A 115,343-nucleotide genomic window follows, 5' to 3' on the forward strand; every position below is an offset into this window, starting at 1 on the left:
CCGAAGGTGTCAACCTGCACCAGCAGTGCCACCATCTGATCCACTACGACATCCCGTGGAGCCTGATCCGGATCGAGCAGCGCAATGGCCGCATCGACCGCTACGGGCAGAAGCACCAACCGCAGTTCCGTGCGCTGATCCTCACCTCCGACCGCGAGGACGCCAAGGACGACCGCACGGTCGCCGAGAAGCTGCTCAGCCGGGAGGAGACCGCTCACCGCAGCCTCGGCAGCGTCGAGGCCGTGACGGGCCAGTACGACGCCAAGGCCGAGGAGGACCGGCTGGTCCGGGACCTGCTCGCCGGCAAGTCGGTGGACGAGTCCTACGAGGCTGCCCACGCCGAGGTCGACGTGATGGCTGACCTCTTCGGGGAGGTCGGTACCGCGCCAGTAGCGGAGGACGTGCCCCAGGCGAAGGTGCCGAAGCTCTTCGACTCCACGCAGGACTTCGTCGACGCCGCCCTGTACGAGATCTACGAGGACCGGCCCGAGGATCACATCGACCTGCGCCGCGAGGACGAACTGATGACCTTCCTCGCCCCTGACGACCTGGTGCACCGGCTCACCGACCTGCCCCGCACCTACCTGCGGGCACATCGGGAGGGTGAGGACCTGCGACTCAAGGTCACCTTCGACCGTGCGCTCGCCCAGCGCAAGCTCGATCAGGCCCGGCAGAGCAAGACCCCGATGTGGCCGGACATCGCCTTCCTCAGCGACGTGCACCCGATGGTGGACTGGCTGGTCGACAAGGTCCTGATCCGGCTCGGTCGCCAGCAGGCCCCGGTGCTCACCGCCGACGTGGCCGCGCCGACGTTCCTGATCCAGGGCGTCTACGCCAACCGCCTCGGCCAGCCCACGGTCGTCCAGTGGATGGCCGTCTCCGGCCTGCCCGCGTCGCCGACCATCCGACCGATGGACGACGTGCTGCGCGAGGCCAACGTCGGCCCCACGATGGTCAACCGCGCCGAGGCCATCGCGATCGACCCGCTGAAGGATCTGTTGCCGGAGGCGGTCCAGGTCGCCCGGCAGTATCTGGAAGGCAAGCGCGCCGAGTGGGCCGAGGCCAACGCCGAGCCGTTGCGGCGGCACCGTGAGCAGCTGAGGACCTTCCAGCAGGCCAGCATCCTCGATGAGCTGCCCGGCGCGCATCGGGAGAAGCGACGCCAACGCGTCGACACCACCGTCCAGGAGCAGCACGACCTGCTCGACCGCCTGGAAACCGCCGGCGACCCGCTGCTACGGGTGCTCGCCGTCCTCGTACCGTCGCAGGAGAGTGCCGCATGAGCTTCGAGTCGCTGACCAACCGCGGCGAGTACCTCTCCGCGCACTACCTCGCCGAGATCCTGCCCACCACCCTCAAGGGCGGTCTGCTCAAGCAGTGGGCTGAGCAGGAGAAGGCTGGCGAGCCGACGCCGCGCACCGGCCTGCGCGGCATGCGCCGGCAGTACTTCGACGCGAAGACCGAGCTGACCGACGTCGAGTTCTTCGACCCGGAGCGGCTGCGCAAGCAGCACCAGGACGTGCTGCGGGCGCTCGGGTTTGATCCGCAGCCGCAGACCATCACCGTCGAACGCAACGGCCAGGAGTACGAGGTCGACGTCGCCCACGCCGAGCTGACCACCGCACACGGCATCGTCGCGCTGGACTGCGGTTGGGCGGTCGACACCGAGGCGGCACAGGACCCGGACGACGCCGGCCGCCTGCTCGACCCGCTCACCCTGTCGAGCACCGAGACCATCGAGACGGGCGCCAAGCTCACCTCCCTGCTCTTCGCCGCCGACAGCCCGAAGCCCCGCTATGTGCTGATCCTCAGCGGCGGCGTGATCACGCTCGCCGACCGCACCGTCTGGGGTGAGGGCCGTTACCTGGCTGTCAGCCTCGACACCGCGTACGCCCGCAACGACGACAAGGAACTCGACGTCGTCGCGGCGCTCTTCGGTGCCGACTCGCTGCGCCCACCCGCCGAGGGCGGCACCGAACCCCTCGCCGACCTGGTCGCCGGCTCCCGCCAGCACGCCGTCGGTGTGTCCAGCGAACTCCGCGAGGGCCTGAAGGTCTCCGTCGAACTCATCGCCAACGAGGTCCTGGACCAGATCCGGCGGGCCGGCTACCAGCCGCAGCAGGTGATGGACCTCGACGAACTGGCCAAGGAGTTGGGCCGGGAGTCGCTGCGCTACCTGTACCGAATCCTGTTCCTGCTCTACGCCGAGGCCCGCCCCGAACTGGGCGTGCTGCCGGTCAACGACCCCCAGTACGTCGAGGGCTACAGCCTTGCCCGCCTCGGTGACCTCGTCTCCCGCCGCCTCGCCCCCTCCGGCGAGGACGGCACCCACCTGTACGAGTCGCTCGACCTGCTGTTCCGCATGGTCAACGAGGGGCACCGGCCGCGCGGCGGCGCGGACGTCGACGACAAGGCCAGCGAGGGGGAGGGGCTGCGCTTCGAGCCGATGCGCTCTGACCTGTTCCTGCCCGAGAAGACCAAGCTCATTGGTCGGTTGATCGCCGAGCCGGGCAGCGACCCCGACGATTACGAAGCCCCGAAGATCGATACGCGGCTGCGCAACAAGGTCCTCTACGAGGTGCTGCGCCGGCTGATGCTCACCAAGGGCGGCAAGAAGCGCCGCGGCGGCTTCATCTCGTACGCCCAGCTCGGCATCAACCAGCTCGGCGCGGTCTACGAGGGCCTGATGTCGTACACCGGGTTCGTCGCCACCGAGCAGCTCTACGAGGTCGCCAAGAACGGCGACCCGAAGGACGGCTCGTGGATGATCCCGGCCTCCAAGACCGACGAGTACGACGACAACGTCTTCGTCTACAAGGAGAACGCGTACACCGGCGTCCGTAGCCGGGTCTGCTACGAGCCGGGACAGTTCGTCTACCGGCTCGCCGGCCGGGACCGGCAGACCAGCGCCTCCTACTACACCCCGCAGTCGCTCACCGAGGTCACCGTCCAGCTCGCCCTCAAGTACCGGCTCGACCAGGACGACACGATCACCCCGGCCCGCGAACTGTTGGACTGGACGATCTGCGAGCCGGCACTCGGCTCCGGCGCGTTCCTCAATGAGGCGATCAACCAGGTCGCCGCCGAATACCTGCGCCGCCGCCAGAAGGAACTGGAGGTAACCCTCGACCCGGAGGACTACCACCTCGAACTCCAACGGGTGAAGGCGTACATCGCCCTGCACAACAGCTACGGCGTCGACCTCAACCGCACCGCCGTCGAGCTGGCCGAGGTGTCGCTCTGGCTCAACGTCATGCACGCCGGCCTCCAGGCCCCCTGGTTCGGCCTGCACCTGCAACGCGGCAATTCCCTCATCGGTGCCGGCCGCAAGACCTACGGCCCGAAACAGCTCGCCGACAAGTCGTGGCTCACCACCGCGCCGAAGGAACAGCCGTTCCGGGACGGGCCGATCGACGAGGGCACCATCCACCATTTCCTGCTCCCCGCCGACGGCTGGGGCGCGGTAGCGGGGGAGAAGGAGGCGCGCGAGTTGGCGCCGGCCGAGACCGCCCGTTTGAAGGCTTGGCGTACGGCGATGAAGCGCACGCCGTCCGTCAAGGGGAAGAACTCGCAGGTGCAGCGGTTGCAGGCCCTCGCTCGGCGGGTTGAGTTCCTGTGGGGGCTGGTGCAGCAGCGGCTCGACATCTCCGAGCGGGAGATCCGCCGCGACATCGCAGTCTGGGGCGCTGAGGACCTGCCGCAGGTCACGGAAGCGGTGCCCCGGGAGGACATCCTCGCCGACCTGACCGCGCCGGGCACGCCGTACTGGCGGCTCAAGACGCTGATGGACGTCTGGTGCGCGCTGTGGTTCTGGCCGCTGGAGAAGGTCCGGCTACTCGACGGCTCCGACCCGGTGTACCCGGCTGCGCCCGTCCAGGTGTCACACATCAAGGACGAGCCGGCGTACGAGGAACCGGCCGTCTACGAGACCGCGGACATCTTCGGCAACGTGCAGCCGCAGCAGATGAAGCTGCCGGCCAAGCCGGCTGGGGGCACCCGGCGGATGACCGTGGCGGAGCAGCTTCGTCAGCAGGTGCCACTGTCCGACTTGGACGACTGGCTGACCTTCGCCGAAGCACTCATTGGGCGTCGCGACGTGGACGAGAACACTGAGCGGTTCTACGGGCGGACGCTCACGAGCCTGAGCGAGATGAGCGAGTTCGAGCAGAGGCTCGACGGCGTCATCGGCGTCGACTCGCCCTGGACCCTTTCCGACCGCTTCCCTTGGCTTCTTACCGCTGACCAGGTAGCGGAACAGCAGGGCTTCTTCCACTGGGAACTCACCTTCGCCCAGGCGTTCGGTAAGGGCGGCTTCGACCTCCAAGTCGGCAACCCGCCCTGGGTACGTCCAGACTGGCGCGAAGAAATTGTGTTGGCCGAGTGCGATCCGTGGTTCGTAATGACTGGAGATGCGGCCGCAGAGGCGTGGCGAGAACGGAAGAGAGTAACCGCAACCGCGGACAGGCTCTACCTTCGTGAGCTGATTACGAACTCTAGTAATGTTGCATTCTATACCTCTGTCACAACCTACCCTTTGCTCTCGGGAACGCGCCCGGACTTGTATCGGGCGTTCATGTGTCGGGTTTGGTCGCATCTCGCGCCCTACGGGACTATTGGCCTCATCCACCCAGACAGCCACCTCAGCGGGGTCCACGAGGGGCGACTTCGAGCAAGGACATACCGCCACCTCCGTCTGCACGGGCACTTCCAGAACCGGCGCCTTCTGTTTCCGGAAATCGGCTGGACGCGGCAGTATTCAGTGAATGTTTATGGAGCGGAACGCGAAGCTTCTTTCGCTCACTTGAGTTGGCTATTCGACCCCTTGGTTGCAGTCCGTTCTCTAGAGCATGACGGATTCGGAGAGCCGCCGTCCATTAAGTATCAGGGTGCCTGGGATTTGCGTCCACATGCATCGCGTGTGGTTCTCGTTAATTTAGAGAGGCTGGCAATTTGGCGCCGCTTGTGGCCGGATGCCGAGGAGCCCGTGGAGCACACTCCCCTACTCTACCCGGTTACCACTCAAGAGGGGAGAGCGATTGAGGCTCTCACAGCATTCCCCGTTCGCTTGGGCTCGCTAAGTCCTTGGATAAGTCGCGGCTACAACGAGTCCAATGCCGTTCAGGACGGTTTGATCCGCCGTTCGTTTGACCGTCCGAAGGAGTGGGATGGAGTTATCCTTCGGGGTCCTCAATTTTCTATCGCGACGCCGTTCGCCAAGCAGCCTCCAAAAACCGGAACTTACGACTCGCTAACTGACCTGGTGGCCCTGCCCCCCAGCGCAGTACCCACGACCGATTACGTGCGTGCCTGTGATCCGACGCGGTATACGTCGGCGCAGGACGTCTGGAATGGCCGTCGGTACACGGAGTACTACCGTCTGGTCTGGCGACGTAGAATCCCCTACGATACTGAACGGTCGCTCTTTGCTGCAATAATTCCACCGGGAACCTCGCACATTCATGCCGTTCATTCTCTGGCGACGCCAGAAGAGGTTGATACCGTGCTTGCGGCTGCTTTTTGGTCAGCACTTCCGGTGGACTACTTCTTGCGTATCACGGCGCGTGCCGATCTTCAGCAGGGCGAGGCCCGCGTGATGCCCGCTGGGTCGGCCGGACATCCCCTGGCAAGCGCAGCATTGTTGCGTACGCTGAGGCTTAACTCCCTAACCAGTGCCTATTCTGACCTATGGTCCAGTCTGTTTGATCCAGCGTGGGCATACGAATCATGGGCTAATGAATGGCCTGGGCTTGACCCGCTTGGGCGGACCAATGGAGGCCCAATATCCACCGACTGGAGGGTGGATACTCCACTGCGAAGTGACCGGGCACGTCGCGCAGCTTTGGTAGAGCTGGATGCGCTGGTGTCCGTATGGCTAGGCATCGGGGCTGACGAGCTCGTCGCGATCTACCTGAGCCGCTTTCCGCAGCTAGCCAGGTATGAGGCAAACATTTGGTTCGATGCGCAGGGGCGGAAGATCGCCGACCATCGCAGCGCTTTTGGTGTGGGCCAAGAGAAGGAACACTACGACCAGTTGATGGCATACCGCGAGGATCCCATGCGGAGTCCGTTGCCAGACGGGTACGCAGCACCCTTCTATAAGGCGGATCGGGAGAACGAGTATCGGCAGGCGCATGCCGTGTTCAGTAAGCGGCTTCAGGATGCGATCAATGCGGGCTGGCAGCCGTCGTAGCTTGCTACTCCTCCTCCACCCCGAAAAGACGACTAGATGGCTCCGAGTAACCGGCAGAAGCATCAGGCTGGGCGGCACCTCGCGGTGGCTGAGGCACTATTGCGCGGCCTTTCGGCGAGCCTGCACGGTTCGCAGACCTTCGTGACGATCAACGGAAGGACGGCAGGTGTTCAAGTCGCCGCGCAGGGCGGCTGGATGATCGCGGGCATCGACAGGATGACGGCGATGTCGGTCGACCCCTCCGTCCTCTTGGACGTGACCGACGGACGCCGGGACTTCTATGTCGTGCCCGGAGACGCCTGCCGGGGTGCGCGAGCGGCACGACGAGCTCACGGCGAGCGTCGGCGGCGTTCGCCTGCCCAACCCGAACAGCCTGCATGCGGCGATCTACCCGGCGAACGTGAAGGCGTGGCGGAACCGGGGGTTGTTGTTCGAGGACGTGGCCCAGCCCGCACTCTGGGACGCGGCCTCTTGACCAATTGCACGACGGGAGCGCGTCCGGCGCGTCTGTCGGCTGCGCTCCCATCTGAGGTACGACTCAGTGCCCAGACTTGGTGAGCCGGACGAAGGTGGTCCAGGCGGTGGGGGGAAAGGTAAGGGCAGGCCCCGCCGGGTCCTTGCTGTCGCGTACGGCGACGAGGCCGGGCAGGTTGTCGGCGACCTCCACGCAGTTGCCGTTGTTATCGCCGCTACGGGTGCTCTTCCGCCACTGGGCACCGAGCAGGTCGTCAGCCATGGTGGACCTCTTCCTTGATCTTGCCGATCATCCTTCTTGATTGTTCCTCATCAAGTGCGAGGTCGAGGAGGCTCGCCCAGACCTTCTCGTAGACCGCGAACTCCTCCGCCCTGTCGAGGTATAGGGCGCCGGTCACCGACTCGCTGTAGACAACGGACTGATCAGGGACGACTCGGTTGACCAGGGGAAAATCGAGCATGACGAAAGCTCCTGCCAGTGCGCCGTAGTGGGCACCCGCCGACAGTGGCAGGACGCGGATCGACACGTTGGGTAGCCTGGTTCGTTCAAGAAGGCGGTCCAGTTGCTCGCCCATGACCGACGGGCCGCCGACGCATCGCAGCAAGACGGCCTCTGACAGGACCCATTCCAGCCTTGGTGCCTTCGGGAGCCGGCGGATAAGGATCTCCTGTCGTCGACGGCGGACGTCCAGAACCTCTTCCAACTCGTCAGCCGGCATGTTGGGACGGTTCTGGTAGACACCGCGCGTGTATCCCGGAGTTTGAAGCAGCCCAGGGATCAGGGTGTCGTCATGCTCCCGGAGACGGGAGGCCGCGGATTCCAGGCCGACGTACAGCTCGAACCAGTCGGGGACGGCGTCGCCGTACGAGTGCCACCAGCCCTTGGCCTTGGTCTCGGCGGCCAGGGCGGTGAGGGCGCCGGTCAGGTCGGGCGTTGCCCCGTACAGCTCGCACATGGCTTTGGCGTCGAGGGTGCGGACCGGGCCGAGGCCGGTCTCGATGCGCCACATCTTCTGTCGGCTCCACTGCATCGCCTCGGCGGCGCCGTCCAGCGTCATCCGCGCCTCGGTGCGTAGGTCGCGCAGCGCCCGCCCGAGCTGCCGTCGCGGCACTGTCGATCCCATGTCGTCGGCCATCGGCTCCCGCCCTCTCCCTGTTGCATTTTGTTACATTCGGACGCCATCGGTGAAACGCGCAGTCGTTGCGCCCGGGAATCAATTCCATTGGGTGCCGCCACGCCAAGCAACTACGCCTCTGACCATACAAGACACCCCCGACAGCAGCCATCAACGCGCAATTCCCACGCGCGCCTATTCGACGTACTGTCGGGGATGGAATGGGGCTGGGGTGAGGTTCAGAGCTCGTAGCGAATCCGGGCCAGTCCGCAGGCGACCAGCATGCCGAGAATGACCAGCCCGGCCCTCGTCCAGGGCACGTCCCTGCTCGGTCGGACGCCGATGGAGACCGCCACCGCCAGTTGAGCGGTGAGGACGAGGCAGATGGCGACGCTCAGCGCCCGGTAGCCGACCCCGTAGAGCGACCACCAGGTTACGGTGCCGAACACCGCCGGGACGGTCATCAGCAGGCTGAGCCCGATCAACGGCGTGGCGAGCTTCCACCGCAGCAGAGGGCTTGTAGCCCAGGGTGATGCTTGTCGGATCATCTGTCGATCACTGTCGGAAGGCCAGCATGCCGGGGAGGCCGCAGGCATCAACCATCGGAGCGTTCATCCGTCGGATTCTGCCAAGCACGACCGGTTCGGTGGTGCCGGGAAGTAGCGGCGAGGTGAGCGTAGGGGCGTCTCACCCGCCGTCGTTGAGGACCCGGACGACCAGGACGGTCCCATCCTGGCCGAACGAGTACAGGCTGCCGTCGGCCGGCGACGCGGCCCGCCTGCCGAAGAAGATCGGCGCATCTCTCAAGTAGGCGCTGACCTGGCCTTCGGCCAACTCGCGGTAGAGGCGGCTCTCCACGCCTCGGAAGACCTCCAGGACCCTTCCCTGGCCCAGGGGTGCGCGATGCCGGGTGCCCTCCGCGGAGAGCCCGTCGGGTAGCGCGAATGTCGCTGCGCTGCTCGTCGCCCACGCGGGATCCAGGTTGAACAGCCCTGGCTGAAATGCCGGATCCTCCGTCCCTCGCTGGCGGGGAGTGGCATAGCCGCTGGCGGCGGCGCTGTTCCCGGCGAAGAGCAGGGCGGTGGCCGCCACGGCGCGGGTCAAGATCTGAGTGAACCACCCACGCTGCTGCTCGGGGATGTCGAAGACCTGGGGTGCACCAGACGGCAACTCCTCGGCCAGATCCGGATCGGTGATGATCTCGTCGGCGGGCGACGGTACCTCGTCGGGTGCTTGTCTCGCTTCGGGCTCCGGAGGTGAAACCGTGCGCGGTCGCCAGTACTGGTCCTCGGGGGCGGTGCTCAACAGACCGTCAAGCTCTTCGTCGTCGCCGGACCACAACTCGTCATCGCCAGGCGGGTCGAGCACGTAGGCGGTGATCCCGGCCTGGGTGAGGTGCGAGGCGACCATCAGCGACGGCGGGTGGCTCCCGCCCACCGACAACGCCTCCACCTGTACGGCGGCTCGGGCGAGCTGCCCGTGGATGAAGCTCGGCGGACCGTGAGTGCCCTTGCACTCCAGAATCACAATCTTCATCCGCCTGTGTCTCCTCGTGGCGTGATGGCCGAGCAGGATGTAGTCCGGCCGCATCTTGGTCCGTGAGACCGACTGCACTGCACCGCCGCCATCCACGAAGCCCGCCTTCAACGCCACCTCTGCGTCAACCGCGTGGAACGTCCACCCTCGATACTGTTCGCGTAACAGACGCTTGGCGACCACGAGGGCCAGGCCGATGCCCAACTGCTCGGACTGGGTCACCTTGTGGTGATAGACGACCTCGTTGGCATCCGGCGTCAGAGCGAGACGCGCACCGTTCTTGGTGAGCGTGGCGCAGTAGCGGACAGCGGCCCAGTGCCGAGCGACCTGTGACAGTGGGGACGCGGTCAACAGTGTGGTGGCGACCCCCAGCTCATGCAGCACTTGCGCGGGAGTGGTCCGTATCCCGCCACTGCCGACGTCCACCGGGGTCAACGTCTTGTGGTGCCAGTACGCCTCGCGCGTCTTGGCGTGTGTCGTGGCGTACCGGAGCACGTCGTCGACGAGCTCGGGGGAGGAACTGAGCGCCAGCAGCGACGGGTAGCTCAGGGACTTTACGAGCGAATCAATCTCCACGCCCACCCCCGGTGCTGACGCACTGCACGAGACAGGCACCCAGAGTGATCGAAAAATTTCAGAGTGTCAATGTCACGCGAGTGCGCCAGCTCGCTACGCGGGCAACCCGAAATGCGGAGAGAAGTCGGCGTGCACGATGAATTGCTCGGCTCGGCGGCGGGTCACAACGAGACGATGACCGGCTGGACCTGGATGTTCTTGGTCAGCTGCTGCGGCGAGGGGACGGGTGTGCTGATGCTGACAGACGTGTTGTAGCCGTAGATGACGACCCTGTCGAGGTGGTTCGCGACCGGCCAGTTCGACTCCAGGCGGACCGCCATCTGAGTGGGGAAGTTGGTCACCTCTTCGGCGCACGACCGGATCAGGACGACGCTCGGTTTGGCGGTCAGGTGGGTGGCCAGCATCCGGGCCAGCTTCTTGTAGGTCCAACCCCAGTCCTTCGCGCCGGCCTCGGCGTCGCCGATCTCCTCGTCGTTGCCGTGCGCGCGGATGCACAGCGGCTCGCCCGCCTGCACCCCGGCCAGGTAGGTGGCCAACTGCCGATCCGCCTGGGCCTGTGTGAGGCCCGCGTCGATGGGCAGGAGGGCACCCCACGCCTCCGCGCCCGAATCGGGTCCTTCAGAATTGCCGCGTGTTCTTGGATCCTGCGTCGCCACGATGAACATAGACATTCTCCTTCGCGCTAACCGCCTTGTGTGGACCGATGAAAGCAGATTAGTTGGTGGTCGAAGAACCAACCTGTCGTCTATCTGGCTTGGCGGCTTTAAGCTGAGCGAAATCCCAATAGTGCAAGTTGCGTACCGTCGCATTGAACTTTTGTCAGTTAGCGGCTAAATGCCGCAGGGGATGCCTCCCTCTGGCCTGCCAACACGACACATCCTCCGAAGTGGACGTAAGGCTGAGGTGACCTACGAGCCGGGTCGATAGGTTGGTCGGTATGGCGTACCGGAACTACACGGCCGATGGCAGCTACTGGACGGTTCGCAAGCAGGGATCCATCTACTGGGTCGCCCGCATGCGGCGCGTCAACGGCTCCTACGAGTGGTTGGACACCTGGGGTGGCTACGAGCGCGCCGGCGCCGCCGCTGGTGCGGCGGCACAGCTCGCATACAACCAGGCCCGGGAAGACGTGCTCAAGGAACTAGTCGGAACGCTGCACACCGCCTTGGACGGGGCCGGTCTGGGTGCGTTGCCCACTCCCGCTCCGGTGCGGCCCCCCGACCGGTCGCAGCTTCCGGCCGCCGTCGAACTGGACGAGCCTGAGGACTGACCGCGGGTAGGCGAGGCGAATGCTGTTGGTGGAGGCGGGACATGCGGTCGAAGTGAGCCCGGATCTGCTGCCCGCCACCCTCGCTCGCGACGGCGTCGTCCTGATTCAAGGGGCGTCAGTTGCCGAAGTCAGGGCGCTCCTCGACCGCTGGACGGTCCCGGTAGAGCATCCTCACCAGGTCGCGGAAGGACTGACCGTCATCGCGCCTCGATACCGCACCGGCGACGGTGACAACGAAGCCGGCTTCACCGAGCTGCCGCTGTTGCCGCACACCGATCGCAGTCTGCACGCACAGCCACCGAGTGTGCTCGCCACGCTGATGCTCGCTCCGGCGAAGGCAGGGGGCAGCGCCACCCTGGTGGACGGCAGCCGGGTGCTGACGCTCGTCCGCCATCGGGCCGAGGACGCCACGATCGCCGAACTGCGGCTGAGGGCGGCGGCCGGTCGAGCAGGCCCACCTCTCGTCGAGTTCACCCCGGGCCACGCCCGAATCCGCTACCGCGATGACCGGGTTGCCGGTCCGTACAGCGCGGACGGACGTACGGATCTTGTGGCCGAGGTCCGTCGTCTGATCGTCGCTACGACACGATCCCTGCATCTAGGCTCGGGTGACGGCTACCTCGTTCACAATCATCGCTTCATGCACGGGCGAACAGCCTTCACCGGGGACAGGAGCATCGTGCGGTTCCTGGCGCGCGTCAACAGCGACCATCCGTACGCGTGGCTGAACCGGGGGTTTCCTTTTGCGAGTTCCTAAACCGCGCCCGACAGAGTCGTCATCGCAGAGCCGAGCCCACCTCGTCGCCGCGCTGTCGCGGGTGCCGCCACCGTCCGACGCCGCCTTCCCGCAGGCGATCCGAGCTGTCATCGAGACGTACCGAGATCCCGAGCCACTGCTGCAAGCCGTTCTCGACGATCGAACAATCCGCTCCCGGATCCGGTTCGTGGCGCTCTACGCGCTCCTGCTGCGATTGCGACGCGAGGAACGCCACGCCGAGTACGGCTCGGTCGTCCGAGATCACGAGGACGAGTTTGGAGCTGAGCCCTACTTCCATACGTTTCGGGCGATCGTGGCCCGAGCCAAGGGTGACCTCGCCTCGCTTCGCAGCTCGGTTGAATACTCCCGTCAGGCGGTCGCCTCTATGCCCGACGTGGCGGCGGTGGTGCACCAGCTGGCCGCGTTCTGGGTCGAATACCTCGAACGTCTGGAGGATCCCGGCCCAGCGCGTGACCTCGACGAGGTGGAGCGGCACGTCGACCGGGCGATCACCTTGACCCAGGGCCGTATCGCCCACTACTACGAGACAAAAGGGCGGGTGCTGGCACTGCGGGGAGAGTTCGAGGCGGCGAGGACTGCCGTCGCGCAGGCCATCGAGCTCGAGCCGCGCGCCTCCCGGGACCACCTGCGCCGGCTCACCCAGTACCAGTCGAGTCGTATTCGGATCGATCTGATGCAGGAGCGCGCGCGATGGGCCCAGGCCCACGCCCGCTTCCGCACCGAGTTGACCGAGTTCAAGGGGCAGCAACTGCAACTCCTGGGTCTGCTGGCCGCCGTGGTGGCGTTCATTGCCACCGCCAGCAACATCGCCAGCCAGAGCAGCGGCGTCGAGGGCCTTCGCCTCATGCTCGTGGCGTCCGGTGCGATCAGCGTCGTTTTCGGTACGTTTTCCCTCGTCAACAACAGCCGCGTTCGCCGGGTGATCGCAGCAGTCGTCATCGGGTGCGCGATGATCGGGGCGGGAATGTTCGTGCCGGCCTCGTGGATGTCGTGAGAGTTGGACCAGCCATGAAGGTAGGAGAAGCGATTACCTCCGCCGGTGGTGCACGGGCGAACGAGGACCGGGTCGGCCACCGCGGCACACTCGCCTGGGTTATCGACGGCGCCACCGACCTGTACGACGACAGCGTGCTGCCGGCTGACAGTGACGTGCAGTGGCTGGTCGACCGCATCGGTGAACGGTTGACCGAAGCCGGCCTCGAAGAGTACCGAGGTCCGGCTGCCGCACTGCTGACATCGATCGCCGATGACGTGGCCCGTGATCAGGCGGCCCTGTCGTTTCCCGCGAGCAGGGTTCCACCCGCCTGCTCGATCGCGGTCTGCGTCGACCAGGGCGACGGCTACGACCTCGCTCGTATCGGAGACGCCACCGCCGTTGTCGAGGGCTCTCTGCCGGTGGTCCTGTCGACCAGCTACTTCGACCGTCGTGAAGCTGCGGCGGTGGCGACGAACGAACGCGAGGCGGCCCAGGTCATCGCGGCGATGCACAAGCGTCGGCTACACACCATGACCTCCGGTGATGCCGAATCGGTCTTCTCCGGGCATCCGTATCGCCAACTCCGCCCACATACGGTCCGTGGTGAGTGGACGACCACCGACTGCATCTTGCTCTGCACCGACGGCTTCGCCCGGTTGGTCACTGACTATGGGCTCTATCGTTCGTGGGACCAGGTGATCAATGACGCAAGGGATCGAGGGCTGCACTACCTGGAGAAGCTGATCCGGGACGCCGAAAGTAAGCCCGTCAATGGCGGCGGCCGGTTCAAGCTGGCTGATGACATCGCCGCTCTCCTGCTGACCTCGAACTGACGCCCGCCCATGGAAGGACCGCCCGCATGACCGAGCGACCGCCGTACCTGGTCGAGAGAAACCCGGGCTACGTCGAATACCAGCTGCCGATCTCGGTCAAGCTCGTCATCGATCACCACGGCAAAGTGCCGCTGTTGCGCAACGAGCGCGACGAATGGGAGCTACCCGGCGGGAAGCTCGAAGTGGGCGAGACGCCCGAGGACGGCGTCTGCCGGGAAGTCGCCGAAGAGCTCGGGCTGACCATCACGGAGGTCGACATCATCGACTCCTGGGTCTACGTGATCACGCCGATCCGGCACGTGTTCATCGTGAGCTTCGGCGCCACCTACGTCGGCGACGAGGCCCTCGTCTACTCCGCTGAGCACAAGGAACTTGGCGTGTTCACGTACGACGAGGTGCCTCATCTGCACATGCCCGAGCCCTACAAGCGGACCATCCAGCGCTGGCGTAAGCGGCGGCCTTCAGCCTGAGGCCAGGGGAAGGGCCGGTCTGCCCTGGCCGGTGGCCGCTAATAAGCACGAGGGGCAGCAGCGGTCGAGTCGTCACCGACGAGGACGCCGCTGCCGAGAGTGCCTTGCGAGTCGTGCACGTCCTCGAATCGGGCAGCGGAGGACGGCCGCTCGCCGCCGTTCCGTCACCGGACTGGGTCGGGTCTCCGACTGGTGACTGGCTACGTGGGCTCGACGCATCGACACTACGGCCGCTAGTTTGCTGATCTGTCAAACCGGCGGAAGGTGCGGACACCTTGTTCGATCGGCTGACATCGTTTGCCGCGCGCCGGTAGCAATGTGGACCCTGCCTCCGCGCTCGCGGGGTGGAGCCTCGCCGTGCCGTCCCTGGGGAGAACATTTGAAGGCGAATGAAACGACCGTCCGTAACCTGCTACAGGGCGAGAAGCAGTACGTCGTTCCGCTCTATCAACGCCGCTACAGCTGGAAGCGTCGGGACCTCGCGCAGGTGTGGGCCGATGTGATGCGGGTGACGGAGGTGGGCGACAACACCACGCACTTCCTTGGCTCAGTGGTCTTGGCGCCCAGCCCGGCCAATACGCCAACCGGTGTCCAAAGTTGGCTGGTCGTGGATGGTCAACAGCGGCTGACGACGCTCAGCATCCTTTTGTGTGCCATCCGTGACCATGTTCGAAAGTCCGATGAGCAGCTTGCCGCCAAGATCGACGACATGTACTTGTTCAACAAGTACGCGTCGGGGATGGAGCGGTACACACTTCTACCCACCAAGGCCGACCGAGCGGCATGGCTGGCGCTGGTGGAGCAGGACCCCGGTGCTGGCGGTGAAGATCGCATCGGAGAGGCGTACCGCTTCTTCCGAGCCGCGCTCGTTCAAGCCGATGATCCTGATGACGACCACGACCTGGTCCGGATCGAGCAGGCGGTGGCGGCACGGCTGAGCCTGGTTGAGATCGCCGCGCATCCGGACGACAACGTCCACCGGATCTTTGAGTCGCTCAACTACACCGGCCAGCCGCTCACACAGGCGGACCTGCTGCGCAACTACCTATTCATGCGACTGCCCGCTCGCGGCGATCACGTTTACGAACGGCACTGGTTACCGCTTCAGGAGCTGCTCACAGACAAGCAGCTTGAGGACCTGGTCTGGTTGGATCTGGTGCTCCGTGGTGACGATCGGGCTACCCAGGAGGCGATTTACCAAGCCCAGCAGCAGCGACTCAGTCAATTGTCCGACGAGGCTGCTATCGAAGACTGGATCATCAACCTCCATCACAAGGCCCGGCTGTTCCGAAAGATCCTAGCGCCGGAAGAGGTGGCCGATCCGATCCTGCGGCGGGCCTTGGACCGACTTGACCGCTGGGGTGCCGCAGTAGTCCACCCCATCGCGCTCCACGTCCTTCTGGCGTATGAGGCCGGCCGCCTCAGCTCCGTCGAAACGGCCGAAGCATTGCGAGTGGTTGAAAGCTACCTCGTGCGTCGCATGATTACCGGTATCGCCAGTGCGAACACGAACCGGATCCTGATGTCGCTTATCAAAGATCTGGGCGAGCAAGTTCCCTCGGCCAGGGCTATCACCCGAGCGCTATCTGGGGTGAGGAAGAAATTCCCCACAAACCAATACATCCGGGATGCTGTGCTGGTTAACAGCTTCTACTGGCTGGGCCGTGGCCCACAGCGCAGCTACGTGCTGCGCTGCATTGAGGAGGACTACGAGCACAAGGAACCCATCAACTTTGATACGGCTAAAGTCACCATCGAACACGTACTGCCCCAGTCGCTGACGGACGACTGGCGGGAGATGCTGCACCCCGACCTGGAGAATGACGAGACGGTTGAGGAGCTGCACAGCTCCCTGGTGCACACCCTCGGGAATCTCAGTCTGACCGCCTACAACCCGAAGCTGGCCAACGACAACTTCGAGGCGAAGAAGAAGATCCTCCGTGACAGTGGGCTGGCGATGAACCGTGAGATAGCCGACGCGCCGCGCTGGGGTCGCACAGAAATCCTCGCTCGCGGCCGGGCCCTCGCCGACCGGATCCTTGCCATTTGGCCGGGGCCTGACGAATCAGCAGCAGTCGCCCCACCCAGCCCACGCTGGTCGTTGATGAACCAGGCGCTCGCCAGCATTCCAGCCGGCCGGTGGACCAGCTACTCAGACATCGCCGAGGTCGTGGGCGTGTTTCACCGTGCCGTCGCCGGTCGACTAGCCAGCGTTCAGGTGCCGAACGCTCACCGTGTGCTGAAGATTGACGGCGCCATCTCGGCTGACTTCCGCTGGCCTGACCCGCAACGCCGCGACGACCCACGAATCGTGTTGGAGGCCGAAGGGGTCCGCTTCGACCATACGGGGCGTGCTGCAGCCGACCAACGCATGACGGCGAGCGAACTGGCGCGAGAGGTAGGCCTAGATACTGCCGATGATAAGGATGAGGAGCGTCAAACCTGAGCTCCCGCCGGTGCCGTGCCGCTGCCGAGATCGTCTGACAATCGGACGTCCTCGGCAGCGGGCTGGTATGTCCTCTTCTCCGCTGCCGCACAGGCAGAGTGGTTGTCGCGAATCCGACTCTGCCTCGCAGGAGGCTCTTGGGCAGGTCAACCGCGGTAAGGGGTGAAGTAGCATGCGGCGGTGATCCGCTCATGAGGCCGACCATCGCCGCCGACACCCTGCGTCGGACCCTCACCCAGTACCTGACCACGACCTTCGGCTTGACCGAGGACGGCGTACGCCAGGGTCTGGAAGGTTTTCTCTCCCACCCGGAGCAGGGCATCTTCCGCGGCCCCTACCTGCGGATTCGCACCCCCTTCCGCCCGGCGGAGGGGGACTGGCGGGCGCACCTCGACTGGGCGCCGGCCGGCTTCACCCCTTACCTGCACCAGGCGAACGCCTTCGCCCGTTTGTCGACGAAGGGCAGAGCGGCCGAGCCGACCCTGATCACCACCGGCACCGGCTCGGGTAAGACGGAGTCGTTCCTGATCCCGGTTCTCGACCACTGCCGGCGACAGAAGCAGCAGGGGAAGGCCGGCGTCAAGGCGATCCTGCTCTACCCGATGAACGCCCTCGCGACGGACCAGACGCAACGCATCAACGAGCTGCTCACCGACCCGGCGCTCAGCCAGGTCACCGCCGGTCTCTACATCGGCGATGTCGCGGCCATCGAGTACCCGCACGTGTTCACCAAACGGTCGGAGATGCGCCGCACGCCGCCGGACATCCTGATCACCAACTACAAGATGTTGGACCTGTTGCTCCAGCGCGCCGACGACCTGCCGCTCTGGGAGGGCGCTGAGCCGGCGTACGTGGTGCTGGACGAGTTCCACACCTACGACGGCGCGCAGGGCACCGACGTGGCGATGCTGCTGCGCCGGCTCGCCGCCGCGCTCGACCTCGACGAGCCGGAGCGGCCGCTCGGGCCGATCTGTCCCGTGGCCACCTCCGCCACGCTGGGTGAGGGCGGCGGGCGGGACGGTCGTACCGCGATCCGCGAGGTCGCCGAGCAGGTCTTCGGCGTCGCCTTCGACGCCGGGTCGCTGGTGGGGGAGGACCGATACGAGGCCGGCGAGTTCATCGCCAGCCAGGACTTCAGCCTGCCACTGCCCACCCCGGAGCAGCTCGCGGCCGTCGACGACCGCGACCCCGAGGAGATGATGGCCAAGCTCGCCGAGCTGGTCCTCGGCGAGCGCTGCCTCAATGACCCGGCACGCCTCGGTGGCCTGCTCCGTCAGCATCCCTTGACGAAGGCGGTGCTCGACTCGCTCCAGACACGGCCTTGCACCCTCGACGAGATCATCGACGTGCTGCCTCGCAAGAACGCCACCGGCTGGGGCAGCGTGATGAAGACCCCGCCCGAGATCACGGCGAAGGCTCTCGCCCGGTTCGTCGGCCTGCTCTCCGTGGCGCAGAACCCGGAGGCTCCCGGCCGCCCGCTGCTCAACATCGAAACCCACCTGTGGGTACGCGCCGTCTCCCGACTGCTGCGCGGCACCTCCCGCGAGGCCGCCTTCGGCTGGTACGGCGAAGCGCCGCGCGAGCTGGACCCGTACGCCACCGACGCCGACGTGGTCGTCGCCGACAACCGCTACCCACGGTTACCGGCTATCTACTGCCGGCACTGCGGCCGCTCCGGCTGGATGGCATTGTCGCCGGAGAAGGACCCGCAGGAGTTGGAGACCGACCCGGACAAGATCTACCGCGCCAGCGTCGGTCGGGACAAGCGCCGGGTCCGCGCACTGATCGCCGCGACCGACGACGAGGTACGCCAGCGCTCCCGTGGCCTGCTGGTCCTGGAGTACGGCCGTCGGGTACGCCCCTTCGACGAGCAGCGCGATCGCAAGCCCGCCGACGACGCGATCGTCGTGCTCGGCGACGTGCTCGACATCGACGGCGCCGAGAAGGACCGGTGCCCGTCCTGCGAACTGGACCACGGCATCCGCTTCCTCGGCGCCGGCCTGGCCACCCTCGCCTCGGTGGCGATCACGCAACTCTTCACCGGTGGGGAGCTCGACGAGGCCGAGAAGAAGACGCTTCTCTTCAACGACTCGGTGCAGGACGCCGCCCACCGCGCCGGCTTCGTCGCCAACCGGTCCTACTCGTTCTCGCTGCGCTCGCTCCTCGCCGGCCGTCTGAAAGCCGGGGAGTCGATCGGGCTCGACGACCTCTTCGTCAGGATGATCGAGGAGGCGGCGCAGCCGGAGATCCTCTCCACCGTCGTGCCGCCGGACCTGCACGATCAGCCCGGAGTCGACAGCCTGCTCGCCGGTGAGCACAGCGGTAGCCGGGAAACCTGGGAGCTGATCAGCGAGCGGCTCGTCTTCGCCACCGTGATGGAGACCGGGCTGCGTTCCCGGCAGGGCCGCACCCTGGAGTTGACCCGCAGTGTCTCCGTCGAGGTGGCCCTCGACGATCCGGCGCGAGCCGCCGCGATCTGCCGGGACGTCCACCTCACCGGCCCAGGTCACCTGGCCGGAATGGCGCCGGACGACACCCGCTACCTCGCCTTCCTCCGCGGTCTGCTGGAACGGCTACGGACCCGGGGTGCGGTGTTCCACGAGTGGCTGGTGCCGTACCTGAAGCGCGGCGGCACCCGGTGGCAGATCTGGGGCGGCCGGCCGGCAGGGATGCCCGCGTTCCCGAAGGGCCTGTCCGCGCCCGCGTTCCTGCTCGCGACGCCGAAGTCCCGCTCGGAGTTCGACGTGATCACCGCGCGCGGCAACTGGTATCAGGACTGGACGTCGCGCTGCCTTGGCCTCGACTCCGGTGACGCTGCCGGCTTCCTCAGCCAGCTGCTGCCGGCCCTCGCCGCAGAAGGCGTGGTCGCCGTTGGCGACACCGAGGACGGCAACACTGTGTACGGGCTGATGCCCGGCCACCTGCGGGTGACCCGACTCGACGACGCTTCCGCAGTGTCTGCCGGGGTCGGCTGCGACACCTGCCACTGGCAGCAGACCGAGCACCCCGACCGGGTGGCCGACTGGATCGGCCAGCCGTGCCGGCAGTACCGCTGCCGCGGCCAACTCCAGGCCGCCCACGACGACACCGCAGCCGACGACTACTACCGGCGGCTCTACCTGGACAGCCCGGTGTTCCGGGTGGTCACCGGCGAACACACCGGCATGCTCACCCGTGCACAGCGGGAGACGGTGGAGAAGCAGTTCCGCGAAGGCGAGCGCTACACCGACCCGAACGTGCTGTCCTGCACGCCGACACTGGAGATGGGCATCGACATCGGCGCCCTCTCCGCCGTGGTGCTGGCGTCGCTCCCGCACGGTCCGGCCAACTACGTCCAGCGGGCGGGCCGCGCCGGCCGCAAGAGCGGCAACGCGCTCGTGCTGACCCTGGTTGGGCGATCCGAGCGGGATCGCTACTACCTCACCGATCCTCGTGACATGATCGCCGGTCAGATCGTCCCGCCCGGCTGCTTTCTCTCCGCCGTGGAGATCCTGCGCCGCCAGTACCTCGCCCACCTGATCGACCTGGCCGCCCGCGGCCGTCTGGCCGGAGTGCTGCCGATGCCACGGCGGGCGCACGTGCTGTTCGGCCCGACGGGTTGGCTGACGGGCCTCGCCGAGGCTGGTCGTCGAGACGGTAGCCGGCTGGTGGAGGACTTCCTGGCCCTCTTCGGGGACAAGGTCCTGCGGGCCGCCGCCGACCAGCTGCGCGAGTTCGCGGTGGACGGCATCGTCCACCGGGTCAAGGAGGCCGACGAGGTCTGGGAATTCCGGTTGGCCGACCTGCGTCGACGGATGCAGGAGCTTGCCACCGCCCGGGGAACGCTGGTGCCCAGTGACCCGGACCACGCCCGCGAGATCAAGATGCTGAAGGCCGAGGAGGGTGCGGTCCGCCGCCGCCTGCGAGAGGTCAGCGCGGCTGCCGCCCACGGCACCCTGGTCGAGTTCGGTCTGCTGCCCAACTATGCGCTCATCGACAGCCGGACCGACCTGGAAGCCACCCTGACCTGGGAGGACAAGACCGACGGCGACCGTCGGTTCCACAGCGAACTCCGGGAGTACGCGCGCCCCGCCCGGCAGGCGTTGGTCGAGATCGCACCCGGCAACAGCTACTACGTGCGGGGCTACAAACACGAGATCTCCGGGCTGGACGTCGGTCCGGCGGACCGGCCGGCGTACGAGCAGTGGCGGATCTGCGCGCAGTGTGGGTACGTCCGCACACACCTTGCCAAGGAGGACACCAGCGCCTGCCCGCGATGCGCCGACCCGGGCATCGCCGATCACGGGCGACTGTTCCAGGTGCTCCAACCGACCCGGGTGCTCAGCCGCGACAAGCGCGACGACGCCCGCATCCGTGACGACAGCGACGACCGGGACCGGCGGTTCTACGCCACCACCGTCGCCGTCGACGTGGACCCGGCCAAGGTCGATTCGTCCTGGCGGCACGCTCATGACACGTTCGGTGTCGACTACAGCCGGCACGCGATGATCCGGCACTTCAACCTTGGAGCGCAGCGCTACGACCGGGCAGCTGAACTCTTCGCGGGTGAAGAGGTGCGGATCAACCGTTTCCACACGTGCACCTCCTGCGGCGGTACGACCGTCGACGGTATCCCCGCGGTGAGCCAACAACTCGCTGCGGAGACCTCCGGGTCCACCGTTGCGAAGGGTTCCGAGCACCACCGGCCCTGGTGCCCCTACCGCCGTTCGCCGGCTGCACCGGACACTCATGTCGACCTGATCCTCGCCCACGAGCTGGAGACCGAGGCGCTGCGCATCCTGATCCCCGCCGCTACCGCCGTGGTCCAGGAGCGCATCGCCTCGTTCGCCGCCGCGATCCGCCTCGGCATCGCCGCGCAGTACGGTGGCGACCCTGCGCACCTGCAAGCCGTATCGGCCACCATGCCGGATGGGCAGAGCGACGGGACGCGCAACTTCGTGGTCGTCTTCGACACGCAGCCGCAAGGCACCGGCTATCTGCACCGCCTTGCCAAGCCGGAGGAGTTCCGCGCGATCCTGGAGCTGGCGCGGCAGCGGATCGCCGACTGCGTCTGCCGGCACGAAGGCAAAGCGGTGTGTCACCGCTGCCTCCTGCGCCACGCGCGCAACGAGCACTTCGCCCTGATGAGCCGCGACGAGGCGTTGGGGATGCTGGACAAGCTCCTCGACACCTGGGACGTCGAGGAGGGCACCCGGACGGATGAGATCTCGCTGATCCACCAGGTGGAGAGCGAGCTGGAAATGCGCTTCCTCACCAAACTGCTGGCGCTTGGTGAGACACCCAACTCGGGCCTGCGAATCGATCGGCGGACCGACCACGACGGTGCCCGCATCGCCGACCTTCGGTTCGTCCGCGACAACGGCCAGAGCGTCACCCACTGGCAGATGAAGCTGCAGAACACCGTTCGAGGCACCCGCCCTGACGTCCACTTCAAGCGCCTCGACGCCCCCTCACCGGAGGTGGCGGTCTATCTGGACGGGTTCAAGTACCACGCCTCATCTCAGTACAACCGGCTCGCGGACGACGCCGAGAAGCGGGCCCGACTGCGCGCCCACGGCTACCTGGTCTTCGCGGCCACCTGGGACGACGTCAAGACCTGGGGGAGCGCGGAGGGGCAGGGGCGGTGGATGCCGTACGGCGGACTGAGCAAGCAGACCGCCAGGGACAAGTTCCGCGGCATGGTTCCCGGCGCGGATCCCATAGAGCTTGAGGAGACGATCTGGGTCAACCCGATCGACCAGCTCATGCGCTTCCTTGCCGATCCTGACCTCACCGGTTGGCAGCGGCGGGCGGAAGCCGCCCTGTGGGGCATGCTCAAACAGGCCCGAGACAAGAGCGCCACCGACTCCGCTGGCGTCGCGGAAAGGTTGACCGCCGCTCTGCGTGGAGGATCCCTGCCCGCCTCCACCGCAGGGCACATCATGGTCGCCCTATCTCAGGACAACGCAGGCTGCCCGGTGACGGTCGTTCTCGACGCGCGCAGCAGGCCGTTGCCGACGATGTCGGCTCTCGCGGTCGTCGACGACCTGCCGGCCGCTGTTGCGGGCGAGGGGCACAAGGAACGCTGGGCCGCCTGGCTGGCGTGGGGCAATGTCATCCAGTTCCTTGGCAATGGTGGCGGCGATGCGGGTCAGCTCGCCGTGTCCACACTTGATGCGTTCGAGCCGGCCTCGATGGCGGTCACCGAGGGCACCGGGCTCGTGCTCGCTCAACGAGCGTTGCCGCTTGACGAGGAGACGGCAACGTGGCTTGGCGTCTCGGCGCAGCCGGCCGCCGCCGAGCCCGAGACACTCGACACGGAGTCGCCGTGGCGGGACGTCCTGCGCTACCTCGACCCGGCCGAGAACACCCTGGATCAGCTGGTCCAGCAGCTCGCGCGGCAGGATCTGCCCGCGCCGGTCGTCGGCTACGAGCTGGGCGACCAGGGCTGGCAGGCTGAGTTGGCCTGGCCCGACCGGCGGATCGCCATCGTGCTCACCGGTCCGTCCGACGACCCGGAGACGGAAGATCGCGACCGGGCGTACGCGGAAGCCGGCTGGCATGCCCGCACCGCTCGGGAGTGGTCGGTTGACGAGTTGGCCGCAGAGATCAAGGCGACGAGCGGGGGAGAACGTCGATGAGCACCGGAGCAACGACACTGCGGATGCTGGACCGCGCTGACAAGGAGGTCATGAAGCTCACCCGCGCCGACATCGGAGCGGTCTACGAGTTCATGCACAAGTTCCGGCACAACCCGGAAAACCCGGGGCTCAACCTGAAGGCGCTCAACAGCGACTCCCGGCTGATGTCCGCCCGGGTCAACAAGGACTATCGCGCGCTGCTGCTGCACATCTCCGAGCGCGACTACCTGCTCGTCGCGGTCAAGCACCGCGGTGAGGTGTACGACGACCTCTCCCGGTACGCGTACCGCATCAACCGGATCACCGGCGGCATCGAGGTCATCGACATGGCGCCCGTTGGTGACAGCATCATCGGTCGGGTGGTGCCGCCGGATGTGGAACCGGAGCCCGCGCAGAAACCGCTCTTCGACACCTACACGGACGCCCAGCTGTTGGAGCTCGGCGTATCCGAGCCGCTGCTCCCACAGATCCGGGAACTGACAGCCGAGGCCGAGCTGCTGGAACTGCTGGACAGGGCGCCGCAGCTCACCACCGACGTGCTCTTCGCGCTCTTCGACGGCACCCCTTACGACGATGTGCTGCAACAGGTCACGGACCCGGTCCGCGCCGACGAGCCGGTCGACCCCGAGGACTTCGAGGCGGCAGTGGAACGGCCCGCCACGCAGGTGACCTCCGACGACGAGGCGTTGCAGGCGATGCTCGGTGAAGCCTTCGAGCGGTGGCAGATCTTCCTGCACCCCACTCAGCGCAAGCTGGTCGAGCGCCGCTACAACGGCCCGGCACGGGTCGGTGGTGGCCCAGGCACCGGCAAGACGATCGTCGCCCTGCACCGCGTGGCGCACCTCGCCCGGCAGTTGCCAGACGGAGCGGACAAGCCGATCCTGCTCACCACCTTCAACCGGAATCTGGCGGCCGACCTGCGGACCCGGCTCATGGCGTTGGGCGGGCAGGAGCTGGTGTCGCGCGTCGACATTGTCAACATCGACCGGTTGGCCAGCAGGGTGGTGGCCGAAGCCAAGGCAGGTGGCAGCCGCCGCGTGGTGGACGACAATCGAGTCCTTGAGCTGTGGGACGAGTTCCTCATCGAGACCGGCGAGACCGCCTGGGAGGCGGAGTTCCTCGCCGCTGAGTGGACCCAGGTGATCCTCGGTCAGGTGCTCAACTCGCGGACGGACTACTTCAAGGCCCGCCGTCCCAATCGCGGCCGCAGCCTCTCGCGGATCGAGCGGGACCAGATCTGGCAACTGACCGAGCGCTTCACCACCTGGCTGGAGAACCGCGGCGTCTGGACCTGGCGCCAGGTGGCACAACGGGCTGCCCGCATCGAGATGGACCGCACGGCCCAGAACACCGGCGTCGCCGGCGAGTCGTCCGGCGGGTTCTACCGGCCGCGCTACCGCCACGTGGTGGTCGACGAGGCGCAGGACCTCAGCGCCGCGCACTGGAAGATGCTGCGCGCCATGGTCGCGCCAGGCCCGGACGACATGTTCCTCACCGGCGACACCCACCAGCGCATCTACGACAACCACGTCACATTGGGCAGCCTCGGCGTCAACATTCGCGGTCGGTCGTCCCGGCTCACGCTGAGCTACCGCACGACCCGGCAGATCCTCGCCGACGCTCTGCAGATCATGACCGGGGAGGTGTACGACGACCTCGACGGTGGTGAGGAGGACCTGGCCGGCTACCGGTCGTTGCTGCGCGGCGGCCGCCCGGTCTTTCGCGGTGCCGGGACATGGGCGCAGGAGCGGGATCTGATCGTCGAGCAGCTGCGCAGTTGGGGCAGTCCGACGGACGGTTCGGTTGCCATCTGCGTACCGACCAAGGACCTGGCCGCTGAGGTCATCAGCCGACTGGAGGCTGACGGCGTGGAAGTGGTGGAGATCGGCCCGGACGGCCCGAAGCGCCCTGACGGCGTGCACATCGGCACGATGCACCGGTTCAAGGGCCTCGAGTACCAGCGCATGATCATCGCTGGGGTCACTGACGGTCTGGTGCCTCGGCAGATGATCAGCAGATACCGGGACAGTGACCCCAAGCGTTACCAGCGTGAACGCCAGCGCGACCGGTCGCTGCTGTTCGTCGCCGCCACCCGTGCGCGTGACGAGCTCGCGGTGTTCTGGCACGGCACGCCCAGCCCGTTCCTGACCGGGCGGCTCGTACAGCGACAGCTAGCCTGATTGCCGCTCCTGCTCAGGCGGGGTCGGCGCGCGATGCGGGGGAGGTTGTAGGTGCAAGCGGGGGATCGTGTCGGTGACCGGTACGAGTTGACGTATCCGGTCGGTCGCGGAGGAATGGGCCAGGTCTGGGCCGGCTTCGACGAGCGACTCGACCGGCCGGTGGCGATCAAATTTCTCCGGCAGTTGGAGGTGCCGGAGGACGAGCGTGAGACGGCGGGCAAGCGCTTCCGGCGGGAGGCGAGAGCGACAGCCAGGCTCGACCACCCCGGTGTGCCGGCTGTGCACGACCTGGGCATACACGGTGAAGATCTCTTCCTCGTCATGCAGCTCGTGCCGGGAATCGTCCTCGCCGACCACATCGCCGAGCAGGAACGACTGCCTGTCAGCGAGGCGGCGGCCATTGCCGCCCAGGTCTGTTCGGTGCTCGTGGCCGCCCACGCCGCCTCCCTCGTACACCGTGACCTGAAGCCCCAGAACCTCATGATCACCCCGGCGGGGGTGGTCAAGGTGCTCGATTTCGGTGTGGCGGCACTGCTCGGCCCGGCCGAAGCATCCCGACTCACCGTAACCGGGCGGACGCTAGGGACTCCCGCCTACATCGCACCCGAGCAGGCCCAGGGTGGCCCTGTCGGGCCTGCTGCCGATCTGTACGCCTTGGGCTGCATCCTTTTCGAGATGCTTGGCGGGAACCCTCCGTATGAGGCGGCAAACGCCCCGGACATGATGCGCCGTCATATCGATGCACCCATTCCCATCATCACTGAGTACCGATCGGACGTTCCCGATGACCTGGCGCACCTCATCTACTGCCTGCTGGCCAAGGACCCAGCGGAAAGGCCAGCATCGGCTGGCGAGGTTCGTCAGCTACTGATGCCTTTCCTCGACGACGGCGACTCTCCGGGGCTATTGGCCGCCCGAACGGACAACACGCTCTCCAGCACTGCACCGCACACCGCCCCCGTACCGGTTCCGCCGCAAAGATCCCCGCAGAACCTGCTGGAGTTGCGGGCGCAGGCGAGGGAACTCGCCGAGAACGAGCGTTTCGTGCAGGCAGCCGAGATGTTGGAGCGGGCCCTCCGCAAGGTGCCGCAAGGTGGCGAGTGGATCACCAGCGAGATCGTGGCGCTACGAGTGGATCTCGCGAACCTCTTGATGCTCGCAGGTGACTTCCGGCAGGCCCATCACGCGTTCGCGGCGCTGGCCCGGGACCTCGATCAGTCGGACGAGGAGCAGGATCTTGTCGAGGAGTGCCGACACCAGGTGATGGCCTGCCAGCTTGAGATGGGCGAATCCGCCGACGCCACCGGTCCGCTCTCAATCCGCTAACTCACCCGGAGCAGTCTCCGCCCCGTCCTGGCAGCCCTCCGCCAACCGCTACAGCTCACGATTGGTCCAAGCCTTCGGGTATCCGCGCGCTCCCTTGTTCCACCCCGCAACACGGCATCAGCCGCTCCTGCAACTCACCTGGATTGCAGTAAAGAAAGTCAATGCACGCTGGCGAAATCGCTGCCCGAAACATTGCGTCTCCCTCCCGCCCATCGCAGGCTGATCCCAGCACGGCGGCCGGCCGGTCCCCCGAACCGCCGCCGTGCTTCCCCGAACAACCCTCGCTGAGCAGCGGTGATGCCGTACCGCTGTGTGAAGCTGCGGCGTCAAGGCGGGGTGTGTCTGCCGCACCGGATGAGCGAGCGGACCCCCACTGTCCACGATCAGAAAGGTGGATGAACATGAACGCTCGCAACCAGCGACCAACCCCAGTCGGCGATGGTGCGACCTACCGGTCTGCCGTGTACACCAGTTTGTTGCCATGGCAGGTGCGTGAGCGCTGCTTCCCACCGACCGGGCTCGGGCGTCGCGGTCTGAACCCCGACGACGTGTACGCCTTCCTCGACCGGGTTGCCGGCGACATGGCCGCCGTCTACGCCGCTCTCGCCGAGAGCCGCCGCGAGACCGCCCGGATCAAGGCCGGGCTGCGCCGCTGGCAGACCGATCAGGCCCGCGCCCGCAATGAGCGCGGCGATGCCCGATGAGCCAGCGATACGTCATCCACCTGCCCGTCGTCGCCAACGACCTGGCTGCCGCGCAACGTCTGGCCCGGGTCATCGGCCGGTGGATGCTGGTGTTGCCGATGACCGACCCGGGGGAGAGCACCGTCTCCGAGGAGGACCGGCAGTGCCTCCGGCACCGGGTCTTCTGCGACCTGCGGCTGCCTGGCGGCCGGCGCTGCCTCCTGCACGACGGCCATGACGGCAACTGCACTCGCCGGCTGCGCCGCTGACACAACCAGACGATCCGGCATCTCAACTGCCCGTTGTGCCGAGTGCAGTGATGATCATCAGGCCGCTAACGTGCGCAGCACGGGAGGTGGCGGGGATGGTCGTTCGGCGTTGGGACGCCAGGTTCGAGGAGGAGCACCTTGTCCTCCGGCGTTGGCGGTTGCTGCCGTGGCCGAAGGCCTACGTCAGGCGGATACCGCTGGCCGCGATCCTCCATATCGGGTCATTCACGCCGACCGAACAGGCGAAGCGACACGCCCAACTCTCCGTTCAGAACACGTCGGCACCAGACCTGACCGAGGCCATCCCGGTCAGTTTCACGCGGGAGCAGTGGACGTTCGCCGGCTGGTTCATGGAGGAACGGCGAGCGGCGGAACGGCGAGCCGCACCGACCAGGCCGCCGCAACTCCGTCCGAAGGCATCGTCGGGTCAGGTGGCCCTGTCTCGCTCGGCGGCCGACGGTGCGGCCCTGTCGCGGCAGCAGGCGCAGCTGGCGGCTGCCCTACGAGTCCACCTTGCGGCCAGGCAGGCGTCCACCACGCGGCGGCAGGCGCAGCTGGCGACTGCCCTACGAGCCCACCTCGCAGCCAGGCAGACATCCACCACGCTGAGCATCCCGTCGACGACCCCAGTGATGCGGGCTGGCGACGGCAAGCTGCCGGTGTGGCTGTGGCTTGAGGATGGTGAAATTCACGGATCCCTCATCTCAGCCGGCAACGCCTCACCGCGGCATTTGACCCCAGCCGATGTCGCCCATCTCCTGCTCGCTGACCCGTCCCGGGCGATGCCGGCGATTCGTGCGCTCACCGGCATCGTCGACAGACAGCTTGCCCTGGCGCACCTGCGGAGCTGGCAGCGGCCGGACCGGGTCGTCGTCAACCTGGGCGCCTCCGACCTCGCCGGTCGGCGAGTGACAGAGGCCCAACAGAAGCCAGGCCGGAGTAACCCGGACGGCACTGTGCGGACTGTGTCAGGTGGCCTTCCAAGTCTGAACAAGCGCCGACGATGAGGACCAGCCACGGAGACCCCGGCCCGCGTCGGACCGACCAGCGTCAACCCTCGCAGGCGATGCAGGGGTCTTCGCCACGCCTCACGCGGTGAGCGAGCCCAGGTTGAAGCCGTCGAGCAGGTTGATGAGCTCGTCGTCGCGGGTCACCTCGTAGCCGCGTCCGCGCAGCTCCGCCACCAGCTCGGCCTCGGAGTCGGTTGGAACATCGAGGTACTCGCCGTTGTGAACCGTGAGTACGACTTTGGCGTACCGGTCCCGCAGGTCCTGTGGCAGGACGTCGAGCGCGCGCGTCGTGACCATCGGGGGCCAATACCCCTCCACGACCGCGCCCACCTCTTTGATGTCGAAGGGCTTGTCGTCGGCGTACCCGTCCTCCGGCTCGTAGCAGTCGGGTCCGGCGGGGTGCGACAGGTGGGCCATTCGGACCTGCCGGGCCTCGCCCCGCGTGCGCGCGGCGGCGAGCGCCCGGATCTCCGCGGCCTCCTCGGTCGCGGTGCCGGCGTCGGCGAAGGCGAGGCAGTCGTGCGCCGTGGCGTGGCCGTAGACCAGGTGCTGGTGTTGCGTCGTCATGGCGCACATCCTGCCCCAGACGTACGACTTTCAAGATCGTCGTACGGCCGGGGCCCTCTCCACCGGTTGGTTGACCGCTACGCTGGCCCTCCCTGGTCTCCCACCTGGAGAAACGCCCATGTCCGACAGCGTCTTCGCGCAGTTCACCGCCGACGACGACCAGCTCGAAGTTGGGCTGATCGTGCAGCCGGCGATCAACGCCGCCCTGGTGCACAACCGGGTGCCGTTGGTCCGCCACCTCACGCTCGTCAACCGGGGTGCGGTGCCGCTGACCGATGTTACGTTGACGCTGGAACTGCGAGGCCCGGACGGCGCGCTGACCGAGCCGTGGACGCGTACCCTCGCTGCGCCGTTGCGGCCCGGGGCCAGCACGAGCTGGGACGACTTCCGCGACATCACGCCTGACCGCGTGCTGCTGTACCGCACCGACGAGGCGTTCCCGGTCGACTACACCCTCCGGGTGCAGGCGCAGGAGCAGACACTGCGGCTGGTCGCGCCGTCACGGGTGTTGGCGCACAACGAGTGGTTCAACAGCCCTGCCCTGTACGACAGCCTTGCGGCCTTCGTGCAGCCGAACACCCGAGCGGTGGAGGCGGTTCTGCGGGCTGCCGCCCAGATCCTCCTGGCGCGGACCGGCTCCGGCTCGTTGCAGGGCTACCAGGAGGGTTCGGAGCGGGCGGCGCTGATCGCCGGCGCGGTGTACGAGGCGCTGCGTCAACTCGAGATCACCTACCAGACCCTGCCGGCGTCCTTCGAGAACACCGGCCAGAAGGTGCGCACGACAGCGGCGGTTCTCGACGGGCGGCTCGGCAACTGCCTCGACCTGTCCGTCACGTACGCAGCCTGTCTGGAGGCGGCGGGGCTGCACCCGCTCATCTTCATCAGGGCGGGGCATGCCTTCGGTGGCTTCCTGCTGGAGGAGGAACGGCTGGGCTCGGCCGCGGTGACCGAGACCAACCTGCTGATCTCGATGGTCGACTCCGGCCGGGCCGTGCCGGTCGAGCTGACCCGCATCGGGCCGGGCGAGCAGTCGGCGACCTTCACTGAGGCGGTACGCGTCGGGCTCGGCCACTTCCGCGGCGACGGCGAACGCATGCAGGGCGTCGTCGACGTCCACCTGGCCCATCGCTCGGGGATCCGCCCGCTGCCGTCAGCCGACGAACTGATCGCGCCCGCCGCGGTCCACGCCGAGGCAACGGCGAAGATGACAGCCTCCCTCGACCTTCCACCCGGCGTTGCCGCCGCGAAGCTGCGCCAGTTCGCCGACGAGGGCGAGGAGGTGCCGCAGCAGTCCGACGGGTCACCGGCGCGGGTCCAGCAGTGGAAGAAGTCCCTGCTCGACCTGAGCCTGCGCAACCCGCTGCTCAACTTGCCCAAGCGTGGCCGCGGCCTGGACCTGCACGTGCCGGTGGGTGCGCTGGCCCTGCTCGACGACCTCATCCACGACGGCCGTCAGGTGCAGGTCATCCCGCAGGACGACATCAGTCACGTCCACGAGTTGGCCGGGGCACGTCGGGCGCAGGACCTCGACGCCGAGATCCTGACCCGGGAGCTGCGTACCGACCGCCGGGTCTACGGCGCGGTCACCGACACCCGCTACAAGACCGCGATGCGCGCGCTGCAGCGCGAGGCACGCACGATGGAGCAGGAGACCGGCAGCAACTACCTCTACCTGACCATCGGCACCCTGGTCCACACCAAGACGACCGGGGGAGAGGCGTACGCGCCGCTGTTCCTCCTCCCGGTGCGTATCGAGGGCGGCAGCGGCCGTCGCCCGTACGCGGTGGTCATCGACGGCACCGAGGTCGCCAGCCCGAACTACTGCCTGATCGAGTGGTTGCGGGTCAAGCACAGCGTGCGGATCCCGGAGCTGGAGCGACCGGTCCTCGACGAGCATGGCATCGACATCGCCAAGACCCTGGCCGCGATCAACACCGGGCTGCTCGACAACCGGCTCAACTACCGCATCGACGAGACCGCCAGCCTTCGACTGTTGCAGTTCTCCACCTTCCAGATGTGGCGGGACCTCACCGACCACTGGCCCCGGTTCATGGAGAACCCGGTCGTCCGGCACCTGGTCGAGTCCTCCGGCGCCACGTTCGACGACCCCGCCCGCCCGGAGTACGACGTCGAGATCGCCGTCGACGAGGCCGACCTGCACCTGCCGATTCCGGCCGACGGGTCGCAGATGCAGGCCATCGTGCGCGCCGAGCGGGGCCACTCCTTTGTCCTGGAGGGCCCGCCGGGCACCGGCAAGTCCCAGACCATCACCAACATGATCGCCCGTGCGGTCAGTGCGGGGCGGTCGGTGCTGTTCGTAGCCGAGAAGCAGGCCGCCCTGGAGGTGGTGAAGCGCCGCCTCAAGCAGATCGGCCTCGGGCCGTTCGCGCTCGACCTGCACGGGCGCAAGCAGTCCCTCAACGCGATCCGTCAGCAGCTGCGTGACGCGCTCGACCAGTACGACCAGGGCGGCGACGGCACCTGGACGGCCGTCGAGACGGCCTACCGGACGCGGCTCGCCCCACTGGCCGAGTACCCGGCCCAGGTGCACAGCACCAACCCCGTCGGGATGTCGCTCTGGTCGGCCTACGAGCAGACCCTGGCGTACGGGGACGGCCCGGTCGCCCCGATCCCGGTGGCCTATCTGCACGCAACCGCCCCGGCGCGCGCGCAGGTCGAGACGACGCTGCGGGAGTTCCCGGCGGCCGCACGATCGGCCCGACTCCGGGCCGCGCATCCGTGGGCGATCAGCGGCTGCCGCACCCTCGACGGGCTGCACGGCGCCGCAGTCACCGAGATCGCCGGTGAGCTCGAACGCCTCCGTGCCGACCTCGCCGCCCACCCGAACCTGGTCGAGTTGCTGCGGACGCTGCCCGCCCCGGAGACCGTGAGCGAGCTGCAGGCGGGCGCCTGGCTCGCCGTACGCGGACTGCTGCCAGACCGGCAGACCACAGTGCGCGCCAGCGACCGACGGTGGGACGAGGCGGTGGCCCGGCTCCAGGCGGACCTGGCGGCCTTCCGGCAGGGCTTCGCCGGTGAGCTGGCCACTTTCCGGCCGGACGTGTTCGCTCGACCTGAGCTGACCGCCTGGCACGGTGAGGCCCAGGAGGCGGCGAAGAAGCTGATCGGTAAGCGCAAGCGTCGGCAGGCCATCGTGGATCGGCTGGCGGTGCACCTGGTTGCCGGTGCGACGCTCGACGTCGAGCGGGTGGAGGTTGCCACCGGTCGGCTGGTCGCCGCCCAGGCGCAGGCGGCGGCCCTCTACCAGCATGTCGCCGCTGTGGGCGGGCTGCGGCTGTCGCAGTGGCAGCCGACGGACCCCAACGCGCAGCAGCGGCTGACCGAGGCGATCGAGGCGACCCGGGTCGGCCGGACGCTCCTGGCCCGGCACCCGCAGGCCTGGGAGCTGTTTCACGGCGGGTTCACCGATGTGGGCGCGGTGCTCCTCGACCGGTTCGCCTCGCGGTGGCGGGCCTGGCGCGGGGTGTTGCGCTCCGGTGAGGCCGAGCTGCCCCGGTGGGCCGGCGGTTCGCACTGGACCGATGCCTGGCAGCGCGATGGCGCGGCCTGGCTGCACGAGTTGCAGGCCGAGGAGTTGTTCCCGCTGCGCCGATGGGCGACCGTCCTGGCCCACGCCGACGTGCTCGCCTCGGCCGGCCTCGCCGACTATCGGGACCAGCTGCTGTGCGCCGAGGTGCCCGCGCATCTCGCCGAGGAGGTCTACCGGCGGGGAGTCGCGACGGCGTCCCTGGCCGAGCGGGTACGGGCCGGCGGCCTGCAGTACTTCGACCCGGAACTGCACGACGACGAGATCAGCCAGTTCGAGACGGCGGCCGGTGAGCTGCGCTCCGCGCTGCCGACGCAATTGCCGTCGGTGCTGGTCCGGCGCCGCCCCTTCAGCCCGGCCGACCGGCGGGGCCGCTTCGCCGACTTTGCGGCGGAGCTGCGCCGTAAGCGGGGCGGGCGGTCCTTCCGGGAGCTGTTCGAGCAGTACCCAGACGCGGTGCTTGCACTGACCCCGTGCGTGCTGGTCAGCCCCGCGTCCGCAGCGAACTTCCTGGCGCCGGGGAGCCAACGTTTCGATCTGGTTATCTTCGACGAGGCCTCGCAGATTCGCGTGGCGGAGGCGATCGGCGCGATGGGTCGGGGTAGTGCCGTGGTGGTGGTCGGCGACTCCCGGCAGATGCCGCCGAGCAGCATCATGCAGGCCAGCCACAGCGTGGACGAGGTCGACGAGGGCAACGGCCCGGTGCCGGAGGACCTGGAGAGCATCCTCAGCGAGGCCGTCGAGTCGGGACTACCGCAACGGTGGCTGTCCTGGCACTACCGCAGCCACGACGAGTCACTCATCGCCTTCTCCAACCGCTACTACTACGACAACAAGCTCTCCAGCCTCCCGTCGCCCGGTGCCGCCAGCTCGGCGGGCGTCAGCTGGCGGCGCGTCGAGGGTCAGTACGACCGGGGCGGATCCCGCACCAACGAGGTCGAGGCACGGGCGATCCTCGCGGACATCACCCGGCGGTTGCACGACCCGGCGACCGTCACCCAGTCCGTCGGCGTGGTCACCTTCAACATCCAGCAGCGGGACCTCATCCTCAACCTGCTGGAGGAGAGCACCGATCCGGTCATCCGCGAGCACCTCTCCGGCGCGGTCGCGGAGCCGATCTTCGTAAAGAACCTGGAGAACGTGCAGGGCGACGAGCGGGACGTCGTCCTGTTCTCCCTGGCCTTCTCCACCAACCTGGAGACCGGTCAGCTCCCGCTGAACTTCGGTCCACTGAGCCAGGCCGGCGGCGAGCGGCGGCTCAACGTGGCCATCACCCGCGCCCGCCGTCAGATCGTCCTCTATTCGTCGTTCGACCCGTCCGACATCGACCTGTCCCGTACGTCCGCGCTGGGCACCCAGCACCTGCGGGCCTACTGCGAGATGGCCGCCGCCGGCGCGGAGCGCCTGGGCGACCTCGCCACCGACCGCACCGAGCGGCGCAGCCGGATCCGCGAGGAGGTGGCCGCGGCGCTGCGCGCCCGCGGCCACGAGGTCCGTACCTCGCACGGCCTCTCCGACTTCACAGTGGACATCGCCGTACGCAGACCAGGCTCACCGCTGTGGCAGGTGGCCGTCATGCTCGACGGCCCGGACTGGAGCGCACGCCCGACGGTCGCCGACCGGGACTCGGCGCCCGCGCTCCTCCGCTCGATCATGGGTTGGTCGGAGGTCGTGCGGTTCTGGCTGCCGGCGTGGATCCACGACCGGGCGGCGCTGCTCGACCGGGTCGACGAAGCGGTCACCGGAGCCGACGCCCCCACGACCGCCGGACCCGAATCCGAGTCGTCGGCGGTTCCGGAGAGCATCGAGCTGCCGCAGCCGCGCCCCGCAGCGGACGTGGAGCAGCCACGCTCGGCGCCGGCCGCCGAGTTGCCGCAGCCGCGTCTCGCGGTGGACGAAGAGCCCCTCCGGGGCGCGTCGGCGCCACCCCTCACGGCACTCGCCGCGGCGACCAACGCCGTACCGGTCATGGCGGCGTCGGCCGCCGACGCCATCACGGCAAGCCCATTCGTTCCGTACGTCCCAACCTCGCTCGGAGATCAGGCCGACCTGGACCTCCTGGCCACCGACCGGCGGATACGCGATCTGATGCGGCACGCGCTCCGCGAGATCATCGAGGCGGAGGGGCCCATCGAGCAGCACCGACTGGCACGCCTCGCTCTTGCCCGGTTCGGTTTCCTCCGGACGCGGGAGGACCGGCGCACCGCCGTACTTTCCCTCGTCGACTCCCGTCGCCTGTATACGCACCCGACCGTGAGCCGGTACGCCTGGCCCGATGACGCCGACCCGCAAACCTACCGCGGGTACCGGGTCACGCAGGCGAGCAACGACCGGGCGTTCGAGGAGGTGCCACCCGAGGAGGTGGCCAACGCACTCGTGCACGCGCTGCACGGCATACCGAGCATGGACGAGGAGCGGCTGCTGCGCGCCGGCCTGGAGAGGCTCGGCTACCGCCGCCGCACCGAGAAGATCGACAAGCTACTCCGGTACGGGTTGCACGTCGCTCTGACCAGCGGCCGTCTCCGCTTCGACGAGGAAGGTCGCCTTACCAGCGGCTGACGACAGCCAACACCTTGAACCGGCACCAGGACCGAGGTGAATATCAGCCGGTCACGGAGGATGACGTCGATCTACTGCTCGATCTGCGGCAGGCATCGGCGCCCTCAGTCAGCTTCGGTTGGGAATCGCCGCGGGCCCTGCCCGCAATCCGTCGTCATGTCGCAAGACGGTAGTTAGGAACGCGAGGTTTGCGTTCCTCAGGCGGCGCGTCCATCGGTCGGACGGTGACTCCGTCTGGAATAGGTGCCCGACACACGACGATCCCTTCCAGGCAGGTGTCGCACCAGAATGAAACGTACCCGGCATTGGCTGCGGGCAGTGCTGTAAAGACGATCCGTAGGGTCCGCTGCCGGCAGTTCGGGCAGGCGAGATCTGACGCCGCCGGCAGCGCACAGTAGACGACGTCGTACGCCGTCTGCCACTCGTCAAAGGTGGCCATCGCGCTGCACTACCTGGTCGGCCCGGAGCGTGACCATGGCGACGGTGCGGCCATCGGTGTCGGCAAACTCGACGTCGTACATGGGCGGGGCGCCGCCGAAGACGTGAACGACCGTTCCTACCGCACCCGCAGACAGTTGTCCACTTGGCCGGGCCGCATGGTCTCGTTGGCTACTCAGAGTCTTGCCCCTCTGGAAACCCTGCGGAATAGGTCGCATCTACCAGCTCCTGGAGATGGCGAATGACGTCGACCTTGTGTTCGGTCTCCGGCAGCTGTCGCTCGCCAGCCGTCACCAGCCCGTTGCGCCAGTGGCTGACGATCTCCTGCTGTGCTGCGGCGGGGAGGTCGTCGATCCACAACGACCCAAGGTTGTTGTCGACGATCTCCTGCAGGTGGTTGGCAGTCTGCCCGTCCGAGAGGCGGGAGATCAAGAACTCCAGCGTCCAGTCGAAGAGCCCTCCGGTTGCGGTCCAGTCGACGCCGGGTTTCAGCACGATGAGGCTAGCCATTATTTCCCCACGATGAATACTCGCGGACCGAGGCCCCGGTCCGTTATGAACTGCTCGATTCGTGCCACCTGTTGCGGGGTGAACTTCGTGACGTCCACCGGCACCAGGTCTGCCTTGTCTAAGTGTCGCTCAATCTGATACTGCAGTTGAGGCCACTGCCGGTCAAAGAACTGGGCCGGAAAGTTGCCAACCGCATCGTAGGTCCGTCCGGCCTCGTCGACCCAGTCGGCAGAGGAGTCTGCCTGTGCGCGCTGCAGCCTCACGCCCAATTCTTGCTCCAAACGGACCGCCGTCTCCGCCTCGCCCGGACGAAACCCTCCGGTGGCTGGATCCATGCCGAGATCGTGGACTCGTTGCTGCTCCGTCACCGCATGGCCGGGGGTTTCGCGAGGCGGCTCAGGCTCTGGTGTGTTCCGGCTCGGTGGCGACTCACCTTTCAGGAGTCGGCTGAGGGCTTGCTTGAGCTTCTCGATCAGGTCAGCGAGCCGGCGCATCTCCGGAATCAGCCGTCGCAGGCTGGCCAGCAACCCCCGCAGCAGTCGCGCGATCCGCGCCCCCCACGACGCCACCAAGGTCGTCACCTGCTCCACGACCAGCGGCGCGGCCAGCCCACCGGTGATGAGGAGTTCGCCCGCGTACACGATGATGCGGGACACGCAGGTGGCGATGGCGTCGCGGACCAGGAGTCGGACGGCGGCCACCAGGCCGGCGGCGCCTTCGGTGATCGCGGCCATGGTGTCGGCGCCCTGGGCGAGGCCGGTGATGGCCTGTTGCTGTTCGGCGGTCCAGGCCCGGTAGGCAGGGCCGGCGCTGCCGCCCCAACCGGCGACGTCGGTGCGCACCGCGCGAGCCAGTTCGGCGGCGTCGTCGCGGAGCGACCCGGCGACGTTGCGCCAGGTCTGGGCGTGTGCGGTGATCTGCGCCGGGTCGCCAGCGAGCCAGTCCAACGCCTCGCTGAGCGGCTTGACGTGTTCGATGAGCCAGGCGATCCCGTACTGGAGCAGGGCGCCGACCGGGTCGGAGACGAAGGCGAGAGCGTCCAGGCCGGCGCTCACGACGCCGAGGCTGCCGTCGATCCAACTGCCGTTGCGGACGCCCTGCGCGATGAGTTCGATGTCCTCGCAGATCCACACGCCCGCCCAGGCGCTGGGCGGGGTGCCCGGAGCGGCGGCGACGAGCGGGTTCGACGTCACCAGCGCTGCCGCGCCTCACCGAGCTGGTGCCGCCGCACCCCGTCGAGTAGCTGTTTGGCGTGGGCGTCGGAGCTTCGGTAGCGGTCCGCTCCGACCCGCAGCTTGCCGGCCGTGTCCCGTACCGATGCGGCGGCGGCGCCGATGCTGTCGACCAGGGTGCGCTGGAGGCCGTCGAGCAGCACCGGCATCATCGCGCAGAGCTGCCCGTAGGCGTCGGCGCCCAACCGGACGTGCTGCCCTGCCTGCTGGGCGGTGTCGAGGCTGCTGGCACAGCGATCGAGGCGTGCGGCGTGGGCGGTCAGGTCGTCCGGGTCGACCTGGATGCCGTCACCGGGGGACATCGTTTGAATCCGGGTCGGGGAGAAGCCGGCTGCGGTACGAGTCGATGATGGCCTGGGCGCTCGCGTCGTCGCCCATCGACTCCGTGGCTGCGTCGCTCACCTTTCGAAGCAGGTCGGCGCGCGCGGCAGTGGTGGTCTCCAGGATCTGCCGAGCGGTGTGCGCGGCGGGTTGTTGCCGAATGCGCTCGTCGAGCCGCAGGTCGATCAGCAGGCCGGCCGAGTCGACTGTGACGTCGACAGTTCGGTCGGCGTTGTGGGCGGTGCCGGTCAGTTCCCGCATCGTCGCCGACAGAGTCTTCGCTCGTGCCGCCCGCTCGGCGAGCGACGTCTCCCACTCGTCGAGCCGGCGCTCCGCCGCGTCGAGCGCAGCGTCGTCCGCCCACACGTCGACCCTCCCCAGGGGACTGCCGGCGGCAACCGGCGACATCACCGGCACGCTATCAACCGGTGGCGCTGCGTGCATGCCCCAGTGTGAATGCCAAGAGCGTTGCGCTAGGCAGAGCGGGCCTTTCGTCAACCCGCGCCACCTCGCCGATCATGGAGTTGTGGTGGGCAACAAAGCCCCCATCATCACGCCAAAGCGGGCACCACAACTCCATGATCAACCGGGTCACGCCGCGATCTTGCACTTTCTGTCGCGACTAATGACGCAGAGCCCCGCAAATCGACGACCGAAACTGCAAGATCGGCGCAGTGGGGCGGGGCGTCCGTATCATCTCGGCATGGTGCGGTTCAGTCGGCGGGCGGTGTTGCTGGCTGGCAGTGGGCTGCTTGTCGGTTGTTCACCGCAGCCTGCGGCGGATGAGGTCCACCTGCGACTGGCTACCGGGCCGGCGGGGGCGGTCTACCGGCGGATCGGTGGGGCGCTGGCCGAGCACATCTCCGAGCAGGTGCCGGGTGTCACTGTGACCACAGTGCCGAGCGGGGCGTCCACCGACAACATCCGGATGCTGCGGGCCGGGGAGGTGCACCTGGGGCTGACCAGCCTGGACGCGCTGATCACCAGCGACGGCAGCGCGCCCGGAGGGCTGTCGGCGATCTGCCGGCTCTACGACAGCCATCTGCATCTCGTGGTCATGGCCGGTTCGGCGATCGGCGAGTTCCGGGACCTTGAGGGCAAGCGGGTGTCCCTCGGTGCGCACGATTCGGGCACCGAGTTCACGTCGCGGCGGGTCCTGGAGCTTGGCCCGCTCAAAGCCGACCGCTGGAACCTCAGCCAGGCCGGGTCGGCGGGGGCGCTGCGCGACGGCACTATCGACGCGATGTTCTCGCTGACCGGCGTCCCGACGCCCGCCATCACCGAGTTGGCGCAGCGGCACCCGATCCGGCTGATTCCGTTGGACGCGCAGGCGGACGGGCTGTTCACGGCATACCCGGGTCCGTACGCCCCGGCCATGATCCACGCGGCCGCCTATGCCGGAGTTCCGGCGACCCGCACCGTCGCCGTGCCGAACGTGCTGCTAGCGCGCGACGACCTGCCTGATGACCTGGTCTACTCCATCACCGACACGGTCTTCCGGCACACCGGGGCGATCACCTCCGCTGGTCGGGACGGCGCCGAGGCCCTTCCGGAGGCGTGGCAGATCAACGTGCGTACCGGAATCTCCACCGCGTCGGTCCCACTGCATCCGGGCGCGGCGGCCTGGTTCCGCGACCGCAAACGCTGAGGCCACGACCGCAACGCTGACCCCGCGACCGCAACGCTGACCCCGCGACCGCAACGCTGACCCCGCGACCGCAACGCTGACCCCGCGACCGCAACGCTGACCCCGCGACCGCAAACGCTGACCCGGTCACCGGGAACGGGGGTTGTCAGGCCGGCGTCGACGCGGGTGCGACTGGCAACACCACCACCGCGGCCAGCCCGTGCCCGGACCCGTCCGGGCGCGGCAGGCCCTCCTCCAGCCGCAGCTCACCGCCGGCCGACCCGATGAGGTCGGCGCAGATCGCCAGGCCCAGGCCGGTCCCGGACACGTTCTGGTGCCGAGGGGAGCGCCAGAACCGTTGCAACGCCTGCGCCCGCTCGGACACGTCGATGCCCTGGCCGTCGTCGCTGACGGCGACCGTGACGGCGCCCGGGCCAGCGGAGACGACCTGCGCGGTCACCTCCACGGCCTGCGCGTCGGACAGCCGCAACGCGTTGCTGATCAGCTCGTCCAGGATGCTGCCCAGGCCGCCCGGTGGCTCCAGCAACCACAACCCCGGGGGTACGTCGACAGTCAGCGTCTGCCCGGCCGTGGCGGTCAGGGCCCGCCACCGGTCCACCCGGGTCGCCAGCACCTCGTCGAGGTCCACCGGTGACGCCGTCCGGAGGCTCTCCATCCGCGCGCTGGCCTGCAGCGAGTTCAGCATCCGCTGCATCGCCTTGAGTTCGTCGACGGCGACGTCGTACACCTGCTGTCCGTCGCCGTCGGACCGCAGGTGTGGCGCGAGGCTCTCCACGGCGAGCCGGAGGCTGGTCAACGGGTTGCGTAACTGGTGTGACGCGTCGGAGACGAAGGCGCGCTGTCGCTGGGCGGCGTTCTCGACGGCGTCCATCATGGTGTTGAACGACCGCGCCAGCCGCCGCAGCTCGATGGGGCCGGCCTCGGCGTCGGCGCGGATGGTCAGGTCGCCCTCGGAGATCCGTGAGGTCGCCGCGTCGAGTTTGCGCACCGGCCGCAGCACCCACGCCGACACCGGCCACGCGACGGCCGTCAACGCGAGCAACGGCAGCAGCCCGAGCCCGGCCAGCCGGGCCCAGCGTACGAGGATGAGCTCGCGCGTCCGGGACAGGTCGGAGATCGTCACGACGGCGCCGACGACCTCACTGTCCCGGCCGACCGGCTCCGCCACGACGAGTGCGGAGTCGTCCCACGGCGCCCACTCCCAGGACGGTTCGGAGCGCGCGCCGGCAAGCGCTGCGGTCACAATCCGGGGCAAGCCCGCCTCGGCGCGCGCCGCCTTCTGGTACGCGTCGGTCGGTCCGAGCAGCACCGCGCCCGACGTGTCGATCAGCGCGACCGGGATGCCGTAGAGCTCGTGGTACCGCGTCAGCTCCTGCTGTAACGCCTCGGTGCGGCCTGTCGACAGCGCGGTCTCGGCCAGCGAGGCGAACCGGCCGACGTCGTTGAGACGGTTGACGTACGTCTCCTGCATCTCGCGTTCGGCCACTGTGATGCTGAGCGGCACCCCGAGCGCCGCGACGAGCAGCACCGCGAGGGGAACCAGGACGACGAGCAGCCGGCGGTGCACGCGGTCAGCCGATCAGCTCCGGCTGGTCGGCCAGCAGCCGATAGCCGACGCCGTGGACGGTCCGGATGACCACGCCCGGCCCGAGCTTGTGTCGCAGCGCCGCGATGTGGGTGTCCAGGGTGCGGCTCGACGACTCCCAGGACGCGCCCCAGATCTGGTCGAGGATGACGTCGCGGCTGACCACGTTGGGCGCCCGCCGGGCCAGGAGCAGGAGCAGTTCGAACTCCTTGCGGGTCAATGGCACGAGTGCGCCGTCGACGGTGACCTCGCGGGTACCGACGCCGATCCGCATCGGGCCGAGGACGAGTGGCTCGTCGGTCTGGCCGGTGGCGCGAGCGGCCCGGGTTCGCCGCAGGACGGCGTCGATCCGGGCGAGCAACTCGGGGACGCCGAACGGTTTGACGATGTAGTCGTCGGCGCCGGCGCGCAGGCCACGAACCCGCTCGTGCTCCTCGGATCGCGCGGTCACCGCGATCACTGCGGTCTGCGGGTGGTCGCGCAACTTGCGGATCACGTCGAGCCCGTCGCCGTCGGGCAGACCCAGGTCGACGAGGACCACGTCGGACGGCGCGGCGCGCTCGGCTTCCGCGGCGGTGGCGACGCGGTGAACCTCGAAGCCCGCCTGGGTCAGGACGGTCACCAGACCCCGCGCCACGCGGTCGTCATCCTCGATGACGGTTATCCGCATACCGGCGAAGTGTACGGCCGGATCGGTACTCGTGTCGGCCCGGGTTCTTGGGATTTTTCTGACACCATCCGGGCCTCGACCAGCCGAGACTAGGGGCCACTGACGCGCCGAGGGATGTCCATGCGTTGATGGGGAGGTCGCCGTATGCGAACGACCAGCAGGTACCGGGCCACCGCGCGGGTGATCGCCGCGATCAGTGTCGTCTCGCTCGCCGCCGCCTGTTCGGGTAACGGGGGTGCCGCCGGCGGAGGGGACGCCGCGAACTATCCGGACGAGAACATCACGATCGTCGTGCCGTTCAGCGCGGGTGGCCCGACCGACACCGTCACCCGGATGATCGCCGGGCCGATGGCCGCGAAGCTCGGCGGCAAGATCGTCGTCCAGAACGTCGAGGGTGCCGGCGGCACCGTCGGCGCCGGCGATGTCGCGCGGGCCAAGCCGGACGGCTACACGGTGCTCATGCACCACATCGGCATGTCGACGGCGCCCGCCCTCTACAAGAGCCTGGGCTACAAGCCCCTGGAGGACTTCGAGACGGTCGGGCTCGTCACCGAGGTGCCGATGACGATCGTCGCGCGTAAGGACTTCGCGCCCGCGACACTCCAGGACCTGGTGACCCACGTGAAGGCGAACGCCAACAAGGTCACGCTGGCCAACGCCGGCATCGGCGCCGCGTCGCACCTGTGCGGTCTGCTGTTCCAGAGCACCACCGGTGTGAAGCTCCAGGAGGTCCCGTACCAGGGCACCGGTCCCGCGCTGACCGACCTCGTCGGCGGCCAGGTCGACTTCATGTGCGACCAGACGACAAACACCAGCGGCCAGATCGCCGCGGGAAAGGTGAAGGCGTACGCGGTCACCACACCCGAGCGCGTGAAGAGCCTTCCCGACCTGCCGACCACCACCGAGGCCGGGCTGCCGCAGCTGACGGTCAGCGTGTGGCACGGTCTCTACGTTCCGGCCGACACGCCGCCGGAGATCGTGCAGAAGCTGTCCGAGGCGTTGAAGGTGGCACTGGCCGACCAGGGGGTCATCGACCAGATGGCCAAGCTGGGCACCGCGCCGGTCCCGGCACAGGACGCGACCCCGGACGCGCACCGGGCGAAGCTCGACGAGCAGCTCGGCACCTGGGCGAAGATCATTGCCGACTCCGGGGTGAAGGTCTCCTGAGGTGGAGCGCCGTCGGTCGTTCCCGGACGTCCTCGCCGGGGGGATCTTCGTCCTGATCGGTGGCGCATTCGTGGTGGGGGCGCTCGGCTACGAGCTGGGCACCCCCACACGGATGGGCCCGGGCGCCTTCCCGCTGCTGGTAGGCGCGGCAGTGGTCGCCCTGGGCCTGGCGATCGCCGGCAAGGGGCTCATCGCCGGTGAGGTGATCGCGTTCGGGCCGGTCCCGTGGCGGGCGGTCGCCGTCATCGTGCTCGCGGTCCTGTTCTTCGGGTTCACCATCCGGCGACTCGGGTTCGTACCGACGACGGCGGTGACCGCACTGCTCACCACCCTGGCCAGCGCACGCGTACGGCTGCTCACCGCGGTGGCCGTGGCCGCCGGGCTGACAGTGGCCAGCACGCTCATCTTCGTCGTCGGACTTCAGCTGCGGATCCCGCTGTGGGGCCCCTGGCTGGGCTTCTGACGCGACAACCGGATTGAGGCATGGAACTCCTCGACAACCTCGCGCTGGGCTTCTCGACGGCCCTGCTGGTCCAGAACGTCCTCTACTGTTTCGTGGGAGTGCTGCTCGGGACCGCAGTCGGCGTGCTGCCCGGCATCGGGCCCACTGCCACCGTGGCGATGCTGCTACCGATCACGTTCAGCTTCGAGCCGGTCACCGCGCTGATCATGCTGGCCGGCATCTACTACGGGGCACAGTACGGCGGCTCGACGACAGCCATTTTGATCAACCTGCCCGGTGAGTCGTCAGCGGCGGTCACCGCGCTGGACGGGCACGAGATGGCCCGCCAGGGCCGGGCCGGCCCCGCCCTGGCGGCCGCGGCGATCGGGTCCTTCGTCGCGGGTACTGTCGCCACCGTCGCGCTGGCCGCCGCGGCCCCGCCCCTGGCCAGTGTCGCGTTGAAGTTCGGCCCGGCCGACTACTTCTCACTCGTGCTGTTCGGCCTGATCGTGTCGATCGCGCTGGCGCGGGGCACCGCGCTCAAGGCGCTGGCGATGATCGCGCTCGGCGTGCTGCTCGGCACTGTCGGCCAGGACATCTACACCGGAACGCCCCGCTTCGTGTTCGAGCAGCGCGAGCTGTACGGCGGCATCGACTTCGTGTCGGTCGCCGTGGGCCTGTTCGGGGTGGCCGAGATCCTGCGCAACCTGGAGAACGAGCAGACCCGCACGGCGATCGTCAGCAAGGTGACCAACCTCTGGCCGACCCGCGAGGACCGGCGTCGGATCGTCGCCCCGATCCTGCGGGGCACCGGTCTCGGCGCCGCGCTCGGTGTCCTGCCCGGCGGCGGCCACGTGCTGGCCTCGTTCACCTCGTACGCGGTCGAGAAGCGCATCTCGAAGCGGCCGCAGGAGTTCGGGCGGGGCGCGATCGAGGGCGTCGCGGGCCCCGAGTCGGCGAACAACGCCGCCGCGCAGACGTCGTTCATTCCGCTGCTCACCCTGGGCCTGCCCGCCCACCCGGTGATGGCACTGATGATCGGCGCGTTCATCGTCCACGGCATCACCCCGGGCCCGAACGTCATCAACGACGAGCCGGCGCTGTTCTGGGGCCTGATCGCGTCGATGTGGATCGGCAACGTGCTCCTGCTGCTGCTGAACCTGCCGCTGATCGGCCTCTGGGTGCGCATGCTGCGCATCCCGTACCAGGTGCTCTTCCCGATGATCATCCTGTTCGCCGCGATCGGCACCTACTCACTGAACTCCAACGCGTACGACGTCTACGCGATCGCGTTCTTCGGGATCCTGGGCTATGTCCTGATCAAGTGCGGGTGCGAGCCGGCGCCTCTGCTGCTCGGCTTCGTCCTCGGCCCGCTGCTGGAGGAGAACCTGCGCCGCGCGCTGATCATCTCCCGTGGCGACCCGTCGGTCTTCGTGACCCGACCGATCTCCGCGGCGCTGCTGGCCCTGGCGCTCGTCGCGCTCGTCGTCGCCGTCCTGCCGACGATCCGACGGCGCCGCGCCGTCGTCTTCGCTGAGGAGGAGTAGCAATCCGGACCACGTGACGGTCAGGTCGACGAAGATTGTTCCCGTGACGAGCGACAACGCGCCCCGGGGCTGGACCAGCCGGACCGTCTGGGACAGGCGGTTCAACGCCCCGTTGCGCTCGTTCCTGCGGACCGAGACCGGCGGCGCGCGGGTGGTACTGATCGCCGCGGTGGCGGCTCTGGTCTGGGCGAACCTCAGCGCATCGTCGTACGAGTCGGTCTGGGAGACCTCCTTATCGGTCCGGCTCGGCGACTGGCAGGTCGCGCACGACGTGCGTACCTGGATCAACAGCGGCCTGATGACCTTCTTCTTCCTGGTCGCCGGGCTGGAGTTGCGCCGCGAGTTCGACATCGGCGAGTTGCGGGAGCGGCGTCGCCTGGCGTTGCCGATGCTGGCCGGGGTCGGCGGCATGCTCGTGCCGATCGCCATCTACCTCGCCATCAACGCCGGGCACACCACAGCGGCGGGCTGGGGCGCGGTGATGGCCACCGACACGGCGCTCGCGCTCGGCGCGCTGGCCGTCTTCGGGCCACGCTTCTCGGAACGGCTGAGGGGTTTCCTGTTGACCGTCTCCGTCGTCGACGATGTGGTGGCGATCGCGGTGCTGGCCATCGCGTACCCGCACCACCCCTCGCTGACGGCGCTGATCGTCGCGGCGGCGATCTTCGGCGTCGTGCTGCTCGTCCGGGGCTGCGGGGTGCGGTTCGGCCCGGTCTACGCGTTGCTCGGGGTGGCGGCCTGGCTCGCCGTCTCGATGTCCGGTGTCGACCCGGTCGCGGTGGGTCTGGTGATGGGGTTGCTGACCTACGCCTACGCACCCGGCCGAGGCGACCTGCAACGGGCCAGCGACCAGTTCCGCCTATTCCGGGAACAGCCCACCCCGCAACTGGCCCGGATGGCCCGGGCCGGGCTCACCTCGGCGCTGTCGCCGAACGAGCGGTTGCAGACGCTCTACCACCCGTTGGCGAGCTACGTGGTGGTGCCACTGTTCGCGCTGGCCAACGTCGGCATCGTGATCGACGGGGACCTGCTGGCCCGGGCCGTGACCTCTCCGGTCACGGTCGGCGTCGTGGTTGCGTACGTCGTCGGCAAGCCGGCCGGGATCGTGGCCACCGCGTGGTTGGTGACCCGGCTCAGCGGTAACCGGTTCCGGCCGCCCGTCGGGTGGGTCGCCGTCGCGGGGGTCGGCACGATCTCCGGCATCGGGTTCACAGTCGCGCTCCTGATCGCCACCCATGCCCTGGACGGCCCGGCCCTGGACGAGGCGAAGTTCGGCATCCTCGTGGCGACGCTCGGCGCGTCAATGGTCACCTGGCTGGTGTTCCGCTCCGTCGGACGGCTCTCGCCGGCGCGGCGGACCCGTGCGTTGCTGGGCGTCACCGAGGGGATAGTCGACCTGATGCTGCCTGTCGACGCGGATCGCGACCACGTGCGCGGGTCGCTCGATGCGCCGGTGACTGTGGTGGAGTACGGCGACTTCGAGTGCCCCTACTGCGGGCAGGCCGAGCCGGTGGTCCGGGAGCTGCTGGCGGACTTCGCCAACGTCCGGTACGTCTGGCGGCACCTGCCGCTCACCGACGTCCACCCGCGCGCCCAACTCGCGGCCGAGGCCGCCGAGGCGGCGGGGGAGCAGGGCGCGTTCTGGGAGATGCACGACCTGCTGCTCGCCCACCAGGACGCTCTCAACCCCGCTGACGTGCTGGGTTACGCCGAACAACTCGGCTTGGACCTGGACGGGTTCCGGGAGCACATGGTGAAGCGGATGGGCGTGGACCGGATCGCCGAGGATGTCGACTCCGCCGACCTCAGCGGTGTCACCGGCACCCCGACCTTCTTCATCAACGGCCGACGGCACCACGGCGCGTACGACATCGTCGCGCTCTCGGCGGCGGTGAAGGCGGCGTTCGCGAGCGCGAAGCTCCGCCCCGAGTACCACCCTCGGGACCCCGGCCGGCACGAGGCCGGTCCGGCGAGCTGACCGCGCGGCCGTCACCGGGCCAGGCGGTCGACGAGCGCAGCGGTCACCTCCCGCGCCCTCCGGCAGTGGCGGCGTCGCCGGATCAACGGGGTCCGCCGCCGTGACTTCCGATCCCGCCTCTGCGTTGCGGGGTGCGGAGGTGTTGGCCGGCTCCTTTGGAGCTGAATCGTTTGCGGCATCAGCTCCAAAGGCAGCACGCCAACCCATACAGCCCCGCAGCCCGCCGGCCCGCACAGCCCCTCGGGGCCCGCACGCTTAAGCCCTCCAGGCCTCAGCGCCGCCCGCCCCAGCGCCGCCCGCCCCAGCCCCGCCCGCCGGGGGCCCTGCAGCGCGCGCGGCCCCGGGCGCCCCCGGGGCGTTCAGGTGACCGGGAGGGCGGCCAGCCGGTTGGCGCGGCGGCCCGCGACGGCCACTACGACGGCCAGGGACAGGGCGATCAGGAAGAAGACGTCCGCGCCGGTGAAGGCCGCGTGGAAGCCTGCCGTCGGGTCGGTGGCGGAGCTGGCACGGGTGTACGCGATGGTGAGGATCGCGATGCCGAGTGAGCCGCCGAGTTGGTGGGCGACGTTGACGAGACCGGACGCGGCACCGGCGTCCTGCGGTTCGACTCCGGCGACGCCGCCCTGGGTCATCAGGATGATGGCGATGCCCTGGCCGATTCCGATCACCAGCAGGGGCAGCAGCACGTCCGGGAAGTAGCTGGAGCCGGTCGAGATGCGTGACAGCCACGCCATGCCGGCGAGCGCGAGCGCGAGGGCCGCCACCAGCAGGATGGGGCGGCCGAGCCGGTTCTGCAGGGGCCGGATGGCGTACACCATGGCGAAGAACATGCCGGTGATGGGCACGTACGCGAAGCCGGTCTGCAGGGCGCTGAGGTGCAGCACCTCCTGGAGGTACTGGCTGAGGAAGTAGAAGGTGGAGAAGGTCGCGCCGACGATGAGGATCCGCCCGGCGTACGCCCCGGAGCGCTCCAGGCTGCGGAAGAGTCGCAGTGGGGTGATGGGCTGTGGTGCTCGGTGTTCGATCAGCACGAAGGCGGTCAGCAGGACGGCGCCGAGACCCAATGAGACAACGGTGCCCGGTGCGCTCCAGCCGGCTGCTGCGGCCTGGATGAAGCCGTACACCAGGGCGGTCATGCCACCGGTGGAGGTCAACGCCCCGCCAATGTCGAACGCACCGGCGCGGCGTTCGGTCTCGACCAGGAACCGTGGTGCGAGCAACGCGATGGCGATGCCGATCGGGACGTTGACGAGCATTCCCCAGCGCCAGGAGAGCAGGTCGGTGAAGACGCCGCCGACGACGATGCCAACGCTGCCGCCGGCGCCGATGACCGCGCTGTAGAGGGCGATCACCCTGGCTCGGGCCCCCGGTTGGGGGTGGTCGGCGACCAGCAGCGCGAGCGTGGAGGGCACCGCGAGCGCGGCGGCGAGACCCTGCACGACGCGGGCGGTGATCAGCCAGCTGCCGCTCGGGGCGAGGCCGGCGGCGAGGGACGCTGCGGTGAACAGGGCGATCCCGGCGAGGAAGACGCGGCGGCGGCCGAGCAGGTCACCGGCTCGGGCGCCGAGCAGGAGCAGTCCGCCGAACGCCAGGACGTAGGCGTTCTGCACCCAGGAGAGCCCGGACTGGGAGAAGCCGAACTGCCGCTGCACGTGCGGCAACGCGGTCGTGATGATCGAGGTGTCCAGCGTCATCATCAGCTGTGAGCCGAGGATGAGCGCCAGGGCGGTCCCGCGACGGGTAGCGGGAGTCGGGGACATGGTCCGCCTTCTTTCGGGCTAGACTGATAGGAGACCTCCGAATAAGTGGAGGCGCACTATCACTCTAGTGATAGCTGACCTCCGGTTGCTAGCGCTGGGAGACATCGGCATCGTGACGGCCCTCACCCACCTGCGCGTGGCCCGCCCGCACCGGGCCGACGCCGCCCGCAACTACGACGCGATCCTGGCGGCGGCCCGGGTCGCCTTCGCCGAGCAGGGCGCGGATGCTCCGCTGGAGGAGATCGCCCGCCGCGCCGAGGTGGGCATCGCGACGCTCTATCGCAACTTCCCGACGCGGGAGGTGCTGATCGAGAACGTCTACGTCACCGAGGTCGAGGCGGTGTGCGCGACTGCCGGGGAGGCCGAGAGCCTCGCCCCCCGCGACGGGCTGTACGCCTGGCTGCGGCGCTTCGTGAAATACATCGGGGCGAAGCAGCCGCTGGCCGCCGGCCTGAACCGAAAGTCCACTGCCTACCTGGAGTGCCGGCGGGCGCTCTACGCCGCCGGTGGACCACTGCTCGAGCGGGCCCAGCGGGCGCGTGAGGTGCGCGCCGATGTGACCATCGACGACGTCATGCGCCTGACCAGCGCCATTGCCTCCGGGCACTTTCCCCGTGCTGACCAGCGCGATCACGTGCTCACTGTCGCCCTCGACGGGTTGAGCGCGCAGCCGGAGTGACCTCTGTCGTCCCCCCGAGCGGCGATGTCCGAAGTGGAACAGCTGCGGAACGTGTTCGGGGAATCACGATGGACTCGGACCCTTGACTCTCGGGAAACATCGGGCCACCATCTGACAACGTTGTCACAGACCCCCGCCATCTGACAACGTTGTCATGTCTGGAGGCAAGATGTCCGAGCCATCGCCGATTTCCCGGCGTACCTTCCTCTCCGCCGGCGCGACGCTGCTGGCGTCGGTCGGGGTGACCGCGGCCCTCCCGGACGCCCACGCGTCCGCCGCCGGGCCGACGCCGACCGCCAACCCGACCGCCACCGACCTGGCCCGGTACCGCCCGGTGACGGTCTCCTCGACCGACTACGCGCCGACGCCGGCCACCTTCGCCGTGGACGGTCTGCCGCAGGTCGGCGTCCGGGGGAGTGGATGGCGCGCCGCCAAGGGTGATCCACAGTGGATCTCGGTGGACCTCCAGGCGCCGTGCCGGATCGAGGCCGTCTCCCTGGTCTTCGAGGCCACGCTCACCGACGGGCCGTTCGACGGCAACTACACCGACACCGACGGTGACGAGATCCTCTCCAGCGCCGCGACGGCGTACCGGATCGAGGTCTCCACCGACGGCCGTGCCTGGCGGTCGGTGTACGAGACCGGCGAGGGCCAGGGCGGCGCACAGACCATCAAGCTGCCCGAGCCGGTCACCGCCCGGTGGATCCGGATGACCGCCACGAAGCGCTCGAACAGCAACCCGGTGGGCCTCAACGGCTTCCAGGTCTACGGCGTACCGCTAGCCGGCCGGCCGAAGGCCGAGGGCTGGACCAGTTGGGAGGGCGGCAACACCGGCCCGGCCCCCGAGCTGCGGGTCGCCGCCGACGGCACGGTGCCGCTGGAGTCGGGCTGGTCGCTGACGATGGACGACTTCGCTGGCACCACCGACGGCGCCGAACTCTCCCGTGCCGGCGTCGACGTCCGGTCCTGGCTGCCGGCGACGGTACCCGGCACCGTGCTGGGCACTCTGGTGGAGCAGGGACACCTGCCCGACCCGGTGGCCGGCTTCAACAACATGCGCATCCCGGAGGCGCTGTCCCGGCACACCTGGTGGTACCGGCGCGCGCTGCGGCTGCCGCGCGACCTGGACACCTCGGCCGGCCGACGGATCTGGCTGGAGTTCGACGGGATCAACCACGAGGCGACCGCCTGGGTCAACGGGGTGCAGGTCGGCAGCGTCAATCACCCGTTCGCACGGGCTGCCTTCGACATCACCGACGCGTTGGCCGGTCACCGTGGCGAGCACGTCCTCGCCGTCCGGGTCACCCCGATGCCGCACCCGGGCACCCCCGGCGACAAGGGCCCCGACGGCCGTACCTTCCTCCAGTCGGCCCACCACTACCTTGACGCGCCGACCTACCTGGCGGTGTCCGGGTGGGACTGGATGCCGGCCGTCCGCGACCGGGTCACCGGCCTCTGGGACCACGTCCGCCTGCGCAGCACCGGCGCCGTGGTCATCGGCGACCCGCACGTGCAGACCACCCTGCCCGACCTGCCCGGCACCGACACCGCCGAGGTCACCATCCGGGTGCCGGTCCGCAACGCGGCGACCAGCGCGACCACCGTCACCGTCCGCGCGGAGTTCGACAAGGTACGCGTCGAGTCGACAGTGACCGTCCCCGCCGGCGGGAGCACCACAGTCACCTTCGCGCCGGAGCGTTTCCGCGCGCTGCGGCTGCGCAACCCCCGGCTCTGGTGGCCCAACGGCTACGGCGACCCCCACCTGTACGACCTCACGCTCACCGCCACCGTCAAGCGCGCGGTCAGCGACCGGCGTGCGCTCCGCTTCGGTGTCCGCGAGTTCGCCTACGACTGGCACCAGCCGGTCGTCATCTCGCCGCCCGGCAAGCCCGCGCTGGAGTTCGTGGACGGCGCGGCGACCCAGACGGTCACGTTCGACAGGCAGCACGCCCGGCACGTGCGTATCCAGGCCGGCCAGCGTGCCACCGGTTGGGGCATCTCGATGTTCTCGTTGTCGGTGGCCGACGGCACCGGCCCGGATCTCGCCCTGCGCCGCGACGCCAGCGCGTCGTCCTCGGAGAACGACGGCAACGGGCCCGGCAAGGCCGTCGACGGCGACGCGGCGACCCGCTGGGCCTCGCAGGCCGAGGACAACCAGTGGATCCAGGTCGACCTCGGCGCGGCTGTGGACTTCGACCGGGTCACCATCGTGTGGGAGCAGGCGTACGCGCTGGACTACCGCGTGCAGGTCTCCGCCGACGGGGACGCCTGGAACGACGTGACGTCGGTCAGTAACGACACCCCGCTGGGCAGCCGCGCCACCCAGGTCGAGACGTTCGCGAGCCAGACCGCGCAGCACCTGCGCATCCAGACCGGCGCGCGGGTGACCTCGTGGGGCGTGTCCATGTGGGCGCTCTCGGTGCAGCGGCAGGCCGAGCCGGACGTCGACCTGGCCCTGCGTCGGACCGCCACCGCGTCGTCGTCCGACGGCGACTCGAACGGCCCCGACCGGGCCGTCGACGGCAACCCCCGCACCCGGTGGTCGTCGACCTTCGAGGACAACCAGTGGATCCAGGTGGACCTCGGCGCTCCGGTCAGCTTCGACCAGGTGACAATCGTCTGGGAGCAGGCGTACGCCCGCGACTTCGTCATTCAGGTCTCCGACGACGGGCAGCGCTGGACCGACGTCAAGGCGGTCAGCAACAAGATCACCGAGCTGAAGATCACTGTGAACGGTGTGCCGGTGTTCGCCCGGGGCGGCAACTGGGGCTGGGACGAACTGCTGCGTCGGGTGCTGCCCGACCGGCTGGCCGACACGGTCGAGATGCACCGCGACATGAACTTCACGATGATCCGCAACTGGCTCGGCAGTAGCAACCGGGAGGAGCTCTACCAGGCCTGCGACGAGCAGGGCATCCTGGTGTGGAACGACTTCTGGCAGGCCGGGGCGTTCCTGCCCAACCCGCCCGGCTACGTCGACATCGCCGCCGACACCATCCGGCGGTTCCGCCACCACCCGAGCATCGTCGTCTGGTGCGGCGCGAACGAGGGGGACCCGCCGCCGATCGTCGACGCCGGGCTCAATCAGGCCGTCGCCACCGAGCACCCGGAGATCCTCTACATCCCCAACTCCGCCAGCGGCATCGTGAGCGGGCGTGGGCCGTACGGCTGGGTCGACCCGACGACCTACACCGACAAGACGATCTACGAGGCGGACTCGTTCGGCTTCCACACCGAGATCGGCATGCCGGTGGTGTCGGTGACCGAAAGCATGCGCAACCTCGTCGGGGACGCGCCGGAGTGGCCGATCGGTGAGGTGTGGAACTACCACGACTGGTCGACAATCGGTAACCAGCGCGTCGGCACGTACCAGGCGGCGATCGACGCGCGGCTCGGGGAGTCCGACTCGCTCGACGAGTTCGCCACCCGGGCACAGTTCGTCAACTACGAGAGCCACCGCGCCATGTTCGAGGCGTGGAACGCCAACCTGTGGCAGGACGCCACCGGTCTGCTGCTGTGGATGTCGCACCCGGCGTGGCACAGCACGGTCTGGCAGACCTACGACTACGACCTCGACGTGAACGGCGCCTACTACGGCGCCCGAAAGGGGTGCGAGCCGGTGCACGTCCAGGCCGACCCGGGCACCTGGCAGGTCCGGGTGGTCAACCACACCGCCGCGCCGTTGAGCGGGGTCACCGTGAGCGCCCGACGGTACGACCTGAACGGCCGGTCGCTGGGCTCGGCCCAGCGTCAGCGGGTGGACGTGGCCCGCTCGGCCACCACGGCGGCCTTTCCACTCGCCGCGCCGGACGGCGGCGGGCTGCACCTGGTACGACTGGAGCTTCGGGACAGCCGCGACCGGCTGCTCACGGAGAACACCTACTGGCGCTACGACAAGGCCGAGCAGTTGCGGGCGCTCAACGACGTGCCGAGCACCCGACTGTCGACGTCGTCGAGCACCGTACGCGTCGTGGACGGACGCAACACCGTTACCACGACGGTCCGCAACCAGGGCCGTACTGTCGCCGCGTTGGTGCGGCTCGCCGTGCGCGACCAGCGCGGTAAGCGGGTCCTGCCGGCCCGCTACGACGACAACTACTTCTGGCTCCTGCCGGGGGAGAGTCGCGAGGTGCGGGTCTCCTGGCCGGCCCGGTCGGGCCTCGCCCGCCAGGTGACGGTGACCGCGCAGGCGTACAACTCCTAGGAGTACGCGGTGGGAGGCGGCGGCGTGCTGCTTCGCCTCCCACCGTGGACCCGTGCGCTGCCACCTGATGCGGGCGTTTAGATCCGTTACCGCACCTCGGCGTGGGACCGAGATTCATGCTGTACGTGTGACACGGTCCGGTTCCACGTCCGGCGCGGTACGGGTCGCGTTCGCGTTCTGGATCACGCTCGTGGGCACCACCGTGCCGACGCCGCTCTACCCGCTCTACGAGCTGGAGTTCGGCTTCTCGTCGTTGACAGTGACGGTGGTCTACGCGCTGTATGCGCTGGGAGTCGTCGTCGGGTTGCTGGTCTTCGGTCGGCTCTCCGACCAGATCGGCCGACGCCCGGTCATCCTCATCGCGCTGCTGCTCTCGGTCGCCGCCGACGCCGTGTTCCTGGCCGCTGTGGACCTGGCGATGATCATCGTGGGTCGGATCCTCGCCGGGCTGTCCGCCGCGCTGATCATCGGTGCCGCGACTGCGGCGTTGGCGGAGCTGATCGACCCTCGGCACCCGAAGCGGGCCGCCACCGTGTCGATCTTCGCGAACCTGGGCGGCCTGGCCGCCGGCACCCTGTTGTCCGGGATCGTGTCGGACGTGGCACCTGATCCGCTCCGGCTGCCCTGGGTGATCGTGCTGATCCTGGCGGTGATCGCGATCATCGCGCTGCGCGGGGTGCCGGAGACGGTCCGGGAACGGTCGCCGGTGACCCTGCGGGTGCAGCGGTTGCACGTGCCGGCGACCATCCGCGGGGCCTTCGTCCGCTCGGCGCTCACCGCCGGCGCGGGCTTCGCCGCCCTCGGAGTGCTCACGTCGGTGAGTGGGCTGTTCCTCGGCATGGTCCTGCACGAGACCTCGCACACCCTTGCCGCGCTGGTGGTCTTCGTGGCGTTCACCGGCGCGGCGTTCGGTCAGCTGCTGACCCGCGTGCTGTCCTCGCGTGCCGCGCTGGCCAGCGCCTGCGCCGGCCTGGTCGTGGGGGCGGGCCTGCTCGCGTTCAGCATGTGGATGGCGTTGCTGGCGACGCTCATCGTCAGCGCGGCGATCATCGGTGTCGCGTCGGGTGTGGCGGTCGGCGACGGCATCGCGACGATCACGATGAAGACCGAACCGCAGCACCGGGCCGAGGCGGTGTCGACCTTCTTCGCCATCCTGTTCGCCATGCTCGGTGTGCCAGCGGTCGGGGTCGGTCTGCTGATCCAGACGGTCGGTCTGCGCCCGGCCGGTGAGGTCTTCAGCGCGGTGGTGGCGGTGCTCGCTCTGGTCGTCCTGCTCAGCCTGGTTCGGGGCGGCCGGACACGGCCCGCTAGCTGATCACCGGCGGGGCCTTTTCAGGGGCACCCGGGGTGCCTGGCGGGCCATTCACTGAGGTCTTGCGGCAGTCATCGTATACAACATACGCTCCCCGAATCGCCCACTTGAGGAGCTCTCCATGACGAACCTCTCCGTCCGCGACACGAACCTGCCCCGCAGCCGGGTGCTCCGGGCCGCCGTGGCGGCGGCCGTCGTCGTCTGTACCGTCGTCGCCTGCTCACCGGTGTCGAACGACGAAGGCGGCGACCCGTCCGGCGGCGACCAGTCGGCAGGCCAGGATTCCTTCGGTACGCCAGCCGACCCCGCCGCCGTGAAGCAGGGCGGCAAGCTGGTCATCGCCCTCTCCGCCGAGCCCGACGCGCTGGACCCGACGCTGTCGAGAAGTCTCTACTCCCGCTACGTCTTCCAGGCCATGTGCCAGAAGCTCTATGACGTCAACGAGCAGGCGCAGGTCGTACCGCAGCTCGCCACGGCCCTGCCCACCACGAGCGGCGACGGCCGGACGGTGACCATTCCGCTGCGGCCCGGCGTGCGCTTCGCGGACGGCACGGCGTTCGACTCGGCCGCGGTGAAGGCCACCCTGCAACGCCACCTCACCAACGCACGATCGGCGCGCAAGAGCGAACTCGGACCCATCGACGGCGTCGACACCCCGGATGCGCAGACAGTGGTCCTGCGGCTGAAGCAGCCGTTCGCACCGCTGCTCGGGGCCCTCGCCGACCGGGCCGGCATGATCATGAGTGCGCAGGCGCTGCGCACCAAGGGCGACGACTTCGCCTCGGCGCCGGTCTGCGTCGGCCCCTTCAAGTTCGCGAAGCGGGTGCCGCAGAACTCCATCGAGGTGGTGCGGGACCCCAACTACTACGACGCGAGCAAGGTGCACCTGGACGGCATCTCGTGGCGGATCCTCACCGATGCCAGCATCCGCGCCGCCAACCTGCGCTCCGGCGACGCGCAGGTCGCCGACTCGGTCTCCACCCAGGACGTCGCCTCCCTCCGGCAGGACGCGGCGGTCTCCGTCCTCCAGTCGCAGTCACTCGGCTACCAGGGCCTGACCATCAACGTCGGCAACGTCGACGGCGTCGGCACCACAGCCAAGCCCATCAACCGCCCCCTCGCCCAGAACGCCAAGGTGCGGCAGGCCTTCGAACACGCCATCGACCGCAAGGCCCTTGTCGACGCGGTCTTCAACGGTCTGCACGCCGCCGCCTGCTCGCCGATCTCGCCGGCGAGCACGTTCTCGTCCCCGGAGGCGCAGACCTGCCCGGCGCACGACCCCGCGAAGGCCAAGCAGTTGCTGGCCGAGGCCGGCGTGCAGACGCCGTACACGGTGACGATGCTCGCCTCGAACACCCCCGACACGCTGCGCCTCGCGCAGGCGTTGCAGTCCATGGTCAAGGACGGCGGATTCGACCTGAAGATCAACCCGGTGGAGTACTCGTCGCTCCTCGACGAGCAGGACCGCGGCAACTTCGAGCTGCTGCAACTGGGGTGGAGCGGCCGGATCGACCCGGACGCCAACATCACGAACTTCGTCGGCACCGGCGCGAGCCAGAACGTCGCCGGCTACAGCAACCCGCAGCTCGACACAGTGCTGACCCAGGCCCGCCAGGCCGGTGACGTCGAGGAGCGCAGAAAGCTGTACGGGCAGGCGGTCACGCTCCTCCAGCAGGACGACGCCCTGATCTACCTCTACCGGCAGCGCAACCTGACCGCCGTCAGCAAGCAGATCCAGGGCCTCCAGGTCTACCCGGACGGCGTGATCCGGGCGGCCTTCGCCGGCTTCGGCAAGTAGGCAGTCGTGGCCCGATATCTGCTCACCCGTGCCTGGCAGTCGGCGCTGACCCTGCTGTTGTCGACGATCGTGGTCTTCGTCGGCGTACGGGCGCTGCCCGGCGACCCGGCCCTCGCCCTGGCCGGGGAGGACCGGTCGCCGGAGGCGCTGGAGGCCATCCGGCGGCACTACGGGCTGGACCAGCCGCTGCCGGTGCAGTTCGCCCAGTACGTGGAGCGCATGGCGCAGGGCGACTTCGGGGTGTCCATCCGCACCGGCACACCGGTCTCGTCGATGCTCACGACCGCCCTGCCGGTGACCGTCGAGTTGTCCGTCCTGGCGATCCTCATCGCGGCGGCGCTCGGCGTCGGCGCCGGGGTGCTGGCGGCGGTCCGTCGTGGACGTCCGGCGGAGTGGCTCGCCAACGGCCTGGCCCTGATCGGGCTGTCGGTGCCGCACTTCTGGCTGGGGCTGCTGGCGATCCTCTACCTGTCCGTGGCGACCGGGCTCTTCCCCGCCTCCGGCTTCGTGCCGATCCTGGAGGACCCGGTGGACAACCTGCACCACATCGTCCTGCCGGCCGTGATCCTCGGCACCGGCCTGGCCGCCATCATCATGCGGCAGACCCGGTCGGCGATGCTGGACTCGCTCTCCTCCGACTACGTACGCACGGCGAAGGCGAAGGGCCTGCGACCGCGCGCCGTCATCACCCGGCACGCCCTGCGGAACAGCCTCATCGTGGTGGTGACCGTAGTGGGTCTCCAACTCGGCGGGCTGATCTCGGGCGCTGTCGTCACCGAACAGATCTTCGGGCTGCCGGGCTTCGGGAAGATGACCATCGACGCGGTGTTCCAACGGGACTACCCGGTCATCCAGGCCGTCGTCCTGCTCACCGCGGCGGCCTACATCGTGATCAACTTCTTCGTGGACCTGCTCTACTCGGTCATCGATCCACGCATCCGGGTGACGGGAGATCCGGTATGACCGTCCTCACCGTACCGATGGCGGATACCGGCACCGCCGATATCACCCGGCGTACCCGGGTGTTGCGGCGGCTGCGGCGCAACCCGCTCGCCGTGGTGAGCTTCGTCGTCCTCGCGCTGGCGGGTGTCATAGCGCTGCTGTCGCCCTGGCTCGCGCCCTATTCGGTCGACCAGACCGACTTCGCCCGTACGTTCGCACCTCCCGGCACCGCCGGGCACCTGCTGGGCACCGACGACCTCGGCCGGGACGTCCTCTCCCGCATCATGCTCGGCGCTCGGGCGTCGTTGCAGGTCGGACTCCTGGCGGTGGCCACGTCGCTGGTGATCGGGGTGCCGCTCGGGCTGGCGGCCGGCTACTTCCGGGCCTGGGACGCGGTGATCTCGCGCTTCACCGACCTGCTGCTGGCGTTTCCGTTTCTGATCATGGCGGTGGGGTTGGCCGCCATCCGGGGCGCGAGTCTCGGCAACGCCGCGGTGGCCATCGGCATCGCCCAGATCCCCGGGGTGATCAGGGTCGTCCGCTCGGACACGCTGCGCCTCAAGTCGCTGGACTTCGTCGCGGCGGCGGTCGTGGACGGCGCGAGTGACCTGTGGGTGCTTGCCCGGCACATCCTGCCGAACGCGACCTCGGTGATCCTGGTGCAGGCCACTGTCGCCATCCCGGCCGCGATCCTCGGCGAGGCGGTGCTGTCCTTCCTCGGTCTCGGCATCCAGCCCCCGGCGCCCAGCCTCGGCACCATGCTGGCGACCGCCCAGCAGTTCGCCGCCCGCGCACCGTGGGCCGCCGTCTTCCCCGGCGTGGTGATCATGGGTCTGGCGCTGGCGTTCAACGTCTTCGGTGACGCCCTGCGCGACGCCCTCGACCCGAAGGGAGACCGGCGATGACCACCGCCTCCGCGCCCGTGCTGGAGATCCGCGACCTGTCGGTGTCGTTTCCGACCGAGACCGGCACCGTCTCGGCGGTCGACGGAGTCAGCCTGGACCTCGCAGCCGGAGAGATCGTCGGGATGGTGGGCGAGTCGGGGTGCGGAAAGAGCGTCACCGCGATGAGTCTCGCCGGGCTGCTCCCGGGCAGCGCCCGGGTCACCGGATCGGTGCGCCTGGACGGCACCCAGTTGGTCGGGGCCCGTGAGTCGGCCCTGCGGCGGGTCCGGGGCCGGGAGATCGCCTACATCTTCCAGGAACCGATGACGTCGTTGAACCCGGTCCTCACCGTCGGACGGCAGATCGGCGAGGTGCTCCAGGTCCACGAACGGATGTCCCGGCGGGCGGCGCGGGCCCGCGCCGTCGAGCTGTTGACGCTCGTCGGGATCCCGTCCGCCGCCCAGCGGGTCGACAACTATCCGCACCAACTCTCCGGCGGCATGCGGCAGCGCGTGATGATCGCGATGGCGGTGGCCTGCGGTCCGAAGGTGCTCGTGGCCGACGAGCCGACCACCGCGCTGGACGTCACCGTCCAGGCCGGCATCCTCCAGGTGCTGCGGGACCTGCGCGACCGGCTCGGCACGAGCGTCCTCATCATCACCCACGACCTCGGCGTGATCGCCGACATCGCGGACCGCGTCGTCGTCATGTACGCGGGCCGGGTGGTGGAACGGGCGCCGGTGGACGACCTGTTCGCCCACCCACGGCACCGGTACACGGCCGGGCTCCTGTCGGCGTCACCGCAGCCGGGCAGGCACGCCGGCACCGACCGGTTGACCGAGATCCCCGGGCTGGTGCCCGTCCTGGCCAGCCAACCCGACGCCTGCACCTTCGCGGACCGGTGCCCGGCCGCCGACGAGCAGTGCCGGGCGGCAGCCCCGCCGTTGGAGGATGTCGGTGGCACCGACCACGTCGCTGCCTGTTGGCACCCCTGCAGCACAGCACCGACGGCAGCTCAGGAGGCGAACCGATGACGCCGCAGCCGAACGCCCTGGAGATCGCGGACCTGGTGATGCACTTCGGCCCGGTGCGTGCCGTGGACGGGGTGTCCCTGACCATCCCGCGGGGCCGGGTCACGGCCCTGGTGGGGGAGAGCGGTTCCGGGAAGTCCACAGTGGGCCGATGCGTGGTGCGGCTCGTCGAACCGACAGCGGGAACTGTCCGGATCGCTGGCACCGACGTCACCCACCTCTCCCGACGGCGACTGCGTCCCCATCGCGGCGCGGTGTCGATCGTCTTCCAGGACCCGGCCGCGTCACTGGACCCGCGCATGCTGGTGGGCGAGATCGTGGCCGAACCGCTGCGGCTGGCCGGCAAGCGGATCTCCCGGCGCGAGCGGGACGCCCGCGTCGCCCCCCAACTCGAACGGGTGGGCCTGCGCGCCGAGGTGGCCCGTCGCTACCCCCACGAGTTGTCCGGCGGGCAACGCCAACGGGTCAGCATCGCGCGGGCCCTGATCTCCGAGCCCATGCTGCTCATCGCTGACGAACCCACCAGCGCACTCGACGTGTCAGTGCAGGCGTCGGTGCTCAATCTCCTCGCCGACCTGCAACGCGACATCGGGTTCGCCTGTCTCTTCATCACCCACGACCTCTCCGCCGTCGAGTACCTGGCCGACGACATCGCTGTCATGTACCTGGGTCAACTCGTCGAGACCGGCAGCCGCGAGCGGATCTTCGCCCGGCCCGCCCACCCGTACACGCAGGCACTGCTCTCCGCCGCGCCGGTGGCCGACCCGGTGCGTCAGCGCCTCCGTCAGCCGGTGCTGCTCGGCGACGACCTGCCGTCCGCGCTCGACCCGCCGTCCGGCTGCCGGTTCCGGACCCGGTGCCCGCTCGCCTTCGACAGGTGCGCGACGGAGGTGCCGGCGCAGACCGCCATCGCCGACGGGATGGCCGCGTGCCACCTGGTCCGGTCGGACGGCACCGGTCCCGACGTTCGTACCGCAGATCCCAGTGAGGTGTTGTCATGACGTTCACCACCCGACCCACGTTGCAGGGCACCTTCGGCATGGTGTCCTCCACCCACTGGCTCGCCAGCCAGTCGGCGATGGGCATCCTGGAGCGCGGGGGCAACGCCTTCGACGCCGCTGTCACCGCCGGTTTCGTCCTGCACGTCGTCGAGCCGCACCTGAACGGGCCGGGCGGCGAGGTGCCGGCCATCGTGGCCACCGCACGGGATCCCCGACCGAAGGTGCTGTGCGGGCAGGGACCGGCACCGGCCGGCGCCACCATCGCGCACTTCCGGTCCCTCGGGATGGACCTCATCCCGGGCGCCGGGCCGCTCGCGGCGGCCGTACCCGGCGCGGTGGACGCCTGGCTCCTGCTGCTGCGCGAGCACGGCACGCTCACCCTCGCTGAGGTGTTGGAGCCGGCGATCGGCTACGCCGGCGCCGGGCACCCGTTGGTGGGCCGGGTCGGTGACACGGTGGCGGCCGTCCGGTCGTTGTTCGAGGAACACTGGCCCACCTCGGCAGCGCTCTGGCTGCGCGGCGGCCGGCCACCGGCCGCGGGGGAGTTGGTCACCAACCCGGCGTACGCGGACACCCTGCGCCGACTCGTCGAGGCGGGACGGGCGGCCGGCGTCGATCGGGAGGCCCAGATCGAAGCCGCACGTCGGGCCTGGAGCACGGGTTTCGTCGCCGAGGCGATCGACGCGTTCAGCCGGCTACCGTTCCAGGACTCCAGCGGCCGCCCGCACGCCGGGCTGGTGACCGGCGACGACCTGGCCGCGTACTCGGCGAGCTGGGAGCCGCCAGCCACCCTTGACTGGCACGGCTACTCGGTGGCGAAGACCGGTTTCTGGGGCCAGGGCCCGGTGCTGCTGGAGTCACTGGCCACCCTGGATGCCCTCGACGACCCGGGCGCGTACGACCCGACGACCGCGGCGGGCATCCACGCCCAGGTCGAGGCGCTCAAGCTCGCCTTCGCCGACCGGGAGGCCTGGTACGGCGACGGGGCCGACGTGCCCGCCAAGGCGCTGCTCTCGCCGCAGTACGCGCGGGAGCGGGCCGCCCTGATCGGCGAACGCGCGTCGGCGGAGTTGCGGCCGGGGCGTCCGGATGGGGCGCAGCCGCGCCTGCCGGCGCACGTCCGACAGGGTGCCGGGCGGCGTACCGGGCCGACGGATGCCACAACGGGAGAGCCGACGGTGCAGTCGGACGGGGTGACCCGGGGCGACACGTGTCACGTGGACGTGGTCGACCGCTGGGGCAACATGATCTCCGCGACGCCCAGCGGTGGCTGGTTGCAGAGTTCTCCGACGATTCCGGAGCTGGGCTTTCCGCTGGGCAGCAGGTTGCAGATGTTCTGGCTGGAGGAGGGGCTCGCCTCGTCGCTGGCACCGGGCCGCCGCCCGCGTACGACGTTGAGCCCGACGATGGTGCACCGCGACGGCGAGCCGGTGCTGGCCTGCGGCACCCCCGGTGGCGACCAGCAGGACCAGTGGCAGTTGCCGTTCCTGCTGCGGCACCTCGTCGGTGGGCAGAGCCTTCAGGAGGCCATCGACGCGCCGGCGTGGCACACGGTCAGCCTGCCGGGGTCGTTCTATCCCCGCGACATGGAGCCCGGTGTCCTGGTGGTGGAGGAACGGCTCGACGAGGGCGTGCTGGCGGCCCTGCGGGCGTACGGGCACGAGGTGCGGGTCACCGACGGGTGGAGCCTCGGTCGGCTCTGCGCGGTGACCCGTGACCCGGCGACGGGAGTGCTGGCGGCCGGTGCGAACCCCCGGGGGATGCAGGGCTACGCGTGCGGCCGGTAGTGGGTGCCGCAGCCGCACGCCCGTCAGCGGGTGCCGTAGCCGCCTTCGGCGTTCTCGTACGCCGCGGCGGAAGCCGCGCCGAGGTGGTCGAGCGCGGCCCGCTCGGCGCGGTCACCGTCGCCCGACTCGATGGCGTCGACGAGTTGGATGTGCTCGGCCCAGGAGTGTGGCGCGCGTTCGGCCGCCCCGAGCCGGAAGACCCACTGGACATGGAGGTAGAGCGACTTGGCGATCGACGACAGCCAGGGGTTTCCGCTGATCTGGAGGATGCGCAGGTGCAGCGTGCTGTTCAGTTCGGCGACCCGGGCCAGGTCGTGGCGCTGTGTCGCCTCGCGGCCCTGGTCGAGCAGGGCACGCAGGGACGCCACGTCGGCAGCAGTGGCCCGCTCGGCGGCCAGCCGGGCGGCCAGCGTCTCCAGGCGCTCGCGCACGGCGAACATGTCGGTGATGGTCCCGCTGCTCGGTGAGGCGACCACCGCTCCCCGACGGGGGAGGATCACGACGAACCCCTCCGCCTCGGCGACGCGCAGCGCCTCCCGGACGGGGTTGCGGGAGACGCCGAAGTCCTCGGCGAGCCGGTCCTCGGTCAGCCGTTCCCCGGGCAGGTAGTCGCCGTCGATGATGGCGGTCCGCAGCGCGCCGAGGACCTGATCGCGCAGCGGCAGGTGTTGCGCGCCGAGCTTGTCCCGTAGGTCTTCAGCCACCTGGTCGCCTCTCCGTGAACGTGTCCGGACAAAGTGTATACGAAGAACAATTACTGGAAGGTGGCCGACAGTGTCGAGCACAGCGCCCCGCGTCACCCGCCCCCGCGCCGTCCCGCGCCGAAACGAGCGCCTGCTGCGGCGACGGCAGGCGCTCGTCGTCGTCCTCACCTTCCTCACCGGGAGCGCCGACGCTCTCGGGTTCCTCGCCCTCGGCGGCGCCTTCGCCAGCGTGATGACCGGCAACATGGTCCTGCTCGGGCTCTCGGCCGGCCGGGGCGAGGCCGACCTGGCGCTGACGTCGGGCTGCGCCATCGTCAGCTTCATCGTCGGTGTCCTCGCCGGCGCCCGCGTCGTCGGCTCGGCACAGCCCGACGATCCGGTCTGGCCCCGGCGGGTCACCTGGGCGCTGGTCCTGGAGCTGTCGGTGTTCGTCGTGTTCGCCGTCGTCTGGGAGATCACGCTGCACACGCCCGACGCGGGTGTCCACCTGGCGCTGCTGATGCTGTCAGCTGTCGCGCTGGGCGTGCAGAGCAGTGCCATCCAACGCTTCGGCGTGTCCGGCCTGTCCTCCACGTACCTGACCGGCACGCTCACCAGCCTGATCGCCGGGGTCGCCGCGCGCAGCCCGTGGGCCAGCCTGCGCCCCAAGGCCCAGGTGCTGTTGGCCCTCATGGTCGGCGCGGCGGTCGGCGCCCTTGTCGCCCTGCACCTGCCTGTCGTCGCCCCGGCCCTGCTGATCGTGCCGCTGGTGCTCGTCATCGCCGTGTCCGCCCGGATGCGGGCCTGAGCGTCAGACGCCGCGAGCGAACAGGGCCAGGCGTACCCGGTTGGGGCTGTCGGTCTTGGCCATCAGGCTGGTGATGTGGGTCTTGACGGTGGTGACACCGATGTGGAGCTGGTCGGCGATCTCGGTGTTGGACAGGCCCTCGGCGACCAGGTCGAGCACGTCGCGTTCCCGGGCGGTCAGGCCCGGCAGCGTCGGTGGTGACCCGGGGCGGGCGTGCACCGCGCGCTGCACGAGGCGGCGCAGCACCTCCGGGCTGAACGGGCTGTCACCGACGGCGGCCCTGCGGATGCCGTCCAGCAGCTCGGTCGGCGGCGCGTCCTTGAGCAGGAACCCGCACGCTCCGGCGGTCAGCGCGGGGTAGAGGTGGTCGTCATCGCCGAACGTGGTCAGCACAAGGACGCGCGTGGCGGGGCGGTCGGCGAGGATCCGGCTGGTCGCGGTGATCCCGTCGACACCGGGCATCCGCAGGTCCATGACGACGACGTCGGGAAGGAGCCGCCCGGCCAGCGGGATCGCCTCACGACCGTTGTCGGCCTCCCCGACGACCTCGATGTCGGGTTGGGCGTCGCAGAGCATGCGCAGCCCGGCACGGATGAGGTGCTGGTCGTCGACCAGCAGCACCCGGATCACGCCGGCTCCGGCGCGGGCGACCCGGCCGGGGCCTCCCGCTCGCGGGGCACCGATCCGACCGGCGCGTCGGCGGGCGCGGCGGCCACTGCCGGAAGGACGGTACGCACCCGCCACCCGGTGCCGGTCGGGCCCGCCTCCAACCGGCCGCCGAGGACCTCGACACGTTCGCGCATCCCGGTGATGCCGTGCCCGCCACCGGCCGGCACGCCCGCCGGCACCCCGCCGCGCCCGTTGTCGGTGACCTCCCAGTACACGCAGCCGTCCCGGACGGCCACCACGAGGTGCGCGAGCGCGGACGTCCCCGCGTGTTTGGCCACGTTGGTCAGCGCCTCCTGGGTCAGTCGCAGCACCGCCATGCCGCGCACCGCGTCGAGTGAACCGATCGCCGGGTCGAGGTCGGCCTCCACAGTGACACCCGCCTGCCGGGCCCGGTCGATGGACGCGCCGATCGCCGCCGGCAGCGCGGACGGTTCGATAGCGGTCAGCGCCGCGTCGCCGCGTACCCCGTCGGGGTTGCGCAGCACCGCGACCAGCCGGCGCAGCTCCGCGAGGGCCGAGGTGCCGGTGCCGTGCACGTCGTCGAAGACCTCGCCCACCCGGGGGTCCAGGTCGGTGAGCACGTGCCGGGCGACGCCGACCCGCAGGACCATCGACGCCACGTGGTGCGCGACGACGTCGTGCAGCTCGCGGGCGATGGCGCCGCGTTCGTCGGCGCGGGCCGCACGACTCTCCGACTCGTGCTGGCGTTGCTCGGCCACCGCCCGCTCCACGGCCTGCCGACTCAGCTCCCGGTTGGTGCGGATCACGAGGCCGAGCAGCACCGGCACACCGACCTCCAGGGCCAACCCGACGAGGCCCGAGGCGACCTGGCCGACCGGGTCGCCAACCGAGTCGGTCAGGTCGACCACTACCAGTAGCGCGGCGGACAGCCAGATGGTCCGGGGGCGGCGCGCCCGCATGGTGATCTCGAGCAGGGCCCAACTCGCGCCCACCTGGTTGATGGTGAAGTCGTCGACCAGGCGGATCGCGACCGTCAACAGGGCGGCCTGCGCCAGCAGGTTGACCACGGGCCAGCGGTGCACCGCCAGCCCGACTGTGAACGCGAGGATCGCGAGGATCCACTGTGTCGTCGTGGGCGTGCTGGCGGAGTGCGGGACGACGAGCAGGTAGCCCAGCCCGGCGAGGTCGAGCAGCACCATCCGCACGAGCGTTTCCCGCATGTCGAACAGTCGCCCCGGCCAGCTCACGGTGGTCAGCCTAGGTGCTGCGGGCCGGTGGCGACGGCTGCCGGCCGCCGCCACCGGGTCCGGACCGCGAGGTACGCGGCCAAACCGAGCGGTCCGAGCAGGATGGTCAGCAGCAGCACCGGAGCCATCACCAGCGCCGGCACCCCCCGATCGCGGCTGTCCAACCACGCCCACCGCCCGACGAACAGATCGAACGCGATCATGTGCGCCCAACCCGCCGCGGCCCCGGCGGAGGTGCCGAGCAGGTCGCGCACCCCGGCCAGGGTCGGCGACGCCACTGCCGGCAGCACGTCGCCGAACGCCGGGAGCACCAGCAGCGCGTAGATCACCACGACCGGCAGCACGATCAGCGGCGAGGCGATGATCCGGGCGGTCCACGACCAGCGCGGCAGCAGGATCATCAGCGCCCAGAACGGCGCGGCCACGGCGAACGTCAGGGAGAACAGCGTCGCTGTCACGCGGCCAGCGCCAGTTCCGGGCGACGTCGGCGGGCCAGCACCAGGCCGGTCGCGGTCGCCGTCGCGACCACCAGGGCCGCGACCGCGGCGAGCGTGACCGCGTCGGGCCGCAGCAGCGGCTGCTCGCGCAGGGCCTGCCAGGTCAACAACACGGTGAGTACGCCGTACGCGCCGCCCGCGACGACCAGCAGCCGGGCGCGGGTGCGCTCGTCCCACCGCGTCGCGAACCGGCTCAGCAGGATCGCCAGGATCGGCAACGCCTGGAGGGCGTGCAGCCCCACGAAGTGCCCGATCCGCAGGTCACCGCCGGTGGTGCTCCAGCCGACGATCGGCAACCCCGGCCCACCGTCGGGCACGCCGACGCTGTGCGCCCCACCGATCCCCTCGATCCCCGGGTCCTGCATCGGCAGCGCCATCGGCACCGCCGCGAGCATGCCCAGCAGGGACAGGCCGAGCCCCCACCCGACGGCGGTCGCGGCGACCCGATCGGGGATCCGCTGGATCAGGACCACGATCCCGATGACGAGGTGCGCGAAGAACAGCACCATGATGGCCGCGCCCATCGCCGCGAACAGCGCGGTGTTCAGCGGGGTGCTGTCGTTGAAGTGGCTGGCCTGCCCGCGTATCACCTGACCAACGATCCACGCGTTCTCGACGACCGCCACCGCGACGATGACGACGACAGCCCTCTCGACGGCCCGGCTGCGTCGCGGCAGCAGGGAGAGCATCCAGGCGAGCGTCGCGCCGTACAGCACGAACGACACAGCGAACTTGAACGGCTTGAGCCAGATCGGCGCCCCGATGAGGACGCGCGGGTCGGCGAGGATGCCGACGACGGCGACGACGCCGAGCACCGCCATCACGGATACCAGGACCATCAGTGGGCGGTTCCAGCGCGTCGCCCGGCGCACAACGGTAGTCATGTCTGTAGATGTTCGTGGCCGCGCCCGCCGATCGCGTCCGACCGCGAGCCCCGGTTGCGGCCGGTGGTCGGAGTGCGCCTCCTCCCTGGGTAGGAGACAAAAGTGGTCGAGGCCGCTCGGTGGTGCTGGCACAATGGCCGGCCTGCCGACCGGACCGGGAGTGACGATGACGACCAACGAGGACCGTGTCCGACCGAACGAGACCACGGTGCCGCTGTTGCACTGCGCGGCCCCGGAGGAGACCCTGGCGTTCTGGCGAGCCCTCGGGTTCGAGGTGGCTTATGAACAACTCAGGCCATATGTGTACCTGGCCCTCACTTGGAGTGGGTTCCAGCTGCACTACGGCCCGGCGCCCAAAGACCTGGACCCGGCGAAGGAGCACTCCGGCGGCTGCCTGGTGATGGTGGACGCGGTGGCGCCGTACCACGCGGCGTTCGCCCAGGCGATGCGCCGCAGCTACGGCAAGGTGCTGGTCAAGGGTCTACCCCGGATGACCCGCTACCGCGCCGGGTCGTCGCGGTTCAGCATCGTCGACCCGTCGGGCAACTCCATCGTCTTCATCCAGCGGGACGAGCCGGAGGACGTGGAGTACGGCGGGTCGAAGGAGCTTGACGGGCTGGCCCGGGTGCTCGACAACGCGCGGATCCTGCGCGAGTTCAAGATGGACGACAGGGCGGCCTACCGGGCGCTCGACTCGGGGATGCGCCGCCGCGCCGAGGACGCCCCGGTGGTCGAGCAGGCGATGGCGCTGGCCGGCCTGATCGAGCTGGCCACCGCGTTGGACAAGGCCGACCGGGTGCCCGAGTGGGGCGCCCGACTCCAGGCGCTGTCCCTGACCCCTGAGCAGCGGACGCAGGTGGCGCAGTACGTCGCCGACCCCACCCTCCTCGAACCGTGGTGGCCCGACCCACGCTGACCCCGGACCTCCCCGCGCCTCATCGGGCTTGCGGCGCTGCGCTGCGGCGGAACAGCGCCGCCACGCCGGCGAGCATGACCAGTAGCAACCCGGTGAACCAGTTCATCGCCGTGCCGGCGGTGACGGCCTGGGTGGCGACGCCGATGCCGACGGACGGCAGGATCATCCCCAGGTAGCCGATGAGGAAGAGCCCGGCCAGGGCTTCGCCGCGCTGGGCGGGTGCGGCCATCGCCGCGACGGCGCCGACGGCAGCCTTGAAGAGCACGCCGGCGCCGATGCCGGCGAGCATCCCGCCGACCAGGAACACCGAGAGGCTGGCGGTGTGCATCCCCACCAGCAGGACGGGCACGCCGACGGCCTGGGCGAGCAGCCCCAGGCGCACCTTCGCCGGGGCGGCCAGCCTGCTGGTGAGGGTCTGCGCCACTGCCGCACCGCCGAACACGGCGAACACGATCGCGCCGGCCAGGGCCCGCGACGGAAGGTGCAGGGCACCCGCGACGAACCCCGGGGCGACCGAGGTGAACAGACCGAACACGGCGAAGGAGGCGAACCCGGCGGCTGCCGCGGCCAGGTAGCCGGCCCGGTCCCCGTGGTCGGCGCTGATCCGCTGCGGCCGGTAGGTGGGCTTGACCAGCCGCTCCTCGACGGTCTCCGGGGTCAGGGCGACCGCCACGATGCTCACCGCCAGCAGGACGGCGAACACCAGGTACGGCGTACGCAGCGGCGCGTCGACGTACTGGGCGAGGACGCCGGCGACCAACGCGCCCACGCCCAGCCCGCCGATGTTGGCGGCGGTGGAGACCATCTCGAAGCGCTGGCGGGACGAGCCGGGCCGGTGTGCGGCGTGCAGCTCCTGGAGGTATGCGGTGGCGGTCGCGGTGATCAGGCCGATGCCCAGCCCGCTCACCAGCCGGGCGACCAGCAGCACCGGCAGGGACGGGTCACCCAGGAACAGGGCGGCGGCCACCAGCTCCAACGCCAACGCGGGAATGAGGATCTTCTTGCGGCCGACCCAGTCCGAGACGTGACCGGCGAGCAGCAGGCTGATCACCACGCCCACCGCGTAGACCGCGAAGACGATGGTGCCCATGAACGTGGAGAAACCGTCCCGCGCCATGTAGAGCGGGTAGAGCGGGGCAGGCACTGTGCAGAACGCCATAGCGGTCAGGAACGCCAGGGCGATCGCCCAGAAGCCACGGCCGTGCCGGCGGGACGAGCCGTCGCGGTGGTCGGACGTGGTGGGGCGGGGTGTCAGTGTCGACAAGGACATGAGCCCACTCTTGCCTCGCCCAAGCATCAGGTCCAACGAAAGTTGATGTTCGCGACGATCGCGATCGGTGATACTTGGTGGTGTGGAGCTCCGCCAACTTGAGTACTTCGTCGCCGTGGCCGAGGAACAGAACTTCACCCGCGCCGCCGCCCGCCTGCACGTCGTCCAGTCCGCCGTCTCCGCCGCGGTCAAGACCCTCGAACGCGAACTGGGCGCGTCACTGCTGGACCGCAACTCCAAGCGCGTACGCCTCACCGACGCCGGTGCCGCTCTCCTGCCGCGCGCCCGGATCGCCCTCGACGCGGCCCGCGATGCCCGCGACGCGGTCGCCGAGGTGCACGGCGGCCTGCGCGGCACCCTGCGCATCGGCACGATGACCTCGATCAGACTCCTTCACCTGCCGGCCCTGCTCGGCGAGTTCCACCGCCGGCACCCCGGAGTGCTGCTGCACACCAGCGTCGCCCCGCACGGCTCCCAGGGGCTCATCGACGCCCTCGCGGAACGCCGCCTCGACCTCGCGTTCGTCTCGCTGCCCGGCACACCTCCTGCGGAGATCCACCTCACCGAGCTGGCCAGCTCGGTCCTCGATCTCGTCGTCCCGGACGACCACCCGCTGGCGACCCGCGAGGCGGTCACCCTCGCCGACATCGCCGGGTTGGACTTCATCGACTCCCCGGTCGGCTACGGCAACCGGGCCGTTACCGACAGGGCGTTCGCGGCCGCCGGTCTGTCCCGGCGCGTCACGATCGAGATCCCCGACATCGCCACCGGCGCCGACCATGTGCGGCACGGGCTCGGCATCGCGCTGCTGCCCCGCTTCGCCGTCGCCGACGACCACGGGGTGCGCCTACTGAGCGTCACCGGCGCCGACCTGAACTGGACAGCCTCGCTTGCCACCCCGGTGGACCGCCCGGTCGGGGCCGCCGCCCGTGCGCTGATCAGCCTGACCGCCGAGTTCCTGCCCTGACGACCTGCTCGGCTGGCCTGGCTGGTCGATGTCCGGGTCCTCGGCAACGAGCAACCGAACCAACTCCGGAGTCCGGTAGCGCACCGCCTGGGACGTCGGTTCGGACATCGTCACGAGGTGTGCGTCGGCGAGCTGTTCGAGCACCAGCTCCACACCGGTTTCGGCCAGCCGCAGCGGTCGGGCGAGCGGTCCGGCCGGGATCCCCGCCGCGCCGGCCGCGCTGACCAGGTGCAGGGCTCGTCGTTGCAGCGCACCCACCGCGCGGTAGGACACCGCGACGCGCGCACGGACCGACAGGTCGTCAAGCACCAGTTCGTCGAGGTGCCGGCGCTCGTCGCGCAGCGCGAGCGCGAGTCTGCGGATCATGGCCGGTGGGCGTCCGGCCAGGCGGCCGGCGGTGATCAGCAGCGCCAGCGGCAGACCCGCGCAGGACGCGACAACCGAACGGGTCGACTCGTCAGCGCTGACCAGACCGGTCCTGGTGCGGAACATCAGCTCGGCTGCGACCGGATCAAGCGGGCCGAGGTCGACGCGGTGCACGTCCGTGAGCCCGGCCAGCCGATGCCTGCTGGTCACGATGACAGTGCACGCCGCGTCGCCCGGCAGCAACGCCCGGATCTGCGCCAGGTCGGTCGCGTCGTCCAGGATGAGCAGCGCGCGACTCTCGGCGAGACAGCCGCGCAGCAACGCGTGCCGGTCGGCGGGCAGTACGGGGAGCCGCTCCCCGGTCACCCCGAAGGCGTGCAGCAGACGGATCACCACCGGGTCCAGCGCATCGGCGACGGTGTCCTGCGGTGGCCGAGACGATGCCGGCACCGGTCCACCAAGGTCGACGAAGAGGTGGGCACCGTGCCCGGCCGGGCGTAGCAGGTGGGCGAGGTGGATCGCGAGGGCGGTCTTGCCGACACCGGCCGGTCCCACGACGACCGCGACCCGACAGCGGCCGGGGACCACCGGCGAATGGCTCAGCGCGTCGAGCAGCCCGCGTACCGTCGTTTCCCGACCGAACAGCACGGGCAGGTCGGCCGGTAGTTGCCGCAGCGGGCCGGCCGGTCCGACGACCGACACCCGTTCACGCCTCGCTGTGGACTCGTGCGGCGGGGTCATCTCCGGCTCGCGCCGCAGCACCGCCCGGTACAGGGCGGTCAGGTCGGCGCCCGGCTCCATGCCGAACCCCTCCACCAACGCCGTCCGGGCCGCGCGGTAGGTCGCGACCGCGCCGGTGGTGTCCCCGCCGCGAGCACAGGCGGCCATCAGCTGGCCCCAGGCCCGCTCCCGTCCCGGATGCTGCCCGACGAAACCCTGGAGTAGCTCCCGGACCGCGCCGAACCGCTCGGTTCGCAGCAGGACCTCGGCGTACCCCTCGGTCGCCTCCACCCACCGGTTGTGCAGGAGCACCGCCCAGCCGGACAGCACCGGCCCCTGCGGCACGTTCAGCAGAGGAACGCCCCGGTAGGCCTGCGTCGCGTGGTGCAGATGCCATGTCGCCGACGCCAGATCGGCGTCGGTCAGTGCCCGAAGGCCAGCCGCCACGTCCCGTTCGAAGGTCACCACGTCGAGTGCCAGCGGTGTGTCGTCCACCAGCCGCAGCGCCCACCCGGCCCCGTTGCGGACCAGCTGACCGCCCGCGCCGGTGACCCGGGCCAGCCAGCTCCGCAACCCCCACGCGTAGGTTCGCAGGTTCACCGCGGCGGACTGGGGTGGGGCGCTCGGCCACAACTCCGCCATCACCCGGTCCCGGCTGACCATCCGCTTCCCGTCCATCAGCAGCAGGGCCAGCAGGGAGCGTTGCCGCCCGGACGGCAGCACCACCGCCTCGCCATCGACAACCACCCGCATCGTGCCGAGCAACTCGACCGACAGACCCATTACCCCACCCGCCCCCGTGCCTCCCCGGCCGCGAGGCGACGGACTGCCGCCTCACACCCACGCCGGAGATCGTTGGGCCCAGTCTCAGTGCGAGGAGCTCGACGGTCACCGCACCGGGCAGTGCGGAACAGACCCGAACGCCGCGGACGCGCGACTCCCGGCGCATGGGCGGGGCGGCGCGGCCCGGCGCACGGGCACCACGAGTACGGCGACGTGTACGGCCCGTCGTACGGCGGTCAGCGAGCGTTCCAGCGAGCCGACCGTCGGCCAACTCGTCACTTTGGAGTCTTCGTGACCGATCGATCGAGACCCGGACGTCTACGTCGCGGGGTCCTGCTGCTGCTAGCGGTGGTGGTGGCCGTGCCCGGGAGCGCGGTGGCGCCGCTGTCGCCACCGAAACCGGCCTCAGCGGCCCCGTTCCGCCCGGCCGGGGACGCGGTACCGACCAGCGCGGTGCCGACCCGACCCCGCCCCGCCGACCGTACTCCGCTGGTCACCAAGGCGCCCAGCACTACCTGGCCGAAGGCCGAGGTGGCTGTGGTGAACCCGCCCTCTCCGGAGGATCGCGCCGCGGCCAGGGCCGATCGCGCGCTGACCGCGCCGAGCCTGCGTCGGGCCGGCAAGACTCCGGTCTCGGTGGCCGCGGACAGCCCGGTACGGGTGGAGGTGCTGGACCGTTCCGCCGCCGCCCGGCGAGGCCCGGCGGGTCTGCTGCTGCGCCTCAGCCACACGGATCAGAAGACGCGTGACCTCGGCGTCAGTGTGGACTACTCCGGGTTCCGCAGTGCCTTCGGCGGTGACTACGGCGCACGACTGCGCCTGGTCCGGGTGCCGGAGTGCGCCGCCACCGAGGGCGTCGGGTGCGGCCGGGCGCAATCGGTGGCGACCCGGAACAACGCCCGGGCGGGCACCGTCAGCGCCCAGGTCACCGACGGCCTCTACGCGCTGACTGCCGGAGCGGCGGGCTCGACCGGCAGCTACGGGCCCACCTCGCTGGCGCCGTCGGCGACCTGGCAGGTGGGCCTGCAGTCCGGCGACTTCACCTGGTCGTACCCGATGCAGGTGCCGTCGGTGCCGGGCATCGAGCCGGACCTCGGCCTGAGCTACTCGTCGGGAGCGGTGGACGGGAAGACCGCCTCCACCAACAACCAGCCCTCCTGGATCGGCGAGGGCTTCGACCTGCAACCCGGCTTTATCGAGCGGTCCTACAAGGCGTGCGCCGAGGACGGTCAGACCGGGGTCAACGACCAGTGCTGGGAGACGGAGAACGCGGTGGTGTCACTGCCGGGTGTCTCCGGCGAGCTGGTCCGCGACCAGACCACCGGCGTCTGGCGTGCCGAGGAGGACGACGGCTGGCGGATCGAGCGGCTGACCGGCGCCGTCAACGGCGACGAGGGCTCGGCCACCCCGAACGACCGAGGTGAGCACTGGAAGCTGACCGCCCAGGACGGCACGCAGTACTTCTTCGGCCTGAACCGGCTGCCCGGCTGGTCCTCGGGTCGCGGCGAGACCAACTCCACCTACACGATGCCGGTCTTCGGCAACGAGGCGAACGAGCCCTGCCACGGCGCGACGTTCGCCGAGTCGTGGTGCCAGCAGGCGTACCGGTGGAACCTCGACTACGTGGTCGACCCGCACGGCGACGCGATGGCGTACTACTACGACCGGGAGATCAACCAGTACGGGCGGAACAAGACCCCGACCGCGCCGACGCCGTACGTCCGCGCCGGCTACCTCAACCGCATCGAGTACGGGCTGCGCGCGTCGAGCGTCTACACAGTGCCGGCGAGCGCCCGGGTGCTCTTCACCACCGCGCCCCGCTGCCTGCCCGGTTCGGCGTGCCAGACCGGTCAGCCGGCGGACTTCCCGGACGTACCCCTCGACCAGTCCTGCTCCGGTGGGACCTGTGCGCTGGCAGCCCCGACGTTCTGGAGCACCAAGCGCTTGGCGAAGGTGACCACACAGGTCAACCACGGCGGCTTCCAGGACGTCGAGTCGTGGAGCCTGAACCACACCTTCCCCGACCCGCAGGACGGCTCCACCGCCTCCCTCTGGCTGGAGTCGATCGCCCAGAGCGGGCACGTCGGCGGCAGCGCCACCCTGCCGTTGATCGACTTCGACCCGGCGACCACCGCCGAGGGCGAGGGCACGCCCAACCGGGTCGACGGCCTGGACACCCAGCCGGCGATGAACAAGTTCCGGGTCGGCACAGTCAACAACGAGACCGGCGGGCAGATCCTGGTCAAGTACGCGCCCACCGGCTGCGTACGGACGGCCCTGCCGACGGCGCAGTCGAACACGTCGCGCTGCTTCCCCGGCTACTACGCCCAGGAGTTCGAGACCCCGACGATCGACTGGTTCCAGAAGTACGTGGTCACCGAGGTGCTCGAGAACGACCTGGTCGGTGGCGGCGTACCGGAGGTGTCCCGCTACGAGTACGGCACCGACGGCGCCTGGCACTTCGATGACGCCGAGCTGACCCCGGAACGGTTCAAGACCTGGGGGCAGTGGCGGGGCTTCCAGAAGGTCCGCGAGATCAGCGGCAACGGCACGGACGCGCCGCACACGGTGACCGAGCACGTGTTCCTGCGCGGCATGGACGGCGACCGGGCGTCACCCACCGGCGGCACGAAACTGGTCAAGGTGGACGGGCTCGACGACCTGAACATCAGGCGCGGCTTCGCCCGGGAGACCTCGGTCTACAACGGCGTCGGAGGCGCCCTGGTCTCCCGCACTGTCAGTGAACCCCTGGAGATCAGGAACACCGCCACCCGACCCCGGTCGACCGGCACGAATCTGGCCGCCTGGGTGACCGCTGAGCGTTCCGAGCGCAGCACCGAGACCCTGGCCGCCGGTGGCAGCCGGACCACCGAGGTGCTGTACCGCTACGACGACGACGGACTGCCGATCGAGGTGCACGACCGGGGCGACATCGACGTCGCCGACGACGACGAGTGCACGACCACTACGTACGTGAAGAACCGCACCGACTGGATCATCGACACCGCGTCCCGGTCCACCACGGTGCTGGTGCCCTGCGGCACCACGGCGAACTATCCGGCGGACCTGCTCAGCGACGAGCGGGTCTACTACGACGGACAGTCCGTCTGGGGCGCCCTGCCGACCCGTGGTGACGTGACGAAGGCCGAGGAGGCCAAGGACTGGTCGAACGGGCCGGTCTGGCAGACCATCGGCAGTGCCGCCATGGACGAGCACGGTCGGACGACGTCGAGCACCGACGCCCTCGGCCAGACCAGCACGACGGCCTTCACACCGACAGTCGGTGGTCCGCTCACGTCGATAGTGAGCACCAATCCGCTCGGGCACACGGTGACCACGACCCTCGCGCCGCTGACCGAGGACCCGCTCACCATGGTCGACGTCAACGGTCGGCAGACCGACGTGAGCTACGACCCGCTGGGCCGGGTGACCAAGGTGTGGCTGCCCGGTCGGGCGAAGGCGACCACGACGCCGAACCTGGAGTACACCTACGACGTCCGCCGCACCGCCCCGACGGTGCTCGGCACCCGGACCCTGTTGGGCACCGGAACCGTGTACGCCACGTCGTACCAGTTGCTCGACGGTTTCCTGCGCGAGCGGCAGACCCAGGAACAGTCACCGAACACGTCGGGGCGGATCGTCACCGACACCTTCTACGACTCACACGGGCGGGAGTGGAAGGAGAACGCCGACTACTACGCCGCCGGCCTACCGGCCAAGGCACTGGTCGGTGTGGCCGACACGGCGGTGCCGTCGCAGACCCGGACGATCTACGACGGAGCCGACCGCGAGGTCGCGGAGGTCCTCTACGGCCGCAACGTGGAGAAGTGGCGGACCACCACCGCGTACGACGGTGACCGGGTCTCGGTCACCCCGCCCGCCGGGGACACCGCCACCACGACGATCTTCGACGCGCACGACCGGATCATGGAACTGCGCCAGCACGTCGCCGGCATCACGAGCGGGTACGACAGCACCCGCTACGGCTACGACCGGGCCGGACGGCTGAGCACCGTCACCGACCCGGCCGGCAACGTCTGGCGACACTTCTACGACCTGCGCGGCCGCAAGATCCGTACCGAGGACCCGGATGCCGGCGTCCAGCGGATCGGCTACGACGAGGCGGACCGGCCGGTCACCACCACCGATGGTCGCAACCGCACGTTGGTCACGCTCTACGACGACCTGGACCGGCGAAAGGCGGTGCACGAGACCTCGTCCACCGGGCCGAAGCTGGCCGAGTGGACCTACGACACCCTGCCCGGCGGCAAGGGGTTGGCCACCGCCTCGAAGCGGTACGTCGGCTCCGCCGTGTACGAGAACCAGGTGTTGGGCTACGACCCGAGCGGTCTGCCCACCGGCGTATCGGTGGTCATCCCGGCGGCCGAGGGGGGTCTGGCGCGCTCATACGACACCACGTTCCGGTACAACGCCGCTGGCCAGGTGGTCGACACCAACCTGCCGTCCGCCGGCGACCTCACCGCCGAGACGGTGAAGTCCTTCTACACCTCGCTGGGCCTGCCCAGCTCGCTGGCGTCCACCGGCAACACCTATGTCGCCAGCACCGGCTACAGCAACACCGGGGAGCTGGGCCGGTTCGTGCTCGGTGCGAGCGGCAAGCAGGTCACCCGGGACTTCGGCTACGACGATGCGACCGGGCGGCTGACCCGGGCCCAGACCCAGGCGCCGGGCACCACACCGGTCTCCGACGTCACCTACTCCTACGATCCGGCCGGCAACCTCCTGCGGGTCGGTGACTCCGTCACCAACGACACCCAGTGCTTCGGGTACGACCAGTTGCGGCGACTGACCGAGGCATGGACCCCGTCCGGGGGTGACTGCGCTGCGGCACGCAGCGCGGCGGCGCTCGGTGGTCCGGCGGCCTACTGGCAGAGCTGGACCTTCGACAAGGTCGGTAACCGGCTGAGCGAGGTCCGGCACGCCACCGCAGGGGACACCACAGCGAGCTACACCTACCCGGCTGCGGGCGCGGCCCAACCGCACACCCTGAAGTCGGTGCGGACGGCCGGCCCGGCGGGGACCAGGACCGACAGCTACACCTACGACGCCGGCGGCAACACCACAGGTCGCACTGTCAACGGTGTGGCGCAGGTCCTGGACTGGGACGCCGAGGGGAACGTCTCCACCATCACGGAGAACGGAAAGACCACCTCGTTCGTCTACGACGCCGACGGCAACCGGCTGCTGCGCCGCGACGCCACCGGCACCACTCTCTACCTGGGGCACACCGAGGTGCACCAGCCGGCCAGTGGCACGGCGACGGCCACCCGCTACTACGCGTACCAGGGCCAGCCGGTCGCCATACGCAAGGGCGGACACGTGTCCTGGCTGACGTCCGACCACCACGGCACCGGCGAAATCGCCATCGACTCGTCCACCCTGGCGGTGACGCGACGACTGCTCACCCCGTACGGCACGGCGCGTGGCGGCACCGGCACCTGGCCGGGGGAGCGAGGCTTCGTCGGCGGCAACATCGACCCGGGCACCGGTCTGACCCATCTGGGTGCGCGGGAGTACGACCCGGGTACCGGTCGCTTCATCTCGGTCGACCCGATCATCGACATCGACGATCCACAGCAGATGCACGGATACGCCTACTCCAGCAACAACCCGACGTCGTTCAGCGACCCGGACGGGTTGGTGCTGATGGCGGACAACAGCGGAGGCGGCAAGGCCAAGCCGAAGGCGAAGAAGCCAGCGGTCACCAAGAAGGCAGCGCCGAAGAAGGCCGCCCCGAAGAAGGCATCCCCGAAGAAGGCCGCGCCGAAGAAGGCATCCCCGAAGAAGTCAGGACCGGCCTGTAACGCGGCGTGCAAGCGCGACAACGCCGCCAACAAGGCCAAGAAGTCGTCGCCCACCAAGAAGGCCGCCCCGAAGAAGCCGGGCCCGACGTGCAACGCGGCCTGCAAACGCGACAACGCCGCCAACAAGACCAAGAAGGCGGCAGCCAACCGGAAGAGCCACGACGACGACGGCCCGGACGTAGGCGCCGGAGGCCCGACGAACAGAGGCCGAGGAGGCAAGACGAACAAGGGGCCGAGTGATCTGAAGGGGATCAACGACAAGGACACCCTGCGTGAGATGTACGACGAGGCCAGGAAGAACAGAAACTTCGAGCGTGCGAAGCAGATCAAGCAGAGGCAGAAGGAGTTGAACCAGCGCAGGAGCAGTCAGTCAGACCGAACTCGTCCCAGGGCGACGGCGACGCCGACACCGAGGCCTAACCCGCGCACGAACCAGCGCCCCTCACAATCCACTGACTACAGCGGTCTTCGCGACGCCTTCGTGGTGATCGGGACCGGACTTGCCCTCGTGGTCGGATTCGTGGGCTGCGGTCTCAGTGGAGGGGCGTCGTGTTCCACCAGCTGAGCCGATACTGACGACCGTCGGTCATACCCCGGCATGTACGGGGTGCTGTACGCCGACCTCGCACGCTGAGCCCGGCCCGTCCTTCACGACGGGTCGGGCTCAGTCGTCGCGGAGGTTGGCATGCGCGTTGTCCACAGAGGGCTGCTGGTGGCGGCACTTGTCGTCGCGGGGCTGCCGGTGCTCGGGTCACCGGTCCACTCCGCCGCCCCGCCGACCGACCGGCCCGGCGCTCTGGTGCCCGTCGCGCCGCGGGGTGAGGACGTCTCCCGCAAGCTCGCCGCCCGCGCCGTACCGCCGGTGGTCTGGCCGGACGCCGGGCGGGCGGACGTCGATCGGGACGCCACCCCGGTCCGGGCCGGCCGGCTGCCGGTCCGGGTGTCCGCGGCGGACGGCCGGGCAGGTCGGGTCGGGGTCGAGGTGCTGGACCGGGCGGCCACCGCCCGAGCCCAGGTGCGCGGACTGGTCATCAGGGTCCGGCACGCGGCCACCGACGAGGACCGCACACCCCGCCGCTCGACTGTCGACATCGACTACGCCGGCTTCCGGGGCGCGTTCGGCGGCGACTACGCGGCCCGGCTGCGCTTGGTGAAGCTGCCCGACTGTGCCCCGAGCGCCGGCCCGGGCTGCGGGCCGAGCCAGCCGGTCGCCGCGACGAACGACAAGCGCGCCAACCGGGTCTCGGCCCGGATCACCGACGGCACGTACGCGCTGACCGCCGGTGCGAGTGGCGCGGCCGGCAGCTTCCGGCCGACCTCCCTGGCTCCGTCGGCGAGCTGGCAGGTCGGCCCGCAGTCCGGTGACTTCCAGTGGTCGTACCCGCTGCGGACCCCGCAGTTGCCCGGTGGTGCACCGGAGCTGGCGCTGGACTACTCGTCCGGGCGGGTCGACGGCCGCACGGCCGCCACCAACAACCAGCCGTCCTGGGCGGGCGAGGGCTTCGAGCTGCAACCCGGCTTCATCGAGCGGTCGTACCAGCCCTGCGTCGAGGACGGTCAGGCCGGCGTCGGCGACCTCTGCTGGACGACGAACGGTGCCGGCAAGCTGGTGCAGAGCGCCACGATCTCGCTGCCCGGTCTCAACAGCGAGTTGGTCCGTGACGACGCCACCGGGGCCTGGCGGGCCGAGCAGGACGAGGGCTGGCGTACCGAACTGCTGACCGGCGCGGTAAACGGTGACGAGGGCTCGACCAGCCCGGACGACCGGGGAGAGTACTGGCGGCTGACAGCCCCGGACGGCACCCAGTACCACTTCGGCCGCAACCGGATGCCGGGCTGGACGGCCGGTGCGGCAGAGACCAACTCGACCCTCACAGTGCCGGTCTTCGGTAACCACGCGAACGAGCCGTGCAAGGGCAGCTCCTTCGCGACGTCGTGGTGCCAGCAGGCGTACCGGTGGATGTTGGACTTCGTGGTCACCCCGCACGGCGACGTGACGACGTACCACTACGACCGCGAGACGAACAGCTACGGCCGTAACGCCACCCCCGGCAACCCGACGCCGTACGTCCGGGCCGCGAACGTCTCCCGGATCGAGTACGGGCAGCGCCTGGACACGCTCTACACCACGCCGGCGGGGGCGCGGGTGCTGTTCGGCAGCGCCGAGCGGTGTCGTCCCGGGTCACCCTGTCAGCAGTCGCAGCCGGCGGACTTCCCGGACACCCCACTGGACCAGGCGTGCGCCTCGTCATGTCCACTGTCGACCCCGACGTTCTGGAGCACCCGCCGGCTCGCGAAGGTGAGCACCCAGGTCAGCGACGGCGGTTTCCGGGACGTCGACTCCTGGAGCCTGACCCACACCTTCCCGGCCACCGGCGACGATTCGGCGCCCAGCCTGTGGCTGGAGTCGATAGTGCACACCGGTCACGTCCGCGGCACCGCGAGCATGCCCGCCGTCGACTTCGACCCGGGTACGACGGCCGAGGGGGAGGGCACCCCGAACCGGATCGACACCCAGGGCGACACCCAGCCCGCGATGCGCAAGTTCCGGCTCGGCACGATCCGCAACGAGACCGGTGGCCGGACTGAGATCAACTATGCCGCGTCCGACTGCCAGCCGACCGCGCTGCCGACGCCGGACCGCAACACGGCCCGCTGCTTCCCGGTCTACTGGTCGACCGAGTTCGCCACCCCGACCCGGGACTGGTTCGCCAAGTATCTGGTCACCCGGGTCACCGAGACCGACCTGGTCGGCGGGGAGAGCGCCAACCCCAAGATCACTGAGTACGAGTACGACGGGTCGGCCGCCTGGCACCACGACGACGCCGAACTCGTCCCCGACCGGTACAAGTCGTGGGGGCAGTGGCGCGGCTACCAGCGGGTCCGCATTCGCGCCGGTTCTCCGGGCGACGGCCCCCGCACCCTGACCGAGCACGTCTACCTGCGGGGCATGCACGGCGACCGCAACGCCGACGGCACCACAAAGAACGTGACGATCGAGGGGCTCGCCGACGAGGCGCCGCTGCGGGGGTTCGCCCGGCAGACAACTGTCTTCGACGGCGACAGCGCGACAGTGCTCTCCCGTACCGTGGCGCAGCCGATGCAGTTGCCGGTCAGCGCGACCCGCGACCGCGCCGGCACCCCGCTGCGTGCCCGGGTCACCCAGATCAAGTCCAGCACCACCACTACCACACTGGCCACCGGCAGCCGGGTCACCGAGCAGCGCTACGGCTACAACGGCTCCGGGCTGCTCACCGAGACGCACGATCTCGGTGACGTGGCGCTCCCCGGTGACGACACCTGCGAGGTGCAGACCTACGCCGTCAACGAGGCGAGCTGGATCCTGAACGCGCGGTCCCGGCAGGTCACCGTCGCCGGAGACTGCCAGAGCACCCAGGTGCTGACCGACCGCCGGTTCGTCCACGACGGGGCCGAGGGGTGGGGGAGCCCGCCGTCCAAGGGCGATGTCACCCGGGTCGAGGAGGGCACCGAGTCCGGCTACCAGGTGACCGAGCGCGCCACGTTCGACGTGCACGGCCGTCCGTTGGACCGGCGCGACGCCTCCGGCGACCTGACCCGTACCTCGTACAGCCCGGCGGTCGGCGGGCCGTTGACCGGCACGGTGGTGATCGACCCGGCCGGGTTCGCAGTGACCACCACCATCGACCCGCTGCTCGGGCAGCCGGTGTCGACCCGGGACGCCAACGGGGGCGTGACGACGAACGGATACGACCCGCTCGGCCGGCTGACCTCGGTGTGGCTGCCCGGCCGGGCGATCACAGCGACACCGAACCACCGCTACTCCTACCTGGTCCCGGGCAACGGCCCGAGCGCGGTCACCAGCCAACAACTGATCGGCACCGGCGCTGCCTACCGGACCAGCACCGAACTCTTCGACGGGTTCCTGCGGTCCCGCCAGGTGCAGCAGCCGGCGCCCGGTGGCGGCCGGATCCTGACCGACACCCGATACGACTCGCATGGCCGGGTTTCCCGCACGTCGGCACCGCGGTTCGACAGCGGAGCACCCGGCACCGGCCTGGTCGCCCAGCCGGCCGTGCTGCCGGCGGAGACGCGGCTCGGCTACGACGGCGCCGGCCGGCAGAACGCCGAGGTGCTCTACGGCCAGGGCGTGGAGAAATGGCGAACCAGCACCAGCCACGGCGGCGACCGGGTCTCGGTCGACCCGCCGGCCGGGGGCACCGCCACAGTGGAGATCCGCGACGCCCGAAACCGCACAGTGGAGCTGCGCCAGTTCCTCTCCGGCGCACCGAGCGGGACGTACCAGGCGACCCGGTACACGTACACGTTGGCCGGGCAACTCGCCTCGACCACCGACCACGCCGGCAACGTGTGGCGCTACGGCTACGACCGGCGGGGTAGGCAGGTGCGTGCCGAGACGCCGAACTCGGGCACCCGTTCGACCAGCTACGACGCCGAGGGGCGGGTGCTGACCAGCACCGACGGCAACGGCCGGACCGTTGGCTACGACTACGACCAGTTGGGCCGCCGCACGGCCGTGCGTGAGGGCGCCACAGTGCTCGCCACCTGGGCGTACGACACCGCGACCAACGGTAGGGGCCGGCTGGCCAGCAGCACCAGGCACGCCGCCGGCGGCGACATCGTCACCGGTGTGAGCGGCTACGACCTGCGCGGTCGGATCACCGGTACGGCGCTCACAGTGACCGAGCCGGGGCTGGCCGGCACCTACCGGACCGGGCACGTCTGGTACGAGGACGACCAGCCGTACACCGCCACGCTGACCCTGCCGGTCGCGAACCTGGGCGGGTTGGCGACGACCGAGACGCTGCGGCACGGCTACGAGGCGAGCGGACTGCCGAGCACCCTGCTGGGTCAGAGCAGCTACGTCGCGGCCACCACCTACACCCGCACCGGCGAGGTGGACTCCTACCAGCTCGGCGCCTCCGGTCGGCAGGTCACCCGGGCGTTCGGATACGACCCGGTGACCCGGCGGCTGACCCGCGCCGAGACCCGCCGGCAGGGCCAGAGCGCTGCCGCCGACGTCTCCTACGCCTACGACCAGGTGGGCGGGGTGACCCGGATCGCCGACGCCACGAACGCGGACACCCAGTGCCTGCGCTACGACGGCCTACGCCGGCTCGTCGAAGGCTGGACACCGGCCAGTGGCGACTGCGCGACAGCGCCGAGCGTCGCCGGGTTGGGCGGACCGGCCCGCTACTGGGACTCGTGGAGTTTCGACGACTCGGGCAACCGGGCCGCCGAGATCCGGCGCGGCGCCGCCGGTCAGAGCACCCGCACCTACTCCTATCCGGCCCCGGGCGGCGCGCAGCCGCACACGCTGCGCTCGGTCCGCACCGAGGGGCCGGGCGGCACCCGGACCGACACGTTCAGCTACGACGCTGACGGCAACACGGTGACCCGGCCCGGTCAACAGCTCGGCTGGGACGCCGAGGGCCGGCTCGCCACTGTCACCGCCGGCGGCCGGACGTCTTCCTTCGGGTACGACGCGGACGGCAACCGGGTGCTGCGTCGTGACGCCAGCGGCACCACGCTCTACCTGGGTGACACCGAACTGCACCGTGACCCGGCCGGGGTGGTGACCGGTACGCGTTACTACCGGCACAACGGTGCCACTGTGGCGCTGCGCCGGGGCGGCACTGTGAGCTGGCTCGCCACCGACCACCACGGAACGGCGGAGACCCTGCTCGACTCGACCACGCTGGCCGCGACCAGCCGGCTGCTCGGCCCGTACGGCCAGCCGCGGGCCACCGTCGCCGGCTGGGTCGGTGACCGGGGCTTCGTCGGTGGCAACGCCGACCCGGACAGCGGGCTGGTGCAGCTCGGCGCCCGACAGTACGACCCGGACACCGGGCGGTTCGTCTCGGTCGACCCGATCACCGACGTGGCCGATCCGCAGCAACTGGGCGGCTACGCGTACGCGAACCACAACCCGGTCACCTTCACCGACCCGGACGGGCTGCTGACCAAGAAGAAGGCCGTGGAGCACTCGCTGATCCGCACCAGCCAGAAGATCGACAAGCCGGCCAAGGCCTCGTCGTCGCAGAGCATCAGCATCGGCGCGACCGCCACCCGGAGCACCCAGCCGCTGATCAGCGGGAGCAAGCAACGGCTGTCCGAGGTGATCGATTACCTCTCGGGCAGCTACGACGACTGGGAGTACGAGGAGGTTTATACCTGGGAGGACACGCCCAGCGGTGCCAGCAGCGGTGTCTACATCGACGGCTACAGCCGGGACGACGACTACTACACCATCGACGACTACTACGACGACTACTACGAGGACGACTACTACGAGGAGCCGGTCGTGGAGTACGAGGAGCGGTCCTGCGTGGGTTGGAACCAGTGCCTCTATCCGCGGCCGATCGAGCAGAGCGTGGTGTGGGAATCGGCCGCCGCACTGGACTCCGTCACGCAGTACCGCTCCGTGCCGACCGTGCCGGCGCCGATGACGTACCGCGTCACCGAACCGTCCGGCTGGGCGAGCCCGGTCTCCTGGCTCAGCCTGCCCGCGGAGCACCGGCTCGACCTGCCGACGTTCTCCTGGCGGCGGTCGTGACCCGCCGGCGGCTCGGGCCGCTGTGCGGGCTGGTGTTCGTGGTCGTCGCCGGGCTGACGTTTCCCGGGTCGCCATCGGGCACCGCGTCGGCCAGCGGCGTTCCGGCCGTCACCGTGGCGGCACCGGCCGAGGAGTCCGCCAGGGTCCGCGCCGCCCGCAGCGGCACCCGGGTGGCGCTGCCCGAACGGACGACAGCGACCAAGCAGGTCTTCGTGAACCCGGACGGCACCCTCACCGCGGAGATCAGCCAGCGCCCCGAGCGGGTCCGGCGGGGCGAGGAGTGGGTGTCGGTGGACACCCGTCTGCGCGCCCGGCCGGACGGCACCATCGCACCCCTGGCGGCGGCGGGACTGACCCTCTCGGGCGGCGGAAAGACGCCGTTGGCGACAGTGGTCACGGGTGGCGGCCGGCTCGAGCTGAGCTGGCCGACGCCGCTGCCCACGCCGGTGTTGGCCGGCGAGACCGCCAGCTACACCGACGTACTGCCCGGTGTGGACCTGCGGGTGCGGGCCACCGCGACCGGGTTCTCCCAGGTGCTGGTGGTCAAGACCGCCGAGGCGGCGCGCCAGCCGGCGCTGCGCCGGTACACCTTCGGACTGCGCACGACGAAGCTGACCGCCACCCGCAACGACGCCGGCGGCCTGCGGGTCACCGACCGGGCCGGAAAGACCGTCCTCAGCTCGGGTAGCGCCTGGATGTGGGACTCGGCGAGCCGCGACGGGTCGGACCGACACGCCCGGCGGGCACCGATCGGGCTGGAGGTGACCAGGGATCGACTGACCCTCGTCCCCGACCCGGCTCTGCTGCTCGACCCGGCCGCCCAGTTCCCGCTCTACCTCGACCCGGACCTCACCGGTGACCAGCAGCACTGGCTCATGGTGCAGAAGGACCTGCCGAACCAGAACTGGTGGGACAGCACGCAGTTCCGCCCGCAGGTCGGCCGTGACCCACGGGAGTCAAGCACGGACCGGTTCCGGTCCTACTTCGAGCTGGACACGTCCGGGGTGGCCGGCAAGAGCATCATCCGGGCGCAGCTGCGGATCCCGCAGACCTGGTCGTGGTCGTGCACCGCCGAGCCGCTGCACCTCTACCACACCGCGCCGATCACGTCGGCTATGAACTGGAGCACCGCTCCGCCGCTGCTCGCCAACCGGAAGCTGAGCACCATCACCGAGGCGTACGGCGGTGAGGGCACCGGCACCTCCTGCCAGATCCCGAACGACGCGGAACTCACCGCCACGGCGGCGGTGGCCGAAGCGGCCGCCGTCCGGGCACCCACCCTGACCCTCGGGCTCGCCTCGGACGAGTCGACCAGCGCCAACGGCGCCAAGGAGTTCCTCCCGAAGGCGAAGCTCGTGATCACCTACAACACGGTGCCCGAGCCCCCCGAGCTCGACGGCTGCACCGACAACTCGGCCGGTTACCTGACCAGCGACCAACCGACAGTGACCGCCGTGCCACTCGACGCCGACCAGGACGACCAGTTCCTGTCGGTGGCCTTCCAGTGGGCGGACAGCACCGGTCGGGTGCTGGGCGATGCGCCGGGGGACCAGAGCGTCTTCTCCGGCAATCCCGTGCACGCACGGATCAGCACAGTGCTCACCGAGGGCGCGACGTACCAGTGGCGGGCACGTACCCAGGACGCCAAGACCACGGGACCGTGGAGTGCCTGGTGCCGGTTCGTCCTCGACGCCCAGCCGCCGACTGTCGCGCCGACGGTGACCTCGCCGGTCTTCGTGGCCGACGGCGTCGCCGGCCGGCCGTACGAGGCGGGTGAGGTCCGCTTCGACGCCAACGGCGCCACCGACGTGGTGGCGTTCCGCTACTGGGTCAACGAGAAGGAGCAGCCCGACGTGCCGGCCACCGGTGGGCAGGCACGGGTGCAGGTGACGCCGACCCGCGGCTACAACACGGTGCTGGTGCGCGGGGTGGACCGGGCCGGGCTGACCGGCCCGGAGACCCGCTTCGACTTCGTGACCGACACCGAACACCTGACGCCACCCATCGCCGAGTGGACGATGGAGGACTACGGCAGCGAGGCGTGGGACACGGGCAGCAACCTGCACCACGCCACGCTGACCGGGGCGGCCGTCTTCGGCGCTGGTCGAGGCTCCGGCGGTCTGGAGTTGGACGCCTCCGAGCAGACCTACGCCCGTACCACTGGTCCGGTCATCCGCACCGACGCCAGCTTCACCGCCATGGCCTGGGTCAAGCTGACCAGGGACGACGACTGGTTCACCGCGCTGGGTCAGTCCGGCCTGCGGTTCCCCGGCTTCGAGCTGGAGTACGGCCTCTGGCCGCGGGGCTGGGTCTTCGAGATGGCCACCGCCGACAGCACCGAGGGTCAGGTGTCGGTGAACGCCGCCGCGGCCAGTGGGATCACCGCCCAGTTGGAGGTCTGGACCCACCTGGCCGGCGTGTACGACCACCAGGCCGGGCAGCTGCGGCTCTACGTCAACGGCGCGCTGGCCGGTACGGCGGCGCACCGCAGCACCTGGAACGCGACGGGGCCGGTCAACATCGGCAGCGGCTTCTGGCACGGCACGCACCCGGCTCGTTGGCCGGGCAGCCTGGACGACGTACGGATCTTCGATCGGGTGACCAGCGAGGCCGAGATCCGCGAGGTGATGGCCGGGGAGCCGTGGGGTCCGGAGGCGCGCTGGCAGTTGGAGGAGACCGAGGGGCGCACCGCTGTCGACGAGACCGGCAACACCCACACCCTCGCCGTGTCCTCCAGTGGGCAGCCATGGGGGCCGGGCCGTAACGGCGGCGGTCTGCACCTCGACGGTGACGGCGACATGGCCTGGGCCCCCGGCCCGGTGGTCCGTACCGATCGGAGCTTCACCGCCGCCGCCTGGGTGAAGCTGGCCCGTGACACCACCACCGGCACCGTGCTGAGTCAGGACGGCCGAACCTCCAGCGGCTTCACCCTGCGCTACGACGCCGGGTCGCGGCGCTGGTCCTTCGCGATGGCCCGGGCCGACGCGGCGGACGGACGAGACTGGCCGGCAGTGCACTCGACTGTCGCGCCGGTGCTCGGCGAGTGGACCCACCTGGCCGGGGTGTACGACCACGACCGGGGCCAGCTGCGCCTCTATGTGAACGGGGTGCTCTCGGGCACTGTCGCGCACCTCAGCACCTGGAGCGCCACGGGGCAGTCGCTGGTCGGGCGGGGCCGCAACAACGGCTGGTACGTGGAGTGGTGGTCCGGGGTGGTCGATGAGCCCGTGCTGACCAGCGGGGCGCTGACCCAGGGCCAGATCGCTGGGCTGATCGGCGACAACCTGGAGGGCTCGGGTGGTGAGTGGGACTTCGAGCCCGAGCCGACCGGTCCGATGACCCTGGCCCGGGTGGACCGCACCGGCAACCGGCACAGCATCACCATCGGCCCGGGGGTGGACCGCACCGTCGCCGGTTACGGCACGAGCGGCAAGGGCCTCGGGTTCGACGGCACCGGCGGGTACGCGAGCACTGCCGGTCCGGTCGTGCGGACCACGGGAAGCTTCACAGTCGCCGCCTGGGTCAAGCTGACCGACACCGGGGTACGCCGGGTCGCGGTGAGTCAACAGGCGACTCAGACGAGCGGTTTCAGCCTGGAGTACAGCCGCGAGCGCAACCGGTGGGCGTTCGTCGTCCCGCACGACGACCGGAGCACGACGAGCGGGGAGCGGGTTTCGACTGTGGTCTCCGCCGGTGCTCCGCAGGTGAACACCTGGACTCATCTGACCGGTGTCTACGACGCCGCGGCCAGCGAGCTACGGCTCTACGTCAACGGTCGGTTCGCCAACGTGGTCACCCACCGCCGGCCCTGGTCGGCCCGAGGGCCCTTGCAGATCGGCCGGGCCTGGTGGGGCGGTGTCTGGCAGGCGCCCTGGAAGGGGGTCGTCGACCAGGTCCGGGTGCTTGACCGGGCCGCGGTCATCGACGAGGTGCGCGCCCTCGCCGGCATCGCCGCGCCGCCGGAACCCGGACCGCTGCGCCTCTTCGCCCAGCATGCCAACCTCTGCCTGGGCGAGAACCCCCTGGACACCGTCGGTCACCTCTTCCTGACCGCCTGCCGGGAGGCCATCCCCGACCTGTCGTTCCAGCTTGCCGGCGACGACCTGTACCGGATCATGACCGCGCATCCACAGCACGGGACGGGCTGCACCGGCGTGGCGGGCAACTCCACGGCGGTCGGCGCCCGACTCGAGAACGACTACTGCGTCGACCGCAAGCCGGAGCGGTTGACCCGGTTCCGACTGATCCCGGTCTTCGGCCCCACGTTGCACGGGCACCAGATCAAGGCCGAGCACAGTGGACTGTGCGTCGGCGTCGCCGGTAACGCGACAGCGCCCGGGTCCGTCGCCGTGCAGCTGACCTGCGATCCGACCGCCCCGGGCCAGGTCTTCGACCTGCAACGCGTACCCGACGACGGCATGCCGGCTCCGGGCGCCACCCAGATTCGGTCGGCGCACTCCGGGCTCTGCGTGGGTGAGGTCCCCGGCGATCCGAACCACCTTCTGCAGCAGGCATCGTGCGCCACCGCGTCTCCGCCGATGCGGGTCGAGGCGGCCGGGCAGGGCCGGTATTGGATCAAGAGCACGCACCCGGTCAACGGGGTGGGCTGCACCCTGGTGCTGAACCCCGTCGTCGCCGTCGGCAGCGCGGTCGCCGACGGTGCCTGCCCGGCCGACGCCGGCGCGGCGCACCGGTTCCGACTGGAGCCGGTCAGCGCGCCGCTCACCGGCTATCTGATCCGCCCGTTGCAGAGCGGGCACTGTCTGGGCATCGTGGGCAGCTCCACGACGGCCGGCGCCCGTCTGGTGCAGCAGGCGTGCGACCCGACCGCCCGGGGACAGGTGTTCGATTTTCGGCCACCGGGCACCACGCCCTGAGCGCGCTCATGTCGGTGGCGCCGCGTCTGCCGATTCACCAGAACGGCACGAAATTACCGCTTTAGGGTAAGTGAGGCGAACGCACCTAGCTGCTCCGATAGCTTTCTAAGGAGAGGAAAACTCGTATTCCTCCCTTCGGGTGCATAAGGAGTCAGTGATGAAGCGCAGTGTCGCGCTCGCGGCAGCCCTCCTGGCAGGTCTGACCAGCATCGGATCGATCCCCGGGGCCGCCTTCGCCGATGGCGGTGGCCCCGGGTACCACGACGACCGCAAGGGGGGTGATCACCACCACGGCGACGAGGGCGCGGTCTTCGTCCAGACCAACAAGGCCGAGGGCAACACCATCAAGGTGTACGACCGCGACGAGGACGGCCGTCTCACCAAGGCGGGCGAGTACGAGACCGGCGGGCTGGGCGGCTTCACCATCGGCGCGCCGCTCGACGCGCTGGCCTCGCAGGGCTCCCTGACCTACCACCGCGGACTGCTCTTCGCCGTGAACGCCGGCAGCAACACCGTGACGGTCTTCCGCGTCGAGGGCACCAAGCTGCACAAGCTCCAGGTCATCTGGTCCGGCGGTCTGCTGCCGGTCAGCGTCGCGGCCCGTGGCGACCTCGTCTACGTCCTCAACGCCGGTGGTGAGGGTTCGGTGCAGGGCTTCGAGCTGCACAAGGGGCGCCTGTCGCGGATCGAGGACGCCAACCGCTCGCTCGGGCTGCACAACGGCAACTCGCCGGCGTTCGGAACCGCCCCGGCCCAGGTCAAGATCGACCCGGACGGCGAGTTCGTCCTGGTGTCGACCAAGGGCGCCAACGTCATGTTCAGCTACGAGATCGGCCGCGACGGCAAACTGTCCCGCAACCCCGTCATCAGCGACGCGGGCAACACCCCGTTCGGCTTCACCTTCGACACCGAGGACTCGCTGCTGGTCACCGAGTCGGGCGCCAACGCGGTCAGCCGCTTCGAGTTGGAGGACGATGGCGCCCTCGACCAGGTCGGCCCGTCGGTGCCCAACGGCCAGCAGGCGCCCTGCTGGATCCAGCGCGTCGGCGACTACTTCTTCGTCGCCAACGCCGGCAGCTCCACCATCAGCTCCTACCGGGTCAACGACGACGGCAAGCTCGAAATCGTCAGGAACGTCGCCGCCGACACCAACGGCGGGTCGATCGACATGACCACCAGCGACGGCTTCCTGTACGTGCAGAACGCCACCGCCGGCAACGTGCAGGGCTACAAGGTGCACGAGGACGGGTCCCTGAACCTCGTGACCACTGTCGAGGGTCTGCCGAAGTTCACCGACGGCATTGGCATGGAGGGCATCGCCGCCTCCTGAGCACACCACCCGCTGGTCCCGGTCGTTCGTCGACCGGGACCAGCTCGCCGTGTCACGAGGCTGAGGCCCACTCGCGCGGTTCGGGGTCACTGCATCCTGCCCGGGGGCCGCTACTCGATGCTGGCCAACTCCTCCGGCGACAGGACCAGCGCCCCGGCGGCCAGGTTCTCGACCAGGTGATCGGGGTTGCCGGTACCGGGGATGGCCAGCAGGTGCGGGCCGCGACTGAGGGTCCAGGCGATCCGCACCTGTGCCGGCGTCGCGCCGTGCGTGCGCGCGATGGCCTCCACTGCCGCGTTGGCGGCCACGCCGCCGGCCTCACGTCGGTCGCCGGCGATAGCGAAGAACGGCACGAATGCGACGTTCTGTTCACCGCAGGTACGCACGAGCTGATCCTGCGTACGTCGGGTGTCGACACCGTACGTGTTCTGCACGCAGACCACCGGGGCGATCGCCTGCGCCTGCGCGAGGTGGTGCGGACGAATGTTGGACAGGCCGAGATGCCGGATGAGTCCGGCGTCACGTAGCTCGGCCAGCGCGCCGAAGTGCTCCGCCACCGATTCCAGTCCGTCTTGGCGCAGGTTCACGACATCCAGCTGGTCGCGGCCGAGTTGGCGCAGGTTCTCCTCGACCTGTCCACGTAGCTGATCCGGCCGGGCCAGCGGCAGCCACTCTCCCGAGGGATCGCGGCCCGGTCCGACTTTGGTGGTGATGACCAGGTCATCGGCGTACGGCGACAGCGCAGTGTTGATCAACTCGTTGGCCGACCGGAGCGGCGAGAAGTAGAACGCCGCCGTGTCGATGTGGTTCACACCGAGGTCGACCGCTTGGCGTAGCACTCCGATGACCCGCGCGCGGTCGCTCGCCGCGCTGCCGTTACCCGTCAGGCGCATCGCGCCGAATCCGATCCGATTGACGCTCAGGTCGCCGAGCGTCCAGGTACCTGCGGATTCCGCACTGATCACGTTGGTGGGCATTGGGCGAACGTAGCCACCGCCACTGACCTGCGCAGTCGGGCGTCTGCCCGATACCGATCGGGAAGAACCACTGTTAGGTTATTTATCGTGGGAAGCGCGTTGCCGGCAGTGCAGTGACAGCCCGCAGATCATTGGGGTCCTGACCGCGTTCGCGTTTCGCGCTGGCGACAGACCGCCGCGCGCTAGGACGCCAACCGCTCGCGCGCGGTGCGTGTCGGCCGGGGGAGCTCGGCGCTGCCGTCCGACGTGTTGATCTCCGACCAGACAGCGTCGAGGGAGAGGCCGAGGACGTCGGCGATCGCCGCGATGGTCGGAAAGGCGGGGGTGGCTATCCGGCCGGACTCGATCTTTCGAAGGGTCTCTGGCGAGACGCCCGCGTCCAGCGCGGTGAGGAGCATCGAACGCTCTCCACGGGCGCGACGCAGGAGCGCGCCGAGGCGCTGTCCGCGTTCGAGCTCTTCGGGAGTGAGCGGCAACCTGACCATGCCCCGATTCTAGTACCGGGATAATATGGCCGGGATACTTATTGGTGGTCCGAGGAAGGCGCTGCATGATCGAGATCCTGAGCCCCACCGACGTGCTGCGAGCGAAGGACACCGGCGCGCTGGTCGCTGGCATCCTGCAGACGCTGAAGAGCCGCTGCGTGGTCGGCACCAACCTCCTGGACATCGACCGGTGGGCGCAGGCCATGATCACCGAGGCCGGGGCGCAGTCCTGCTACGTCGACTACGAGCCGTCCTTCGGGCGTGGGCCGTTCGGCCACTACATCTGCACGTCGGTGAATGACGCCGTGCTGCACGGGTTGCCGTACGACTACCCGCTCGCCGACGGCGATCTGCTCTCGCTCGACCTCGCCGTCTCGCACTGTGGAGTCGTCGCGGACTCGGCCATCAGCTTCATCGTGGGTGACGTGCGACCTCCGGAGAGTCTCGCGCTGATCGACGCGACCGAGCGCGCGTTGCAGGCGGGGATCGCCGCCGCCGGCCCCGGCGTTCCCATCGGTGACATCTCCCACGCGATCGGCTCGGTCCTCAAGGCGGCGGGATTCTCGGTCAACACGGAGTTCGGCGGCCACGGCGTCGGCTCGACGATGCACCAGGACCCGCACGTCTCCAACACCGGGCGCCCCGGTCGCGGCTACCGGCTACGCCCGGGGCTGCTGCTGGCGCTGGAGCCGTGGGTGATGGCGGACACCGCCACGCTCGTCACCGATGCCGACGGCTGGACCCTCCGCAGCGCGACGGGCTGCCGGACGGCGCACAGCGAGCACACCATCGCCATCACCGACGATGGCGCGGACGTGCTCACCCTGCCGACGCCCTGACCCGTAGGAGACGATCGACGCCTCATCGGTCAGCCGACGACCGGCCCACGATGGACGATTAACCGCCCGCCGAAGGGGCACGTCCCTCCGTGGCACCCTGCCGGGTCGCGTTCAGAATGAACCGATCGGTCATATTTTCCGTGATGACGGTCAGGGTCACCCACCAGAGTCACGGAGGCACGATGTCAACGGTTCGAACTGGTCCGGTCATCGGACTGCTCGTGCAGATCGTCCTGCTGGCGGTGCTGGCGGAGACTGTCGGTCTGGGCGCGGCGGGCTGGGTGGCGGGGCTGGCGTACGGGGTGGTCCTGTGCGCCCTGCTCAGCCGGGGGATGTCCCGCTCGGGCGTGGGTGCGCTCAGCCCGGCCGACCGGGTGACCCTGAGCCGGGCGATCCTCGTCGGCGGCGTGACGGCCCTGGCCGCCGACTCGTTCGGCCGGTCGGCGCCGATCACACTGATGGTCGTCCTCACCAGCGTGGCGTTGGCCCTCGACGCCGTGGACGGGTACACGGCCCGCCGCACCGGGACCACCAGCGAGCTCGGCGCGCGCTTCGACATGGAGATCGACTCCTTCCTGGTCCTGGTGCTCTGCCTGCACGTGGCCCCCACTGTGGGTGGCTGGGTGCTCGTGATCGGCGCGATGCGCTACCTCTTCGGCGCCGCTACCTGGGTGTTGGAGTGGATGCGGGGATCCGCGCCGCCGCGGTACTGGAGCAAGGTCGTCGCCGCGATCCAGGGCGTGGCGTTGACGGTGGCGATGGCCGACGTGCTGCCCGCGCCGCTGACGACAGTGGTGCTGGTGGTGTCGGTGGCGCTGCTGGTCGAGTCGTTCGGGCGTGACGTCGCCTGGCTCTGGAAGACCCGGCGCCTCCGCCACACCGTCATCCCCGGCGCCCCGGGTGCGATGGTCCAGCCGGCCAGCTCGGTGAGCCACAGCGCCCCGAGCGCCGGAGCGGGGCTGGCCGACCTGACCCCGGGTACTACCGATGGTCTGCCGTGGTCGGACCGTCCCACTGTCGCAGTGGCCCGACGCGGGATCGCCCGCGTCTGAGTCGCCCGGATGCCGCGCCCAACAAGGATCATGGAAGGATGCCCGGGTTGTCGCTCTTGACGCGTGTACGTCAGCTGCCGAGCCAGGGACGGAGGGCGATGAGGGCCGAGGTCTCGGACGGGACCGCCGACGGCACCGACGTCGAGGATCGGCCGAGACGTTCCATCGCCGCCCGGCTGACGACAGTACTGGCCGCGCTGCTCGTGCTGCTCGTCCTCACCGTGCCGTACGACTTCGGCCGGCTCAGCCCGGCGGCGTTCGCGCGGATCCCCCTGGAGGCGCTGCTTGTCGTGGCCCTCCTGCTCGCCCTGCCGTCTCGCGGCAGCCGACTGGTCGCGACGCTGGCCGGCGTGGCCCTCGGCCTGCTCGGCCTGTTGAAGCTGTTCGACCTGGGGTTCACCGCCTCGCTGAGCCGGGCGTTCGACCCGGTGCTCGACTGGGCACTCCTCGACGAGGGTTTCGCCTTCCTCAGCGAGTCGTACGGTCGACCCGCCGCCATCGGCGTCGCCATCACACTGGCGGTGGTGCTCGTGGGCCTGCCCACACTGGTCACGCTGTCGATGCGGCGACTGCGGCGGCTGGTGGTCCGGCACCGCACCGGGAGCACCCGGATCGTGGCCGCGCTGGTGGTCGTCTGGGTGGCCTGCGCCGCGTTCAACGTGCGGGTGGTCGAGGGCGTGCCGGTCGCCGACACGTCCGCCACCACACTGGCCAACGGGCACGGCTTCCAGGTGCGCCTGCGCCTCGACGACCGCGAGACGTTCGGCGCGCTGATCGAGGCCGACAGGTTCGGCGACACCCCGGGTGACCAGCTACTGACCGCGCTACGCGGCAAGAACGTGGTGGTCGCCTTCGTGGAGAGCTACGGCCGGGACGCCGTCGAGGACCCGGAGTTCGCGCCGCAGGTCGGTGCGGTCCTCGACCGCGGCACCAGCGAGCTGGGCGCTGCGGGTTTCGCCGCGCAGAGCGGCTTCCTCACCTCGCCGACATTCGGTGGCGGCAGTTGGCTCGCGCACGACACGCTGCTCTCCGGCCTCTGGATCGACAACGACCAGCGGCACCGCACCCTGCTGGCCAGTGACCGGATGACCCTCAACGGCGCCTTCCGACGGGCGAACTGGCAGACCGTCGGCGTGATGCCCGCCGTCACCAGGGCGTGGCCGGAGGGTTCCTTCTTCGGCTACGACCGGTTCTACGACGCCAAGGCGCTCGCGTACCGTGGCCCGAAGTTCAGCTTCGGCACCCCGCCCGACCAGTACACACTGGCGAGCTGGCAGCGCCTGGAGCAGGCGAAGCGTGACGGCAACGTGATGACCGAGCTGGCTCTGGTGTCGAGTCACGCGCCCTGGACGCCCGTTCCGCCGCTGCTCGACTGGGCCGACGTCGGCGACGGCGCGGTCTACAGTGGGGCCGGCGCGGGCCGTTCGGACGACAAGCGCCGCAACACCGGCCAGATCCGGGCGGACTACCGGAAGTCCATCGAGTACACCCTCGGCGCGCTCATTTCCTACGTGCGGACCTACGGAGACGACGACCTCGTGTTCATCGTCCTCGGTGACCACCAACCCGCCGCTGTCGTCACCGGCGAGAACGCCAGCCACGACGTGCCGATCTCGATCATCACCCGTGATCGGGCCGTGTTGGACCGGATCTCCGGGTGGGGCTGGCAGGACGGGCTGAAGCCCGGGCCGCAGGCGCCGGTCTGGCGGATGGACGCCTTCCGGGACCGGTTCCTGACCGCCTTCGGACCGTAACCCGGCCACCTCTCTCACGGACTGGACCCCAGACAGATGACGGCTACCACCGCCACCAGGATCGCCGCGCTCCGGACCGACCCGGCCCTGTCCCTGCTGCACCGGTCGCTGGACGTCTACTACGGCGATCCCGAGCGGGACGCGAGGATGGACGCGTTCTACTCCCGCTTCGTCAGGAGTGGGGACCTCGTCTTCGACATCGGCTCCCACGTGGGCGACCACATCGCCAGCTTCCGCCGTCTCGGCGCCCGGGTCGTCGCCGTGGAACCGCAGCCGCTGTGTCTGCGCGCCCTGCGGGCGATCTACGCCGACGACGACCGGGTGACAGTGGTCGACGCGGCGTGTGGCGCGCTCCCCGGGCGTACCCGGTTGCACGTCAACTCCGCCAACCCCACGGTCTCGACCGCCTCACCGGAATTCGTCCGGGCGGCGAAGGGCGCAGGCGGGTGGGAGGGCCAGGTGTGGGACGCCGACATCGAGGTCCCGGTGGTCACAGTCGACGCGCTGATCGAGACGTACGGCGTGCCGACCTTCACCAAGATCGACGTTGAGGGCTTCGAGGACGAGGTGCTGGCTGGCCTGAGCCGCCCACTACCCGCGCTGTCGTTCGAGTTCACCACAATCGCGCGGGCGGTCGCCGCCCGGTGTCTCGAGCGCCTGACCGCGCTGGGCTTCGACGGCTTCGACGTCGCGGTGGGCGACGACAAGTCGATGACGTTCCGACGGTGGATGTCCGCGAGCGACCTGGCGACGCACCTGCACGACCTGCCGCACGCCGCGAACTCCGGCGACGTGTACTGCGTGTCCGGAACCCAGGGGGCAACCACCGACAGCTGACGGAGCACTCGTCACCGCTTCGGTCCACGGTGAGCGGCACCGGGTCCGACGATCAGATGATCGGCCGCTGGCGGTGGGACGGACCAGCGCGGGATGATCGACGTTCGTCTCGACGCCGAGCCGAGCCACGCGATCGCGGGGAAGAGGGTGACGCCGATGACCCCGACACAGCTGCGCGCGTACGTCACCGTGGTCCGGCTGGGCTCGGTCAAACAGGCCGCCGCGGAGCTTCGGGTCTCCGAGTCGGCGGTGTCGCTGCACATCGCCCAACTGCGCAAGGAGTTCGGCGACAAGCTCTTTGCCCGCACGGCGGCTGGCCTCGCGTTCACCCCGGGTGGGCTGCGGCTGGCCAGTCGCGCGGCGGAACTGCTGGGCCTCCAGGACCGCACCATCCTTGAGGTCAGCGCCGCGACGCGTGGGCGACGGATGCTGCGGGTCGCCGCGTCGAGCCTGTTCGCCGAGTTCGCCGCGCCGGGGCTCATCGAACTCTTCGCGAAGCGGGCCGCCGACCTCGACGTCGAGCTGAGCGTGCGCAACCCGGGATCGTTCGGGTCGCTGCTGTTGACCCGCGCTGCGGACATCGCGATCGGGCCGCAGCCGTCGGTCGTCGACAGCGCCATCGGCTGCCGGCCGGTGATGAACTACCGGCTCGTGATCGCCGTCGGTCCGGAGCATCCACTGGCCGGCCTGGCGGCGTCCCCGGGGCAGCTGCGGGAGCAGACCTGGTTGCTCGGGCCGTCGGCCGCCACCGAGTGGGGCGCTGTCCCGGCGCTGCTGCGTCGGCTTGCCGTGCCGGACGAGCGGCAGCAGATCTTCCAGAGCCACGCGGCCGCGCTGGGGGAGGCCAAGCGGGGCAAGGGGGTGGCGCCGGCCCTCGCGTTCACCGTCGCGCCGGACATCCGTCAGGGCCAGCTCGGGCAGGTGGTGGGGCCGCACGCGACGATGGAGGCGGTGTGGCACGCGCAGGTCCTCGCCACCCCGGGTTCGATGTCGGCGGCCGAGGAGCTGTCGCGCTTCTCGTCGACGCCGAGGGCGATTCAGGCGATGATGCGCGGCGCGGGCGTGAGCGTCGGCCATTTCCGGCCGTCGGTGCACGTGACGCTCTGGAGTTGACGGGCGACGACCAGCAGGTCCTGGAAGGTGCCGGCCGGCAGCATCCGGTCGCAGTAGGGGAGTGCGGCGGCCATCCCGCCGACGCGGGGGGCGAAGCCGGGTGCGCCGGCGCGGGGATTCAACCAGACGATCCGGTACGCCCGGCGGCTCAGCCGGGCCATCACCGCTGCCAGGTCGACGGGCGGATCGCTGTCCCAACCGTCCGACCCGATCACCACCACCGCCCCGCGTACGGCCTCCGCGTGGTGAGAGGCGAGCAGGGCGCGCAGGTTCGTGGCGATGCGGGTGCCCCCGTACCGGTCGGTCACGGCGGCGCTGGCCTGCGCGACCGCCTCGGCCGCCGAGGTGTGCCGGAGCACCACTGTGAGCCGGGTCAGCGTCGTGGCGAACGCGAACACCTCCGCGTCGGCGACCACAGCGAACGCCCGCATCAGATGCAGGTACGCGGTCGCCTGCGCCCGCATCGACTCGCTGACGTCACAGAGCAGCACGACCCGGCGTGGCCGCCGTACCGGGCGCGCGCGGACGACCTCGACGGGCTCCCAGCCGGTACGCCGGGCTCGGGCGATGGTGGCCCGCAACGCGATCCGGGCACCGGACGAGCCGACGGTGTGCCGCCGGGTGCGGCGGGTCGGCCAGTCGGCGACGGCCGCGCGCAGGGCGTCGCCGAGCTGCGTGACCTGTGCGGCGTCGAGTTCGTCGAACGGACGGTCGGCGAGCCCGGTGTGGGCGCTCGGGCGACGCTCGGGCAGTCGCAGCTCGGTGTCGTGTTCCGGTGTCTCGGCGACCGTCGGCGGCAGTGTCGCCCACGGCAGCCCGCCGCCCGGCCCCGCGTCGTCGGTGTCGGCCGGCACCCGGACGTACACGTCGTCGGGCCCGTCGGTCGGGGGTGCGGACCGCTGCGTTCGGTGCATCGGTGGAGGGTCCGCGAAGATCGCCGCGAAGACCCGGTCGAACGCGGGGACGTCGGTGTGCCGTCGCACCAGGCTGATCCGGGCGGTCCAGTAGAGCGACGACATCGAGTCGGGTGGGCTGGCGGCGAGCGCCCGGACGAAGTCGTCGACGGTGGTCAGCCCGGCCGGGACGCCGGCTCGGCGCAGGCGCCCGGCCAGCGCCACAGCGAACGCGGCCCGGTCGACGCCGCGCAGCACGCCCTTGCTCACCGGCGCGCGACCAGCCAGGCGATCACCGCGCCGACCGCGACCAGACCGACGAGCACCGGTACGAGGCGCTTGGTGACCGACCCGCCGGCGATGCTGAGCAGGTCGAGCGCCTCCGGCTCGGCGGTCGGCGCGACACGTACGGCATCGCCCGACGACGCGACCGGGGACGGTGCGACCGGCGGCGGCGAACCTGGCCGTGACGAGACCGTTGACGGCTCGACGGGTGAGGGTGCCACGGCGGCGGTGCTGGGCGTGGTCGCGACCGCCGTGGCGGACGCGGCCGGAGTTGGCTCGATCGGTGCGGCGGACGCCCCCGGGGCTGACTCGGGCGGCGCGGCGGACGCGGCCGCCACAGGTTCGGCGTCGGAATGCGGCACCGGCGGTTCGGCGGCGAGCTTGGCCTCCAGATTGGCGACGAACTGGGCCAGCAACTTGCCCGACACCTCCTTGATCATGCCGCTGCCGAACTGGGCCAGCCTGCCGGAGATCTTCAGATCGGTGTCCACACTGACCACCGTCCGGTCGCCGTCCGGCCGCAGGTGCGCGGTGACCAGCGCGGACGCCGTGCCGGCCGAGCGGGCGTCCCGGCCCTTCGCGTCGATAACCCCGCGGTACGCGGCGTCGTCCTTCTCGACGAACCGGGCGGTGCCCGCGAACTCCGAGACGACCGGTCCGACCTTGACCCGCACCCGGCCCTGGTAGACGTCGCCGTCAACGTCGGTCAGCTGGGCGCCCGGCAGGCACGGTGCGAGCCCTTCCAGGTCGGTGAGCACCGCCCAGGCCCGTTCGATCGGGACGGTGACCGCGAACTCGTTGGTGATCTTCATGGCGGACTCTCCTGGTAGGCGCCGAGCGCGGCGGCGACCACGGCGCGGTCGTCGGGGGTCTTGGCGATGGTGCCGATGGTCTGGACGACACCGTCGGCGGCCAGATCGGTGACGCCCAGCACGGACAGCGCGCCCACCCAGTCGATGGTCTCCGCCATCCCGGGCGCCTTCTCCAACTCCCGGTGGCGTACGACGCCGATGAACTGCACGGCCGTCTGGATCAGCGGCTCGGTCGCGCCCGGTACGGCCCGGCGGACGATCTCCACGGCGCGGGCCGGTTCGGGGAAGTCGATCCAGTGGTACAGGCAGCGGCGGCGCAGCGCGTCGTGCAACTCCCGGCTGCGGTTGGAGGTGAGCACCACGACCGGTGGCGTGCGGGCGGTGAAGGTGCCGAGTTCGGGGATCGTGATGCCGGCCTCGCCGAGGAACTCGAACAGCAGCGCCTCGAACTCGTCGTCGGCCCGGTCGATCTCGTCGATCAGCAGCACCGGCGGGACCGGCCCACTGTGGCGTACGGCCCGCAGGATCGGCCGTTCCTGGAGGTACTCGGCGCTGAACAGATCCGCGTCGGTGAGCCGGGTATGGTGCGCCTCGGCGAGCCGGATCGCCAGCAGCTGCCGCTGGTAGTTCCACTCGTAGAGCGCCTCGCCAGCGGTGAGCCCCTCGTAGCACTGCAACCGGATCAGCGGTGTCTCCAGCGCGCGGGCCAACGCCTTCGCGGCGGCGGTCTTGCCGACCCCCGGCTCGCCCTCCAGCAGCAGTGGCCGACCGAGGCGCAGGGCCAGGAACAGCGCCATCGCCATGCCGTCATCGACCAGGTAGTCGACGGCGTCGAGGCGGTGCCGGACGGCCTGGGCGTCCTTCATGCCTCGCCCGCCAGCAGGCGCTCGTAGTCGGCTCGGGTGTCCACGTCGATCGGCACCGGCCCGTCGACCGTCACCTCGGTCACCGGGTGGCGCCCGGAGTGCAGGAGCTTCCAGACGGCCTTGTCGCCGTGCAGGTCGTACAACTCGGGCAGCACCTCCCGGCCGAAGCGGAAGGGATGGCCCAGGCCGTCCGCGTACCGGCACACGGCCAGCGGGGTGCTCGCCGCGGCGACCCGGCGGACGTCAGCGGCGCGGACGCCGGGCTGGTCGCCGAGGAGCAGCACCAGCGCGTCGGCGCGCGGGTCCACCGCCCGGGCGGTGGTGCGCACCGACGACCCGCAGCCGGTGCTGAACGCCGGGTTCTGCACGACCTGGCATCCGGTCAGGTCCACCCGGTCGCGGATGTCGCCAGCCGCGCCGCCGAGGGTGACGAGCAACTGGTCGAAGCCGCACGAGCGGGCCAGGTCGAGTGTGGCGTCGAGCAGCGTCCGCCCCCGGTACGGGAGCAGTTGCTTGGCCTCGCCGAACCGCACCGACGCTCCAGCGGCGAGCACCACGCCGGTCAGGAACACCTGTCACGCCGCCGTGTAACTCGCGAGGCAACCGGCGCAGCAGAACCAGAAGTCCTGCCCGTCGACGCGCGCGTGCGGCGTCTCCGCCCCGACCAGCACTGTCATCCCACACACCGGGTCGAGGGCCTGCTGCGGTCGGGCGGCCGGCGCGCCGGAGGCCGGGGCCAGCCCGTCCACCCGGATGGCCCGGACCACCTCACCCATGATCGCCAGGGCGATCTCCGCTGGCGTGCGGGCGCCGATCTCCAGCCCGGCCGGGGTGTGGACGCGGGCGCGTTCCGGGTCGGTGAGGCCCAGCTCGTCGAGCAGGGCCGTGCCGCGTTTGCCGCTGGCCACCAACGCGATGAACCCGACGCCGGCGTCGAGTGCGGCCCGGATCGCCTCCGGCTCGCCAGTGCCCAACCCGGCCACCACCACAGCGGTGCAGCCGGTGCTGTCGTCGGCGGCGACGACGTCGAAGTCGAGGAACCCGGCCAGGGTCGCCACGGCGGCGCTGATCGGGGTGTCACCGACCACGCGCAGCGCCGGCGCCGGCAGCATCGGTCGGAGGAAGACCTCGATCGCCCCACCGGAGTGGCACGGGTTCACCACCACCCGCGCCCCCGGCGTCTCGGGGAACGGTGCCGCGCCCTCCGGCAGCACCCGCAGCAGCAGGGCGGTGCCGTCGCGCAGGGTGTCGAGGGCGGCGGCCCGTACCGAACTCTGCGCGCACACCCCGCCCACGAAGCCCTCGATCGAGCCGTCGGACCGGATCACCGCGTCGTCGCCCGGCCGGGCCGACGTCGGATCCTGCGCGCGGACCACTGTGGCGTGGACGAACGGCTCCCGGGTGTCGGTCAGCTCCCGGGCGCGTTCGGCGATGGTGGTCATTCTCGGCTCCTCAGATCGGCGGCCGGGCCTGGCCGCGCATCGCGTCCCAGACCCGCGACGGCGTCAGCGGCATGTCGGCGTGGCGGACGCCGAAGGGCTTCAGGGCGTCGATGACCGCGTTGACGATCGCGGGCGGCGACCCCACCGTGGCGGACTCGCCCACGCCCTTCGCGCCGATCGGGTGGTGCGGCGACGGCGTGACGGTGAAACCGGTCTCCCAGTCGGGCACCTCCAGCGACGTCGGGATCAGGTAGTCCATCAGGGACGCGCCGAGGCAGTTGCCGTCCTCGTCGAACGCGATCATCTCCATCAGCGCCATACCGACCCCGTCGGTCAAACCGCCGTGCACCTGCCCCTCGATGATCATCGGGTTGATCCGGGTGCCGCAGTCGTCGACGGCGATGAACCGTCGTACCTTCACCTGCGCCGTTCCTGGGTCGATGTCCACCACGCAGATGTACGCGCCGTGCGGATAGGTCAGGTTCGACGGGTTGTAGCAGATCTGCGCCTCCAACCCGCCCTCGATGCCCTCGGGCAGGTCGCCCGCGCCGTGCGCGCGCAGGGCGATGTCCTGGATCGTGACGGACCTGCCCGGGTCACCGGCGACGTGGAACGCGCCCTTCTCCCACTCCAGGTCGGCAACCGACACCTCGAGCATCCCCGAGGCGATGATCCGGGCCTTGTCGCGGACCTTCCGGGCCACCAGCGCCGCCGCCGCTCCCGAGACGGGCGTCGAACGGCTGCCGTACGTGCCGAGGCCGAACGGGGTGTTGTCGGTGTCGCCGTGCAGCACCTCGATGTCCGCCGGGGGGATCCCGATCTCCTCGGCGACGATCTGCGCGAACGTCGTCTCGTGCCCCTGCCCCTGCGACTGCACGCTGAGGCGTACCACTGCCTTCCCGGTCGGGTGGACGCGCAGCTCGCAGCCGTCGGCCATGCCCAGCCCGAGAATGTCCATGTCCTTGCGCGGTCCGGCACCGACGGCCTCGGTGAAGAACGCGATGCCGATGCCCATCAGCTCGCCCCGGGCCCGCTTCTCGGCCTGCTCGCGGCGCAACTCGTCGTAGCCGGCCATCTCCATCGCCAACCGCATCGTCGGCTCGTAGTTGCCCGAGTCGTACACCCAGCCGGTCTTCGTCGTGTACGGGAACTGCTCCGGCTGGATGAAGTTCTTCAGGCGCAGCTCGGCCGGGTCCATGCCGAGTTCGTCGGCGAGGCAGTCGACGATCCGCTCGACCAGGTAGACCGCCTCGGTGATCCGGAACGAGCAGGCGTACGCGACGCCGCCGGGCGCCTTGTTGGTGTAGACCGCCGTCATCTTGCAGTAGGCGGCCTCGATGTCGTAGCTGCCGGTGAAGACCCCGAAGAAGCCGGCCGGGTACTTCACCGGGGCGGCGGTGCCGTTGAACGCGCCGTGGTCGGCCAGCACGTTGGTGCGGATGCCGAGGATCCGGCCGTCGCGGGTAGCGGCGATCTCCCCGCGCATGATGTAGTCGCGGGCGAAACCGGTGCTGATCAGGTTCTCCGAGCGGTCCTCCATCCACTTCACCGGCTTGCCGGTGACGATCGAGGCGACGATCGCGCAGACGTACCCGGGGTAGATCGGCACCTTGTTGCCGAACCCGCCGCCGATGTCCGGCGAGATCACCTGGATCTTGTGCTCGGGCAGGCCGGCCACTATGGCGTAGAGGGTGCGGTGCGCGTGCGGGGCCTGGGTGGTCGACCAGAGCCGCAGCTTGCCGTCGACAGCGTCGTAGTCGGCGACCGCCCCGCACGTCTCCATCGGCGCCGGGTGTACCCGGGGGTAGACGAGATCCTGGCTGACCACGACGTCCGCGCGGGCGAAGACCGCCTCGGTGGCCGCCTCGTCGCCGGTCTCCCAGTCGAAGCAGTGGTTGTTCGTCTTGCCGTCCAGATCGTCGCGGATCAGCGGCGCGTCCGACTCCAACGCCCGACGCGCGTCGATCACCGGGTCGAGGACGTCGTACTCGACGTCGATCAGCTCCAGCGCGTCACGCGCCGAGTACCGGTCCTCGGCGACGACGAACGCCACCTCCTGGCCCTGGAACCGCACCTTGTCGGTGGCGAGCACGGCCTGCACGTCGTTGGAGAGCGTCGGCATCCAGGCCAGGTTCTGCTGCGCCAGCATCGCCCCGGTCACCACCGCCTTCACCCCGGGCGACGCCTCGGCGGCGCTCGTGTCGATGCTGAGGATCCGGGCGTGCGCCACCGGCGACCGGAGGATCGCGAGGTGCAGCATGCCGGGCAGTTGGACGTCGTCGACGTAGCGGCCACGCCCACGCAGGAAGCGCGGGTCCTCCTTGCGCAGCATCCGGCCGTACCCGACGGGCTTCTGGTCGTTGTCGTGGAACGTGTCCACGCGCTCGTGCACAGTGGTCATGCGACGGCCTCCGCGGGCTGGCCGGCGTTGTCGATCTCGCCGGCCTCTGACGATTCGGTGGTCTCGGTGACCTCGGCCGCGGCCTGCGCCTCGGCCACGGCGGCCCAGCGGACCGAGCGCACGATGGTGGCGTAACCAGTGCACCGGCAGATCTGACCCGAGATCGCCTCCCGGATCTCCGTCTCGCTCGGGTCGGGGTTGCGGTCGAGCAGCGCCCGCGCGGTCATCATCATCCCCGGCGTGCAGAACCCGCACTGCAGACCGTGGCACTGCATGAACCCCTGCTGGATCGGGTCCAGTTCGGCGCCCTTGGCGAGGCCCTCGACGGTACGTACCTGGTGGCCGCCGGCCATCGCCGCGAGCACCGTGCACGACTTCACCGGCTCGCCGTCGAGCCAGACCACGCAGGTGCCGCAGTTGCTGGTGTCGCAGCCCCAGTGCGTGCCGGTCAGACCCAGCACGTCGCGCAGGAAGTGCACCAGCAGCAGCCGGGCCTCGATCTCCCGGGTGACCTCGACGTCGTTGACGGTCATGGTGACCTGCATGCTCAGCTCCTCGCCCGTTCGACGGCCCGGCGCAGGGTCCGCTGGGTCAGCTCGGCGGCCAGATGCCGCTTGTAGTCCGCGCTGCCGCGCTGGTCGGTCACCGGGTCGCAGCTGTCCGCCGCGATCGCCCCGGCCTGCTCGTAGAGGCTCTCCGAGGGTTCCTGCCCGCGCAGCGCCGCCGAGATCGCCGGGATGCCGGTGGTGTTGGGGCCGACCGCCGCGAGCCCGACCCGGGCGTCGACTATCGCGCCGCCGTCGAGCCACACCGCAGCGCCGGCCGACACCACGGCCCAGTCGCCGGCCCGGCGCTCCACCTTGGCGTACGCGCTGCCGCAGCCGGGCCGTACCGGTAGCCGGATCTCGACCAGGATCTCGTCGTCCGCGACGGCCGTCTCGTACGGCCCGACGTGGAACTCCTCCATCGACACGACCCGCCCCGCGCCGCCCGGACCACGGATCACGCACCGCGCGTCCAGCGTCGTGCAGACCGCCGACAGATCCTCGGACGGGTCGGCCTGGCACAACGAGCCGCCCAGCGTGCCCCGGTTGCGCACCACCGGGTCGGCGATCACCCGTTCGGCGTCGGCGAAGATCGGAAACGCCGCCGCCAGCACTGGGGACTCGAGGAGTTCCCGATGCCGGGTCAACGCCCCGATGCGGACCTCGTCGGGGCCTGCCTCGACGTAACCCAACTCGCCGTGCAGGTCGTTGATGTCGATCAGATAGTCGAAGTTGGCCAGCCGGAGCTTCATCATCGGCAACAGGCTGTGCCCGCCGGCGATCAGGCGGGCTGTCCCGCCCAGCCGCTCCAGCAGGCTGATCGCATGGTCCACACTGGTGGCTCGCTCGTACTCGAACGGTGCCGGCACCTGCATGTCGCACCTCCGCAGTCCGGCAAAATCTCTGCCCGCCGGTGGTCAAAGTCAACGGCGACCTAAGCAACTGCTTAGGTCGCCGTTGACGGTGCCGCCGGGGCTCGCGGATCGTGCGGCCATGCGGGACATCGTCGACGGGCTGGCCGGCTGGCGTGCCGCGGGCGTCGCGTTCGCCGTCGCGACAGTCGCGCGGACCTGGAAGTCCGCGCCCCGGCAACCTGGCGCTGCGATGGCCGTCTCGGCGCACGGCGACGTGGTGGGCAGCATCTCCGGCGGCTGCGTCGAGGGCGCTGTCTACGAGATCTGCCGGACCGCGATCCAGACCGGCGCAGCGCACACCCAGACCTTCGGCATCAGCGACGACGACGCGCTGGACGTCGGGCTGACCTGCGGTGGCACCATCCAGGTCCTTGTGCAACCGAGCGTCGCGATGACCGAGTTCGACGAGGTCCTCGCCGCGATCCGCGACGGCCGTCCGGTCGCCACCGCATCGGTCGAGAACGCCCAACTGGTGATCTGGCCCGACCGGGTGGCGGGCAGCCTCGGCGCACCCGACCTGGACGACGCGGCGGCCCGGCAGGCGACCGGGATGCTCACCCTCGGCGTCACCGGCACGATCCACCTGGGCCGGCAGGGGCAGCAGCGCGGCGACGAGGTGGCCGTGTTCGTCCAGTCGTACGTGCCACCACCCCGGATGATCATCTTCGGTGCGATCGACTTCGCCGCCGCGATGGCCCGGATCGGTAAGTTCCTCGGCTACCACGTCACTGTCTGCGACGCCCGCCCGGTGTTCGCCACCCGAGCGCGTTTCCCGGACGTCGACGACCTCGTCGTCCGCTGGCCGCACGCGTACCTGGAGTCGACGATTGTCGACGACCGCACCGTGCTCTGCGTCCTGACCCACGACCCCAAGTTCGACGTGCCGCTGCTCCGGGTCGCCCTCGCCACGCCCGCCCGTTACATCGGCGCGATGGGCAGTCGGCGTGCCCACGACGATCGGATGCGCCGGCTGCGCGAGGCGGGTGTCCCGGAGAGCGCGTTGGCCCGACTCTGCTCGCCGATCGGGCTGGACCTGGGCGCGCGGACACCGGAGGAGACGGCCGTGGCGATCGCCGCCGAGATCACCGCTCAGACCTGGGGCGGCTCGGGTCGCCCGCTCAGCGACCTGGCGACCCCGATCCACCACACCTGACCTGACGTGGCCTTTCCGATCATCCGGGTACCCTCCGCGGATGGACCTCGACGATCTTCCGCTGGCCGAGTTCGCGTTTCCCGGGCCACTGCGGGACAAGCTCGTGGGCGCGATCCTGTCCGGGGCGAAGACGTCGACGACCGGCCTGCTGGTCGGGTACGAGTGCGCGAACGAGCCGCTGCCCGAGGTTGGTCAACTGTCCGCCGTGGTGGACTCCGCCGGCCGCCGGGTCGCGGCCATCGAGCTGACCTACGTACGGGTGGTCCGGCTCGCCGAGGTCGACCTGCCACACGCCCTGGCCGAGGGGGAGGGCGACGAGTCGGTGGCGCAGTGGCGTGCGGGGCACGAGACCTTCTGGCACAGTGCCGAGGTACGCGCGGAGCTGGGCGACCCCGGCTTCACCGTGGACGACGACACCCTGGTGGTGACCGAACGCTTCCGGCTGGTGCACGTCGCCTGATCGGCTCTGTCCACCGTGGACCTGCGGACGACAGGCCACGCGGTCGTGCAAGGTCACCTATGCTCTGCGCGTGATCCCCCCGGCACTCGAGATCCGTGGCCTGGTCAAGACCTTCGCGGCGCATCGCGCGGTGGACGGCATCGATCTGACCGTCCACCCCGGCACCTTCCACGGCATTGTCGGGCCCAACGGCGCCGGCAAGTCCACCACCATCGGGATGGCCGTCGGCCTGGTCACCCCGGACTCCGGGCAGATCCGGATCCTCGGCCACGACGCGCTGCGCGAGCGCGGCCAGACCCGCGCGCTGACCGGCGTGCTGCCCGACGGCCTCGACTTCCCCGAACGCCTCACCGGCGCCGAACTGCTGCGCTACAGCGCCGGCCTGCGCGGGCTGCCCCGGGCCACGGCCACCGACCGTGCCGCCGAACTGATCGACGTGCTCGGCCTCGCCAAGGGCGCTGGCACCCCGCTGGCCGACTGCTCCACCGGCACCCGCAAGAAGCTCGGCCTCGCCCAGGCGCTGCTGCACGGGCCTCGGCTGCTCGTGCTCGACGAACCGTTCGAGGCGGTCGACCCGGTGTCCGCGGCCACCATCCGCCGGGTGCTGCGCCGGTTCGTGGCCGGCGGCGGCACCTGCGTGCTGTCCACCCACTCGATGCTGCTCGTCGAGCAGATGTGCGACGAGGTCACAGTGATCCATCAGGGCCGGGTGGTCGCCGCCGGGTCGGTCGCCGAGGTCGCCGCCGGCGGCAGCCTGGAGGACCGGTTCGTCGAGTTGGTCGGCGCCGAAGCCTCCGGCAGCGCCGGTCTGGACTGGCTGACCGGGGCACGATGAGCGCCGAACTGACCGCCCCCGGCCGGCTGGGCGGCACCCTCGGCGCGATCGCGGTACCGGCCCGGATGCGCGCGACGATGCTGCGTCGCTCGCTACGCGAGCACCCCGGGCCTACTGTGGCCGGCCTGGTCGGTCTGCTCGCCGCCGCCTGGTTGATCCGGTACGCGCTCCGCGGCGACCAGCACACCCTCGGCCTGCTGGCCGGGGCGTGGGTCCTGGGTTGGATCGTGTTGCCGCTGCTGCTCGGCGGAGGTCGCGGCCGGGTCCGCCCGGCCCACCTGCGGTTGGAGCCGATCGGCGGGGTGCCGGCCGCGATCGGTCTGCTCGCCGCGTCGGCGATCGGCATCGGCCCGGCCGTGTCGCTGGTGGCACTCGCCGCGCTGCCGGTGCACGCCGCCCGGTACGGCACCGTCGCGGTCCTCGTCAGCGCCGGCGGCGCGCTGCTGCTCTGGCTGCTCGGGCTGATCGGCTCGGCCATCGCGCTGGAGGTCGTCGGCCACGCCGGCGGCCCGGCCGGGGCACTGCTCACCGGCGTCTTCACCGGTACGGCGATGGGTGTCGCCGGGTCGCTCTGGGCGGTCTTCCCGTGGGTGTCGGTACTGCTCGTCGCAGCGCCGGAGGAGGTGGTCCGGGCCATGGCGTACGTGCCGAGCGCCTGGCCGGTCTCCGCCGTGACCGGGCCAACCGGGCAAGGGGTGCGCCTGATGGCGACCCTGGTGGGCATCGTGGCGCTCTGCGCCGCCGCGTACATCATGCTTGTCCGCAGGGTGATCACCGCCGGCGTGCCGTTCCGGCCGCGCCGGACCACGGCGGCGTCACCGGCCGCGGCTGAGCGCGAGTGGCTGGGGTGGGTGCCGGCGGCGACGCGGGCGGTCGTCGGCCGTGAGCTGCGGGCCTGGATGCGGCATCCGTTGCGGTTGCAGTATCTGGCGTTCGCTGTGGTGTACGGGGCGCTGCTCGCCGGGCTGCCGCTGCTGTCCGACGTGGACCTGCTGCTGCCGTGGGCCGGGCCGCTCGCCGTGCTCGGCGCGGCGGCGATGTCGGCCGGGCTGGTGGGGCTGGACGGCACCGCGTTGTGGATGCCGCTCACCACGCCCGGCGGCGAACGGGCCGAGGTCCGGGGTCGGGCCCTGGCCTGGCTGGTGCTGGTCACCCCGATCGGCGTGCTGCTCGCAGTCGCCGGTGTCCTCCTCGCGCCCGACGTCGACCCCCTGGCAGCGCTCTCCACCCTGCCGGCCCTGCTCGGCGCGGGAGCGTCGGTGCCGGTGTGGGTGTCGCTGCTGCGCGTACGCCCGGTGGCCGACCCGCGGCATCCGACCGCGGCCGACAACCCGACAGACATCGTCAGCGTGCTGGTCGCCACAGCGGCTGGGCTGCTCGCCGCCGCGCCGGTGCTCGGCCTGATGATCTGGGGTCCGCCGGAGGCGGCACCGCTGTTGCCGCTGGTCGGACTGCTCGGAGGCGCCGCCGCCTGGTGGGGTGGCGTGTGGCTGGCCGACGAGCGGTTCGCCCGGCGCGGCACGACGGTGCTCGCCGCGGCCGGTCAGCGGAGCCGACCCCCGGAGACGGTGCTCCCGCTGACCTGGGACGCGCAGTGGTATCGGGAGAACAGGTCCACCGCGTGGGCGCTGGGGCTGCTGACGGTCGGGTGGATCCCGGTGATCCCGCAGGGATTGATGCCGCTGGTGTTCGGAATCGACAGCGGGTGGATCGTGGCGGGCCACCTGGACGGGGGGATGCGTACGGCGGTGGGGTTGGCGATGGTCGGTCTGGGGGTCGCGATGCTGCTCGCCGGCCTGGTGCTGTGGGATCGCCGACCGCAGCCGGGCGGCCCTGCCCAACCTGCTCCCCCCACGTGACCGTTCCCCCTGTACGCGGGATCGCCCGCCTACAGCAGTGCGAGCTGGCCCTCGACCTCATCCGTGTGCGGCTCGCGTAACTGCCAGAGGCGGACCACCCCGAGGCAGGCGTCGTACGTCAACCACCGTCCGTGTCCGCCGGCGGACCGAATCGAGTTCTGCGGCATGCCGATGCCGTAATCCATCACGGTCTGCGGGCGCAGCGTGCGGGTGGAGAGTAGGAGATGCTGCTCGGCGTCACTCTCGTCGATCGCGACGCCGACCATCACCCAGTCGTCGCGACGTGTCACACCTACCACATCAACACCACCGGCGAATTGTGCGTTTGGCCTATCAAACGAGTACGCGGACGGTGTAGCAGTGGACCTCCCGGAGCATCACGCATACTCCTGTTCCAGGATGGCCAGGTCGCGGTCGGCGAACTGCACGTGCGCCCACTGGTCGCTGAAGATGACTTGCAGGCACTTGACCGCCGTACGTTCGGCGGGCGGCGGGCAGCCGATCACGGTGTTCGGCCCCCGCACGCGGTCCAGCTCCTCCTGCGTGACCTGCGCCAGATATGCGCGCAGATCGGCGATCCGCTCGGCGCGCACGGCGAGGATCTCGCCGAGGGTGGGCGCGGCCGACTCGTCGATGCCGAACTCGGTGCCGTTGGTGGTGAACGATGCGGGTACGCCGATCGGATGGAACGGGTTCGGGCGAAGGGCCGCCGCGTGGCCATACCAGGCGTCCACGACGAAGATCGTGTGGCGCAGGGTTTGGGCGAGCGACCATTCGTCGTTCACTGATCTGTGGACGGCTTCCTCTGGCAGCACGCTTGCGCGTCGCAGCGTCGCTTGCCACAGCTCCTCGATGACATCCACCGCATCGCGCATCGTCTCGGGTGTGGTTGGCTGCAGTCGAAGGCGTTCGGGGTGCAGGCGATCCAGCTCGGCCTCGATCAATGGCATGACCTCCACGGCGTTGACGCGCAGGCCGTCGATCGCCCCGTCGATGTCGGCGTTCAACAGCAGCACGCCACGCATCCGGGCGCCGCTGAGATCCACCTCGCGGAAGGTTGCGCTGGCCATTGACAGGTCGATGAACTCCGCACCCTCGTAGTCGGGCTGCTGCACGAATCGCGTCATCGGCACATCGTAGAAACCCGGTACGACAAGACCACCAAATCAAGATCCCAGCGGACCATCCTGAACCGCCTGACCAAAGATCCGGCTTGAGGCTGCGTCTGGTGGCTTGCGACCGGTGGCGCGCACGCGCGGGGTCGTCAGGATCTCAGCGCCGTGGCTGGTCTTCGTAACCTTGGTCCGCCAGACTGCGCGGTATGGGTGATCGTTGGCGCCGTTGGGCGTGGGTCGGGGTGCTCCTCATCGGGCTGATCCTTTATCTGGCGGTGCTGCGGACCCTGGTCAGCACCAAGAATCCGAACTTCGTACCGGCGTTGATCCTGCTCGGGGCGACGTTGGTGCCGTTGACCTTCCTGACATTCGCGCAGGCCCGGACCGGCCGGTGGCAGGTGCCGGCGTCGGTGTTGGTGACGTCGGCGTTCTTCGGCGGTGTGATCGGCACTGTGGTCGCCGGCACCCTGGAGTACGACACCCTGCGCGGCCTCGGCACCCTGCCGATGGTGTTCGTCGCGTTGATCGAGGAGTCGGCGAAGCTGATCGTCCCGGTGGTGCTGCTGTTCACGGTGGTGGCCCAGCGTCGTCGCCGGGTGCCCTCCGACGGGCTGATCATCGGCATCGCCGCCGGCATGGGGTTCGCCGCGCTGGAGACGATGGGCTACGCCTTCAGCGCGCTGCTGAGTTCGCAGGGCAACATCGGCGCGGTGGAGCAGACGCTCTTCATCCGGGGTCTGACGGCGCCCGCCGGTCACACCGCCTGGACCGGGCTGACCGCCGGCGCGCTGTGGGCGTTGCTGGCGAGCCCGAGCGTCGCTCGGCTCTTCGGGTTCATCGGCACGTTCGTGGGTGTCGTCGTCCTGCACACCCTCTGGGACACGTTCTCCGGTTCGCTGGTCTTCGTCGTGTTGGCGATCATCAGCATCGGCTGGTTGTTCTGGGAGTTGCGCCGGTACCGGACCTTCAGCGATCAGCACATCGGCCAGCTGCAACCGCACTGACCAGCGCCGTACGTCATGCCTCTCCCGGCCCGCACCAAAGGGCTGGGAGAGGCATGACTGTTCGTGATCCCGCTGCGACCGGGCCGGCACCTCAACTAACGTCAGAGTGTTCATATTTGGCGGCATTGGTCGGGAAGGTGCGGCGATGGGGGTGCGCAGCTGGTTCGAGGGTTGGCCGGTCTATCGCCAGCTCACCGGCACGGACCCGCTGGGCCGGGGTGCCGCGGCGAAGTCCGACGGGTCCCGCGCGCTCACCGCCCGCACCGACACCGCCGATTCGATGGCCCGGTCCGTGTGCCCGTACTGCGCCGTGGGTTGTGGTCAGCGGGTGTTCGTGAAGGACGGGCAGGTCAGTCAGATCGAGGGTGATCCGGACAGTCCGATCTCGCGGGGTCGGCTCTGCCCGAAGGGTTCGGCGAGCAAGAGCCTGGTCACCAGTCCGCTGCGGCAGACAACGGTCCGCTACCGCCGGCCGTACGGCACCGAGTGGGAGGACCTCGACCTCGACACGGCGTTGAACATGATCGCCGATCGGGTCCTGGCCGCCCGGGACGAGACCTGGGAGGACGTCGACGCCGAGGGTCGACCGCTCAACCGGACGCTGGGTATCTCCAGTCTGGGTGGGGCGACGCTGGACAACGAGGAGAACTACCTCATCAAGAAGTTGTTCACCGCGATGGGGGCGCTCCAGATCGAGAACCAGGCCCGCATTTGACACTCCTCCACCGTCCCCGGTCTGGGGACCAGCTTCGGGCGTGGCGGCGCCACCCAGTACCAGCAGGACCTGTCGAACTCCGACGTCATCGTCATCCAGGGTTCGAACATGGCCGAGGCGCACCCGGTGGGTTTCCAGTGGGTGATGGAGGCCAAGCGCAAGGGTGCGAAGGTCTTCCACGTCGACCCGCGGTTCACCCGCACCAGCGCGCTGGCTGACTCGTACCTGCCGATCCGGGCGGGCACCGACATCGCGCTGCTCGGTGGGGTGGTGCGCTACATCCTCGACAACGAGCTGGACTTCCGGGAGTACGTCGTCGCCTACACCAACGCCGCGACCATCGTGACCGAGGAGTACGCCGACACCGAGGACATGCACGGCCTGTTCTCCGGCTTCAACGACGACAACGCCACCTACGACCAGGCCAGTTGGCGGTACGAGGGCCACTCGCAGAACCAGACGACCCGCGACAGCGAGACACAGCGGGAGACGGCGGCGGGGCTGGAGAACGAGTCGCACGGCGCGCCCGTCGGCGGCGAGACCGAACGTGACGAGACGTTGCAGCACCCGCGCTGCGTCTACCAGATCCTCAAGCGGCACTTCGCCCGCTACACCCCGGAGATGGTGGAGCGGGTCTGCGGGATCCCGCAGGAGAAGTTCCTCGAACTGGCCCAGGCGTGGACGGAGAACTCCGGCCGGGACCGGACCGGCATGCTCGTCTACTCGGTGGGCTGGACGCAGCACAGCGTCGGCGTGCAGTACATCCGCACCGGCGCGATCATCCAGCTCCTGCTGGGCAACGTGGGCCGCCCGGGTGGCGGGGTGATGGCGCTGCGCGGGCACGCCAGCATCCAGGGGTCCACCGACATCCCGACGCTGTTCAACCTGCTTCCGGGTTACCTGCCGATGCCGCACCACGCCAACCACCCGACCCTGGACACGTGGGTGGACAGCATCGCGCATCCCGGGCAGAAGGGCTTCTGGGGCAACGCCCGCACCTACGGCGTCAACCTGCTCAAGGCGTACTGGGGCGACGCGGCCACCGCCGACAACGACTACTGCTACGGGTACATGCCGCGGATGACCGGCGACCACGGCACCTATCAGCAGGTGCTCGACATGATCGACGGCAAGATCAAGGGCTATTTCCTGCTCGGGCAGAACCCGGCGGTCGGTTCGGCGCACGGCCGGGCGCAGCGGCTCGGGATGGCCAACCTCGACTGGTTGGTGGTCCGGGACCTGTTCATGATCGAGAGCGCCACGTTCTGGCAGAACGCACCGGAGATCGAGACCGGCGAGATCGCGCCCGAGCGGTGCCGCACCGAGGTGTTCTTCCTGCCCGCCGCCTCCCACGTGGAGAAGGAGGGCACCTTCACCCAGACGCAGCGCCTGTTGCAGTGGCGGGAGAAGGCCGTCGAGCCGCCAGGCGACGCCCGCTCCGAGCTGTGGTTCTTCTACCACCTCGGTCGCGTCATCCGGGAACGGTTGGCGACGTCGACGAAGCCGCGCGACCGTGCGCTGCTCGACCTCGCCTGGGACTACCCCACGCACGGCCCGACCGTCGAGCCGAGCGCCGAGGCGGTGCTGCGCGAGATCAACGGGTACGACGTGGCCACCGGCCGGCCGCTGGCGTCGTTCACCGAGATGAAGGACGACGGCTCCACCGTCGGCGGTTGCTGGATCTACACCGGGGTGTACGCCGACGGCGTCAACCAGGCGGCCCGCCGCAAACCCGGCTCGGAGCAGTCCCTGGTGGCACCGGAGTGGGGTTGGGCGTGGCCGGCGAACCGGCGCATCCTCTACAACCGTGCCTCCGCCGACCCGGACGGCAACCCGTGGAGTGAGCGCAAACGCTACGTCTGGTGGGACGCGGACAAGAGCGAGTGGACCGGCTACGACGTGCCGGACTTCGAAAAGACCAAACCGCCGTCGTACCGACCGGCGCACGACGCCTCGGGTGTGGCGGGCATTGCCGGCGACGACCCGTTCATCCTTCAGGGCGACGGTAAAGGCTGGCTCTACGCGCCCACCGGCGTGCTCGACGGACCGATGCCCACCCACTACGAGCCGGTCGAGTCGCCGGTACGCAACCCGCTCTACCGACAGCAGGCCAACCCGACCCGCAAGGTCTACACCCACCCGATCAACACGCTCAACCCGAGCCCGCCGGAACCGTACAGCCAGGTGTTCCCGTACGTGTTCACTGTCAGCCGGCTCACCGAGCACCACACCGCCGGCGGGATGAGCCGGACGGTGTCGCCGCTGGC

Annotated in this window: 80 protein-coding genes and 1 pseudogene (2 of these 81 running past the window's edge); 48 read left to right on the forward strand and 33 right to left on the reverse strand. The window is 69.9% G+C overall.

Annotated features, from left to right (window positions below; all coding sequences use genetic code 11):
* From AB0C19_RS05495 to AB0C19_RS05505, 3 genes are all read left to right on the forward strand, one after another.
* A protein-coding gene (locus tag AB0C19_RS05495) for a helicase-related protein (protein WP_357179832.1) crosses the window boundary here: on the forward strand, positions 1 to 1,283 show its end. The gene continues 1,519 nt to the left of window position 1, outside the view; only the last 1,283 of its 2,802 coding nucleotides appear in the window; its start codon lies beyond the left edge, outside the window; the stop codon is at positions 1,281 to 1,283.
* Positions 1,280 to 6,190 carry a class I SAM-dependent DNA methyltransferase gene (locus AB0C19_RS05500; protein WP_357179835.1) on the forward strand — a complete coding sequence of 1,637 codons (4,911 nt, stop codon included), beginning with the start codon at positions 1,280 to 1,282 and terminating at the stop codon, positions 6,188 to 6,190. Before AB0C19_RS05495 ends, AB0C19_RS05500 begins: the two co-directional genes overlap by 4 nt.
* 307 nt (positions 6,191 to 6,497) lie before the next feature.
* On the forward strand, positions 6,498 to 6,665 hold the full coding sequence (locus AB0C19_RS05505) for a hypothetical protein (protein WP_357179838.1): 168 nt from the start codon (positions 6,498 to 6,500) through the stop codon (positions 6,663 to 6,665).
* Positions 6,666 to 6,728: 63 nt separating this feature from the next.
* Here AB0C19_RS05505 and AB0C19_RS05510 read toward each other — a convergent pair whose 3' ends face one another.
* The 5 genes from AB0C19_RS05510 to AB0C19_RS05530 form a co-directional block, all read right to left on the reverse strand.
* Positions 6,729 to 6,926 carry a DUF397 domain-containing protein gene (locus tag AB0C19_RS05510; RefSeq protein WP_327035630.1) on the reverse strand — a complete coding sequence of 66 codons (198 nt, stop codon included), beginning with the start codon at positions 6,924 to 6,926 and terminating at the stop codon, positions 6,729 to 6,731.
* Positions 6,919 to 7,800 carry a helix-turn-helix transcriptional regulator gene (locus tag AB0C19_RS05515; RefSeq protein WP_357179842.1) on the reverse strand — a complete coding sequence of 294 codons (882 nt, stop codon included), beginning with the start codon at positions 7,798 to 7,800 and terminating at the stop codon, positions 6,919 to 6,921. Before AB0C19_RS05515 ends, AB0C19_RS05510 begins: the two co-directional genes overlap by 8 nt.
* Positions 7,801 to 8,018: 218 nt before the next feature.
* Positions 8,019 to 8,228, reverse strand: a complete 210-nt coding sequence (locus AB0C19_RS05520; protein WP_357179845.1) for a hypothetical protein — start codon at positions 8,226 to 8,228, stop codon at positions 8,019 to 8,021.
* Positions 8,229 to 8,466: 238 nt separating this feature from the next.
* The gene (locus tag AB0C19_RS05525) at positions 8,467 to 9,891 is read right to left on the reverse strand and encodes a hypothetical protein (protein ID WP_357179848.1); all 1,425 of its coding nucleotides are present in this window, start codon (positions 9,889 to 9,891) and stop codon (positions 8,467 to 8,469) included.
* 161 nt (positions 9,892 to 10,052) lie between these two features.
* Complete coding sequence (locus tag AB0C19_RS05530; RefSeq protein WP_357179851.1) at positions 10,053 to 10,556, reverse strand: hypothetical protein; 504 nt, start codon at positions 10,554 to 10,556, stop codon at positions 10,053 to 10,055.
* Positions 10,557 to 10,828: 272 nt separating this feature from the next.
* Here AB0C19_RS05530 and AB0C19_RS05535 point away from each other — a divergent pair, with 272 nt between their 5' ends.
* The 12 genes from AB0C19_RS05535 to AB0C19_RS05590 all read left to right on the forward strand — a co-directional run bounded on the left by AB0C19_RS05535 (position 10,829) and on the right by AB0C19_RS05590 (position 28,749).
* Positions 10,829 to 11,161 (forward strand): hypothetical protein, encoded by a 333-nt coding sequence (locus AB0C19_RS05535; protein WP_112678173.1) that lies wholly within the window; start codon positions 10,829 to 10,831, stop codon positions 11,159 to 11,161.
* A 19-nt stretch (positions 11,162 to 11,180) separates the two neighbouring features.
* Positions 11,181 to 11,918, forward strand: coding sequence for a TauD/TfdA family dioxygenase (locus AB0C19_RS05540; RefSeq protein ID WP_357179855.1), 738 nt, complete (start codon positions 11,181 to 11,183; stop codon positions 11,916 to 11,918).
* 187 nt (positions 11,919 to 12,105) lie between these two features.
* Complete coding sequence (locus tag AB0C19_RS05545; RefSeq protein ID WP_357179858.1) at positions 12,106 to 12,933, forward strand: hypothetical protein; 828 nt, start codon at positions 12,106 to 12,108, stop codon at positions 12,931 to 12,933.
* Complete coding sequence (locus AB0C19_RS05550) at positions 12,921 to 13,748, forward strand: protein phosphatase 2C domain-containing protein (protein ID WP_357179861.1); 828 nt, start codon at positions 12,921 to 12,923, stop codon at positions 13,746 to 13,748. The genes AB0C19_RS05545 and AB0C19_RS05550 overlap by 13 nt, the downstream gene beginning before the upstream one ends.
* Positions 13,749 to 13,774: 26 nt before the next feature.
* Positions 13,775 to 14,218: an NUDIX domain-containing protein gene (locus AB0C19_RS05555; protein ID WP_357179865.1), complete on the forward strand. Its 444-nt coding sequence runs from the start codon at positions 13,775 to 13,777 to the stop codon at positions 14,216 to 14,218.
* A gap of 379 nt (positions 14,219 to 14,597) precedes the next feature.
* Positions 14,598 to 16,664: a DUF262 domain-containing protein gene (locus AB0C19_RS05560; RefSeq protein WP_327035639.1), complete on the forward strand. Its 2,067-nt coding sequence runs from the start codon at positions 14,598 to 14,600 to the stop codon at positions 16,662 to 16,664.
* A gap of 191 nt (positions 16,665 to 16,855) precedes the next feature.
* Positions 16,856 to 23,284 (forward strand): DEAD/DEAH box helicase, encoded by a 6,429-nt coding sequence (locus AB0C19_RS05565; RefSeq protein WP_357179869.1) that lies wholly within the window; start codon positions 16,856 to 16,858, stop codon positions 23,282 to 23,284.
* Positions 23,281 to 25,464, forward strand: a complete 2,184-nt coding sequence (locus tag AB0C19_RS05570; protein ID WP_357179871.1) for a UvrD-helicase domain-containing protein — start codon at positions 23,281 to 23,283, stop codon at positions 25,462 to 25,464. Before AB0C19_RS05565 ends, AB0C19_RS05570 begins: the two co-directional genes overlap by 4 nt.
* 51 nt (positions 25,465 to 25,515) lie before the next feature.
* Positions 25,516 to 26,790, forward strand: coding sequence for a protein kinase (locus AB0C19_RS05575; RefSeq protein ID WP_357179874.1), 1,275 nt, complete (start codon positions 25,516 to 25,518; stop codon positions 26,788 to 26,790).
* Between the two features lie 395 nt (positions 26,791 to 27,185).
* Positions 27,186 to 27,494 (forward strand): DivIVA domain-containing protein, encoded by a 309-nt coding sequence (locus AB0C19_RS05580; protein ID WP_357179877.1) that lies wholly within the window; start codon positions 27,186 to 27,188, stop codon positions 27,492 to 27,494.
* Complete coding sequence (locus AB0C19_RS05585) at positions 27,491 to 27,742, forward strand: hypothetical protein (RefSeq protein WP_357179880.1); 252 nt, start codon at positions 27,491 to 27,493, stop codon at positions 27,740 to 27,742. Before AB0C19_RS05580 ends, AB0C19_RS05585 begins: the two co-directional genes overlap by 4 nt.
* 86 nt (positions 27,743 to 27,828) lie before the next feature.
* The gene (locus tag AB0C19_RS05590) at positions 27,829 to 28,749 is read left to right on the forward strand and encodes a hypothetical protein (RefSeq protein ID WP_357179883.1); all 921 of its coding nucleotides are present in this window, start codon (positions 27,829 to 27,831) and stop codon (positions 28,747 to 28,749) included.
* A gap of 81 nt (positions 28,750 to 28,830) precedes the next feature.
* Here AB0C19_RS05590 and AB0C19_RS05595 read toward each other — a convergent pair whose 3' ends face one another.
* Complete coding sequence (locus tag AB0C19_RS05595; RefSeq protein WP_357179886.1) at positions 28,831 to 29,319, reverse strand: hypothetical protein; 489 nt, start codon at positions 29,317 to 29,319, stop codon at positions 28,831 to 28,833.
* Between the two features lie 118 nt (positions 29,320 to 29,437).
* Here AB0C19_RS05595 and AB0C19_RS05600 point away from each other — a divergent pair, with 118 nt between their 5' ends.
* Positions 29,438 to 35,425, forward strand: a complete 5,988-nt coding sequence (locus AB0C19_RS05600; protein WP_357179889.1) for a DUF4011 domain-containing protein — start codon at positions 29,438 to 29,440, stop codon at positions 35,423 to 35,425.
* Between the two features lie 425 nt (positions 35,426 to 35,850).
* Here the strand turns inward: AB0C19_RS05600 and AB0C19_RS05605 are convergent, their stop codons facing one another.
* The 5 genes from AB0C19_RS05605 to AB0C19_RS05625 all read right to left on the reverse strand — a co-directional run bounded on the left by AB0C19_RS05605 (position 35,851) and on the right by AB0C19_RS05625 (position 38,334).
* A complete protein-coding gene (locus tag AB0C19_RS05605) occupies positions 35,851 to 36,081 on the reverse strand; it encodes a DUF4926 domain-containing protein (RefSeq protein WP_357179892.1) in 231 nt (76 codons plus the stop codon).
* On the reverse strand, positions 36,035 to 36,373 hold the full coding sequence (locus tag AB0C19_RS05610; protein ID WP_357179895.1) for a hypothetical protein: 339 nt from the start codon (positions 36,371 to 36,373) through the stop codon (positions 36,035 to 36,037). Before AB0C19_RS05610 ends, AB0C19_RS05605 begins: the two co-directional genes overlap by 47 nt.
* A complete protein-coding gene (locus AB0C19_RS05615) occupies positions 36,373 to 37,428 on the reverse strand; it encodes a WXG100 family type VII secretion target (protein ID WP_357179898.1) in 1,056 nt (351 codons plus the stop codon). The genes AB0C19_RS05610 and AB0C19_RS05615 overlap by 1 nt, the downstream gene beginning before the upstream one ends.
* Before the next feature lie 134 nt (positions 37,429 to 37,562).
* Positions 37,563 to 37,907 (reverse strand): type VII secretion target, encoded by a 345-nt coding sequence (locus AB0C19_RS05620; protein ID WP_357179901.1) that lies wholly within the window; start codon positions 37,905 to 37,907, stop codon positions 37,563 to 37,565.
* Positions 37,894 to 38,334: a YbaB/EbfC family DNA-binding protein gene (locus AB0C19_RS05625; protein WP_357179905.1), complete on the reverse strand. Its 441-nt coding sequence runs from the start codon at positions 38,332 to 38,334 to the stop codon at positions 37,894 to 37,896. The genes AB0C19_RS05620 and AB0C19_RS05625 overlap by 14 nt, the downstream gene beginning before the upstream one ends.
* 295 nt (positions 38,335 to 38,629) lie before the next feature.
* On the opposite strand from AB0C19_RS05625, the gene AB0C19_RS05630 reads away from it, so the two are divergent.
* Positions 38,630 to 39,574 carry a TAXI family TRAP transporter solute-binding subunit gene (locus AB0C19_RS05630; protein ID WP_357179908.1) on the forward strand — a complete coding sequence of 315 codons (945 nt, stop codon included), beginning with the start codon at positions 38,630 to 38,632 and terminating at the stop codon, positions 39,572 to 39,574.
* A gap of 145 nt (positions 39,575 to 39,719) precedes the next feature.
* Here AB0C19_RS05630 and AB0C19_RS05635 read toward each other — a convergent pair whose 3' ends face one another.
* Both AB0C19_RS05635 and AB0C19_RS05640 read right to left on the reverse strand, forming a co-directional pair.
* On the reverse strand, positions 39,720 to 41,141 hold the full coding sequence (locus tag AB0C19_RS05635) for a HAMP domain-containing sensor histidine kinase (protein ID WP_357179911.1): 1,422 nt from the start codon (positions 41,139 to 41,141) through the stop codon (positions 39,720 to 39,722).
* Positions 41,142 to 41,145: 4 nt separating this feature from the next.
* Positions 41,146 to 41,829: a response regulator transcription factor gene (locus AB0C19_RS05640; protein WP_357179914.1), complete on the reverse strand. Its 684-nt coding sequence runs from the start codon at positions 41,827 to 41,829 to the stop codon at positions 41,146 to 41,148.
* A gap of 144 nt (positions 41,830 to 41,973) precedes the next feature.
* Here AB0C19_RS05640 and AB0C19_RS05645 point away from each other — a divergent pair, with 144 nt between their 5' ends.
* From AB0C19_RS05645 to AB0C19_RS05660, 4 genes are read left to right on the forward strand one after another with little or no spacing between them, the layout of a single operon-like run.
* Positions 41,974 to 42,996, forward strand: coding sequence for a tripartite tricarboxylate transporter substrate-binding protein (locus AB0C19_RS05645; RefSeq protein WP_357179917.1), 1,023 nt, complete (start codon positions 41,974 to 41,976; stop codon positions 42,994 to 42,996).
* Between the two features lies 1 nt (position 42,997).
* A complete protein-coding gene (locus tag AB0C19_RS05650; RefSeq protein ID WP_357179920.1) occupies positions 42,998 to 43,459 on the forward strand; it encodes a tripartite tricarboxylate transporter TctB family protein in 462 nt (153 codons plus the stop codon).
* Positions 43,460 to 43,479: 20 nt separating this feature from the next.
* On the forward strand, positions 43,480 to 44,985 hold the full coding sequence (locus AB0C19_RS05655) for a tripartite tricarboxylate transporter permease (RefSeq protein ID WP_238686983.1): 1,506 nt from the start codon (positions 43,480 to 43,482) through the stop codon (positions 44,983 to 44,985).
* Positions 44,986 to 45,028: 43 nt separating this feature from the next.
* A complete protein-coding gene (locus tag AB0C19_RS05660) occupies positions 45,029 to 46,963 on the forward strand; it encodes a Na+/H+ antiporter NhaA (RefSeq protein WP_357179923.1) in 1,935 nt (644 codons plus the stop codon).
* Positions 46,964 to 47,322: 359 nt separating this feature from the next.
* Here the strand turns inward: AB0C19_RS05660 and AB0C19_RS05665 are convergent, their stop codons facing one another.
* On the reverse strand, positions 47,323 to 48,723 hold the full coding sequence (locus tag AB0C19_RS05665) for an MFS transporter (RefSeq protein WP_357179926.1): 1,401 nt from the start codon (positions 48,721 to 48,723) through the stop codon (positions 47,323 to 47,325).
* A 67-nt stretch (positions 48,724 to 48,790) separates the two neighbouring features.
* Between AB0C19_RS05665 and AB0C19_RS05670 the strand changes: the two genes are divergently transcribed.
* From AB0C19_RS05670 to AB0C19_RS05710, 9 genes are all read left to right on the forward strand, one after another.
* Positions 48,791 to 49,402 carry a helix-turn-helix domain-containing protein gene (locus AB0C19_RS05670; RefSeq protein WP_357179929.1) on the forward strand — a complete coding sequence of 204 codons (612 nt, stop codon included), beginning with the start codon at positions 48,791 to 48,793 and terminating at the stop codon, positions 49,400 to 49,402.
* A 169-nt stretch (positions 49,403 to 49,571) separates the two neighbouring features.
* On the forward strand, positions 49,572 to 53,606 hold the full coding sequence (locus AB0C19_RS05675) for a discoidin domain-containing protein (protein WP_357179932.1): 4,035 nt from the start codon (positions 49,572 to 49,574) through the stop codon (positions 53,604 to 53,606).
* 127 nt (positions 53,607 to 53,733) lie between these two features.
* Complete coding sequence (locus AB0C19_RS05680; RefSeq protein ID WP_357179935.1) at positions 53,734 to 54,921, forward strand: MFS transporter; 1,188 nt, start codon at positions 53,734 to 53,736, stop codon at positions 54,919 to 54,921.
* 118 nt (positions 54,922 to 55,039) lie between these two features.
* A complete protein-coding gene (locus tag AB0C19_RS05685; RefSeq protein ID WP_357179939.1) occupies positions 55,040 to 56,716 on the forward strand; it encodes an ABC transporter substrate-binding protein in 1,677 nt (558 codons plus the stop codon).
* Between the two features lie 6 nt (positions 56,717 to 56,722).
* Positions 56,723 to 57,679 (forward strand): ABC transporter permease, encoded by a 957-nt coding sequence (locus tag AB0C19_RS05690; protein ID WP_357179942.1) that lies wholly within the window; start codon positions 56,723 to 56,725, stop codon positions 57,677 to 57,679.
* Positions 57,676 to 58,563 (forward strand): ABC transporter permease, encoded by an 888-nt coding sequence (locus tag AB0C19_RS05695; protein ID WP_357179946.1) that lies wholly within the window; start codon positions 57,676 to 57,678, stop codon positions 58,561 to 58,563. The genes AB0C19_RS05690 and AB0C19_RS05695 overlap by 4 nt, the downstream gene beginning before the upstream one ends.
* Complete coding sequence (locus tag AB0C19_RS05700) at positions 58,560 to 59,576, forward strand: ABC transporter ATP-binding protein (protein WP_357179948.1); 1,017 nt, start codon at positions 58,560 to 58,562, stop codon at positions 59,574 to 59,576. The genes AB0C19_RS05695 and AB0C19_RS05700 overlap by 4 nt, the downstream gene beginning before the upstream one ends.
* Positions 59,573 to 60,574 (forward strand): oligopeptide/dipeptide ABC transporter ATP-binding protein, encoded by a 1,002-nt coding sequence (locus AB0C19_RS05705; RefSeq protein WP_357179951.1) that lies wholly within the window; start codon positions 59,573 to 59,575, stop codon positions 60,572 to 60,574. The genes AB0C19_RS05700 and AB0C19_RS05705 overlap by 4 nt, the downstream gene beginning before the upstream one ends.
* A complete protein-coding gene (locus AB0C19_RS05710; protein WP_357179954.1) occupies positions 60,571 to 62,361 on the forward strand; it encodes a gamma-glutamyltransferase family protein in 1,791 nt (596 codons plus the stop codon). Before AB0C19_RS05705 ends, AB0C19_RS05710 begins: the two co-directional genes overlap by 4 nt.
* A gap of 23 nt (positions 62,362 to 62,384) precedes the next feature.
* Here AB0C19_RS05710 and AB0C19_RS05715 read toward each other — a convergent pair whose 3' ends face one another.
* Positions 62,385 to 63,065, reverse strand: coding sequence for a GntR family transcriptional regulator (locus AB0C19_RS05715; RefSeq protein ID WP_357179957.1), 681 nt, complete (start codon positions 63,063 to 63,065; stop codon positions 62,385 to 62,387).
* A gap of 70 nt (positions 63,066 to 63,135) precedes the next feature.
* Here AB0C19_RS05715 and AB0C19_RS05720 point away from each other — a divergent pair, with 70 nt between their 5' ends.
* On the forward strand, positions 63,136 to 63,852 hold the full coding sequence (locus tag AB0C19_RS05720) for a YoaK family protein (protein ID WP_357179960.1): 717 nt from the start codon (positions 63,136 to 63,138) through the stop codon (positions 63,850 to 63,852).
* 3 nt (positions 63,853 to 63,855) lie between these two features.
* On the opposite strand, the gene AB0C19_RS05725 is transcribed toward AB0C19_RS05720, so the two are convergent.
* Genes AB0C19_RS05725 through AB0C19_RS05740 form a run of 4 tightly spaced genes read right to left on the reverse strand, consistent with a single transcriptional unit; the run spans position 63,856 to position 67,110 of the window.
* Complete coding sequence (locus AB0C19_RS05725) at positions 63,856 to 64,482, reverse strand: response regulator transcription factor (RefSeq protein WP_357179963.1); 627 nt, start codon at positions 64,480 to 64,482, stop codon at positions 63,856 to 63,858.
* Positions 64,479 to 65,729 (reverse strand): histidine kinase, encoded by a 1,251-nt coding sequence (locus AB0C19_RS05730; protein WP_357179966.1) that lies wholly within the window; start codon positions 65,727 to 65,729, stop codon positions 64,479 to 64,481. Before AB0C19_RS05730 ends, AB0C19_RS05725 begins: the two co-directional genes overlap by 4 nt.
* Before the next feature lie 5 nt (positions 65,730 to 65,734).
* Complete coding sequence (locus AB0C19_RS05735) at positions 65,735 to 66,187, reverse strand: ABA4-like family protein (RefSeq protein WP_357179968.1); 453 nt, start codon at positions 66,185 to 66,187, stop codon at positions 65,735 to 65,737.
* Positions 66,184 to 67,110 (reverse strand): hypothetical protein, encoded by a 927-nt coding sequence (locus AB0C19_RS05740; protein WP_357179971.1) that lies wholly within the window; start codon positions 67,108 to 67,110, stop codon positions 66,184 to 66,186. The genes AB0C19_RS05735 and AB0C19_RS05740 overlap by 4 nt, the downstream gene beginning before the upstream one ends.
* A 166-nt stretch (positions 67,111 to 67,276) precedes the next feature.
* Here AB0C19_RS05740 and AB0C19_RS05745 point away from each other — a divergent pair, with 166 nt between their 5' ends.
* Entirely contained in the window at positions 67,277 to 68,026 is a 750-nt protein-coding gene (locus AB0C19_RS05745) for a glyoxalase (RefSeq protein ID WP_357179974.1), read from the forward strand.
* A 19-nt stretch (positions 68,027 to 68,045) separates the two neighbouring features.
* On the opposite strand, the gene AB0C19_RS05750 is transcribed toward AB0C19_RS05745, so the two are convergent.
* Positions 68,046 to 69,296, reverse strand: coding sequence for an MFS transporter (locus AB0C19_RS05750; protein ID WP_357179977.1), 1,251 nt, complete (start codon positions 69,294 to 69,296; stop codon positions 68,046 to 68,048).
* A gap of 82 nt (positions 69,297 to 69,378) precedes the next feature.
* Between AB0C19_RS05750 and AB0C19_RS05755 the strand changes: the two genes are divergently transcribed.
* The gene (locus AB0C19_RS05755) at positions 69,379 to 70,263 is read left to right on the forward strand and encodes a LysR family transcriptional regulator (RefSeq protein ID WP_357179980.1); all 885 of its coding nucleotides are present in this window, start codon (positions 69,379 to 69,381) and stop codon (positions 70,261 to 70,263) included.
* On the opposite strand, the gene AB0C19_RS05760 is transcribed toward AB0C19_RS05755, so the two are convergent.
* Positions 70,144 to 72,132 (reverse strand): BTAD domain-containing putative transcriptional regulator, encoded by a 1,989-nt coding sequence (locus AB0C19_RS05760; RefSeq protein WP_357179983.1) that lies wholly within the window; start codon positions 72,130 to 72,132, stop codon positions 70,144 to 70,146. The two genes, AB0C19_RS05755 and AB0C19_RS05760, sit on opposite strands and share 120 nt — an antisense overlap.
* A gap of 291 nt (positions 72,133 to 72,423) precedes the next feature.
* Here AB0C19_RS05760 and AB0C19_RS05765 point away from each other — a divergent pair, with 291 nt between their 5' ends.
* From AB0C19_RS05765 to AB0C19_RS05780, 4 genes are all read left to right on the forward strand, one after another.
* On the forward strand, positions 72,424 to 78,522 hold the full coding sequence (locus AB0C19_RS05765) for an RHS repeat-associated core domain-containing protein (RefSeq protein WP_357179986.1): 6,099 nt from the start codon (positions 72,424 to 72,426) through the stop codon (positions 78,520 to 78,522).
* Positions 78,523 to 78,642: 120 nt separating this feature from the next.
* Entirely contained in the window at positions 78,643 to 84,513 is a 5,871-nt protein-coding gene (locus AB0C19_RS05770; RefSeq protein WP_357179989.1) for an RHS repeat-associated core domain-containing protein, read from the forward strand.
* Positions 84,510 to 89,390 carry a LamG-like jellyroll fold domain-containing protein gene (locus AB0C19_RS05775; protein ID WP_357179992.1) on the forward strand — a complete coding sequence of 1,627 codons (4,881 nt, stop codon included), beginning with the start codon at positions 84,510 to 84,512 and terminating at the stop codon, positions 89,388 to 89,390. Before AB0C19_RS05770 ends, AB0C19_RS05775 begins: the two co-directional genes overlap by 4 nt.
* Before the next feature lie 157 nt (positions 89,391 to 89,547).
* Positions 89,548 to 90,720 (forward strand): beta-propeller fold lactonase family protein, encoded by a 1,173-nt coding sequence (locus AB0C19_RS05780; RefSeq protein ID WP_357179995.1) that lies wholly within the window; start codon positions 89,548 to 89,550, stop codon positions 90,718 to 90,720.
* Positions 90,721 to 90,830: 110 nt separating this feature from the next.
* On the opposite strand, the gene AB0C19_RS05785 is transcribed toward AB0C19_RS05780, so the two are convergent.
* Together AB0C19_RS05785 and AB0C19_RS05790 are read right to left on the reverse strand one after the other, a co-directional pair.
* A complete protein-coding gene (locus AB0C19_RS05785) occupies positions 90,831 to 91,697 on the reverse strand; it encodes an aldo/keto reductase (RefSeq protein ID WP_357179998.1) in 867 nt (288 codons plus the stop codon).
* 182 nt (positions 91,698 to 91,879) lie between these two features.
* Positions 91,880 to 92,182: a helix-turn-helix transcriptional regulator gene (locus AB0C19_RS05790; RefSeq protein WP_210785397.1), complete on the reverse strand. Its 303-nt coding sequence runs from the start codon at positions 92,180 to 92,182 to the stop codon at positions 91,880 to 91,882.
* Positions 92,183 to 92,247: 65 nt separating this feature from the next.
* Between AB0C19_RS05790 and map the strand changes: the two genes are divergently transcribed.
* The 5 genes and pseudogenes from map (at position 92,248) to AB0C19_RS05815 (ending at position 97,777) form a co-directional block, all read left to right on the forward strand.
* On the forward strand, positions 92,248 to 93,021 hold the full coding sequence (gene map / locus AB0C19_RS05795; RefSeq protein ID WP_357180001.1) for a type I methionyl aminopeptidase: 774 nt from the start codon (positions 92,248 to 92,250) through the stop codon (positions 93,019 to 93,021).
* A 182-nt stretch (positions 93,022 to 93,203) separates the two neighbouring features.
* Positions 93,204 to 93,887 (forward strand): annotated as a pseudogene (locus tag AB0C19_RS05800) (CDP-alcohol phosphatidyltransferase family protein); the annotation flags it as partial.
* A gap of 284 nt (positions 93,888 to 94,171) precedes the next feature.
* Positions 94,172 to 95,827 (forward strand): sulfatase-like hydrolase/transferase, encoded by a 1,656-nt coding sequence (locus AB0C19_RS05805; protein WP_357180004.1) that lies wholly within the window; start codon positions 94,172 to 94,174, stop codon positions 95,825 to 95,827.
* A gap of 36 nt (positions 95,828 to 95,863) precedes the next feature.
* Positions 95,864 to 96,664 (forward strand): FkbM family methyltransferase, encoded by an 801-nt coding sequence (locus AB0C19_RS05810; protein ID WP_357180006.1) that lies wholly within the window; start codon positions 95,864 to 95,866, stop codon positions 96,662 to 96,664.
* Positions 96,665 to 96,820: 156 nt separating this feature from the next.
* Positions 96,821 to 97,777, forward strand: a complete 957-nt coding sequence (locus AB0C19_RS05815) for a LysR family transcriptional regulator (protein WP_357180009.1) — start codon at positions 96,821 to 96,823, stop codon at positions 97,775 to 97,777.
* Here AB0C19_RS05815 and AB0C19_RS05820 read toward each other — a convergent pair.
* The 8 genes from AB0C19_RS05820 to AB0C19_RS05855 are packed head-to-tail and all read right to left on the reverse strand — an operon-like array spanning position 97,702 to position 105,896.
* Positions 97,702 to 98,940, reverse strand: coding sequence for a VWA domain-containing protein (locus AB0C19_RS05820; protein WP_357180011.1), 1,239 nt, complete (start codon positions 98,938 to 98,940; stop codon positions 97,702 to 97,704). The two genes, AB0C19_RS05815 and AB0C19_RS05820, sit on opposite strands and share 76 nt — an antisense overlap.
* A complete protein-coding gene (locus AB0C19_RS05825; protein ID WP_357180014.1) occupies positions 98,937 to 99,767 on the reverse strand; it encodes an SRPBCC family protein in 831 nt (276 codons plus the stop codon). Before AB0C19_RS05825 ends, AB0C19_RS05820 begins: the two co-directional genes overlap by 4 nt.
* Positions 99,764 to 100,633: a MoxR family ATPase gene (locus AB0C19_RS05830; protein WP_357180017.1), complete on the reverse strand. Its 870-nt coding sequence runs from the start codon at positions 100,631 to 100,633 to the stop codon at positions 99,764 to 99,766. The genes AB0C19_RS05825 and AB0C19_RS05830 overlap by 4 nt, the downstream gene beginning before the upstream one ends.
* Entirely contained in the window at positions 100,630 to 101,205 is a 576-nt protein-coding gene (locus tag AB0C19_RS05835) for a nucleotidyltransferase family protein (protein WP_357180020.1), read from the reverse strand. The genes AB0C19_RS05830 and AB0C19_RS05835 overlap by 4 nt, the downstream gene beginning before the upstream one ends.
* Before the next feature lie 3 nt (positions 101,206 to 101,208).
* On the reverse strand, positions 101,209 to 102,075 hold the full coding sequence (locus AB0C19_RS05840; RefSeq protein WP_357180023.1) for an XdhC family protein: 867 nt from the start codon (positions 102,073 to 102,075) through the stop codon (positions 101,209 to 101,211).
* A 10-nt stretch (positions 102,076 to 102,085) separates the two neighbouring features.
* A complete protein-coding gene (locus AB0C19_RS05845) occupies positions 102,086 to 104,476 on the reverse strand; it encodes an aerobic carbon-monoxide dehydrogenase large subunit (RefSeq protein WP_357180026.1) in 2,391 nt (796 codons plus the stop codon).
* Positions 104,473 to 105,021 (reverse strand): (2Fe-2S)-binding protein, encoded by a 549-nt coding sequence (locus tag AB0C19_RS05850; protein WP_357180029.1) that lies wholly within the window; start codon positions 105,019 to 105,021, stop codon positions 104,473 to 104,475. The genes AB0C19_RS05845 and AB0C19_RS05850 overlap by 4 nt, the downstream gene beginning before the upstream one ends.
* A 2-nt stretch (positions 105,022 to 105,023) precedes the next feature.
* Complete coding sequence (locus AB0C19_RS05855; protein WP_357180032.1) at positions 105,024 to 105,896, reverse strand: xanthine dehydrogenase family protein subunit M; 873 nt, start codon at positions 105,894 to 105,896, stop codon at positions 105,024 to 105,026.
* A gap of 118 nt (positions 105,897 to 106,014) precedes the next feature.
* Between AB0C19_RS05855 and AB0C19_RS05860 the strand changes: the two genes are divergently transcribed.
* From AB0C19_RS05860 to AB0C19_RS05875, 4 genes are all read left to right on the forward strand, one after another.
* The gene (locus AB0C19_RS05860; RefSeq protein WP_357180035.1) at positions 106,015 to 107,088 is read left to right on the forward strand and encodes an XdhC/CoxI family protein; all 1,074 of its coding nucleotides are present in this window, start codon (positions 106,015 to 106,017) and stop codon (positions 107,086 to 107,088) included.
* A gap of 40 nt (positions 107,089 to 107,128) precedes the next feature.
* The gene (locus tag AB0C19_RS05865; RefSeq protein ID WP_357180038.1) at positions 107,129 to 107,548 is read left to right on the forward strand and encodes an ASCH domain-containing protein; all 420 of its coding nucleotides are present in this window, start codon (positions 107,129 to 107,131) and stop codon (positions 107,546 to 107,548) included.
* A gap of 70 nt (positions 107,549 to 107,618) precedes the next feature.
* Positions 107,619 to 108,383, forward strand: a complete 765-nt coding sequence (locus AB0C19_RS05870; protein ID WP_357180041.1) for an ABC transporter ATP-binding protein — start codon at positions 107,619 to 107,621, stop codon at positions 108,381 to 108,383.
* On the forward strand, positions 108,380 to 110,242 hold the full coding sequence (locus AB0C19_RS05875; protein WP_357180044.1) for a hypothetical protein: 1,863 nt from the start codon (positions 108,380 to 108,382) through the stop codon (positions 110,240 to 110,242). The genes AB0C19_RS05870 and AB0C19_RS05875 overlap by 4 nt, the downstream gene beginning before the upstream one ends.
* A 29-nt stretch (positions 110,243 to 110,271) precedes the next feature.
* Here AB0C19_RS05875 and AB0C19_RS05880 read toward each other — a convergent pair whose 3' ends face one another.
* On the reverse strand, positions 110,272 to 110,532 hold the full coding sequence (locus tag AB0C19_RS05880; RefSeq protein WP_357180047.1) for a hypothetical protein: 261 nt from the start codon (positions 110,530 to 110,532) through the stop codon (positions 110,272 to 110,274).
* An 87-nt stretch (positions 110,533 to 110,619) separates the two neighbouring features.
* A complete protein-coding gene (locus AB0C19_RS05885; protein WP_357180050.1) occupies positions 110,620 to 111,369 on the reverse strand; it encodes a DinB family protein in 750 nt (249 codons plus the stop codon).
* A gap of 194 nt (positions 111,370 to 111,563) precedes the next feature.
* On the opposite strand from AB0C19_RS05885, the gene AB0C19_RS05890 reads away from it, so the two are divergent.
* Positions 111,564 to 112,361: a PrsW family intramembrane metalloprotease gene (locus AB0C19_RS05890; protein WP_357180053.1), complete on the forward strand. Its 798-nt coding sequence runs from the start codon at positions 111,564 to 111,566 to the stop codon at positions 112,359 to 112,361.
* Positions 112,362 to 112,506: 145 nt separating this feature from the next.
* Positions 112,507 to 115,343: the 5' portion of a formate dehydrogenase gene (gene fdh / locus AB0C19_RS05895; protein ID WP_357180056.1), read on the forward strand. It continues 439 nt past the right edge of the window; only the first 2,837 of its 3,276 coding nucleotides appear in the window; the start codon lies at positions 112,507 to 112,509; its stop codon lies off the right edge, out of view.

The organism is Micromonospora sp. NPDC048842 (genome assembly GCF_040649935.1).
Taxonomy (GTDB): domain Bacteria; phylum Actinomycetota; class Actinomycetes; order Mycobacteriales; family Micromonosporaceae; genus Micromonospora; species Micromonospora hortensis.

Excerpts from the sequence above, each read along its gene's own strand:
- AB0C19_RS05855 (WP_357180032.1), bottom strand. The coding sequence starts at position 105,896 with ATGCAGGTGCCGGCACCGTTCGAGTACGAGCGAGCCACCAGTGTGGAC.
- AB0C19_RS05645 (WP_357179917.1), top strand. The coding sequence starts at position 41,974 with ATGCGAACGACCAGCAGGTACCGGGCCACCGCGCGGGTGATCGCCGCG.
- AB0C19_RS05620 (WP_357179901.1), bottom strand. The coding sequence starts at position 37,907 with ATGTCCCCCGGTGACGGCATCCAGGTCGACCCGGACGACCTGACCGCC.
- AB0C19_RS05630 (WP_357179908.1), top strand. The coding sequence starts at position 38,630 with ATGGTGCGGTTCAGTCGGCGGGCGGTGTTGCTGGCTGGCAGTGGGCTG.
- AB0C19_RS05665 (WP_357179926.1), bottom strand. The coding sequence starts at position 48,723 with ATGTCCCCGACTCCCGCTACCCGTCGCGGGACCGCCCTGGCGCTCATC.
- AB0C19_RS05810 (WP_357180006.1), top strand. The coding sequence starts at position 95,864 with ATGACGGCTACCACCGCCACCAGGATCGCCGCGCTCCGGACCGACCCG.
- AB0C19_RS05595 (WP_357179886.1), bottom strand. The coding sequence starts at position 29,319 with ATGACGACGCAACACCAGCACCTGGTCTACGGCCACGCCACGGCGCAC.
- AB0C19_RS05510 (WP_327035630.1), bottom strand. The coding sequence starts at position 6,926 with ATGGCTGACGACCTGCTCGGTGCCCAGTGGCGGAAGAGCACCCGTAGC.
- AB0C19_RS05865 (WP_357180038.1), top strand. The coding sequence starts at position 107,129 with ATGGACCTCGACGATCTTCCGCTGGCCGAGTTCGCGTTTCCCGGGCCA.
- AB0C19_RS05860 (WP_357180035.1), top strand. The coding sequence starts at position 106,015 with ATGCGGGACATCGTCGACGGGCTGGCCGGCTGGCGTGCCGCGGGCGTC.
- AB0C19_RS05785 (WP_357179998.1), bottom strand. The coding sequence starts at position 91,697 with ATGCCCACCAACGTGATCAGTGCGGAATCCGCAGGTACCTGGACGCTC.
- AB0C19_RS05875 (WP_357180044.1), top strand. The coding sequence starts at position 108,380 with ATGAGCGCCGAACTGACCGCCCCCGGCCGGCTGGGCGGCACCCTCGGC.
- AB0C19_RS05655 (WP_238686983.1), top strand. The coding sequence starts at position 43,480 with ATGGAACTCCTCGACAACCTCGCGCTGGGCTTCTCGACGGCCCTGCTG.
- AB0C19_RS05600 (WP_357179889.1), top strand. The coding sequence starts at position 29,438 with ATGTCCGACAGCGTCTTCGCGCAGTTCACCGCCGACGACGACCAGCTC.
- AB0C19_RS05605 (WP_357179892.1), bottom strand. The coding sequence starts at position 36,081 with ATGCGACCTATTCCGCAGGGTTTCCAGAGGGGCAAGACTCTGAGTAGC.
- AB0C19_RS05555 (WP_357179865.1), top strand. The coding sequence starts at position 13,775 with ATGACCGAGCGACCGCCGTACCTGGTCGAGAGAAACCCGGGCTACGTC.
- AB0C19_RS05540 (WP_357179855.1), top strand. The coding sequence starts at position 11,181 with ATGCTGTTGGTGGAGGCGGGACATGCGGTCGAAGTGAGCCCGGATCTG.
- AB0C19_RS05640 (WP_357179914.1), bottom strand. The coding sequence starts at position 41,829 with ATGCGGATAACCGTCATCGAGGATGACGACCGCGTGGCGCGGGGTCTG.
- AB0C19_RS05515 (WP_357179842.1), bottom strand. The coding sequence starts at position 7,800 with ATGGCCGACGACATGGGATCGACAGTGCCGCGACGGCAGCTCGGGCGG.
- AB0C19_RS05675 (WP_357179932.1), top strand. The coding sequence starts at position 49,572 with ATGTCCGAGCCATCGCCGATTTCCCGGCGTACCTTCCTCTCCGCCGGC.
- AB0C19_RS05570 (WP_357179871.1), top strand. The coding sequence starts at position 23,281 with ATGAGCACCGGAGCAACGACACTGCGGATGCTGGACCGCGCTGACAAG.
- AB0C19_RS05500 (WP_357179835.1), top strand. The coding sequence starts at position 1,280 with ATGAGCTTCGAGTCGCTGACCAACCGCGGCGAGTACCTCTCCGCGCAC.
- AB0C19_RS05535 (WP_112678173.1), top strand. The coding sequence starts at position 10,829 with ATGGCGTACCGGAACTACACGGCCGATGGCAGCTACTGGACGGTTCGC.
- map (WP_357180001.1), top strand. The coding sequence starts at position 92,248 with ATGATCGAGATCCTGAGCCCCACCGACGTGCTGCGAGCGAAGGACACC.
- AB0C19_RS05745 (WP_357179974.1), top strand. The coding sequence starts at position 67,277 with ATGACGACCAACGAGGACCGTGTCCGACCGAACGAGACCACGGTGCCG.
- AB0C19_RS05815 (WP_357180009.1), top strand. The coding sequence starts at position 96,821 with ATGACCCCGACACAGCTGCGCGCGTACGTCACCGTGGTCCGGCTGGGC.
- AB0C19_RS05710 (WP_357179954.1), top strand. The coding sequence starts at position 60,571 with ATGACGTTCACCACCCGACCCACGTTGCAGGGCACCTTCGGCATGGTG.
- AB0C19_RS05780 (WP_357179995.1), top strand. The coding sequence starts at position 89,548 with ATGAAGCGCAGTGTCGCGCTCGCGGCAGCCCTCCTGGCAGGTCTGACC.
- AB0C19_RS05885 (WP_357180050.1), bottom strand. The coding sequence starts at position 111,369 with ATGACGCGATTCGTGCAGCAGCCCGACTACGAGGGTGCGGAGTTCATC.
- AB0C19_RS05530 (WP_357179851.1), bottom strand. The coding sequence starts at position 10,556 with ATGTTCATCGTGGCGACGCAGGATCCAAGAACACGCGGCAATTCTGAA.
- AB0C19_RS05760 (WP_357179983.1), bottom strand. The coding sequence starts at position 72,132 with ATGGGTCTGTCGGTCGAGTTGCTCGGCACGATGCGGGTGGTTGTCGAT.
- AB0C19_RS05580 (WP_357179877.1), top strand. The coding sequence starts at position 27,186 with ATGAACATGAACGCTCGCAACCAGCGACCAACCCCAGTCGGCGATGGT.
- AB0C19_RS05740 (WP_357179971.1), bottom strand. The coding sequence starts at position 67,110 with ATGACTACCGTTGTGCGCCGGGCGACGCGCTGGAACCGCCCACTGATG.
- AB0C19_RS05700 (WP_357179948.1), top strand. The coding sequence starts at position 58,560 with ATGACCACCGCCTCCGCGCCCGTGCTGGAGATCCGCGACCTGTCGGTG.
- AB0C19_RS05830 (WP_357180017.1), bottom strand. The coding sequence starts at position 100,633 with ATGAAGGACGCCCAGGCCGTCCGGCACCGCCTCGACGCCGTCGACTAC.
- AB0C19_RS05850 (WP_357180029.1), bottom strand. The coding sequence starts at position 105,021 with ATGCAGGTCACCATGACCGTCAACGACGTCGAGGTCACCCGGGAGATC.
- AB0C19_RS05890 (WP_357180053.1), top strand. The coding sequence starts at position 111,564 with ATGGGTGATCGTTGGCGCCGTTGGGCGTGGGTCGGGGTGCTCCTCATC.
- AB0C19_RS05610 (WP_357179895.1), bottom strand. The coding sequence starts at position 36,373 with ATGGCTAGCCTCATCGTGCTGAAACCCGGCGTCGACTGGACCGCAACC.
- AB0C19_RS05805 (WP_357180004.1), top strand. The coding sequence starts at position 94,172 with ATGAGGGCCGAGGTCTCGGACGGGACCGCCGACGGCACCGACGTCGAG.
- AB0C19_RS05840 (WP_357180023.1), bottom strand. The coding sequence starts at position 102,075 with ATGACCACCATCGCCGAACGCGCCCGGGAGCTGACCGACACCCGGGAG.
- AB0C19_RS05625 (WP_357179905.1), bottom strand. The coding sequence starts at position 38,334 with ATGTCGCCGGTTGCCGCCGGCAGTCCCCTGGGGAGGGTCGACGTGTGG.
- AB0C19_RS05685 (WP_357179939.1), top strand. The coding sequence starts at position 55,040 with ATGACGAACCTCTCCGTCCGCGACACGAACCTGCCCCGCAGCCGGGTG.
- AB0C19_RS05705 (WP_357179951.1), top strand. The coding sequence starts at position 59,573 with ATGACGCCGCAGCCGAACGCCCTGGAGATCGCGGACCTGGTGATGCAC.
- AB0C19_RS05770 (WP_357179989.1), top strand. The coding sequence starts at position 78,643 with ATGCGCGTTGTCCACAGAGGGCTGCTGGTGGCGGCACTTGTCGTCGCG.
- AB0C19_RS05565 (WP_357179869.1), top strand. The coding sequence starts at position 16,856 with ATGAGGCCGACCATCGCCGCCGACACCCTGCGTCGGACCCTCACCCAG.
- AB0C19_RS05585 (WP_357179880.1), top strand. The coding sequence starts at position 27,491 with ATGAGCCAGCGATACGTCATCCACCTGCCCGTCGTCGCCAACGACCTG.
- AB0C19_RS05695 (WP_357179946.1), top strand. The coding sequence starts at position 57,676 with ATGACCGTCCTCACCGTACCGATGGCGGATACCGGCACCGCCGATATC.
- AB0C19_RS05750 (WP_357179977.1), bottom strand. The coding sequence starts at position 69,296 with ATGTCCTTGTCGACACTGACACCCCGCCCCACCACGTCCGACCACCGC.
- AB0C19_RS05845 (WP_357180026.1), bottom strand. The coding sequence starts at position 104,476 with ATGACCACTGTGCACGAGCGCGTGGACACGTTCCACGACAACGACCAG.
- AB0C19_RS05825 (WP_357180014.1), bottom strand. The coding sequence starts at position 99,767 with ATGAAGATCACCAACGAGTTCGCGGTCACCGTCCCGATCGAACGGGCC.
- AB0C19_RS05790 (WP_210785397.1), bottom strand. The coding sequence starts at position 92,182 with ATGGTCAGGTTGCCGCTCACTCCCGAAGAGCTCGAACGCGGACAGCGC.